General features: G+C 64.7%; 108 protein-coding genes, 1 tRNA gene and 2 pseudogenes (2 of these 111 running past the window's edge). 21 read left to right on the forward strand and 90 right to left on the reverse strand.

Features of this window, described 5'->3' with window-relative positions:
• The 18 genes from G557_RS0100795 to G557_RS0100880 all read right to left on the reverse strand — a co-directional run.
• Positions 1-166: the 5' portion of a hypothetical protein gene (locus G557_RS0100795; RefSeq protein WP_028244586.1), read on the reverse strand. The gene continues 56 nt to the left of window position 1, outside the view; 166 of the gene's 222 nt are visible here — the first part of the coding sequence; the start codon lies at positions 164-166; its stop codon lies off the left edge, out of view.
• A 3-nt stretch (positions 167-169) separates the two neighbouring features.
• A complete protein-coding gene (locus G557_RS0100800; protein ID WP_028244587.1) occupies positions 170-616 on the reverse strand; it encodes a helix-turn-helix domain-containing protein in 447 nt (148 codons plus the stop codon).
• 474 nt (positions 617-1,090) lie between these two features.
• Positions 1,091-1,354: a ribbon-helix-helix domain-containing protein gene (locus tag G557_RS0100805; protein ID WP_028244588.1), complete on the reverse strand. Its 264-nt coding sequence runs from the start codon at positions 1,352-1,354 to the stop codon at positions 1,091-1,093.
• 838 nt (positions 1,355-2,192) lie between these two features.
• Complete coding sequence (gene rlmN, locus G557_RS0100810) at positions 2,193-3,389, reverse strand: dual-specificity RNA methyltransferase RlmN (RefSeq protein ID WP_036960226.1); 1,197 nt, start codon at positions 3,387-3,389, stop codon at positions 2,193-2,195.
• Between the two features lie 5 nt (positions 3,390-3,394).
• Positions 3,395-3,922: a transcription antitermination factor NusB gene (nusB, locus tag G557_RS0100815; protein ID WP_051223981.1), complete on the reverse strand. Its 528-nt coding sequence runs from the start codon at positions 3,920-3,922 to the stop codon at positions 3,395-3,397.
• Positions 3,922-4,485, reverse strand: coding sequence for an elongation factor P (efp, locus tag G557_RS0100820; RefSeq protein WP_028244591.1), 564 nt, complete (start codon positions 4,483-4,485; stop codon positions 3,922-3,924). Before efp ends, nusB begins: the two co-directional genes overlap by 1 nt.
• Before the next feature lie 527 nt (positions 4,486-5,012).
• The gene (locus tag G557_RS0100825; RefSeq protein WP_084626876.1) at positions 5,013-5,531 is read right to left on the reverse strand and encodes a type II 3-dehydroquinate dehydratase; all 519 of its coding nucleotides are present in this window, start codon (positions 5,529-5,531) and stop codon (positions 5,013-5,015) included.
• Complete coding sequence (gene aroB, locus G557_RS0100830; protein ID WP_051223983.1) at positions 5,528-6,637, reverse strand: 3-dehydroquinate synthase; 1,110 nt, start codon at positions 6,635-6,637, stop codon at positions 5,528-5,530. Before aroB ends, G557_RS0100825 begins: the two co-directional genes overlap by 4 nt.
• Entirely contained in the window at positions 6,634-7,140 is a 507-nt protein-coding gene (locus G557_RS0100835) for a shikimate kinase (protein WP_028244594.1), read from the reverse strand. Before G557_RS0100835 ends, aroB begins: the two co-directional genes overlap by 4 nt.
• Complete coding sequence (gene aroC / locus G557_RS0100840) at positions 7,134-8,354, reverse strand: chorismate synthase (RefSeq protein WP_028244595.1); 1,221 nt, start codon at positions 8,352-8,354, stop codon at positions 7,134-7,136. Before aroC ends, G557_RS0100835 begins: the two co-directional genes overlap by 7 nt.
• Before the next feature lie 5 nt (positions 8,355-8,359).
• A complete protein-coding gene (locus G557_RS0100845; protein ID WP_028244596.1) occupies positions 8,360-9,235 on the reverse strand; it encodes a shikimate dehydrogenase in 876 nt (291 codons plus the stop codon).
• Positions 9,232-10,317 carry an endolytic transglycosylase MltG gene (gene mltG / locus G557_RS10750; RefSeq protein WP_036960230.1) on the reverse strand — a complete coding sequence of 362 codons (1,086 nt, stop codon included), beginning with the start codon at positions 10,315-10,317 and terminating at the stop codon, positions 9,232-9,234. The genes G557_RS0100845 and mltG overlap by 4 nt, the downstream gene beginning before the upstream one ends.
• Positions 10,314-10,781 (reverse strand): Holliday junction resolvase RuvX, encoded by a 468-nt coding sequence (gene ruvX / locus G557_RS0100855; RefSeq protein WP_028244597.1) that lies wholly within the window; start codon positions 10,779-10,781, stop codon positions 10,314-10,316. Before ruvX ends, mltG begins: the two co-directional genes overlap by 4 nt.
• Positions 10,778-13,441 (reverse strand): alanine--tRNA ligase, encoded by a 2,664-nt coding sequence (alaS, locus tag G557_RS0100860; protein WP_028244598.1) that lies wholly within the window; start codon positions 13,439-13,441, stop codon positions 10,778-10,780. Before alaS ends, ruvX begins: the two co-directional genes overlap by 4 nt.
• Positions 13,442-13,447: 6 nt before the next feature.
• Positions 13,448-13,648, reverse strand: a complete 201-nt coding sequence (locus G557_RS0100865) for a hypothetical protein (RefSeq protein ID WP_028244599.1) — start codon at positions 13,646-13,648, stop codon at positions 13,448-13,450.
• Between the two features lie 6 nt (positions 13,649-13,654).
• Positions 13,655-13,999 carry a DUF948 domain-containing protein gene (locus G557_RS0100870; protein ID WP_028244600.1) on the reverse strand — a complete coding sequence of 115 codons (345 nt, stop codon included), beginning with the start codon at positions 13,997-13,999 and terminating at the stop codon, positions 13,655-13,657.
• 42 nt (positions 14,000-14,041) lie between these two features.
• Positions 14,042-14,671, reverse strand: coding sequence for a 30S ribosomal protein S4 (gene rpsD / locus G557_RS0100875; protein ID WP_028244601.1), 630 nt, complete (start codon positions 14,669-14,671; stop codon positions 14,042-14,044).
• 177 nt (positions 14,672-14,848) lie between these two features.
• The gene (locus tag G557_RS0100880) at positions 14,849-16,219 is read right to left on the reverse strand and encodes a replication-associated recombination protein A (RefSeq protein WP_084626877.1); all 1,371 of its coding nucleotides are present in this window, start codon (positions 16,217-16,219) and stop codon (positions 14,849-14,851) included.
• Between the two features lie 51 nt (positions 16,220-16,270).
• Between G557_RS0100880 and G557_RS0100885 the strand changes: the two genes are divergently transcribed.
• Positions 16,271-17,500 carry a DUF349 domain-containing protein gene (locus tag G557_RS0100885; RefSeq protein WP_028244603.1) on the forward strand — a complete coding sequence of 410 codons (1,230 nt, stop codon included), beginning with the start codon at positions 16,271-16,273 and terminating at the stop codon, positions 17,498-17,500.
• A 103-nt stretch (positions 17,501-17,603) separates the two neighbouring features.
• Positions 17,604-18,269, forward strand: coding sequence for a hypothetical protein (locus tag G557_RS0100890; RefSeq protein WP_028244604.1), 666 nt, complete (start codon positions 17,604-17,606; stop codon positions 18,267-18,269).
• Here G557_RS0100890 and G557_RS0100895 read toward each other — a convergent pair.
• The 9 genes from G557_RS0100895 to thrS all read right to left on the reverse strand — a co-directional run bounded on the left by G557_RS0100895 (position 18,251) and on the right by thrS (position 29,175).
• Positions 18,251-20,512, reverse strand: coding sequence for a RelA/SpoT family protein (locus G557_RS0100895; RefSeq protein WP_028244605.1), 2,262 nt, complete (start codon positions 20,510-20,512; stop codon positions 18,251-18,253). The two genes, G557_RS0100890 and G557_RS0100895, sit on opposite strands and share 19 nt — an antisense overlap.
• 53 nt (positions 20,513-20,565) lie before the next feature.
• A complete protein-coding gene (gene secF, locus G557_RS0100900; protein WP_028244606.1) occupies positions 20,566-21,609 on the reverse strand; it encodes a protein translocase subunit SecF in 1,044 nt (347 codons plus the stop codon).
• Positions 21,609-23,498, reverse strand: a complete 1,890-nt coding sequence (gene secD / locus G557_RS10755) for a protein translocase subunit SecD (protein WP_084626878.1) — start codon at positions 23,496-23,498, stop codon at positions 21,609-21,611. Before secD ends, secF begins: the two co-directional genes overlap by 1 nt.
• A 60-nt stretch (positions 23,499-23,558) precedes the next feature.
• Positions 23,559-23,984, reverse strand: a complete 426-nt coding sequence (gene yajC, locus G557_RS0100910) for a preprotein translocase subunit YajC (protein WP_051223985.1) — start codon at positions 23,982-23,984, stop codon at positions 23,559-23,561.
• 91 nt (positions 23,985-24,075) lie between these two features.
• A complete protein-coding gene (ruvB, locus tag G557_RS10760; RefSeq protein ID WP_084626879.1) occupies positions 24,076-25,155 on the reverse strand; it encodes a Holliday junction branch migration DNA helicase RuvB in 1,080 nt (359 codons plus the stop codon).
• Positions 25,152-25,742 carry a Holliday junction branch migration protein RuvA gene (gene ruvA, locus G557_RS0100920; protein ID WP_028244608.1) on the reverse strand — a complete coding sequence of 197 codons (591 nt, stop codon included), beginning with the start codon at positions 25,740-25,742 and terminating at the stop codon, positions 25,152-25,154. Before ruvA ends, ruvB begins: the two co-directional genes overlap by 4 nt.
• A 9-nt stretch (positions 25,743-25,751) precedes the next feature.
• Entirely contained in the window at positions 25,752-26,327 is a 576-nt protein-coding gene (gene ruvC, locus G557_RS0100925) for a crossover junction endodeoxyribonuclease RuvC (RefSeq protein ID WP_036960236.1), read from the reverse strand.
• Positions 26,328-26,331: 4 nt separating this feature from the next.
• A complete protein-coding gene (locus G557_RS0100930) occupies positions 26,332-27,093 on the reverse strand; it encodes a YebC/PmpR family DNA-binding transcriptional regulator (protein ID WP_028244610.1) in 762 nt (253 codons plus the stop codon).
• A 42-nt stretch (positions 27,094-27,135) separates the two neighbouring features.
• A complete protein-coding gene (thrS, locus tag G557_RS0100935) occupies positions 27,136-29,175 on the reverse strand; it encodes a threonine--tRNA ligase (RefSeq protein WP_028244611.1) in 2,040 nt (679 codons plus the stop codon).
• 167 nt (positions 29,176-29,342) lie between these two features.
• Here thrS and G557_RS0100940 point away from each other — a divergent pair.
• Positions 29,343-29,416 (forward strand) — tRNA-Val (locus G557_RS0100940).
• Positions 29,417-30,915: 1,499 nt separating this feature from the next.
• On the opposite strand, the gene G557_RS0100950 is transcribed toward G557_RS0100940, so the two are convergent.
• A complete protein-coding gene (locus G557_RS0100950) occupies positions 30,916-31,170 on the reverse strand; it encodes a hypothetical protein (RefSeq protein WP_028244613.1) in 255 nt (84 codons plus the stop codon).
• Positions 31,171-31,589: 419 nt separating this feature from the next.
• Entirely contained in the window at positions 31,590-32,027 is a 438-nt protein-coding gene (locus G557_RS0100955; RefSeq protein WP_156877037.1) for a hypothetical protein, read from the reverse strand.
• A 213-nt stretch (positions 32,028-32,240) separates the two neighbouring features.
• Here G557_RS0100955 and G557_RS0100960 point away from each other — a divergent pair, with 213 nt between their 5' ends.
• On the forward strand, positions 32,241-32,588 hold the full coding sequence (locus G557_RS0100960) for a hypothetical protein (RefSeq protein ID WP_028244615.1): 348 nt from the start codon (positions 32,241-32,243) through the stop codon (positions 32,586-32,588).
• Positions 32,589-32,663: 75 nt separating this feature from the next.
• On the opposite strand, the gene G557_RS0100965 is transcribed toward G557_RS0100960, so the two are convergent.
• From G557_RS0100965 to G557_RS0100980, 4 genes are all read right to left on the reverse strand, one after another.
• Complete coding sequence (locus tag G557_RS0100965; RefSeq protein WP_028244616.1) at positions 32,664-33,110, reverse strand: cytochrome c oxidase subunit 4; 447 nt, start codon at positions 33,108-33,110, stop codon at positions 32,664-32,666.
• A 4-nt stretch (positions 33,111-33,114) separates the two neighbouring features.
• Positions 33,115-34,824 carry an aa3-type cytochrome oxidase subunit I gene (gene ctaD, locus G557_RS10765; protein ID WP_051223987.1) on the reverse strand — a complete coding sequence of 570 codons (1,710 nt, stop codon included), beginning with the start codon at positions 34,822-34,824 and terminating at the stop codon, positions 33,115-33,117.
• A 14-nt stretch (positions 34,825-34,838) separates the two neighbouring features.
• Positions 34,839-35,750, reverse strand: a complete 912-nt coding sequence (ctaC, locus tag G557_RS10770; protein ID WP_051223989.1) for an aa3-type cytochrome oxidase subunit II — start codon at positions 35,748-35,750, stop codon at positions 34,839-34,841.
• Between the two features lie 133 nt (positions 35,751-35,883).
• The gene (locus G557_RS0100980) at positions 35,884-36,234 is read right to left on the reverse strand and encodes a HesB/IscA family protein (protein WP_028244617.1); all 351 of its coding nucleotides are present in this window, start codon (positions 36,232-36,234) and stop codon (positions 35,884-35,886) included.
• 194 nt (positions 36,235-36,428) lie between these two features.
• Here G557_RS0100980 and G557_RS0100985 point away from each other — a divergent pair, with 194 nt between their 5' ends.
• Positions 36,429-37,001, forward strand: coding sequence for a DUF3043 domain-containing protein (locus G557_RS0100985; RefSeq protein ID WP_028244618.1), 573 nt, complete (start codon positions 36,429-36,431; stop codon positions 36,999-37,001).
• Positions 37,002-37,041: 40 nt separating this feature from the next.
• Here the strand turns inward: G557_RS0100985 and G557_RS0100990 are convergent, their stop codons facing one another.
• The 24 genes from G557_RS0100990 to G557_RS0101105 all read right to left on the reverse strand — a co-directional run bounded on the left by G557_RS0100990 (position 37,042) and on the right by G557_RS0101105 (position 63,075).
• Entirely contained in the window at positions 37,042-38,121 is a 1,080-nt protein-coding gene (locus G557_RS0100990; RefSeq protein WP_028244619.1) for a quinone-dependent dihydroorotate dehydrogenase, read from the reverse strand.
• A complete protein-coding gene (nrdR, locus tag G557_RS0100995) occupies positions 38,121-38,621 on the reverse strand; it encodes a transcriptional regulator NrdR (RefSeq protein WP_028244620.1) in 501 nt (166 codons plus the stop codon). Before nrdR ends, G557_RS0100990 begins: the two co-directional genes overlap by 1 nt.
• A gap of 7 nt (positions 38,622-38,628) precedes the next feature.
• The gene (gene hisD / locus G557_RS0101000; protein ID WP_051223991.1) at positions 38,629-39,939 is read right to left on the reverse strand and encodes a histidinol dehydrogenase; all 1,311 of its coding nucleotides are present in this window, start codon (positions 39,937-39,939) and stop codon (positions 38,629-38,631) included.
• Positions 39,940-39,976: 37 nt separating this feature from the next.
• A complete protein-coding gene (dnaE, locus tag G557_RS0101005) occupies positions 39,977-43,489 on the reverse strand; it encodes a DNA polymerase III subunit alpha (protein ID WP_028244622.1) in 3,513 nt (1,170 codons plus the stop codon).
• A gap of 52 nt (positions 43,490-43,541) precedes the next feature.
• A complete protein-coding gene (locus G557_RS0101010) occupies positions 43,542-44,471 on the reverse strand; it encodes an RluA family pseudouridine synthase (RefSeq protein WP_028244623.1) in 930 nt (309 codons plus the stop codon).
• On the reverse strand, positions 44,461-45,000 hold the full coding sequence (gene lspA / locus G557_RS10775; protein ID WP_051223992.1) for a signal peptidase II: 540 nt from the start codon (positions 44,998-45,000) through the stop codon (positions 44,461-44,463). Before lspA ends, G557_RS0101010 begins: the two co-directional genes overlap by 11 nt.
• 2 nt (positions 45,001-45,002) lie before the next feature.
• Positions 45,003-45,617, reverse strand: a complete 615-nt coding sequence (locus G557_RS0101020) for a DivIVA domain-containing protein (protein ID WP_028244624.1) — start codon at positions 45,615-45,617, stop codon at positions 45,003-45,005.
• A 63-nt stretch (positions 45,618-45,680) separates the two neighbouring features.
• Complete coding sequence (locus G557_RS0101025) at positions 45,681-45,965, reverse strand: YggT family protein (RefSeq protein ID WP_028244625.1); 285 nt, start codon at positions 45,963-45,965, stop codon at positions 45,681-45,683.
• Positions 45,966-45,982: 17 nt separating this feature from the next.
• Positions 45,983-46,447 (reverse strand): cell division protein SepF, encoded by a 465-nt coding sequence (locus G557_RS10780; protein ID WP_051223994.1) that lies wholly within the window; start codon positions 46,445-46,447, stop codon positions 45,983-45,985.
• A 29-nt stretch (positions 46,448-46,476) separates the two neighbouring features.
• Positions 46,477-47,169: a YggS family pyridoxal phosphate-dependent enzyme gene (locus G557_RS0101035; protein WP_028244626.1), complete on the reverse strand. Its 693-nt coding sequence runs from the start codon at positions 47,167-47,169 to the stop codon at positions 46,477-46,479.
• Positions 47,166-48,335 carry a cell division protein FtsZ gene (ftsZ, locus tag G557_RS0101040; RefSeq protein ID WP_028244627.1) on the reverse strand — a complete coding sequence of 390 codons (1,170 nt, stop codon included), beginning with the start codon at positions 48,333-48,335 and terminating at the stop codon, positions 47,166-47,168. The genes G557_RS0101035 and ftsZ overlap by 4 nt, the downstream gene beginning before the upstream one ends.
• 153 nt (positions 48,336-48,488) lie before the next feature.
• Positions 48,489-49,454 (reverse strand): cell division protein FtsQ/DivIB, encoded by a 966-nt coding sequence (locus G557_RS10785; protein ID WP_051223996.1) that lies wholly within the window; start codon positions 49,452-49,454, stop codon positions 48,489-48,491.
• The gene (gene murC / locus G557_RS0101050) at positions 49,447-50,859 is read right to left on the reverse strand and encodes a UDP-N-acetylmuramate--L-alanine ligase (protein WP_051223998.1); all 1,413 of its coding nucleotides are present in this window, start codon (positions 50,857-50,859) and stop codon (positions 49,447-49,449) included. The genes G557_RS10785 and murC overlap by 8 nt, the downstream gene beginning before the upstream one ends.
• Positions 50,856-51,953 (reverse strand): undecaprenyldiphospho-muramoylpentapeptide beta-N-acetylglucosaminyltransferase, encoded by a 1,098-nt coding sequence (murG, locus tag G557_RS0101055; RefSeq protein ID WP_028244629.1) that lies wholly within the window; start codon positions 51,951-51,953, stop codon positions 50,856-50,858. Before murG ends, murC begins: the two co-directional genes overlap by 4 nt.
• Positions 51,950-53,095: an FtsW/RodA/SpoVE family cell cycle protein gene (locus G557_RS10790; RefSeq protein ID WP_051223999.1), complete on the reverse strand. Its 1,146-nt coding sequence runs from the start codon at positions 53,093-53,095 to the stop codon at positions 51,950-51,952. Before G557_RS10790 ends, murG begins: the two co-directional genes overlap by 4 nt.
• Complete coding sequence (murD, locus tag G557_RS0101065; protein WP_245542737.1) at positions 53,095-54,546, reverse strand: UDP-N-acetylmuramoyl-L-alanine--D-glutamate ligase; 1,452 nt, start codon at positions 54,544-54,546, stop codon at positions 53,095-53,097. The genes G557_RS10790 and murD overlap by 1 nt, the downstream gene beginning before the upstream one ends.
• A complete protein-coding gene (mraY, locus tag G557_RS0101070; protein ID WP_028244631.1) occupies positions 54,543-55,637 on the reverse strand; it encodes a phospho-N-acetylmuramoyl-pentapeptide-transferase in 1,095 nt (364 codons plus the stop codon). Before mraY ends, murD begins: the two co-directional genes overlap by 4 nt.
• The gene (locus G557_RS0101075; protein WP_028244632.1) at positions 55,634-57,037 is read right to left on the reverse strand and encodes a UDP-N-acetylmuramoyl-tripeptide--D-alanyl-D-alanine ligase; all 1,404 of its coding nucleotides are present in this window, start codon (positions 57,035-57,037) and stop codon (positions 55,634-55,636) included. Before G557_RS0101075 ends, mraY begins: the two co-directional genes overlap by 4 nt.
• Positions 57,034-58,659 carry a Mur ligase family protein gene (locus G557_RS10795; RefSeq protein WP_051224001.1) on the reverse strand — a complete coding sequence of 542 codons (1,626 nt, stop codon included), beginning with the start codon at positions 58,657-58,659 and terminating at the stop codon, positions 57,034-57,036. Before G557_RS10795 ends, G557_RS0101075 begins: the two co-directional genes overlap by 4 nt.
• Positions 58,660-58,677: 18 nt before the next feature.
• On the reverse strand, positions 58,678-60,438 hold the full coding sequence (locus G557_RS0101085) for a peptidoglycan D,D-transpeptidase FtsI family protein (RefSeq protein WP_028244633.1): 1,761 nt from the start codon (positions 60,436-60,438) through the stop codon (positions 58,678-58,680).
• Between the two features lie 16 nt (positions 60,439-60,454).
• The gene (ftsL, locus tag G557_RS13175; RefSeq protein WP_028244634.1) at positions 60,455-61,012 is read right to left on the reverse strand and encodes a cell division protein FtsL; all 558 of its coding nucleotides are present in this window, start codon (positions 61,010-61,012) and stop codon (positions 60,455-60,457) included.
• Positions 61,009-61,968 (reverse strand): 16S rRNA (cytosine(1402)-N(4))-methyltransferase RsmH, encoded by a 960-nt coding sequence (gene rsmH, locus G557_RS0101095; RefSeq protein WP_028244635.1) that lies wholly within the window; start codon positions 61,966-61,968, stop codon positions 61,009-61,011. The genes ftsL and rsmH overlap by 4 nt, the downstream gene beginning before the upstream one ends.
• Complete coding sequence (mraZ, locus tag G557_RS0101100) at positions 61,958-62,389, reverse strand: division/cell wall cluster transcriptional repressor MraZ (RefSeq protein WP_028244636.1); 432 nt, start codon at positions 62,387-62,389, stop codon at positions 61,958-61,960. The genes rsmH and mraZ overlap by 11 nt, the downstream gene beginning before the upstream one ends.
• Before the next feature lie 314 nt (positions 62,390-62,703).
• The gene (locus G557_RS0101105) at positions 62,704-63,075 is read right to left on the reverse strand and encodes a DUF3040 domain-containing protein (RefSeq protein WP_028244637.1); all 372 of its coding nucleotides are present in this window, start codon (positions 63,073-63,075) and stop codon (positions 62,704-62,706) included.
• Positions 63,076-63,148: 73 nt separating this feature from the next.
• Between G557_RS0101105 and G557_RS0101110 the strand changes: the two genes are divergently transcribed.
• Complete coding sequence (locus G557_RS0101110; protein WP_028244638.1) at positions 63,149-64,258, forward strand: polyprenyl synthetase family protein; 1,110 nt, start codon at positions 63,149-63,151, stop codon at positions 64,256-64,258.
• A gap of 35 nt (positions 64,259-64,293) precedes the next feature.
• Complete coding sequence (pknB, locus tag G557_RS0101115) at positions 64,294-66,309, forward strand: Stk1 family PASTA domain-containing Ser/Thr kinase (protein ID WP_051224005.1); 2,016 nt, start codon at positions 64,294-64,296, stop codon at positions 66,307-66,309.
• Between the two features lie 79 nt (positions 66,310-66,388).
• On the opposite strand, the gene G557_RS0101120 is transcribed toward pknB, so the two are convergent.
• The 4 genes from G557_RS0101120 to G557_RS0101135 form a co-directional block, all read right to left on the reverse strand.
• A complete protein-coding gene (locus tag G557_RS0101120) occupies positions 66,389-67,729 on the reverse strand; it encodes a class II 3-deoxy-7-phosphoheptulonate synthase (RefSeq protein ID WP_028244640.1) in 1,341 nt (446 codons plus the stop codon).
• 110 nt (positions 67,730-67,839) lie between these two features.
• The gene (locus tag G557_RS0101125; protein ID WP_028244641.1) at positions 67,840-68,523 is read right to left on the reverse strand and encodes a lysophospholipid acyltransferase family protein; all 684 of its coding nucleotides are present in this window, start codon (positions 68,521-68,523) and stop codon (positions 67,840-67,842) included.
• Between the two features lie 48 nt (positions 68,524-68,571).
• Positions 68,572-69,063 carry a peptide deformylase gene (def, locus tag G557_RS0101130; protein ID WP_028244642.1) on the reverse strand — a complete coding sequence of 164 codons (492 nt, stop codon included), beginning with the start codon at positions 69,061-69,063 and terminating at the stop codon, positions 68,572-68,574.
• 1 nt (position 69,064) lies between these two features.
• On the reverse strand, positions 69,065-72,475 hold the full coding sequence (locus G557_RS0101135) for a pyruvate carboxylase (protein ID WP_028244643.1): 3,411 nt from the start codon (positions 72,473-72,475) through the stop codon (positions 69,065-69,067).
• A gap of 96 nt (positions 72,476-72,571) precedes the next feature.
• Here G557_RS0101135 and G557_RS10805 point away from each other — a divergent pair, with 96 nt between their 5' ends.
• Positions 72,572-73,411 carry a ParA family protein gene (locus G557_RS10805; RefSeq protein WP_084626881.1) on the forward strand — a complete coding sequence of 280 codons (840 nt, stop codon included), beginning with the start codon at positions 72,572-72,574 and terminating at the stop codon, positions 73,409-73,411.
• Between the two features lie 56 nt (positions 73,412-73,467).
• Here G557_RS10805 and G557_RS0101145 read toward each other — a convergent pair whose 3' ends face one another.
• The 5 genes from G557_RS0101145 to G557_RS0101165 all read right to left on the reverse strand — a co-directional run bounded on the left by G557_RS0101145 (position 73,468) and on the right by G557_RS0101165 (position 76,861).
• Positions 73,468-74,010 carry a MerR family transcriptional regulator gene (locus G557_RS0101145; RefSeq protein ID WP_051224007.1) on the reverse strand — a complete coding sequence of 181 codons (543 nt, stop codon included), beginning with the start codon at positions 74,008-74,010 and terminating at the stop codon, positions 73,468-73,470.
• Positions 74,011-74,154: 144 nt separating this feature from the next.
• On the reverse strand, positions 74,155-74,856 hold the full coding sequence (ftsR, locus tag G557_RS0101150) for a transcriptional regulator FtsR (RefSeq protein ID WP_028244645.1): 702 nt from the start codon (positions 74,854-74,856) through the stop codon (positions 74,155-74,157).
• The gene (locus tag G557_RS10810; RefSeq protein WP_084626882.1) at positions 74,856-75,359 is read right to left on the reverse strand and encodes an FHA domain-containing protein; all 504 of its coding nucleotides are present in this window, start codon (positions 75,357-75,359) and stop codon (positions 74,856-74,858) included. Before G557_RS10810 ends, ftsR begins: the two co-directional genes overlap by 1 nt.
• Positions 75,360-75,461: 102 nt before the next feature.
• Positions 75,462-76,223, reverse strand: coding sequence for a glycosyltransferase family 2 protein (locus tag G557_RS10815; protein ID WP_051224009.1), 762 nt, complete (start codon positions 76,221-76,223; stop codon positions 75,462-75,464).
• A 98-nt stretch (positions 76,224-76,321) separates the two neighbouring features.
• Complete coding sequence (locus tag G557_RS0101165; protein WP_036960245.1) at positions 76,322-76,861, reverse strand: GNAT family N-acetyltransferase; 540 nt, start codon at positions 76,859-76,861, stop codon at positions 76,322-76,324.
• Positions 76,862-76,963: 102 nt separating this feature from the next.
• On the opposite strand from G557_RS0101165, the gene mgtA reads away from it, so the two are divergent.
• Positions 76,964-79,600, forward strand: a complete 2,637-nt coding sequence (mgtA, locus tag G557_RS0101170; protein ID WP_169337731.1) for a magnesium-translocating P-type ATPase — start codon at positions 76,964-76,966, stop codon at positions 79,598-79,600.
• 14 nt (positions 79,601-79,614) lie between these two features.
• Here the strand turns inward: mgtA and G557_RS13180 are convergent, their stop codons facing one another.
• From G557_RS13180 to G557_RS14060, 4 genes are all read right to left on the reverse strand, one after another.
• Entirely contained in the window at positions 79,615-80,112 is a 498-nt protein-coding gene (locus G557_RS13180) for an energy-coupling factor transporter transmembrane component T (RefSeq protein WP_028244648.1), read from the reverse strand.
• Positions 80,113-80,337: 225 nt separating this feature from the next.
• The gene (locus G557_RS0101185; RefSeq protein WP_028244650.1) at positions 80,338-81,039 is read right to left on the reverse strand and encodes an ABC transporter ATP-binding protein; all 702 of its coding nucleotides are present in this window, start codon (positions 81,037-81,039) and stop codon (positions 80,338-80,340) included.
• Positions 81,040-81,060: 21 nt separating this feature from the next.
• Complete coding sequence (locus G557_RS0101190) at positions 81,061-81,837, reverse strand: energy-coupling factor ABC transporter ATP-binding protein (RefSeq protein ID WP_169337732.1); 777 nt, start codon at positions 81,835-81,837, stop codon at positions 81,061-81,063.
• Complete coding sequence (locus G557_RS14060) at positions 81,747-82,340, reverse strand: ABC transporter permease (protein ID WP_028244652.1); 594 nt, start codon at positions 82,338-82,340, stop codon at positions 81,747-81,749. The genes G557_RS0101190 and G557_RS14060 overlap by 91 nt, the downstream gene beginning before the upstream one ends.
• A gap of 109 nt (positions 82,341-82,449) precedes the next feature.
• On the opposite strand from G557_RS14060, the gene G557_RS10825 reads away from it, so the two are divergent.
• On the forward strand, positions 82,450-83,304 hold the full coding sequence (locus G557_RS10825) for a siderophore-interacting protein (RefSeq protein WP_051224011.1): 855 nt from the start codon (positions 82,450-82,452) through the stop codon (positions 83,302-83,304).
• A 24-nt stretch (positions 83,305-83,328) separates the two neighbouring features.
• On the opposite strand, the gene G557_RS0101205 is transcribed toward G557_RS10825, so the two are convergent.
• Positions 83,329-84,540, reverse strand: a complete 1,212-nt coding sequence (locus G557_RS0101205; protein ID WP_028244653.1) for a Bcr/CflA family efflux MFS transporter — start codon at positions 84,538-84,540, stop codon at positions 83,329-83,331.
• Between the two features lie 55 nt (positions 84,541-84,595).
• On the opposite strand from G557_RS0101205, the gene G557_RS13185 reads away from it, so the two are divergent.
• Positions 84,596-85,039, forward strand: coding sequence for a MarR family winged helix-turn-helix transcriptional regulator (locus tag G557_RS13185; protein ID WP_051224013.1), 444 nt, complete (start codon positions 84,596-84,598; stop codon positions 85,037-85,039).
• A 7-nt stretch (positions 85,040-85,046) separates the two neighbouring features.
• Here G557_RS13185 and G557_RS0101215 read toward each other — a convergent pair whose 3' ends face one another.
• Positions 85,047-85,718 (reverse strand): LysE family translocator, encoded by a 672-nt coding sequence (locus tag G557_RS0101215; RefSeq protein WP_028244654.1) that lies wholly within the window; start codon positions 85,716-85,718, stop codon positions 85,047-85,049.
• 26 nt (positions 85,719-85,744) lie between these two features.
• Positions 85,745-87,793, reverse strand: a complete 2,049-nt coding sequence (locus G557_RS10835; protein ID WP_051224015.1) for a heavy metal translocating P-type ATPase — start codon at positions 87,791-87,793, stop codon at positions 85,745-85,747.
• A gap of 78 nt (positions 87,794-87,871) precedes the next feature.
• Between G557_RS10835 and G557_RS0101225 the strand changes: the two genes are divergently transcribed.
• Positions 87,872-88,183, forward strand: coding sequence for an ArsR/SmtB family transcription factor (locus G557_RS0101225; RefSeq protein WP_028244655.1), 312 nt, complete (start codon positions 87,872-87,874; stop codon positions 88,181-88,183).
• A gap of 53 nt (positions 88,184-88,236) precedes the next feature.
• Here the strand turns inward: G557_RS0101225 and G557_RS13865 are convergent, their stop codons facing one another.
• Entirely contained in the window at positions 88,237-89,157 is a 921-nt protein-coding gene (locus tag G557_RS13865) for a LysR family transcriptional regulator (RefSeq protein ID WP_036960611.1), read from the reverse strand.
• A gap of 67 nt (positions 89,158-89,224) precedes the next feature.
• Here G557_RS13865 and G557_RS0101235 point away from each other — a divergent pair, with 67 nt between their 5' ends.
• Complete coding sequence (locus G557_RS0101235) at positions 89,225-90,328, forward strand: SLAC1 family transporter (protein WP_051224020.1); 1,104 nt, start codon at positions 89,225-89,227, stop codon at positions 90,326-90,328.
• Between the two features lie 344 nt (positions 90,329-90,672).
• On the opposite strand, the gene G557_RS0101240 is transcribed toward G557_RS0101235, so the two are convergent.
• The 8 genes from G557_RS0101240 to G557_RS10855 form a co-directional block, all read right to left on the reverse strand.
• Positions 90,673-92,103 (reverse strand): L-serine ammonia-lyase, encoded by a 1,431-nt coding sequence (locus G557_RS0101240; protein WP_028244657.1) that lies wholly within the window; start codon positions 92,101-92,103, stop codon positions 90,673-90,675.
• On the reverse strand, positions 92,100-93,449 hold the full coding sequence (locus tag G557_RS0101245; RefSeq protein WP_028244658.1) for a C1 family peptidase: 1,350 nt from the start codon (positions 93,447-93,449) through the stop codon (positions 92,100-92,102). The genes G557_RS0101240 and G557_RS0101245 overlap by 4 nt, the downstream gene beginning before the upstream one ends.
• A gap of 49 nt (positions 93,450-93,498) precedes the next feature.
• Positions 93,499-94,878: an aminotransferase class I/II-fold pyridoxal phosphate-dependent enzyme gene (locus G557_RS0101250; RefSeq protein WP_028244659.1), complete on the reverse strand. Its 1,380-nt coding sequence runs from the start codon at positions 94,876-94,878 to the stop codon at positions 93,499-93,501.
• On the reverse strand, positions 94,875-95,666 hold the full coding sequence (locus tag G557_RS0101255; RefSeq protein ID WP_036960253.1) for an ATP-binding cassette domain-containing protein: 792 nt from the start codon (positions 95,664-95,666) through the stop codon (positions 94,875-94,877). Before G557_RS0101255 ends, G557_RS0101250 begins: the two co-directional genes overlap by 4 nt.
• A complete protein-coding gene (locus tag G557_RS10845; protein ID WP_084626891.1) occupies positions 95,659-96,579 on the reverse strand; it encodes an amino acid ABC transporter permease in 921 nt (306 codons plus the stop codon). Before G557_RS10845 ends, G557_RS0101255 begins: the two co-directional genes overlap by 8 nt.
• 2 nt (positions 96,580-96,581) lie before the next feature.
• Entirely contained in the window at positions 96,582-97,541 is a 960-nt protein-coding gene (locus G557_RS0101265; RefSeq protein ID WP_051224022.1) for a transporter substrate-binding domain-containing protein, read from the reverse strand.
• A gap of 68 nt (positions 97,542-97,609) precedes the next feature.
• A complete protein-coding gene (locus tag G557_RS10850; RefSeq protein WP_051224024.1) occupies positions 97,610-98,434 on the reverse strand; it encodes a nitrilase-related carbon-nitrogen hydrolase in 825 nt (274 codons plus the stop codon).
• Positions 98,427-99,077 carry an RraA family protein gene (locus G557_RS10855; protein ID WP_051224025.1) on the reverse strand — a complete coding sequence of 217 codons (651 nt, stop codon included), beginning with the start codon at positions 99,075-99,077 and terminating at the stop codon, positions 98,427-98,429. The genes G557_RS10850 and G557_RS10855 overlap by 8 nt, the downstream gene beginning before the upstream one ends.
• Positions 99,078-99,635: 558 nt before the next feature.
• Between G557_RS10855 and ygiD the strand changes: the two genes are divergently transcribed.
• The 6 genes from ygiD to G557_RS10860 all read left to right on the forward strand — a co-directional run bounded on the left by ygiD (position 99,636) and on the right by G557_RS10860 (position 105,738).
• Entirely contained in the window at positions 99,636-100,457 is an 822-nt protein-coding gene (gene ygiD / locus G557_RS0101280; protein ID WP_028244662.1) for a 4,5-DOPA-extradiol-dioxygenase, read from the forward strand.
• A gap of 111 nt (positions 100,458-100,568) precedes the next feature.
• The gene (fepB, locus tag G557_RS0101285; protein ID WP_211220498.1) at positions 100,569-101,573 is read left to right on the forward strand and encodes a Fe2+-enterobactin ABC transporter substrate-binding protein; all 1,005 of its coding nucleotides are present in this window, start codon (positions 100,569-100,571) and stop codon (positions 101,571-101,573) included.
• A 2-nt stretch (positions 101,574-101,575) separates the two neighbouring features.
• On the forward strand, positions 101,576-102,673 hold the full coding sequence (locus G557_RS0101290) for a FecCD family ABC transporter permease (protein ID WP_211220499.1): 1,098 nt from the start codon (positions 101,576-101,578) through the stop codon (positions 102,671-102,673).
• The gene (locus G557_RS0101295) at positions 102,670-103,746 is read left to right on the forward strand and encodes a FecCD family ABC transporter permease (RefSeq protein ID WP_245542738.1); all 1,077 of its coding nucleotides are present in this window, start codon (positions 102,670-102,672) and stop codon (positions 103,744-103,746) included. Before G557_RS0101290 ends, G557_RS0101295 begins: the two co-directional genes overlap by 4 nt.
• Positions 103,743-104,564, forward strand: a complete 822-nt coding sequence (locus tag G557_RS0101300; protein ID WP_245542739.1) for an ABC transporter ATP-binding protein — start codon at positions 103,743-103,745, stop codon at positions 104,562-104,564. Before G557_RS0101295 ends, G557_RS0101300 begins: the two co-directional genes overlap by 4 nt.
• Positions 104,554-105,738 carry an alpha/beta hydrolase-fold protein gene (locus G557_RS10860; RefSeq protein ID WP_036960255.1) on the forward strand — a complete coding sequence of 395 codons (1,185 nt, stop codon included), beginning with the start codon at positions 104,554-104,556 and terminating at the stop codon, positions 105,736-105,738. Before G557_RS0101300 ends, G557_RS10860 begins: the two co-directional genes overlap by 11 nt.
• A gap of 7 nt (positions 105,739-105,745) precedes the next feature.
• Here the strand turns inward: G557_RS10860 and G557_RS10865 are convergent, their stop codons facing one another.
• Together G557_RS10865 and G557_RS0101310 are read right to left on the reverse strand one after the other, a co-directional pair.
• Positions 105,746-106,492, reverse strand: a complete 747-nt coding sequence (locus tag G557_RS10865; RefSeq protein ID WP_051224027.1) for a siderophore-interacting protein — start codon at positions 106,490-106,492, stop codon at positions 105,746-105,748.
• Complete coding sequence (locus G557_RS0101310; RefSeq protein WP_028244667.1) at positions 106,492-107,175, reverse strand: TetR/AcrR family transcriptional regulator C-terminal domain-containing protein; 684 nt, start codon at positions 107,173-107,175, stop codon at positions 106,492-106,494. The genes G557_RS10865 and G557_RS0101310 overlap by 1 nt, the downstream gene beginning before the upstream one ends.
• 271 nt (positions 107,176-107,446) lie before the next feature.
• Between G557_RS0101310 and nudC the strand changes: the two genes are divergently transcribed.
• A complete protein-coding gene (nudC, locus tag G557_RS10870) occupies positions 107,447-108,466 on the forward strand; it encodes an NAD(+) diphosphatase (RefSeq protein WP_051224028.1) in 1,020 nt (339 codons plus the stop codon).
• 167 nt (positions 108,467-108,633) lie between these two features.
• Here the strand turns inward: nudC and G557_RS10875 are convergent, their stop codons facing one another.
• Both G557_RS10875 and G557_RS10880 read right to left on the reverse strand, forming a co-directional pair.
• The gene (locus tag G557_RS10875; protein WP_051224029.1) at positions 108,634-109,209 is read right to left on the reverse strand and encodes a PhzF family phenazine biosynthesis protein; all 576 of its coding nucleotides are present in this window, start codon (positions 109,207-109,209) and stop codon (positions 108,634-108,636) included.
• Positions 109,210-109,279: 70 nt separating this feature from the next.
• A pseudogene (locus G557_RS10880) lies at positions 109,280-110,479 on the reverse strand (IS3 family transposase).
• A gap of 37 nt (positions 110,480-110,516) precedes the next feature.
• Between G557_RS10880 and G557_RS10890 the strand changes: the two are divergent.
• Positions 110,517-111,822: pseudogene (locus tag G557_RS10890) on the forward strand (ISL3 family transposase).
• 50 nt (positions 111,823-111,872) lie between these two features.
• Here the strand turns inward: G557_RS10890 and G557_RS0101340 are convergent.
• The 4 genes from G557_RS0101340 to G557_RS0101355 form a co-directional block, all read right to left on the reverse strand.
• Entirely contained in the window at positions 111,873-112,604 is a 732-nt protein-coding gene (locus G557_RS0101340; RefSeq protein ID WP_028244668.1) for a VIT1/CCC1 transporter family protein, read from the reverse strand.
• 135 nt (positions 112,605-112,739) lie between these two features.
• Positions 112,740-113,738: a sensor histidine kinase gene (locus tag G557_RS0101345; protein ID WP_028244669.1), complete on the reverse strand. Its 999-nt coding sequence runs from the start codon at positions 113,736-113,738 to the stop codon at positions 112,740-112,742.
• The gene (locus G557_RS0101350) at positions 113,731-114,420 is read right to left on the reverse strand and encodes a response regulator transcription factor (RefSeq protein ID WP_036960257.1); all 690 of its coding nucleotides are present in this window, start codon (positions 114,418-114,420) and stop codon (positions 113,731-113,733) included. Before G557_RS0101350 ends, G557_RS0101345 begins: the two co-directional genes overlap by 8 nt.
• On the reverse strand, positions 114,417-115,343 hold the 3' portion of the coding sequence (locus G557_RS0101355) for an FAD:protein FMN transferase (protein WP_036960259.1). It continues 42 nt past the right edge of the window; 927 of the gene's 969 nt are visible here — the last part of the coding sequence; its start codon lies off the right edge, out of view — the gene reads right to left on this strand; the stop codon is at positions 114,417-114,419. Before G557_RS0101355 ends, G557_RS0101350 begins: the two co-directional genes overlap by 4 nt.

Here is a 115,343-nt window from a genome sequence, read left to right on the forward strand (position 1 = left end):
TGAACTGGCGGCGCTTCTCATAGCTGACTTCACTCATCACATCTTCCGTTGAGTAGATAGTGAACATGGTTCCACCTGTTTCCTGCCGCAGATGGAAGAGCCAATCTCTCAACGTCTTTGAATAGAAAATGTTCGCATCAACGAACACGCGCGCTACTGCACCCACCGGTCACTCTTCGCCGAGCTCATCGCTCGCAGCAAGCAACTTGGCCAGCGTTTCACGCCTCTTGAGCTCGATGCCACGCTTGAAGGCAAAGACATCACGCGGAGAAAGCCGCGTGTGTGTTCCGACTCGGTGACTGCGGATTTCCCCGGCGCGAATGTGCTTCATCAGTGTTGGCCGAGATATTCCAATCAAATCTGCGGCCACTGATGTAGTCAACTCGTCTGGCATAGAGGTGATTACAATCCCAGCGCCGGAGGCCATGTGGTCGACCACTTTCATGAGAACGCCAGTCAGCTCAGCCGGTAGAGCGAATTCATCGCCAGCGACTCGAATACTAAGAGTTAGAGTCAAATCTCGCACGTGATCGATGACACCGCTAGCTTCTGACCGTAACTGATCATTAACGAAGATTGAGCTTTTATCTTGAGCTTCCAGAACTACAGTTTCCATAATGCTCTCCACTTTCGAAGTCGAAACCACGTCGCCTTACACATATAAGTGTAACTGCACGCTGCGAACAGTTGGTCAAGAGATGCACAGGCCACAAGACTGTGACCCTTCAGAAACTCGGTTTCGCATGTCAGACTGATCGACTGCCGGCCGATGCCAGCACTCACCTGAAACCTGTGCAGTGCCCGGAAGTCCTTCCGCCTCAGCATTCACCGAGAGACATGAGACAGCCAGTCGGCTAAGGAAGTAAGTCGAGAAGATGTGGACGAGCTTTCATCGCATGAATAACCAGCTCGTTTCCGTTGTCGAATGTCAGAACGACGGTTTCTAGGAGCCGACTCTGCGTATCAAATCCGAGCCGGAGCTGCCGAGAGGGATTGTCTTCTTCAAGTTCTTCGATCCACAAAGGAGAGGCAGAAGCTTGACGAATATCATCGTCGGCAATGCCATGTTTTCGCGCAGACGGGTGAATCTTCACGCAGCAAATCGGGCCAGAGCCTTGCGGATAATCTCTGACCGACTCGTTCCCTCACGTGCCGCCAGTTCATCTACGCTGGCAAGTTCTTCCTCTGTCAGTCGGAGCGCGATGACCTGAGATGGCTGTGCACCTCGCCCCGGTCTCCCACGGCCGCGCTTTTTCAGCGCGTCGACATCAAAACCAGCTTCGGCCTCCGCTGCCCACGCTTCAATCTGTTCCTCAGTTACCGGAACACCGTTGATCCTCTGGTCGCTCTCCATGCCTAAATCGTATAACGAAACTCTGTTCAGCGCAGCAAATGCGGCTTTGGCCACCCGTCAACGGAAACGGTACGTGGCAGCTACTCATGGCAGCACGGCAGCCGCAATATACCGGAATACCTTCCGGTGTTGTTTGCGCGGCTGTTCGGGCTGCGCGCCGTGGTGCGGGGTGCCTTGAGCGCGGGTAACAGGTGTGCCCAGGGCCGTGCCTTCCTGGCCTGCGAACACGTTAGGTGCGGGCAGACGCTGTACCTTCCTGCCCAGTGACCACTGCAGGTGCCAGGCGGAGCTGTACCTTCCTGCCCAGTGACCACTGCAGGTGCCAGGCGGAGCTGTACCTTCCTGCCCAGTGGCACGGTGGTTGTGTCTGTATAGCTGACGCGCGGTGTACGTGGCCCCGTACCTTCCTGCCCAGTGACCACTGCAGGTGCCAGGCGGAGCTGTACCTTCCTGCCCAGTGACCACTGCAGGTGCCAGGCGGAGCTGTACCTTCCTGCCCAGCGATCGCTGGCGACGCACTGCTGCTGGCTGTGCAACCCCTACAAACGCGGGCCTCAGGGCTAAACTCCCCCAGCACAACCAGGTCCACATCACCTGATCACTGGGCAGGACGGTACGGCACCACCAAGAAACGTAAGCGATCACTGGGCAGGACGGTGCAGCGCCACCAAGAAGCGTGAGCGATCACTGGGCAGAACGGCACAGCACCACCAGAACACATGCACGATCGCAGGGCAGGAAGGTACAGCACCATTAAGAAACGTGAGTGCTGGCTGCGCACTATGGCACCGCGCCGCAAAACGTGCAGCCTAGTTGGGCAAAGCCCCGAGCGAACGCCCTACTCCGCGGCGGCCAGCTGCCCGCAGGCCCCGTCGATCTCTTTGCCGCGGGTGTCACGCAGTGTGGCAGCGACCCCGGCCGCCTCGAGCCGACGAATGAACTCGCGGGTGACCTCGGGGTCAGAGCTGGTCCAGACTGACCCGGGCGTCGGATTCAGCGGAATCGGGTTGACATGCGCCCACCCATGCCCGCGCTCGTTGATCTTCTGGGCCAGCAGGTCGGCACGCCAACCATGGTCGTTCATGTTCTTGATCAGGGCGTACTCGATCGACACGCGCCGCCCAGTCACCTCGTAATAGTGGTACGCGGCATCGAGCGCCTCATCAACCTTCCAGCGACTGTTCACCGGAATCAGCTCGTCGCGCAGCTCATCGTCAGGCGCGTGCAGAGACAGCGCGAAGGTGACGGGAACATCCTCATCGGCGAGCTTGCGAATGGCCGGCGCCAAGCCGACCGATGACACTGTGACGTGCCGGGCCGACATGCCCAGGCCTTCAGGCGCCGGGTCGACCATGCGGTGCACGGCCTGCATCACGCGCTTGTAGTTGGCCAGCGGCTCGCCCATGCCCATGAACACGATGTTGGTGACGCGCTCGCCCGGGCGCTTGGCCCCGGCCAACTCGCCAGCGGCGATGACCTGGTTGGCGCGCACCACCTGCTCGACAATCTCAGCCGCCGAGAGGTTGCGGGTGAGCCCCGCCTGACCGGTGGCGCAGAATGGGCAGTTCATGCCGCAGCCAGCTTCGCTCGACACACACAGCGTGATGCGATTCGGATACCGCATCAACACCGACTCGACCAGCGCCCCATCGTAGAGCCGCCACAAGAACTTGATGGTGTCGCCTTTGTCGGTGACCAGCCTGCGCGCCTCGGTCAGCAGCGGCGGCAGCACCTGCGCGACCAGCTCTTCGCGGCCGGCCTTGGGCAGGTCGGTCATCTGCGCGGGGTCGGTGACTCCGTGCTCGAAGTAGTGCACCGACAGCTGCTTGGCTCGAAACGCGGGCTGCCCCAGCTCGGCCAGCCAGGCTTTGCGACCCGCAAGATCGAGGTCGGCCAGGTGCTTGGCCGGCTGCTTGCGTCGGCCCTCGCCGAACTGCAGCAGCGGTCGGCCGTCAGGATGCCGGGCCTGCGTCCAGCCTTCGGCTCGCGGTCGCACCTGCACGGGTGGGGTTCCGTTTCGAGGGATCTGCGACATGACTGTCAGGCTCCCGCGGCGACACCGTTGAGCACGCCGTTGATGAAGCGCGACGAGTCGGCGGTGCTCAGCTCGGCGGCGAGTTTTCCGGCCTCGGAGATCGCCACCGGGGCGGGCACCTCGTCGTTGTAGAGCAGTTCCCAGGCGCCGACCCGCAGAATCGCGACGTCGACGCGCGGCATGCGCTCTATGGTCCAGCCGTTGGCGAAGCTCGAGATGAGCTCGTCGATGGTCTGCAGGTGCTCGTCGACGCCCACGGCGATGGTGCGGGCGTACTGGTAGCTGTCGAGGGCATCCAGCTGTTCGCGGGCGCGCACGCGCCGCACCGACTCGCTCTCGTTGGCGGGGCGATGCTGCTCGAGGTTGCCGCGGGCGTTGGTCAGCCAGGTTTCGACGGCCTCGGGGATGCCCTTGCCTCGCAGATCGGCAGAGTAGAGCACCTCGACGGCGCGCTGACGGGCGAGCGTGCGCCCGCTGAACGGGCGGCTCAGGTCGTCTTTGGGGGACGACGACGTGGGCTCGACGATGGCCATCAGTCGGTCACGCGGCCCAGGTACTCGCTGGTGCGGGTGTCGACCTTGACCTTGGTGCCGGTCTCGAGGAACAGGGGCACCTGAATCTCGTAGCCGGTCTCGAGGGTCGCGGGCTTGGTGCCGGCGCTCGAGCGGTCGCCCTGCAGGCCGGGCTCGGTGTAGGTCACCTCGAGCACCACAGATGCGGGCAGCTCGACGTAGAGGGCCTCGCCCTCGTGGAAGGCCACGGTGGCGTCTTGGTTCTCGAGCAGGAAGTTGGCTGCGTCGCCCACAACGGCGGCAGGCAGCGTGATCAGCTCGTAGTCGGAGCTGTCCATGAACACGAAGTCGTCGCCGTCTTTGTACGAGTACTGCATGTCGCGCTTGTCGACGGTGGCGGTCTCGACCTTGGTGCCCGCGTTGAAGGTGCGGTCGACGACCTTGCCAGTGAGCACGTTCTTCAGCTTGGTGCGCACGAACGCCCCGCCCTTGCCCGGCTTCACGTGCTGGAACTCGATGACGGTCCAGAGGTTGCCGTCGATTTTCAGCACAAGGCCGTTCTTCAGGTCGTTGGTCGTTGCCACAATGTTCCCATTCGTCGATTGCGTTCGGAAGTTTCTGCCCGCAGATTTCGGGCACCTCACCTATTTTACGCCTTTTGCGATGGATGCGCTGTAGGTGCTTCGTCGTGCCCCTGGAGCGACGGTCGACGCATGTGGGCATCACAACGAGTATTCACAACGTTAGCGGGCACGAAAGTTCCAGCGCGTTCTGGCCACTCATGGTCTGGTCCAGTCGATGCAAGCGGTCGGCACCGACAACCGTCGACGTCGACAACGAGCACGCTCAGAAGTCGACCTCACTCGAATACGAGACAACCCATCGACCAACTGCAAACAGCATAAGGAAAACAGGCAACCAAAGCTGAAACAGACCCTCGTGTCGAAATCGGGCGTGAAAATCGACACGTTCGCAGGATGTGTCGATTGCGTGTACATGTTCGAAAGCCGTCCGCGGCCACGCGAAAGCCGGCACCCGAGGCGCAAAGTCGGCAGCGCATCCGCGCGCCCTGCAGACATCACGCCGCACGGGGCGGCATCGCGCAGCCGCCTCAGCCCCGCTGCCCCCGAATGCGCGCGATCGCCTCGATCGCCAGCACATAAGAGTCGAGCCCGAAGCCTGCGATAGTGCCCGTGGCCACGGCCGAGATCACGCTACGGTGGCGAAACGACTCGCGCGCAGCCGGGTTCGAGATGTGCACCTCGACCAGTGGCACGCCGGCCTCGGGCAGCTGCACCGCGGCGTCGGCCAGCCCGTATGAGTAGTGCGTGAACGCCGCCGGGTTGAGCACCACCGGGCGGCGGTCGGCGATCGCTTCGTAGATCCAGCTGATCAGCTCGGCCTCGTCGTCGGTTTGGCGCACCTCGGCGGTCAGCCCGCGGTCGGATGCTACACTCGCCACGATCTCGGCCAGCTCGGCCATCGTCGTGGTGCCGTAGACCTCCGGGGTGCGTGCCCCGAGCGCGCCCAGGTTGGGCCCGTTGAGCACCAGAACCTGCGATGACAGTGGCGCGTCGGGGTGCGCGGCAGAACGTTGCAGCTGCTCGACGGAGGGGGAGTGCTCGCTCATTCGGCGATCTCCTGGTAGGCAGTGAACAGCAGGTCGGGTTCGGGGCCGGTGAGCACCACCGGGCGACCGATGTCGTCGAGCACGATGAAGCGCAGCACCTCGCCGCGGGCCTTCTTGTCGCGGTGCATCACGGCCAGCAGTTGATCCCAGGCACCGGCCCGGTACGTGGTGGGCAGCCCCAGGCGCTCAAGCACGCTGTAGTGTCGGTTGACCCCGGCCTCGCTCAAATGCCCGGTGAGGTGCCCCAGGTGCGCGGCGAAGACCATGCCCACCGAAACTGCGGCTCCGTGGCGCCACTGGTAGCGCTCGGCATACTCGATGGCGTGGCCCAAGGTGTGCCCGTAGTTGAGAATCTCGCGTCGGCCGGCCTCGCGCAGATCGGCCGAAACCACCTCGGCCTTCAGCGTCACCGCCTGGGTCAGCGCGTCGAGAAACGCAGCCGTGCCGGGCGTGGTCGCCGCCTCGGTGTCGGCCTCGACGATGTCGAGAATGGTGTTGTGCCCGATGAATCCGCATTTGAGCACCTCGGCGTAGCCGGTGAGCAGCTCGTTGCGGGGCAGGCTGGCCAGCGTCTCGGTGTCGGCGAACACTGCCGCCGGTGTGTGAAACGCCCCAACCAAGTTCTTGCCCTCAGAGGTGTTGATGCCGGTCTTGCCGCCTACTGCGGCATCGGCCATGCCGAGCACCGAGGTGGGAATCTGAATGACCTGCACCCCGCGCAGCCAGGTGGCTGCCACGAAACCGGCCAAGTCGGTGACCGCGCCGCCGCCGAGCCCGATGATCACATCTGACCGGGTGAAGTCGGCCTGGCCGAGCACCTGCCAGGCGAAGGCGGCAACCTCGACGCGCTTGGCGTCTTCGGCATCGGGCACCTCGACCAGCAGCGCCTCGACGCGCCCGCCCAGCTGGTCGTGCAGCTGCTGACGCAGTTGTTCGGCGAGCAGTTGGCAGGTGGGCTGATGCACGATCAGTGCTTTGCGCACCGCTGGCCCAATGGCGTCGGCCAGCCCGGCCAGCACCCCGTGACCGATATGCACCGGGTAGGGGCGGTCGCCGCCGACCTGCACGGTGTTGACGGTGTCGACGATGTCGGTGGATGCGCTCATGCGAGACTCCTCGGGATTCGTTCGGTCACAGCCGCGACGACTTCGTCGATGCTGTGCTCGCTGGTGTCGACGACGGTGTCGGCCAGGCCGGCGTATACGTCGCGACGTTCGTCATAGAGCCGCTGCCACGAGGTGAGCCCCTCGGCCAGCAGTGGGCGGCCCTCGCCGCCGCGAATGCGCGGCCCCACATGCTCGGCGTCGACGTCGAGCAGCACCACAAAGTGGTCGGCCAGCAGTTGCTGGGTCGACTCAGTCAGGGGCGCTCCCCCGCCGAGGGCAACCACGGCGTCGTCGGTGCCGGCGGCCAGCACCTCGGCGACGATCGCAGCCTCTTTGCGGCGAAACTCGGCTTCGCCGTCATGCAGAAAGATCTCGGGAATTGACCCGTGCCGGGCCACGATCTGCTCGTCGATGTCGGTAAACGGTGCGCCGAGCCGGGCGGCAAGGCGTCGTCCGATGCTCGACTTGCCCACACCGGGCGGGCCGATCAGCACCGTCACCATGCGCCGTCGACCTCGCTCGAGGTGGCCAGATTCGCCGGGATGGCGGCCAGATAGCTCTCGAGGTTGCGCTTGGTCTCGGCGATCTGGTCGCCGCCGAACTTCTCGAGCACGGCCTCGGCCAGCACGAGTGCCACCATGGCCTCGGCGACCACGCCGGCTGCCGGAACCGCACACACGTCAGAACGCTGGTGGTGAGCACGGGCGGGCTCGCCACTGGTGACATCGACCGTGCGCAACGCGTGCGGCACCGTGGCGATCGGTTTCATGGCCGCACGCACCCACAGCGGCAGCCCGGTCGACATGCCACCCTCGATGCCGCCGGACCGGTTGGAGGCGCGGCCGATGCGCTGCGTGCCGTCGACGTCGACCGGCTCGATCTCGTCGTGTGCGACCGAGCCCGGGGTGCCGGCGAGCGCGAAGCCCTGCCCCACCTCGACGCCCTTGATGGCTTGAATGCCCATCAGTGCCTGGGCGAGGCGCCCATCGAGGCGGCGATCCCACTGAATATGCGAGCCGAGGCCGGCCGGCACACCGTAGGCGACCACCTCGACCACACCGCCCAGGGTGTCGCCAGATTTGTGAGCCTCGTCGATGCGCTCGACCATGCGTGCCGAGGTGTCGGCGTCGAAACAGCGCACCGGGTCGGCGTCGAGGGCGGCGACGTCGTCAGGATGCGGGTGCGGCGCGTCTTCGGGAGCGGCCACCCCGCCGATGGCTGTGGTGTGGCTGACCAGTCGAATGCCCAGCTCACCCAAGAAGGCGCGCGCCACGGCGCCCAGCGCCACGCGTGCAGCGGTCTCACGTGCGCTCGCCCGCTCGAGAATGGGGCGTGCCTCGTCGAAGCCGTATTTCTGCATGCCCACCAGGTCGGCGTGGCCGGGGCGCGGGCGCGTGAGTGCGGCGCCGCGGCCGCCGGTGAGTGTGGCCCGGTCGATGGGGTCTGGGGTCATCACCTCACGCCACTTGGGCCACTCGGTGTTGCCGATGCGAATCGCGATCGGGCTGCCCACCGTGCGACCGTGCAGAATGCCCGTCGACAGTGACAGCTCGTCTTGCTCGAAGTTCATGCGTGCGCCGCGGCCGTAGCCCAGTCGGCGCCGGGCCAAATCGTCGGCGATCTGCTCTCGGGTCACGGGCACGCCCGAGGGCAGCCCTTCGATCAGAGCAATCAGCTCGGGGCCATGGGATTCACCTGCAGTCAGCCAGCGCAACATAAGCTCTATCTTCCCACACCGCCACTGACATGCCCCGCCTCGGCCAGGGCCTGCCGCATCGCAGCCACCACCTGAGCCTCGTCGGGCAGCGGTTCGGTCTCGTCATCGTTGAGCCAGAATCGGTTCTGCGCCACCGCCTGCCACAGCAGCATCTCGAGCCCCGAGACCACCACATGCCCCTGCGCCGCCCACGTGCGGGCCAGGCGCGACGGCCACGGATCGTAGGCGACGTCGAGCAGGGTGGCGACTGGGGCATCCGCTGTGACGGTCAGATGATCGGCTGCGCGCGGTGGCAGCGTCGACACCAGCACGGGGGCGTCGATACGCACCTCATCGGCCAATGGATGCGCACTCACCTCGACCGCAAAGCCCGCAGCCTGATCGATCAGCTGGCTGGCTCGCTCGGGGTGACGGGCCAGCACGTGCACGCGCTGCACCCCCAGCTCGGCCAGGGCCCGCACGGCGCTGAGGGCGGTGGCTCCGGCGCCGAGCACCACCGCCTGGTCGGCGTGGTGCACCGCGGCCTCACGCAGCGCCTGCACAATGCCCCACACATCGGTGTTGGCTCCGCTGAGCCGGCGGGTGCCTTCGACAGCATCGAACCGCACGGTGTTGGCCACCCCGAGTTCAGTCACCAAGGGTGTGGCTGTGTCAAGCAGGGGCAGCACCTCACGTTTGAGGGGCATGGTCAGGCTCAGCCCGAGCCACTGTTCGTCGAGTCCGGCGAGAAATGCCGCCAGCTCGCCAGAGCCCACCTCGGCACGGTCGTAGTGCCAGAGCAGACCCAGTTGCTGCTCGGCTGCACGATGCAGCACGGGTGAGAGCGAGTGCGCGATGGGGCTGCCCAGCACAGCCAGCCGGCGCTGCGGCTGCCCGGTCACTGGTTGTACTCGGGGTGCGCGGCCAGCCACTCGTTCATCTGCGCCACGGCGGCCTGGTGTTCGGCGTAGGTGGTCGAGAATACGGTCTCGCCCGTCTCGAGGTTGACGGTCACGAAGAACAGCCAGTCGCCCGGGGTGGGGTTGAGCACCGCAGCGATGGCATCGTCTCCGGGGTTGCTGATCGGGCCGATCGGCAGGCCGGCATTCGCACGAGTGTTGTACGGGTTCGAGGTATCGTCGATCTCAGCCTGGGTGGGATACACCGAGTCGGTGCGCCCGGTGCCGTATGACACCGATGCGTCAGACTCGAGCTTCATGCCCTGGTCGAGGCGGTTCTGGAACACCCGGGCGACCTTGCCCATCAGCTCGACCCGGCCGGCCTCGGTTTGCACGAGGGCTGCCTTGGTCATCACCTCGTAGCGCAGGTCGTCGCCCTCTACCCCATGCTCGTCAAGGGCCTGATTGGCACGGTCGACCAGCATGGTGATGATCTCTTCGGGGGTCTGTTCGGGGTCGATTGTGTAGGTCGCCGGAAACAGGAAGCCCTCGAGCGTCTTGTTGTCTTTAGCCTTCTGCGGCACGTCGTAGCTGTCGACATCGGCGGCTGCGGCCTGCAGTTTCGCGAGCGGTATGTCGGCCTTGTCAGAGATGAGCGAGAGAATCTGCGTCAGGCGGTAGCCCTCGGGAATGGTCACCTTGATGTCGATGCGATTGGCCTCGTCGCCGAGCACGGCGATGGCATCTGCGGCACTCATATGCGTGTACAGCGTGTAGGCACCGGGGTGGAACACCGGCTCGGGAGAGATCTCGTTATACGTCTTCAGAAAGCCTTTGTAGCTTTTGATGATCTCTTGGTCGACCAAGTTCTCGGCAATCGTGGTGCCTGACTCGCCGTCACGCACCACGAAGGTGATCGGTGTGCTGCCGGTGTCGCTGCCGTCGTAGTCGCCGTCGTCGAGCGCATCACGCAGCGCCTGCACGGCGAAGTACGCGCCGAAGGCAAAGCCAGCGAGCACAATGAGCACGACCACCAGGGTGCCGATGCGCCGCCCCCGGCTGCGTTTGGTGCCATGTCTGCTCATGCGCTCTCGCCTTTCGTCACTCGGGTGCCCGGCAGTGAGCCGGTGCGTTCGTCTACGTCAAGGGCCTGCTGCAGGATGACCACGGCCGCAGCCTGATCGATCACCGAGCGCTGCCTGCCGCGCTTGCGTTTCGAGGGTTGCAGCTGACGTGCAGCCACGTTCGTGGTCATGCGTTCGTCGACCAGCCACGCTTCAAGCCCGGTCGCCTCAACGAGACGACCACAGGCCATTCTGGCATCTCTGGTCGAGTCGGTGTCTTCGCCATGCAGGTTGACGGGCAGTCCACAGATGAGCCCGCCGGCACGGTACTGTTCGGCCAGCTCGGCGATTCGCCCCACCCAACGCTCGGCGTCGTCGCGCTCGACCGTCTCTACCGGAAAGGCGAGCATGCGCCCCGGATCGCAGGCAGCCACGCCGATGCGCGCCTTGCCCACGTCGATGCCGAGCAGCGCGGTGAGACTCACCCCTCGCGCACCTCAGAGCGCACGGCCTCGAGCGCCGCGTCAACAGCCTGCGCATCGGTGCCGCCACCCTGAGCGAGATCGGCCTTGCCACCGCCACCGCCGCCGAGACGTGCCGCAGCCGTCTTGGCCAGCCGGCCCGCAGCGGCCCCGAGCTCGCGCGCGGGTGCCGTGGTAGCAACAACCACCTGAGGGCGACCGTCGATGACCGCAGCCAGCGCCACAATGCCGGCGCTGTCGCGCAGCTGCTCACGCACCTTGGTGACCAGATCACGCAGCGACTGCGCATCGGCCACATCGACACGTTCGACCACTGCGGTGAACCGCCCCAGTGTGGCAGCATGGCTCAGCAGAGTCGGCACCTGTGCGGCAGCCTGGGCCGCGGTGAGCTCACGCACCTGCTTCTGTGCCGCGTGCAATTCGGCCACCAGATCGGTGACACGACGCTGCAACTGGTCGGGTTTGGTCTTCAGTGAGGTGGCCAGATCGGTGATCAGCTGCTGCTGCGCGTTGCTGTGCGCCACGGCATCAAGACCGACCAGCGCCTCCAGACGCCGAGCGCTGGCACCCACCGACGACTCAGAGACCAGATTGACCAGCCCGATCTGCGAACTGTGCGCCACATGCGTGCCGGCACACAGCTCACGCGACCACGGGCCGCCGATCTGCACCACACGCACCTCGTTGCCGTACTTCTCGCCGAAAAGCGCCATGGCGCCGGATGCCCGAGCCTCGTCGAGGCCCATGATCTCGGCGCTGACGTGCAAGTCGTTTCGCACGGCCTGGTTGCAGATGTCGTTGATCTCGCTGACCGTCTCTTTCGACAGCCGGTTGTTCCAGGCGAAGTCGAGACGCATGAAGCCCGGCTTGTTGTATGAGCCCGACTGCACCGCCGTGGGCCCGAGCAGCTGACGCAGCGCAGCGTGCACCAAGTGGGTGGCCGAGTGGGCCTGAGCTGATTCGAGTCGGCGGGTGCCGTCAACGAACACGTCAACCGTATCGTCGACGGCGATGGTGCCCTGCCCCACGCGCACCACATGCGAGACGAGCCCCTTCACCGGCTTCTGAGCGTCGATGATCTCGCCTTCGAAGCCCAACCCGCGCAGCACACCGTGATCGGCGGCCTGACCGCCCGACTCGGCGTACACCGGAGTCTGGGTGAGAATTACCTCGACAGTTTCACCAGCGCTGGCCGCCGGCACGCTGACGCCGTTGCGTACCAAGCCAATGACCTTCGACTCAGTGGCCAATGTGTCGTAGCCCAAGAATGTGGTCTCGCCCAGGGCACGGAACTGCCGGTAGACGTCGAGATCGACGTTGCCGGTCTTCTTCGACTTGGCGTCGGCCTTGGCACGGTTGCGCTGCTCGGCCATGTGCTCGGCGAACGAGTCACGGTCGACGCTCAGCCCCGCCTCTTCGGCGATCTCGACCGTGAGGTCGATCGGAAAACCATACGTGTCGTGCAGCGTGAAGGCAGTGTCGCCAGACAGGGTGTGCTGCTTGGCCTTCTGCGTCTGGTCGATGGCCAGATCGAGAATGGTGGTGCCCGCATCGAGCGTGCGCAAGAACGAATTCTCTTCGTTGTACGCAATCTGCGAGATGCGATCAAAGTTGGTGGCCAGCTCGGGGTAAACCGCCTGCATAGCGTCTTTCGACACCGGCAGCAGCTCGGGCAGCACGGCCTCGTGCACACCGAGCAGACGCATGGCTCGCACGCTGCGACGAATCAGACGACGCAGCACGTAGCCGCGGCCGTCATTGCTCGGGCTCACGCCATCGTTGATGAGCATCAGCGAGCTGCGCACGTGGTCGGCGACCACACGCAGCCGGATGTCATCGATATGGCCGTCGCGGGCACCGTAACGCACACCCGACAGTTCAGAGGCGCGATCAAGCACCGGGCGCACCTGATCGGTCTCGTACATGTTCTCGACGCCCTGCTTGACGAACGCCACGCGCTCGAGCCCCATGCCGGTGTCGATGTTCTTGTGTGGCAGCTCACCGGTGATGTCGAACTCGGTCTTGGAGCGCACGTTGTCGATCGAGTACTGCATGAACACCAGGTTCCAGATCTCCAGGAACCGTGAGTCGTCAACTGCCGGGCCACCATCCTGCCCATATTTGGGGCCGCGGTCGTAGTAAATCTCAGAGCATGGCCCAGCCGGGCCGGGCTGACCGGTCGACCAGTAGTTGTCTTCGCGGCCAAGCCGCTGGATGCGCTGCTCTGGCAGACCGGCGATGTTGCGCCACAGGTCGTGGGCTTCGTCATCGTCTTCGTAGACAGTGACCCAGAGATCTTTCTCGTCAAAGCCGTAGCCGCCGTCGGCCTCAGACTTGGTGAGCAGATCCCAGGCGTAGGTGATGGCGCCCTCTTTGAAGTAGTCGCCGAACGACCAGTTGCCGAGCATCTGGAAGAACGTGCCGTGCCGGGCGGTCTTGCCGACCTCTTCGATGTCGTTGGTGCGAATGCACTTCTGGCAGTCGGCGGCACGCGGATATGGCGCTGGCACCGCACCCGTGAGATACGGGATGAACGGCACCATGCCGGCGACCGTGAACAGCAGCGACGGATCATCTGAGATCAGTGACGCGGACGGGACGATCGTGTGATCTTTGCCGGCGAAGTAATCTAACCAGCGCTGACGGATCTCAGCTGTGTACATATCTCGCTATTCGTTGATGGAGGAGTCGACCTCGCGGGCAGCCTGGGCGGCATATGACCGGTAGGCTTCGCTCACCGCCTCGGTGAACTCCTGTGTGCGCTCGTTGAGCAGCGCGAAGAACTCGCGCCCGCGCTCGGTTTTATTGATCTCGTGTGCGGCGACGAACCCGCCAACCACACCTGCGACGAACCAGAATGCCCTGCTCATGACGACCTACTTTCGCTTGCGACCGCGGCGCAGACCACCGACGAGGCCGGCAATCTTTGCCAGTGGAGAGTTGACGACCTGCGTCAGACTGGCCACGACGCCACTGACATTCTCAGTGACCTTCGTGAGGTTCGTGGTGATGCCGTCGACTTTGACCATCTGACGGTTCGCCTCGGCAACCGTCTGAGAGGTCTCGTCGATCAGCGGCGCGACGTTGTCGGTGAGATCTCGCACGCTGGTGCGTGTTTCGTCGAGCAGACGACCGAGTTTGAGCAGCGGCACGGCCAACAGCGCAACCAGCACGACGAACGCGCTGGCGGCGATGAGTGCCGCGATGTCTGAACCGGTCATCTGAGCCTCCTGGATCTCACCGACTTCGTCGGCGTGCGTGAATCAGCGAGCCGCGTAGTACTCGACCACGAGCTGCACCTCACAGGTCACGGGGACCTCGGCGCGCTTGGGACGACGAACCAGCTTGGCTTCGAGCTTGTCGAGGCTGACCTCGAGGTAGCCGGGAACCGGGGGCAGCACCTCGGCGTGGCCACCCTCAGCGGCAACCTGGAAGGGCTCGAGCTTCTCGCTCTTGGGGTGCACGTGCACCAGCTGACCCGGCTTCACGCGGAAGCTGGGGCGGTCGACGCGTTCGCCGTCGACGAGGATGTGACGGTGCACGACCAGCTGACGGGCCTGCGAGATGCTGCGGGCAAAGCCAGCGCGCAGCACTAGGGCGTCGAGACGCTGCTCGAGCAGCTCGACCAGGTTCTCACCGGTCAGGCCGCTCTGCTTGCGAGCCTCTTCGAACACGCGACGCAGCTGCGCCTCGCGGATGCCGTACTGGGCGCGCAGACGCTGCTTCTCGCGCAGACGCACCGCGTAGTCAGAGTCGGCCTTGCGCTTGGTGCGGCCGTGCTGGCCCGGGGGGAAGGGGCGCTTCTCAAGCAGGCGCGCCGCCTTCGGGGTCAGTGCCACGCCAAGGGCGCGGGACTGACGGGTCTTGCTGTGATTTCGCGACTTTGTAGCCACTGGTTCCTCTCAAAAATGACGCTCGTTGGTCTATCTGGTTTGCTGCCGGGCCACGCTCGGCTAAAGAACGTCCCCATACGCTCAGGCGCGCGCAGCCGTTGCGCGCCAGAACATAGGCCTTGCAATACTAGCACCTGGTGCCACCAGCGGCATGGCTGGTCAGGCGAGGTGTCGCGATCAGCCGCGGTGGCCATCCAACAGCTCGCGCACCCGAGCCAGACGCTTGGCGATCGCGGCATCGAAACCGTGCGCACCGGGCTCGTAGTAGCGCCGCCCGGCAAGCTCGTCGGGCAGATACTGCTGGGCACTCACCCCGTTCGGGTCGTCATGTGGATACTTGTAGCCCACGCCGTGCCCCAGACGTTTGGCACCTTGGTAGTGCGCGTCGCGCAGGTGTGCCGGCACCTGGCCGATGTTGCCGGCGCGAATATCGGCGATGGCTCGGTCGACAGCCAGATACGCCGCGTTCGATTTCGGCGCGGCCGCCAGATACACCGTGGCCTCGGCAAGTGGAATACGCCCCTCGGGCAGCCCGATCAACGCCACCGCCTGTGCGGCGGCGACGGCGATCGGCAGCGCCTGCGGGTCGGCAGTGCCGATGTCTTCGCTGGCCGAGATGATCAGGCGCCGGGCGATGAACCGAGGGTCTTCTCCCCCTTCGATCATGCGGGCCAGGTAGTGCACGGCCGCGTCGACATCAGAGCCGCGAATCGATTTGATGAACGCACTGACCACGTCGTAGTGCTGGTCGCCATTCTGGTCGTAGCGCACCAACGCCCGGTCGGCCACAGCCGCCACCGTCTCGGCGGTGATCTCGGGCGGTTGCGCATCGGGCGATTCGTCGGCAGGATGCCCCTCTGCGGCACCGCCCGCATTGATCGTCGCCTGCCCAGCCGAGGCCTCGAGCAGGGTGAGCGCGCGCCGGGCATCACCGTCAGCGAGCGCCACGATGTCGCTGCGCGCCTGATCTGAGAGGGTGACGCTGCCATCGAGACCGCGCTGGTCGGTGACCGCGCGGTCGAGCAGCTCGGCGAGATCGGCATCGTCGAGCGAGTGCAGGCGCAGCACCAGCGACCGGCTGAGCAGCGGTGAGATGACCGAGAATGACGGGTTCTCGGTGGTTGCCGCCACGAGAGTGACCACACCGTCTTCGACCCCGGGCAGCAGGCTGTCCTGCTGCGCCTTGGTGAAGCGGTGAATCTCGTCGAGAAAGAGCACGGTCTGCGTGCCATAGAGGTCGCGATCGCCCTGAGCCTGTTCCATCACCCGTCGCACGTCTTTGACCCCCGCACTGATCGCCGACAACTCGACGAACCTGCGCCCGCCCTGGTGGGCGATCACATGAGCCAGCGTCGTCTTGCCGGTGCCCGGCGGGCCGAACAGCACCACTGACGCGGGCATCCTGCCGCCCTCGCCGGGGTGGCAGAGATTCCACAGCGGGCTGCCGGTGCGCCGCAGCTCGGCCTGCCCGACGACCTCTTCGAGCGTGGTCGGGCGCATGCGTGCCGCGAGTGGTCGCAGGCTGCGTGCCGAACCGAGTGAAGTCATGAGACCACCCTAGCCATTAGACTGGTTCGAGCACCTGACCCAAGGAGAACCGTGAGCGAGTCACAGCAGCAGTTTGGTCGCGCCGACGATGAGGGCAACGTCTATCTCATCACCGACGGCGAAGAGCGATGGGTGGGCCAGTTTCCCGGCCAGAGCCCGGCTGAGGCGCTGGCGTTCTATGAGCGCAAATACCGCGATCTCGCCGGTCAGCTGACCCTGCTCGAACAGCGTGCCCGCCGCGGCGCAAAAGCCAAAGACCTCAAAAAGAGTGTGACCACGCTCACCGAGGCGCTCGTCGAGCCCGCCGTCATCGGCGACGTGCCCGCACTGCGTGCCCGTCTCGACGCCGTCAAGACACAACTGGGCGACCTCGAACAACAGCAGAGCGAGCAGGCCAGCCAGGCAGTTGAGCAGGCAGCTCGCGATCGTGAGGCCATCGTGGTCGAGATCGAGCAGCTGGCCGCCACCCCGGCCGAGCGCATCCGCTGGAAAGACACCCAGGCGCAGGTGCAGGCACTGTTCGACCGCTGGAAAGAGCACCAGCGCACCGCCGCGCGCATTCCCAAGGCTCAGGCCGACGCGCTCTGGGCACGCTTCCGCGCCGCCCGTCACACCCTCGACGAGGGGCGCCGCGCCTTCTTCTCGCACCTCGACGAGCAGCACAAGGGTGCCAAAGCCACCAAGCAGCGCCTGATCGAGCAGGCCGAGGCGCTTGCCGCCCAAGACGAGCCCCGAGTAAACGACTATCGCGCCCTGCTCGACCAATGGAAAGCCGCTGGCCGCGCCGGAGGCAAAACCGACGATCGCCTGTGGGAGCAGTTCAAGGCCGCCGGCGACGTGGTCTTCGCCAAGAAGCAGCAGCACGATGCCGTCGAAGACGAACAGTTTCAGAAAAACCTCGAGGTCAAAGAGCAGCTGCTGGTCAAGGCTGAGGCACTGCTGCCGGTCACAGACTGGGAGGCCGCGCGTGCGTCACTGCGTCGCATTCAAGATGAGTGGGATGCCGCCGGCAAGGTGCCGCGCAACGCCATCAAAACCGTCGAGGGCCGACTGCGCGCCGTCGAAGAGGCCGTCAAGCGCGCCGAGCAGGAGCACTGGCGCGCCAGCGACACCACGCTGACTGAGCGTGCCACCGGGCTCGCCGCTCAGCTGCAAGAGAGCATCGCCGACCTCGAGGCGCAGATCGCCGCGGCACAGGCCGCCGGTGACACCGCCAAGGTCGAAGAGCTGACCTCAGCACTGCACACCCAGCAGGCTTGGCTGCGCGCCACCGGCGTCTGAGTCGCGCATCTCACCAGTTCTGCACAGCAGCCACTTCGCCCGAATTCATCCACAGGGGCGCGCTGGGTCGGTGAGGTCTGCCGCTGTCGTCTGAGATAGAGGCATGACCACCTCAACGACTCTGACCGCGCTGGCTGGCCGCGCTGGCGCATCCACCGGCCTGCACAACGACCGTGCCCTGCTCGACCGCTTGACCACCGCGTTTTCGGCTGCCGAACGCCAGGCACTCGCGCGCGACGGGCTGCTCACCGCCGTCGGCTGCGCCCATCGCCCGGTGCTGCTGCCCGAGACTCCCCTGCTGCGCGCCGACGCGCTGCCGCTGCTCGGCGATGGCCTGCTGTGGAGCGGGCGCACAGCTGCCTGGCTGTGGAGCGGCGGGGCCTGCCCACGGCTGCTCGATGCCGTTCAGCTCGCCGGATGCCCCATCGGCTGCCTGCCTCAGCATGCGGTCGATCGCAACGGGCGGGTGGCGCTGCCCTCAGGTCACCTGCTGCGGGTGCGGCACAATCCGGTGCCCCAGGCCCAGACCGCACGAATCGGCACTCAGCAGGTCACCTCTCCGGCACGCACAGCGCAAGACCTCGCACTGCGATGGCGGGGGTCAGAAGACTCGCAAGCCCTGTTCGCGCTGGCCCGAGACCACGCCGATGCTGTGCACGAGGCGTTGCAGCGCACGCAGGTTCTCAGCCGCGTGGCCAATTGTCGACGAGCCGTGCAGCTGCTCGCGCAGACCCTCGCGGTGGTCGGTGCTCAGCCGTTGACGCGGTAGACGTCGTAGACCGCGTCGATGCGACGCACTGCGTTGAGAATGCGGTCGAGGTGCACAGTGTCGCCCATCTCGAACACAAAGCGCGACAGCGCCAGGCGATCATCAGAGGTCTTGACCGAGGCCGAAAGGATGTTCACATGATGCTCTGAGAGCACGCGAGTCACATCAGAGAGCAGGCCGGCCCGGTCGAGTGCCTCGACCTGAATGTTGACCAAGAACACACTCTTGTGCGACGGCGCCCACGACACATCGACGATGCGATCGGGCTGCTGACGCAGATCGTCGACGTTGTGGCAGTCGGCGCGGTGCACCGAGACTCCGGCGCCGCGGGTGATGAACCCGACGATGCGGTCGCCCGGCACCGGCGTGCAGCACTTTGCGAGTTTGACCATCACATCGGTCTGCCCGCGCACCAGCACGCCCGAGTCGGTCTTGCCGGCTCGCTGATGCGCGCTGGCCACCGCTGGCGTGATCACCGGCAGTTCGCTGGTGGCCGTGTCGGTGTACTCGAGGGCGCTGAGGCGCTCGATCACCGACTGTGTCGACACGTGTCCCTCGCCGAGCGCGGCGTAGAGCGCCGAGATGCTCTCGTAGCCCAAGCCCGCGGCAACCCGAGTGAACTCCTCTTGATCGCCGATCGCCCGCAGCGGCACGCGGTTTTTGCGCAGTGCACGCTGCAAGGCCTCTTTGCCAGAGTCGATCGCCTCGTCGCGGCGCTCCTTGCTGAACCACTGCCTGATCTTGGCCTTGGCGCGCGGGCTGCTGACGAATGTCAGCCAGTCTTTGCTGGGGCCCGCGTCGGGCGAACGCGAGGTGAGAATCTCAACCACCTCGCCGCTGTTGAGTTTGGTGTCGAGTGGCACCAGCCGCCCGTTGACCTTGGCGCCCATGGCACGGTGGCCGACCTCGGTGTGCACCGCGTAGGCGAAGTCGATCGGGGTGGCCGCGCCGGGCAGCCCCACCACCTTGCCTTGGGGCGTGAACACGTAGACCTCTTTGGCCCCGACCTCGAAGCGCAGCGCATCGAGAAACTCGTTGGGGTCTTTGGTCTCAGACTGCCAGTCAGAAAGATGCTGCAGCCACACCAGATCTTGATTGACGCCCTGCTCAGCCGCATGGTTGGTCGCGGGCTTGCCACCAGCCGCCTTGTACAGCCAGTGCGCGGCCACACCATATTCGGCGCGGTGATGCATCTCGTAGGTTCTGATCTGAATCTCGACCGGGCGGCCATCGGGGCCGATCACCGAGGTGTGCAGCGACTGGTAGAGATTGAACTTCGGAATCGCGATGTAGTCTTTGAACCGGCCCGGAATCGGGCTCCACCGGGCATGAATGGCACCGAGCGCGGCGTAGCAGTCGCGAATCGAGTTCACCAGAATACGAATGCCCACCAGGTCGTAGATCTCGTCGAACTCGCGACCGCGCACCACCATCTTCTGGTACACCGAGTAATAGTCTTTCGACCGCCCGACCACCTCACACTTGATGCGCTGGCGCCGCAGGTCGTCGCTGATCACCGAGATGACCCGCTTCATATACTCGGCGCGCTTGGGTGTGCGCTCTTTGACCAGGCGTTCGATCTCGTCGTAGATCTTGGGGTAGACCGCCCGGAATGAACGATCTTCGAGCTCGTGCTGCACCGCGCTGAGGCCGAGTCGATGCGCCAACGGTGCGTAGATCTCGAGGGTCTCGCGGCCTTTGCGTGCGGCCTTCTCGGGCGGCACGAACCCCCATGTGCGGGCGTTGTGCAGACGGTCAGCGAGTTTGATCACCAGCACGCGCACGTCGCGCGACATCGCCACGACCATTTTGCGCACTGTCTCGGCCTGCGCACTGTCACCGTATTTGACCTTGTCGAGTTTGGTCACCCCGTCGACAAGCATAGCGATCTCTTCGCCGAAGTCGTGAGTCAGCTGTTGCAGAGTGTAGGGCGTGTCTTCGACGGTGTCATGCAGCAGGGCCGCGGCGACCACGCGGGCATCCACACCGAGGTCGGCCAGAATCTGCGCCACCGCGATCGGATGCGTAATGTACGGTTCGCCACTCTGACGCAACTGGCCGTCATGTGCACGAAATGCCACGGCATAGGCGCGGCGCACCAGCGCAACGTCTGCCTTGGGATGATGGTGGCGCAGCGTCTGAATCAGCTGCTCGACCTGGGCATCAAGCCCGGTGCTGGGCCGTTGAAACAGACGTGGCAGCGGAATGCGCCGGGAGACCGCCCCAGTAGATGGATCTGCCATGGGCACCGCCTCTCGCTCAGCGTGGTGTCAGTGCGACACCCGTGCCCTCCAGACTACCCGTTCTGCGCGGCGGTCTCTGACACCTCGGCGTCGCTCGCCTCGCCTTCAGCCTCGGCCTCAGCGCGACGACGCTCCACCTCTTCAGCGTGCGCCACAATGGCTGGCTCGCGGTGGCGCAGCAGCGCGTAGGTGGGCGAAGCCAAGAAGATGGTCGAGAAGGTGCCCACTAAGATGCCGATGAACAGCGACAGCGAGATGTCACGCAGCGTGCCAGCGCCCAGCAGGAACGACCCGATGAACAGAATCGAGCCGACCGGCAGCAGGGCCACGGCGGTCGTGTTGATCGAGCGCACCAAGGTCTGGTTGACAGCCAGGTTGACCAGCTCGCCAAAGGTGCGGTGATGCTGATCGAGGTAGCCCTGCGTATTCTCGCGAATCTTGTCGAAGACCACCACGGTGTCGTAGAGCGAATAGCCCAGAATCGTCAAGAAGCCGATCATGGCTGCCGGGGTCACCTCAATGCCGGTGGCACCGTAGATGCCTGCCGTCACGATCAGATCGTGGAACAGCCCGATGATCGCTGCCAACGCCATCTTCCAGGTGCGGAAGTAGACCGCCATCAGCACCGAGGCCAGCAGCAAGAAGACGATCAGACCGCGCAGCGCCTGCGAGCCCACGTCAGAGCCCCAGCTGGGGTTGATGTATGAGACGCTCACATCATCGCGAGTCACGTTGTAGGTGTCGGCCAGCGCCTGCGAGAGCTCGCTCGACTGGTCTTCGGTCACCGTGTAGGTCTGCACACGCACGGTGTCATCGCCGATGATGGCCACGCGCGGCTCAGACTCGACGTCGCCGAGCACCTGCTCGGTAACGCTGAGCGCACGCTCGGTATCGGGGTCGGTCACGTGAGTGACGCGGAACTCGCTGCCGCCGCGGAACTCGATGCCGAGGTTGAATCCGCCGCGTGCGATCGGCACGATGATCGAGATCGCCACCAACAGCGCGGCAATCGTGTACCAGACCTTCCAACGCCCGATGAAGTCGAACGAGCGCTTTCCGGTGTGCAGGTCAAAGCCCAACTCTGAGAAGGCGGCCATCAGCTGCGCTCCCCCTTCTTGCTCGATGTGTCCGTCTGCGTGTCGCCAGCCTCGTCATCGGTGATGAAGCCCGCGGCGCGAGCCTTGCGCTCGGCGATGGTCATACGACGCTCGGCCTCACCGGCTGAGCGCTTCTCACGCCCCTTGCGGCCGCTACCGGTCGTCTCGCCCGGGGTGCGGAAGCTGCCCCGGCCACGGTATGCGGCACCGAGGATGCGCGGGCTCAGCCCCGAGAAGTGGTGACCTTCGCCGAAGAAGCGCGTAGTGGCCAGCAGCTGCATGATCGGATGGGTGAACAGCACCACGACCAGGAGGTCGACGATGGTCGTCAGCCCCAAGGTGAACGCGAAGCCCTGCACACTGCCGACTGCCAGAATGTAGAGCACAATGGCGGCCAAGAAGTTCACGCCGTCAGAGGCCAAGATCGTGCGCAACGCGCGACGCCAGCCAGATTCAACTGCCGGAATGAGGGTGTAGCCGTCGCGCAGCTCATCTCGAATGCGTTCGAAGTACACGATGAACGAGTCGGCGGTGATGCCGATGGCGACAATCAGGCCGGTGATGCCAGCCAACGACAATCGGTAGCCCTCTTGCCACGACATGAGCGTCACCAACAGGTAGGTGATGACCGCGGCGATCAGCAACGAGAACACCGTGACCAAACCCAGCGCGCGGTACTGGAAGATCGAGTAGACGACCACCAGCAGCAGACCGATCAGGCCCGCGATCAGGCCGCCGACCAGCTGCTGCTGGCCGAGGGTCGGCGTGATCTTGTTCTGGCTCTGCACGTCGAAGCTGATCGGCAGCGCGCCGTACTTCAGCTGATCGGCCAGCGACTTCGACGAGTCTTTGTCGAAGCTGCCGCTGATCTGTGCCTTGCCGTCGCTGATCACTGCCTGAGAGGTGGGAGCCACAATCACCTGGCCGTCGAGCACGACGGCGAAGCGGTTGACGGGCTCAGACTGCGAGGTGAGGTCGGTGGTGACGGTTTTGAACATCTCGGTGCCCACCGAGTTGAACTCGATGTTGACCACCCAGTTGTTGGTCACGGTGCCGTTGGTGCCGGTCTCTTGGCCAGCGGTGGCATTGGTGAGCTGTTCGCCGTCGAGCAGTGCGCCGTCAGCCTTGTTGTCGAGACGGTCGACTGGAGCCAGCAGCAGCTTCTCGCCGGTCGAGGTGTCGCAGGCGATCTTTGGCAGATCTGAGGCATCGACGCTGATATCGCCGACGGTCACCGAGCTGGTGCTGGGCACCGGGTCGGCCGTGGTGTACTGCACATCAGACGACGAGTCGCCGCTGTCGCTTGACTCATCGGTGCTCTCGTCAGTTGAGGTGGCATCGCTCGACGTGGTCGCGGTGACGCATACATACGAGTCGTACTGGTCGATGATCTCTTGCGCAGCCTCGGCACGGGCAGCGGCCTGCTCGTCACTCAGTCCGTCGAGGTCGGTCAGGCCCTCGGTGGTGCCCGCAGTGGTTGTCGAGGTTGCATAGGCGGATGCCGTGCGCCAGACCCGGCGGAACTCCAGCTTGGCTGACGCACGGATGCGCTCCAGCTGCTCGGATGTCGCCTCGCCAGGAATGCCGATCACGATATTGCGGCTGCCCTGCGTGGTGATCTCGGCCTCGCTGACACCGCCGGCGTCGACACGCTGACGCATGATCGACTGTGCCTGCTTCATCTGGTCAGCCGACGGGTCTTGCCCGTTCTCGGTCTCGGCAGAGAGGATGATCTCGGTGCCGCCCTCAAGGTCGAGCGCGAGCTTCGGAGTGATGCTTGCTCCGCCCCAGACGATGCCGGCAGCCAATGTGCCGACCAGTGCGAGGATGATGACGCCGAGCCAGATCAACGATCTGCGTGCGTGTCGAACCGGACCGCTTGCTGCCACTGTGCTGTTCTCTCTACTGGGATGTGCAGCGCCGAACCTGCTCACGGCGCTGAGAAATGTCTACTTTTGCGAGTCGCCCTTGGCGTCATCATCGACTGCCGAGGTGGCGTCGGTGATTTCTGCCGCAGTGGGCTCAGCGCTCTCGTCGGCGCGCAGCCCGTATTTCGGCTCGCCGTCTTCGTCTTCGAGAGCAGCTACTGGAGTCGCGGCAACCTCAACCGCCGGGGTGTCATCGATCACCTTGCCGATGGCCTGACGATGCACCTTGAGCACTGTGCCCGGAGTGCTCTCAACGAGCACGGTGCCGTCGGCCTCATCGATTTCGACGATGGTACCGTACACCCCGAACGTGGTCATGACCTTGGCGCCCGGCACCGTTTTACTCTGAATCTCTTGAGCCTGCTGCGCCCGCTTCTTGTTGCCGCGGAACATCACGATCAGCAGCACCGCGAAGATGACCAGCATGCCAATTGTCAAGGGATCCATACGCTCAATTCACTCTCTTCAGGCCGGGGGAAGCCGGGACCGTGCACTCGAATTCAGGCACGCTGAAACGCGCCCAATCGTTAAGGTTACCCTAATCATCAAGGAGGGTGGGCTGTGAATGCTCTGCACCCGTCGCTGACGGCGCAATGCCGAGGTGCCGCCAGGCGCCGGGTGCCGCCACACGGCCCCGCGGAGTGCGCAGAATCAGCCCGCTGCGCACCAAGAACGGTTCGACCACCGACTCAAGCGTCTCGGCCTCTTCGCCCACGCTCATCGCCAATGGCCCAAGCCCCACGGGGCCGCCGCCAAATTGCGTGATCAGCACCCTCAGCACTTCGCGATCAAGCCGGTCTAGCCCCAACTCGTCAACCTCGTAGAGCGCCAGCGTGGCCCGCACCGCGTCAACCGGATCGTGGTCGGGATGCACCACCAAGTAGTCGCGCACCCGGCGGATCAGTCGATTCGCGATACGGGGCGTGCCACGCGAGCGCAGGGCGATCTCTGCGATGGCTGGCTGGGGCAGCTGCAGCTCGAGCAGGCGCGCACTACGCTGCAGCAGGTGTTCGAGTTCGGCCGGCGGGTAAAACTCCATGTTGGCAGTGAACCCGAAGCGGTCGCGCAGCGGTGAGGGCAGCACACCCGAGCGAGTGGTGGCCCCGACCAGCGTGAACGGCGCCAGCTCCAGCGGAATCGAGGTGGCGCCAGGCCCCTTGCCCACCATGACGTCGACCCGAAAGTCTTCCATGGCCAGATACAGCATCTCAGCAGCCGGTTTGGCGATGCGGTGAATCTCATCGATGAACAACACCTCGCCTTCGGTCAGCGAGCTGAGAATAGCTGCAAGATCACCGGCATGCGTGATGGTCGGCCCACTGGTCAGCCGCAGCGGCCGATCGAGCTCGTGCGCCACGATCATCGCCAGCGTCGTTTTGCCAAGCCCTGGCGGGCCTGCGAGCAGAATGTGATCGGCCGCTCGTGAACGTGCCTTGGCCGCACGCAGCAAAAGATCGAGCTGGTCGCGCACCCTACGCTGCCCCACGAACTCATCAAGGCTCTGCGGCCGAAAGGCCTGATCGGCTCCGGCGTCGTCGTCGAGGGCGCCGGGATGCAGCACCTCGCTGGCCGCCGAGGGTGTGGCCGACTGGTTGGTTGCGTCGTGTTCGCCGCTCATCGTGCGCCCCCGAGCATGCGCAGCGCAGCTTTCAGCAGCGTGTCATTGCCCTCGACACCAGCCGCAGCGGCGTCTGCGACAGCCTGCTGTGCCTGCTTCTCGGGCCAGCCGAGGCCGACCAGTGCCGCGGTGACGCTCAGCGTGTCGGCATGGCCGCTGGCTGCCGCCACTGCCCCACCGCCGACCGGCTGCGCAATGCGCCCCGCCAGCTGCACCGCAATGAGCTTGGCGGTCTTGGCGCCGATGCCGCTGACCGATTGAAACGGCTTGGGGTCTTCGTCGTGCACCGCCTGGGCGATCTGATCTGGAGTGAGCGCACCGAGCACGGCGAGAGCAAGTTTGGGCCCGACTCCGCCGACCGAGCGCAGCACGTCGAACAGGCCCTTCTGCTCGGGCGTCTCGAACCCATATAGGGTGAGGGCGTCTTCGCGCACGATGAGCGTGGTGAGCACTTTGATCTCTTCGCCGACGCGCACCGATCGCGCATGCGCAGGGGTCACGCTGACCAGGTAGCCGATGCCGTCGACGGCAAGTACGATCTGGTCGCTGGCGGCGTGCTCGACTCGTCCATGCAGAAAGCTGATCATCTGACCAGACTAGTGCCGACCTGAGACATCGCCGGCCGCGGCGCGCGCCTGACGCCAGGCCCGCTGCGCCGGTGTCTCGGCGACTCCGGGGCGTGCGGCGCTCACCTGTGCCGAGGGCTTGAACGCCTCGCACACTGCCACGGCCAGGGCATCGGCCGCATCGGGTGGGCCGCCCACCTCGTCGATTGAGAGCAGCCGGGCCACCATGTGCTGCACCTGCGGTTTGTCTGCTCGGCCGCTGCCGGTGACTGCTGCTTTGACCTCGGTCGGCGTGTGCATGGTCAGCGGGATGCCGTAATCACCTGCCAGCAGCATGGCCGCGCCGATGATGTGGGCCACACCCATGACGCTGGGCAGGTTCTGCTGCGCGAACACCCGCTCGACGGTGATGACCCCGGGTTGGTGTCGTTCGATGATGGTGCGCAGCTCGGCGGCGATGCGATGCACGCGCCGTGAGATCTCCTCTTGCGGAGAAGATCGGATGACGCCGACCTCGACCAGCGAGAGTCGGCGTCTGGTGGTCGCCTGGACGACCCCGAACCCGCATCGGGTCAGGCCGGGGTCGATGCCCAGAATGACCGACAAACGATCAGTCCTCTTCGGCGAGCTGCTCGACGATTTCGTCGGTCACGTCGAAGTTGCCAAACACGTTCTGCACGTCGTCGCTGTCTTCGAGCGCATCGATGATGCGAAACAGCTTGCGCGCGGTATCGAGGTCGACGTCGATGTTGAGCCCGGCGACGAACTCCGACTCAGCCGAGTCGTAGTCGATGCCCGCAGCCTGCAGCGCCTGGCGCACTGCCACGAGATCAGACGGGTCTGTGGTGATCGCCAGTGTGTCGCCGTTGTCGGTGACCTCTTCAGCCCCAGCCTCAAGCACCGCCTCGAGCACACTGTCTTCGTCGACGCCCTCAGCCTTGGGCACCGTGATGACGCCCTTGCGGCTGAAGTTGTAGGCCACCGACCCGGGGTCGGCGAGCGTGCCGCCGTTGCGGCTGAGCGCGGTGCGCACATCGGCTGCCGCACGGTTCTTGTTGTCGGTCAGACACTCAACCAGCAGGGCGACGCCGCCCGGAGCATAGGCCTCGTACATGATGGTCTGGTATTCGGCAGCGCCGGCCACCTCGCCCGAGCCGCGCTTGACGGCACGAGTGATGTTGTCGGCAGGCACCGAGTTCTTCTTGGCCTTCTGAATGGCGTCGAACAGCGTCGGGTTGCCGTCGGGGTCACCGCCGCCCGTGCGCGCCGCAACCTCAATGCTCTTGATGTATTTGGCGAATGCCTTGGCGCGCTTCTGGTCGATCAGCGCCTTCTTGTGCTTCGTGGTCGCCCATTTGGAGTGGCCGGACATATGACTCCTTAGAAATCGATTGAAACTATGGTACTCGCGGGCCTACGCGCCCTGTTGCAGCTGGTCGAGATCGTCGGCCGTGCTCACCTGCACATGCGCGTCGATCAGCCCTCGGATCAGAGCTACGGCCTCGTCAACTGGCACCCCGTTGCGCTGCGATCCGTCGCGCAACCGGAAGCTGACGGTGCCAGCCGAGCGGTCATCCTCACCGGCAATCAGCAGCACCGGAACCTTCTGCTTCGAGTGCGTGCGAATCTTCTTGGGCATGCGATCGTCAGAGGTGTCGACCGATGCCCGCACACCCGCGCTGCGCAGTTTGGCCGCAACCTCTTCGAGGTACGGCGTGTATTCGTCGGCCACCGGAATGCCGATCACCTGCTCGGGTGCCAACCAGAGCGGGAAAGCACCCGCGTAATGCTCGGTGAGCACGCCGAAGAATCGCTCGATCGACCCGAACAGGGCACGGTGGATCATCACCGGCCGCTGCAGTGTGCCGTCGGGGGCGGTGTACTCGAGCCCGAAGCGCTCGGGCAGGTTGAAGTCGAGCTGCAGCGTGCTCATCTGCCAGGTGCGGCCGATTGCATCGCGCGCCTGCACCGAGATCTTGGGGCCGTAGAACGCCGCGCCCTCGGGGTCGGGCACCAGCTCAAGACCGCTGGCCTCGGCAACCTCTTGCAGGGTGCGGGTGGCCTCTTCCCAGACGTCGTCGCCGCCCACGTACTTCTTGGGGTCTTTGGTCGACAGCTCAAGGTAGAAGTCATCGAGACCGTAGTCTTTCAGCAGGTCGAGCACGAACTGCAGCACGCGGGTGAGCTCGTCTTTCATCTGCTCGCGCGTGGTGTAGATATGCGCGTCGTCTTGGGTGAAGCCGCGTGCGCGAGTGAGGCCGTGGATCACACCACTCTTCTCGTAGCGGTACACGGTGCCGAACTCGAACAGACGCAGCGGCAGATCGCGGTAACTGCGGGCGCGCGCACCGTAGATCAGGTTGTGCATCGGGCAGTTCATCGGCTTCAGGTAATAGTCTTGCCCCTGGCGCTTGACGTTGCCCTCGGCATCGAGCTCTTCGTCGACGTGCAGCGCCGGGAACATGCCGTCTTTGTACCACTCCAAGTGACCACTGACCTCATAGAGATGCCCCTTGGTGATGTGCGGAGTGTACACAAACTCGTAGCCGGCCTCTTCGTGGCGGCGGCGCGAGTAGTCTTCCATCTCTTTGCGGATAATGCCGCCCTTGGGGTGGAACACCGGCAGCCCCGAGCCGATCTCGTCGGGAAAGCTGAACAGGTCGAGCTCGACGCCCAACTTGCGGTGGTCGCGCTTGGCGGCCTCGGCCAGGCGGTCAAGGTAAGCTTTCAGCTCTTCTTTGGTAGGCCAGGCCGTGCCGTAGATGCGCTGCAGCTGAGCGTTGGCCTGATCGCCGCGCCAGTATGCGGCGGCCACTCGCAGCAGATCGAAGCCATTGCCAATCAGGCGCGTGCTCGGCAGGTGCGGGCCGCGGCACAGGTCGCTCCACACGGTCTCGCCGGTCTTCGGGTCGACGTTGTCGTACATAGTCAGCCCCGAGCCACCGACCTCGACCGACTCCTCAGCATCGCCCGCGTTGCCCTTGAGGCCGATCAGCTCGAGCTTGTACGGCTCGCTGGCCTCTTCGCGCCGTGCCTCCTCTTCAGAGACCGGGCGCCGCACGAAGCGCTGCCCCTGCTTGACGATGCCCTGCATGACCTTTTTGATCTGCTTCAGCTCGTCAGGGGTGAACGGTTCGTCGACGTCGAAGTCATAGTAGAACCCGTCGGTGATGAACGGCCCGATGCCGAGCTTCGCCTCCGGGCGCACCTGCTGCACTGCCTGAGCCAGCACGTGGGTCGCCGAGTGCCGCAGGATGTTGAGACCGTCAGTTGAGTCAATGCTCACCGATTCAACAGTCGCTGCGGCTTCGACCACGTGTGACAGGTCGCGCAGTTCGCCGTTGACCCGCAGAGCCACAACTGTGCGGTCTTCGCCGAATAGGTCGAACCCAGTGGTCTCGTCGGTCACCTCCCGCGATTCGCCGTTGACAGTGATCGTGATGGGCTGTGACACCGGGGCTCCTTGAGCATGATGTGACGGCCGATACGAAGCGGCCGACGCAGGTGGGTATGTGCCCGTCTATCCTACCGCAGGCATCCCGGTGGATGCCCGCCGCAGTTGGGCATCCATGCGTACGGTACGCTATACTTGTCGAGTTGCCTCGCAAGAGGTAGCCACACGGTCGATTGGCGCAGTTGGTTAGCGCGCTTCCTTCACACGGAAGAGGTCGCTGGTTCGAGTCCAGTATCGACCACACCCCTACAGCCCCGGAATCATGCGGAACACGCGAGTTCCGGGGCTTCTTCATTTGCCAGATAATCAAGCCGCGTGAGCCAAACGTGGGGCAAAGTTCAGTATCTCCCTACTCTCGCCTGCTCCGTTTCACTTTCCGACATGGGCGTTGTGGCGCCCTAGAGCCCGCACACTGGCGACATGCAAATCGACCTTCGCGCAGTGCTCTTGTCCGCGCTTGAGTAGGGAGAATCCACGGTGGATGTCGCGGACCGGCGCCTCGTTTCGAAGCCCCTCTAGCGGCTACTCTTACCGCCAAACGATTCCCCCAATTGATCCGCGGAAGCCATCCTCTCGCACAACACGCTTCGTAGCTGGATCCAGATCCACAGGGGCAGTCGTCGGCACTGAAGACTTGTCCTATCGCATTGCCAATCGGAACGTCTGAGGAGTTCTCCCAATTTTCAAACCATTCTGCTCGCATCGAAACCGGACAGCACTCGAGATGCCAGCCGGCTGAGACACCGCTGCCGGGCTCCAACGGCACGAACCAAGTAATGCCTGCGATCCCTACTGTCGCAAAACACTGACCGTCTGATAGCCGCTGAATACCGATCCCTGCGTACGATCTTGGGTTCATCCCTGCCAGCGCGGAATCGGTGAACCACTTTCCCGCCGTTGGAGGAGGGAACTCTGAGTAGCTGTCAGCTTGCAGCGCTGCTCGTACACTCTCTAGAACTGATCGCTTACTGATCACCATGGTTGTAGAAGGGGCGTAGTGCAGCTTGAGGATATCGCCGAGAAGTGCGCGATGGATAAGATGAAGCCCTGGACCATCATGCTTAAAGAGTGGATTCGCTGGCCACGAGCTCAGGCGCCTCGCCTGTATACCGATAGATCCGAGACTGTCAAACGGCATCGTGGAAAAACGTTCCCAAGTCCGTTCACCTTCCCCTAGAAACTGTTCGCAATCCACACACAGCATGTAGTGTTTGTAGCCGTCTTGCATACGCGCCGATGTAGCACTGCGTTTGGGGGCATGAATCACACCACCCTCGCGCTTGGCCCATCTTGCCGCCCACTTCGGGTGTGTGTGGCTCAATAGGAGTTCGACGTCGTGTCGAGCGCAAAGGGCGCAGCGACCCAGCACAGGCCCAGACGCCCTAATATCGCTCCCCAGCCCGCTTCGAGAGCCTGCCGGGCCCAGCGTACCTTGCAACGCCGGTGGCACATGCTTTCGCGGCACTTTTTCGTATGGGCCAAAACGTTGCTGCTGACGCGCCAGGCGCGATTTCTTACCACTCACGTACTCCCCCTTTGCCTAAATGCGACAAGTCTATGTAGGTACTCCGCTACCAGACGCAGAAATCCCGCCCAGCCGAGCTGTAATAGCCGATTGAAGGGTTCTTTGTGATTGGTCAGTCTATTTTGGTAGGCGGTAGCACCCTGCAGTCAGGGGGATGTCTGCAGGGTGCACGGACACTGCATCGCAGCTCGTTGACAGACTGCGAGGTGTGTGTCTCAACGCACAAAAGCGTGCCAGACGCGGCTCAAGACGCCGCGCAGTCCGATCAGGATGAGTCCGATGCCGAAGTACCTGACGAGCTTTCCAGCAATGCGATGTTCCCCAAGCTCGTTCATGAACGGTACGAGCACTTGCAGAATCGGTGACCCGTCCGGCGCAGGTATTATCGCGTCCATGTATGACTCTGCCCAGCCAGGAGCAGCCCAAACCACGACGATTCCGACGACAATGAACGCGATATATTTCCCCATGCTGTGAACCGTATCGGTACCGTCTGACAAACACGGAAAGCCGCCTCACCCGGTGGGTGCCAGGTGGGGGCGGCTTTCTGCGTGTATCAGTCCGTGATTTTCGCGGCCGATCTCACAGCGCGACAGCGTGTCTGCGTCCAGTGCTTCAGCCACCGCGCTGCCGGAAGAGGTCGCTGGTTCGAGTCCAGTATCGACCACACCCCTACAGCCCCGGAATCATGCGGAACACGCGAGTTCCGGGGCTTCTTCATTTGCCAGATAATCAAGCCGCGTGCGCGCTCCTTCGCCACCACGCACCACCGCTGGTCACGAACCGGCACTCCCCTGACCAACGAGCGCACACACTGACCAACGAGCACACACCCCAGAGCGCCACACCGTAGGCCTGTGTTTGCAGCCCGCCGCGTCCCCTCAGCAGCTCAGCGGCCCTGCCAGGCCGAGACCGCATTGGTCAGATCACGCTCCGCCTGCTCGAGGTCGGCGACCCCGGGCTCTGCATCATCAAGTCGCGCGGTGAGGTTGTCCCGTTCGGCCTTCGTCGTACAGTTCACCTGGCCGAAAGGATGCACATCTGCAGCCGCACCGTCGGCCTGCGTTCGCAGCCCGGCACGATCGGGATCATCGCTGAAACCCACGACCGACGCATCGGTGTCAATCACCTGCTCAGCTGACTCAATACGGTCGAATGCGAGATCGATTCTGGAATCAAGATCAGCTGCGCGCTCGACAGCACTGGCACATTGCTGTTGCACCTGCACTCCATGAGTCAGCAGACCAGCACCTACCCCCAACACGCCAAGGATCGCAGCGATACTGCCAATCGCCACCAGCGACTGCTTTCGTGACCACAGACCCATCAGCTCCCCATCATCACCAGACGCAGCGGGCTGGAGGTTCGGCACCAACGGTGTCGAATGACCAGGCAGGCTGAGCGCGTACGCGCATGCCATTGTATGCGCATCGGGTTTCACAGATGTGACTCTTGGCGCATCGTATTCGCTCATGCAGACACGAGAATCTGCAGAGGATTACGCGCATATACTTCCAAGCACAGGCGAAGAAGGGAGTCAATGATGACGACACGCCAGACACAGGTGACCGTAATCGACGGCCACAAGTACTATCCGCTCGAAGATCCCGACCAGCTGCCCACCCGATTCGGCGACGTCGAGCACTTCATCCGCGCGGGGGTGCAGACCCGATTCGTGCGCGTCGCTGACAATACCTGGGTGGTACACCGCGAAGACCGCCCCGGTTCAACGGGCATTCTCGTGCGCACTGAAGTGGGGTTCATCTACTCCGCATCGGCCAGCACGACGGCTGGCCTCCCCGACTGGCGCATCGCGCCGCAATCGCTGGCTTGGCGCGACTTCCTTCGCTTCTACGAGCCAGGTGGCGACACCAGACCACGCAGCTGAACGCCCCCGCGAAGGCAAACAACGTAGGGCCCGAATCTGTGAGAGATCCGGGCCCTACGTTTGCGCAGTGACTGGTCAGTGCGCCAGTCGACCGCGATGGTACTCGAACGAGAAACCGATGATGGCCACCAGCATCAGCACACCGCCGATGACTGCCAACCACGGCCCCACTGCCAGGCCCATGAACAGCACGCCAGCAGCGCCGGCCATGACAAACGGCCACCAGCTCCACGGGCTGTAGAAGCCGTAGTCGGGGTCTGCCTCGTCGATGTTGGCGTATTCGTCGTCTTCGGGCAGCTGCCCGCCAGTCGACTTCGCCGCCTTGAACAAGAAGAACGACGGGAACCACGCCATGCCGACAGCCATGGCGATCGCGGTGGTACCCACCGGCTCGATGCGCAGCTCGTGATTGAACAGACCGATGGTGTCGTTCGTCAGCGTGTAGACGCTCACCACGTAGCCAATCAGCGCCAAGAAGAAGAAGGCACCGAGGCCGAACAAGATTCGTGCATTGGTCTTCATCAGATCACTTTCCCTTTGACCCGGCCGCTACCGGCTTGGCATGTGCCTCTTCAGCCTCTGCATAGGCCTTCGACGCGGTGATCGCGTACTCAGGGTGATGCAAATCGAAGGCCGGACGCTCCGAGCGGATGCGCGGAATAGCCGTGAAGTTGTGGCGCGGCGGCGGGCAGCTGGTAGCCCACTCAAGCGAGCCGCCGAAGCCCCACGGGTCGTCGGTGTTCACGAGCTTGCCGTGGCGGGTGGTCACGTAGATGTTCCAGAAGAACGGCAGGAACGAGAGCGCCAGAATAGCCGCACCGATGGTGGAGATCTGGTTCAGCAGCGTGAAACCGTCTTGTGGCAGGTAGGTGTAGTACCGGCGCGGCATACCCATTGCACCAAGCCAGTGCTGCACCAGGAACGTGGTGTGGAAGCCGACGAACAGCAGCCAGAACTGGATCTTGCCCAGACGCTCGTTGAGCATCTTGCCAGTGAACTTCGGCCACCAGAAGTAGAGGCCGGCGAACATCGCGAACACCACGGTGCCGAACAGCGTGTAGTGGAAGTGCGCCACCACGAAGTATGTGTCAGACACCTGGAAGTCGAGTGCAGGGCTGGCGAGGATCACGCCGGTCAGGCCGCCAAAGCAGAAGGTGATCAAGAAGCCGATGGTGTAGAGCATCGGTGTTTCGAATGTGATCGACCCTCGCCACATCGTGCCTATCCAGTCGAAGAACTTCACACCGGTCGGAATGGCGATCAGCATGGTCATGATCGAGAAGAACGGCAGCAGCACCTGGCCGGTGACGTACATGTGGTGAGCCCACACAGTAGCCGACAGGGCCGCGATCGAGATGGTGGCCAGCACCAGCGTGCGGTAGCCGAAGATCGGCTTGCGGCTGAACACCGGGATGATCTCTGACACGATGCCGAAGAAGGGCAGAGCGATGACGTAGACCTCAGGGTGACCGAAGAACCAGAAGACATGCTGGAACAACATGACACCGCCAGTCTCGGGGTCGAACACGTGGGTGCCCCACTTGCGATCGGCGAACAGCGCGAACAGTGCAGCCGCGAAGGGAGGGAACGACATGATGATCAGGATGCTGGTCACCAGGATGTTCCAAGTGAAGATCGGCAGACGCCACATCGTCATGCCCGGAGCACGCATCGAAATGATGGTCGCGATGAAGTTGACGCCACCCATGATGGTGCCGAAGCCCGACAGCGCGAAACCGATCACCCACAAATCACCGCCGACGCCTGGCGAATATGTCGACGTTGACAATGGCACATATGCGGTCCAGCCGAAGCTCGCCGCACCCTGCGGAGTGAGGAAGCCTGCAACGGCAACCAGCGAGCCGAAGGTGTACACCCAGAAGCCCAGAGCATTCAAACGTGGGAAGGCCACGTCGGGAGCGCCGATCTGCAGCGGCACGATGACGTTGGCGAAACCTGCGAACAGCGGCGTCGCAAACATCAGCAGCATGATGATGCCGTGCATGGTGAACAGCTGGTTGTACTGCTCTTTGGTGGGCACGACCGACAGGCCGGGCTCGAACAGCTGTGCGCGAATGATCAGCGCAAGCACGCCGGCAAACAGGAACCAGAAGATCGACTGGGCGATGTAGAGGTAGCCCAAGGTCTTGTGGTCGGTTGAGGTCAGCCACCGTACAACGGAGCTGCCTTTCTTTCCGAGTCGTGGAGAGTATCCCACTGCAGTAGTCGAAGTCATCAACTGCTCACTCCTTAGTTCTCGCTCGCAGCGGAGTCACTCTGCTGTGAGTCTTCCGATGTGTAAATCAGATCTTGGCGACGGTTGAGCTCGTTGCCCAGCGCACCGGTGTTGCCGCGATCACGCAGCTCAGTCAGGTGAGTCTCGTACTCAGACTCAGACACGACCTCGATATTCATGAGCATCATCGAGTGATACTCGCCACAGAGCTCAGCGCACTTCACCGCGAAGGTTCCTTCTTTGGTGGGTGTGAAAGTCCAGTAGTTGTTGTGCACGCCCGGCAGCAGGTCTTTCTTGTAGAGGAAATACGGCACCCAGAAGGAGTGAGCCACGTCACGGGCGTCAAGCTTGATCTTGACCTCTTTGTTCACCGGGAGGTAAAGGGTCGGCAGATTCGATTCATCGAAAGTCTCGCCGCCGCTGTAGTCAGCCTGCACACCGGCATCTTCGTGCACATTGGCCTCGCCCTCATCGGTGAGGTAATTGATGTCCCAGCTCCACTGTTTGCCAACAACCTGCACCTGCACATCAGCACCGTCGTAGGCCTCAGTTGCGTTTGCCTCAGTGGCGCTCTGCACATGCACCGTGGCGATGAAGAACGCGAAGATCAGCACGAAGGGAACAGCGGTGTACAGCACCTCGATAGGCAGGTTGTAACGGGTCTGCGCCGGGAGGCCGGTCTCGCCCTTACGACGCCGGTAGACAATGGCGCTCCAGATGACCAGACCCCACACGACCACACCGACGCCCAGCAGCACGATCCATGAATGTACCCACAGCGAAGAGATCGCCTGGGTGTGATCGGTCGTGTCGTCAGCGGGGAGGAAGCCTCGCTTCGCAAGATCTGAGCACCCGGAGAGTGCCAAGGCGGCTACGCCCAGCAATCCCGTGCTCGCGACAACTCTCTTGACTGTCGAACCCACCATTGTTCCTATCGGTAGTTACTGAACACAGAACTGACGTCGGTCAGCTCCTGTCCATCCTACCTGTTTCTCGGGGGCTCTCTGACCATACCCGTGGTCAGACCGTGATTCTGCTGTGAATCACGGGTCAATCAGATCAGTGGAACGAGTCGCCGCAGGCGCAGCTGCCCGCAGCATTGGGGTTATCGATGGTGAACCCCTGCTTCTGAATGGTGTCTTCGAAGTCGATGCTGGCGCCCTCGAGATACGGCGCGCTCATTTTGTCGACGACCACCTCGACGCCCTCACCGAACTCGGCCAGCAGGTCATCGTCGAGCAGCCGCTCGTCGAAGTAGAGCTGGTAGATGAGCCCCGAGCAGCCGCCCGGCTGCACAGCAACGCGCAAACGGAGGTCTTCGCGCCCCTCTTGCACCAGCAGACTGTGCACTTTCTCAGCCGCTGCATCGGTGAGGGTGACTCCGTGTGTCTGGATGGTGTCGGTGCTCATGTCTGACTCTCTTTCTGACCACAGGCCCACGCTGGCAGCGCGCGCCGTGCCTCCACTTTAGAACACCAGCGCGGCCTTGCACACCCCGCTGTACCCCATGTGCGCCGACAGCGTACGCCAGTGTCAGAGTGCGCGCGAACAAGCCGGATACAATAAGGGGCACATCCGTTCCATGGAAGGCAGCGTCACCTCGCATGAGCAAAGATCCCCAGGCCACCTCAGACCCCGCTGGGTCGACCGAGTCGCACAAGAGCGTCGGCAAGGGGCACCCCACTCCCAAGCGTCGTGAGGCTGAAGCACTGAATCGCCGCCCGTTGATCGCCAACGATCGCGCCGAAGCCAAGCGTCGCGCCCGAGCCGAGCGTGAAAAGGCGCGCATCGGCATGGCCGCCGGCGACGAGCGCTATCTGCCCGCCAAAGAGCGCGGCCCGCAGAAGCGCTTTGTGCGCGACTACGTCGACGGCCGATGGTCGCTCGGTGAATTCATGCTGCCAGTGATGATCGTGGTAATCGTGCTCACCTTCGTGCCGAGCACCATCGTCATCGCCACGTATACTTTCGGCCTGTGGGCCTTCGTGGCCGCACTGATCGTCGACTCACTGCTCATCTCGCGCAAGGCCAAGCGATTGGCCGCCGAACGCTTCGGCAGCGAAAACGTTGAGCGCGGCCTCGGCCTGTATGCATCGATGCGCGCATTGCAGATGCGCGGCATGCGAATTCCGAAGCCGCAGGTCAAGCGCGGCGAATTCGACCCGAATCAGCGCTGAGTCGTTTGAGGCGGCATTCCGCAGGATGCCCCACTCGCGGTCAGCTGCGCGGCGAACGCACCGACTGGGTCACCTCGGCGATGCTGCTGAACTCACTGCTGGCCAGCAGCTGTGCCACACGTCGATTGATCTGATGCCCCCATGCCGGGCCGGCGTAGATGAACTCGGTGAATCCTTGCACGAGCGTTGCCCCGGCGCGCAGGCGCTCCCAGACATCGTCACCGTCTTGCACCCCGCCCACGGAGATGATCGGCAGGCCGGCGTCGGCGGCGACCAACAGCCGCAGCACCTCGAGCGATCGTTCGCGCACGGGCGGCCCGGAGAGCCCGCCCGCGCCAATGCGCTCGATCTCGGCGGCATCGATCGAGATGCCAGTGCGCTGAATGGTGGTGTTGGTCACAATGATGCCGGCGAGCCCCAGCTCGACCGCGAGCGCCTGCACCGCCAGCAGCTCGTCGTCGTGCATGTCGGGCGCGAGCTTGACCAGCACAGGTGTGCCTTGAGCCTCGTGCACCACAGCTTCAAGGATGGGGCGCAGTGCCTCGACATGCTGCAGATCGCGCAGCCCGGGGGTGTTGGGGCTGCTCACGTTGACGGCCAGGTAGTCAGCGCTGGGTGCCAGCACCCGCGCCGAGGCCCGGTAGTTGTCGACTGCTTCGTCGAGCGGCACCACTTTGTTTTTGCCGATGTTCACGCCCACGCGCACGCTTGCCGCGCGGTCGCGGCGGGTCAGCTGCACCAGCGCCGCCTGCGCGCCATGGTTGTTGAACCCCATGCGGTTGATCAGCGCCCGGTCGCGCACCAAACGGAACAGGCGCGGTCGTGGGTTGCCGGGCTGAGCCTGTGCGGTGATGGTGCCCACCTCGACGTGGCCGAAACCGAGATCGCCGAGACCGGCGAACATGGTGGCGTCTTTGTCGAGCCCTGCCGCGATACCGAACGGGGTGGCGAACTGCACGCCGAAGGCCTCAACGCGAAGAGCCGGATCAGGCCGGGTGGCGCGGCTGATGAGGCGACCGAGACCCGTGCGATGCGCAGAACGAATGGCCCAAGAAGCCAGCCCGTGGGCACGCTCGGGGTCGAGATGCTGCAGCACACCGACAAACAGGGCGCGATAGATCATGACCGCTCCCCCGCTGCATCCGTGGTCTCGCCCTCATCGAGGCCGTGCTCAGCGTGGTATTCGCGGAGGCGCTCAACGGCACGCTCGAAATCGTCGATCGACTCGAAGCTGCGGTAGACGCTCGCGAAACGCAGATACGCCACTTCATCGAGATCACGCAGCGGCTCGAGAATCGCCAGACCGACCTCATGCGAGTCGACCTCGCTCGAACCGCTGGAGCGGATGGTCTCTTCGACCTTCTGCGCCAGCAGCGCCAGGTCAGAGTCACTGACCGGGCGCCCTTGGCACGCCTTGCGCACGCCCGAGATGATCTTCTCGCGACGGAACGGCTCGACGACCCCACCGCGCTTGACCACCGACAGGGATGCGGTCTCGGTGGTAGTGAAACGACGCCCGCAGGCCGGGCACTGGCGGCGGCGGCGAATCGAGGTGCCGTCGTCACTGGTGCGCGAATCGACCACGCGAGAGTCGGGGTGGCGGCAGAAGGGGCAGTGCATGAAACTCCTATTCGCCCGGGAAACGGGCCTCGATCGACTCGGCGTGTGCCTGCAGCTGCTCGGCGCGTGCGAACCGTTCGATTGGCTGGGCGATCTCGGCGAGCCCCTCACGGGTGTACTCGATGATCTGCTGGGGGCGCAAGAACGTGTAGGCGCCGAGCGCCGGGCTGAACCGGGCGCGGCCGCTGGTCGGCAGCACGTGGTTGGAGCCGGCCATGTAGTCGCCGAGCGGCACGGGTGAGTAGGGGCCGATAAAGATCGCGCCAGCGCTGGTGATGCCCTGCAGCACAGCCTGGTCATCGGCGGTGATGATCTCGAGGTGCTCGGGCGCGTAGGCGTTCGAGACCGCCACCGCGTCGTCGAGGTTGGAGACGAGCACTGCCGCCGACTGCACACCCTGCAGCGCCACGGTCGCCCGTTCAGCGTTGGGGGTGGTCTGCAGCCGTCGCTGCAGCGAGGCGTGCACCTGGTCGATCAGCTCGGCCGAGTCGGTGACCAGCACTGATGAGGCGTCTTCGTCGTGTTCGGCCTGGCTGAGCAGATCGGCCGCCACCAGCTCAGGATCGGCGGTGGCGTCTGCGATGACCAGAATCTCAGTGGGGCCCGCGATCGAGTCAATGCCGACGTCGGTGGAGACCTCGAGTTTGGCCGCAGCCACAAAGGCGTTGCCCGGCCCAGAGATCACGTCGACCGGAGCCAGACCGATCTCTTCGACACCATAGGCGAGCGCCGCGATGGCACCGGCACCGCCCAGCGCATAGATCTCGTCGATGCCGAGCAGACCGGCCGTAGCCAGCACGATGGGATGCACTCGACCGCCGAAGGCCTGCTGCGGCGGTGACACCAGCGCCAGACGCGAGACGCCAGCCACCTGTGCCGGCACCACATTCATGATCACACTCGAGGGGTAGACAGCCTTGCCGCCGGGCACATAGAGCCCCGCTGCATCGACCGGCTGGTACCGCTGAGTGATGCGCGCACCGCCCGGAAACTCAGTGGTGACCGACCCGTGCACCTGTGCACGCGTCGCCTCGGTGACCCGCGCGATCGCGATGGTCAGGGCTTCACGGATGTCGGGGTCAAGAGCGTCGACGGCCTCAGCGATCTCGGCAGCTGAGACACGAAACTGATCGATCTCAACGTGGTCGAATCGCTGCGCCTGATCGACCAGGGCCGCGCGACCACGCGCACGCACATCGGCGATCAGCTCTCGAGCCGCACCGACCGCTGCAGAGACATCATGATGTGGTCGAGGCAGCAGGTCACGAAGAGACTGGGCGCGCACGTCTGAGGTGCGGAAATCAATTAAGTGCAACACACCTCAAGTCTAGTCGTGCCGAAGCGAATCGACCGGGCTAGTCGATGCAGCTGGCCCCCAGCAGCGCTTTGAGCTCGCCATACAGATCGGCAGTCACGTTGACCCGATAGGGAATCTCGAAGACGCGCTCGCCGGCCGGGCCGGTGAGCTTCAGCAGCACCTCGGTGTCGCCTTGGTGGCGCACCAGAATGGTCGAGAGATCTTCGACGATCTCGGGGGTGGCTGTGATCTCGGGCATGTTCAACAGCAGCGGGAGGCTCGATCCGCCGCGCTGTTCGATGTCAGGCGAGAACACTGAATACGCATGCAGGTTGACTCCGTCGTCTCGCACAGAGATGCGGCCACGCACCACCACGATCGTGTCAGCGATCAGCGCCGGTGCGAACTCTTGGAAGGTCTTGCCCATGAACAGCACCGACATTTCGCCGGTGAAGTCTTCGACCTCGATGATGGCGTACTCGTTGCCGCTGTTGCGGGCGATGCGGCGTTGCACGCTGGTGATCAGCCCCGCGATGGCCACCTTGTCGCCGTCATGGAACCGCTCCCCTGCGCCGATGTCGAGAATGGTCGCGTCGGCGTGTTTGGCCAGCTCGTGCTCGAGGCCGTGCAGCGGGTGATCCGAGACGTAGAGCCCCAGCATCTCTCGCTCGAACGAGAGCTTCAGGTGTTTGTCCCACTCGGCGCGCTCAGGCACCGTGCCGCCCGGGGTGTCTTCGAGATCGAAGATGCCGGCGAACAGGTCGACCTGGCCGTGTGACTCATTGCGCTTGAGCTGTGCGGCCTCGTCAACGGCCTGTTCGTGCACCTCGATCAGCGCTCGGCGGGTGTCGCCCAGCGAGTCGAAGGCACCAGCTTTGATGAGTGATTCGATGGTGCGCTTGTTGCACACTGCAATCGGCACTTTGCGCAAGAAGTCGTGGAACCCGGTGAAGGCACCCTGCTCTTCGCGAGTGGTCACGATGGCTTCAACGACGTTGGCACCGACGTTGCGCACGGCACCCAAGCCGAACCGGATATCCTTGCCGACTGCCGAAAACCCGAGGAACGAGCTGTTGACATCGGGCGGCAGCACCGAGATGCCCATGTGGCGGCACTCGTTGAGGTAGAGTGCGAGCTTGTCTTTGGAGTCGCCGACGCTGGTGAGCAGGGCGGCCATGTACTCGGCCGGGTAGTTGGCTTTGAGAAAGGCTGTCCAGTACGAGACCACGCCGTACCCGACTGAGTGCGCCTTGTTGAACGCGTATCCGGCGAATGGCAGCAGAGTGTCCCACAGTGCTTTGACGGCTTCTTCGGAGTAGCCGCGGTCGATCATGCCCTGATGGAAGTTGGTGTACTGCTTGTCGAGCTCAGACTTCTTCTTTTTGCCCATGGCGCGACGCAGCATGTCGGCCTGACCGAGGGTGAACCCGGCGACCTTCTGGGCCACACCCATCACCTGCTCCTGGTAGACGATCAGACCGTAGGTCTCGCCCAGGATGTCTTTGAGCGGCTCTTCGAGCTCGGGGTGAATCGGCTGAATCGGCTGCAGGCCGTTTTTGCGCAGCGCGTAGTTGGTGTGGGAGTTCATGCCCATGGGCCCCGGCCGGTACAGGGCGATCACTGCCGAGATGTCGGCGAAGCTGTCGGGCTTCATCTGACGCAGCAGCGTGCGCATGGGGCCACCGTCGAGCTGGAAGACCCCGAGGGTGTCGCCACGAGACAGCAGCTCATAGGTGGGGCGATCGTCGAGCGCGATGTCTTGCAGGCTGAGGTCTTCGCCGCGGTTCTGCTTGATCGAGTCGACCGCGTCGCCCATCACTGTGAGGTTGCGCAGCCCCAAGAAGTCCATCTTGAGCAGCCCGAGGTTCTCACACGCCGGGTACGGATACTGCGTGATGATCGCGCCGTCGTCTTCGCGCTTCATGATGGGGATGTTGTCGATCAGGGCTTCTTGGCTCATGATCACACCCGCCGCGTGCACGCCCCACTGGCGCTTGAGCCCTTCGAGACCGCGAGCAGTCTCAAGAATCTTCTGCGAGACCTCGTCGTTCTCGACGATCTCGCGGAACTCGGCACCCTCGCTGTAGCGTTTGGCCTCGGGGTCGTACATCTCTTCGAGGGTCATCTCTTTGCCCATGACCGCCGGCGGGAAGGCCTTAGTGAGCTTCTCACCCGCCGAGTAGGGCAAGCCGAGAATGCGCGAAGAGTCTTTGAGTGCCTGCTTGGCCTTGATCGATCCGTACGTCACGATCTGGCACACGCGGTCGTAGCCGTACTTTTCGGTGACGTACTTGATCACGTCACCGCGACGACGGTCGTCGAAGTCGACGTCGACGTCGGGCATCGACACGCGCTCGGGGTTGAGGAATCGCTCGAACATGAGGCCGTGCTCAAGGGGGTCGACCTCGGTGATGTGCATCGCATACGCGACCATCGACCCCGCGGCCGAGCCACGACCCGGCCCGACGCGTACGCCGTTGGCTTTGGCCCACTGAATGAAGTCGGCGACCACCAAGAAGTACCCCGGAAAGCCCATCTGCTCGATGATGCCCATCTCGTAGTCGGCGCGCTCGCGCACCGGCTCGGGCACCGTCTCGCCGTATCGGGTATGCAGCCCACGCTCGACCTCGGATTTGAACCAGGTGAGCTCGGATTCGCCTTCGGGCACGTCGAACTTGGGGGTCAGATCGCGTTTGACGAACTCGACCTCGCAGCGCTCGGCAATGGCCAGCGTGGCATCGCAGGCCTCGGGGTATTCGCGGAACAGCTCGCGCATCTGCTGCGGGGTCTTGAGGTAGAACTCGTCGCTGCCGAAACGGAAACGCTTGGGATCGTCGAGCGTCGAGGCCGACTGCACGCACAGCAGTGCGGCGTGCGCGTGGGCATCTTCGGCATGGGTGTAATGGAGGTCGTTGCTGGCTACCAGCGGAATCTGCAGGTCTTTGGCCAGCTCGAGCAGATCACTCATCACCCGTCGCTCGACGTCGATGCCGTGATCCATGATCTCGCAGAAGTAGTTCTCGGCCCCAAAGATCTCGCGGTAGCGGCCAGCGGCCTCGCGAGCCTCTTTGTACTGCCCGAGACGCAGACGGGTCTGAATCTCACCGCTGGCGCAGCCAGTGGTGGCGATGATGCCTTTGGAGTACTGCTGCAGCAGCTCGAGATCCATGCGGGGTTTGAAGTAGAACCCCTCGATCGATGACAGCGAGGCCAGTCGAAACAGGTTGTGCATGCCCTCAGTGGTCTCGGCGAGCATGGTTGCGTGCGTGTACGAACCACCGCCCGAGACATCGTCACCGCCGCCGTCGCCCCAACGCACTCGAGAACGGTCTTGACGCTTGGTGCCCGGCGTGAGGTACGCCTCAAGACCGATGATCGGCTTGATGCCGGCGTCTTGACACGCGTAGTAGAACTCGTAGGTGCCGAACATGTTGCCATGGTCGGTGATCGCCAATGCCGGCATCTCGAGCCGGGCAGCCTCGGTGATCAGCGGCTTGATCTTGGCAGCGCCGTCGAGCATCGAGTACTCGCTGTGCACATGCAGGTGCACGAAGCTGTCTGATGCCGCCACGGTCAGCGCCTTTCAGGTGGTGAGGAGTCGCCCCTCATTCTAGTGCGTGCACTCAGCGGGCGTGCGGATCGCGCAGCAGATCAAGCGCGCGCTGCAGATCGGCCGGCGGCACGCTTGCGACGTCGACTGGCTCATGTGTCACCGGATGCTCGAAGCGCAGCCTGGCCGCGTGCAGCCACTGCCTAGTGAGGCCGAGCCGCTCGGCGAGCACTGGGTCGCCGCCGTAGAGCGGGTCGCCTACGAGCGGATGATGCCGCGCCGACATATGCACCCTGATCTGGTGAGTGCGCCCGGTCTCGAGCGTGATCTCGAGCAGACTGCCCCGGGCGAATGCCTCGAGCGTCCCATAGTGGGTGATCGACGGTCGCCCACCAGCGACCACGCCGAACTTCCAGTCGGCTTTGGGCAGGCGACCGATAGGTGCGTCGATGGTGCCCGAGCTGGGGTCAGGATGTCCATGGACGACGGCCTGATAGGTCTTGTGCACCGTGTGGTCGCGAAAGGCCTGCTTGAGCACACTGTAGGCGCGCTCGCTGCGGGCAACCATCATCAGCCCACTCGTGCCCACGTCGAGCCGATGCACGATGCCCTGGCGTTCGGGAGGACCGCCCTGCGCCACGGTGATACCGCGGGCTGCCAGCACACCGAGCACGGTTGGCCCACGCCAGCTGGTCGCCGGATGCGCCACAACGCCGACAGGCTTGTCTACGATGACCAAGTCGTCATCGAGGTAGACGATGTCGAGGTCTGCGACGTCGGTGGCGACGACCGCGAGTCGATCCTCGTCATGCCAGTAGACCGAGACGAGCCCCGACGAATCGAGGCGATCGGATTTGCCGAGGGTGCGTCCGCCCTGCGTCGCGTCGCCTGCGGCGAGAATCGCCTGCACTCGAGACCGAGACAGCCCGAGCACGTCAGCAAGCACCACATCGACCCGCTGCCCCACGTGCTGCTCGTCGACCGGAAAGATCTTACTTGGCATGCTCGTGCTCGTCTTCGAACAGCCCAGGGGCAAAAAGCATGATTGCCACCAAGCCGATTACGCTGACCGTCAGAAACACATCGGCCAGATTGAGTACGGCAAAGCCGCGCACCTGAATGAAGTCGACCACGTAGCCGCGGCCGAACCCCGGTGCACGAAAGAGCCGATCACCCAGGTTGCCCACGACACCGCCGAGAAACAGCCCCATGAACAGCTGCACCGGCCAGCTTGTGGCACGACGCGCATACCAGATGACCGCACAGGTGACGGTGAGGGCCAAGAGGGTGAAGACCCAGGTGTGGTCAGTGCCGAAAGAAAAGGCCGCACCGGGATTGAATACGAGCTGCAGCTGAAGCAGTGACCCCACGAGCTGGTGGGGATCTCCGGGCTCAAGCCAAGTCAGCGCGGCGGCTTTAGCGCCCTGATCGACGGCCACCGCCCCCAAGCACCAAGCAAGCACCAACGCAATCGAGCGGCGAGGATTCGATCCCCGCCGCTCGATGGTACGCGATGCGTCAGACTGAGTCACGCTCAGTTCTTGGTCTGCTGAGCCTTGGCCACAGCGTCAAGCGAACCGGTCGACTCCAAGTCGCGCAGCTGCGTGGTGATGAACGACTTGAGCGATCCGCGGTACTGGCGCTCGAACGACTCGAGGTCTTTGATGGTTGCCTCGAGCGCTGTCTTGCGCTCGGTGAGGTCGTTGAGCTCTTTGGTCTTGCGTTGCTGAGTCTCTTCGAGAATGCGGCGCGACTCGTTGCGAGCGCTCGCGATGAGTTTCTGCTCTTCGTCTTTGCCTGCCTGCACGTGCTCGTCGTGCAGACGGCGGGCGAGCTTGAGCAGCTCGGTTGACTCATCGGTCTCAGACTTGGCCTCTGTGGCAGCGGCGGCAGCAGGTGCAGGAGCAGCAGCCGGAGCGGTAGGTGCCACGGGAGCAGCAGCCACTGACGACCCCTGCTTCTTTGCCTCGGCGAGATCGGCCTCGGCCTTTGCGAGCTTGGTCTTGAGCTCTTCGTTCTCGCTTAGCAGGTTGCGGAACTCAACGACGACCTCGTCAAGAAAGTCATCGACTTCGTCCTGCTCATAGCCGTCGCGAAACTTGGTCGTCTGAAAACGCTTGTTCAGAACGTCATCGGGTGTCAAGGCCATGAATTCTCCTCATTGCGTGCCTAGCTTCTCTTTCAGCCAGAAGGTGAAAGAAACTCATCCCGTCTAGCTTAGACCATTGAGCACAATGCCCAAGACGTTGAAGAAGAAAATGGCGATGAAGATGCCGAAGTCGAACTGCACCGCCCCCAACGTGAGGGGAGGAATCAAGCGGCGGGCGAGTTTCACCGGAGGATCAGTGATCACGTACAGCACCTCTGCCGCCACCGCAACAGGTTTCGGCAGGGGTGAGCGCACGAACCCCAATAGAATCTCGACGATCAGCCGCACAAAAAGCACCGTCGAATAGGTAGCACACAGCCAAGCCAGCAGCGAAAGAATAAGACTCACTGGAGGCGCCGACCAGCCTACCGGTGCTCGGCGAAGAAGCCGACCTGTGCCGGGTCGTCGTTCTGCGTGGTGGTATCACCCGACACCAGGACATTCTGCGGAGACAGCAGAAACACCTTCGGAGTCACGCGCTCGATCTTGCCGAGCAGCCCCTGGGCGAGCCCCGACGCGAAGTCAATCAGACGACGCGCATCAGGCTCGGTCATCTGGCTGAGGTTGATGATTACGGGGATGTTCGAGCGAAACCCCTCGGCAATAACCTGGACGTCGGAGTACTTTTTGGGGTGCACCGTGAGAATCTCGTTGAGCTCCCCGGCCTGGGTTTGGGCCTGGGGGCGACGCAGCGGCGTCACGTTTGAACGAGCCTGCGCAGGCTTTGCCGCGCGCTCCTGAGCAGGAGCAGCCGCAGCTGCCTCGGGTGCGAATTCCTCGTCTTCGACGAGACCCAGGTACTCGAGTGTCTTACGCAGCGGGTTTCCCATGACATCCTCCAAACGTCTTTGTGCCCAGATTAGCGGGCAAGTTCTGGTTTTCCGGTGATTGCCGTGCCGATTCGCAGGTGTGTCGCGCCGTGTTGCAGTGCCTGCCGCCAGTCTCCGCTCATTCCAGCCGAGATCGCGTTGGCACGCGGATCGAGCGCCTGCACCCGCTCAGCGAAGCGAGCGAGCTGCTCGAATGCCACCTCTGGCTGCCACGTGACCGGGGAAACACCCATGACGCCACGCAGGCGCAGGCGATCGACAGAAAGGATCTGCTCGACCAAGCCGGGTAGACCATCAGCTGACACTCCACCACGTGACGGATCACCGTCTAGTGAAATCTGCACGAACACCTCAAGGGGTTCACTGCGTTCGACGGCTGCCAAGCGTTCTACCAGAGCCGCTCGATCGACCGAATGCACTGCGGTCACCAATTTTGCGACCGCAGCAGCTTTGTTGCGCTGCAGCTGACCGACAAAATGCCATTGCTCGCCAGCAAGACGATCGTCGGCGAGCTTCGCTTTGAGCCCTTGCAGCGTGTTCTCACCGAACGCATGCTGTCCGGCTTCAGACAGCGCGACCGCGAGCGAAGCCGGGTGATACTTGCTGATGACAATGAGCTCGACCTCGGAGCGAGCACGGCCCAGCTGATGCAGCTCATCAGCCAGCTGCGACTCAAAGGCCGCCAGACGTTCGGCCGCCGGATGACGCTGCACGGAGCTCACTTCAAGAAGTCGGGAACGTCAAGCTCTTGCTCATCAAGCTGATCGAGCGAGAATGAGCGAGTCGCGTAGGGGTCAGCCGTATCAGCGACGGCAGCCTCGGGCTCTGCCTTGGGCTCAACCTCGACAGCAGGCTCAGGCTGAGTCGACTCGGCAGCCCCTGCCTCTGACTGCGCAGAGTTGTCAGCACCGAGGCCACTGGAGCGGCGACGATTGCGAATCTCGTCTTCTTCGTCGAAGCCAGCGGCGATGACCGTGACACGCACTTCGTCGCCCAGTGCATCGTCGAGCACAGTACCGAAGATGATGTTCGCTTCGGCATGCACGACCTCTTGCACGAGCTTGACAGCATCGTTGATCTCGTAGATGCCGAGGTCAGAGCCACCCTGCACCGAGATGAGCACGCCGTGCGCGCCATCGATGGTCGATTCAAGCAGCGGCGATGAGATAGCCAGCTCAGCAGCCTTGATCGCACGATCGGCGCCACGCGCCGAACCTATGCCCATCAATGCCGTGCCAGCGCCCTGCATCACAGACTGCACATCGGCGAAGTCGAGGTTGATGAGCCCCGGCGTGGTGATCAAGTCGCTTATGCCCTGCACGCCGGCAAGCAGCACTTGGTCGGCAATCGAGAACGCCTCGAGCATGGTGATGCCACGGTCGCTGATCTCGAGCAGTCGGTCGTTGGGCACCGTAATCAACGTGTCAACCTCGGCGCGCAGTGCAGCGACGCCCGCCTCAGCCTGCCCCATGCGGCGCTTGCCCTCAAACGAGAACGGTTTGGTGACCACGCCGATGGTGAGCGCACCAATCGACTTGGCGATTTTGGCAACGACCGGTGCACCACCGGTGCCGGTGCCGCCGCCCTCGCCAGCAGTGACGAAGACCATGTCGGCCCCGCGCAGCGTCTCTTCGATCTCGTCGGCATGCTCTTCGGCGGCACGGCGCCCGACCTCTGGGTCAGCACCGGCGCCCAGGCCACGGGTGGATTCACGCCCAACGTCGAGTTTCACATCGGCGTCGCTCTGCAGCAGCGCCTGCGCGTCGGTGTTGATGGCGATGAATTCGACGCCCTTCAGGCCACGTTCGATCATTCGGTTGACTGCATTGACGCCGCCTCCACCGATGCCGACGACCTTGATGACTGCGAGATAGTTCTGGCTCGACATGTGACCGACCTTTCAAACCTTAAAGCTCAAGTAAAGGGTTAAACTTATGCGCCGTATATGTTTTCTGTACGAGTTCGAGGATATCGATCTGAACACTCCCTCGGTCAGCGCGCGTCGGTGTGTCGCAAGACCCACCGATGATCAGCAGGTGCGTCAGCCAGTGACCGGAGCGTTGGGCGAAGAGACGTCGTACGTTTTGGCATCCGGGCTCGCTGCCAGCAGTGCCCCCAGCACTCGTGCTTTCAACGCGACCTGAGATGAGTCGCCCCAGGTCACCACCGCACCGGAGTTGAGGGTGAGCTGCACGTCATCCTGTGTGGTCGCATGCACTTCGCGAATCTCCTGCACCACCGAGGCATCAAGTGTGGTGAGGATGCTCGCAACCGCGGCGAACGCCGGCTGCTCAGGGTCTGTCGAGGTCACGTTCAGCATCGGGTATCCCTCCGGCGCAGCGTTGTCGGTCTCGGTCGCCACACCAGCAGCATCGACCAGAAGATAGCTGTCTCCGGTGTGGAACACGCCGATGGGTGTGCGCTCCACGATAGTGACCACGAGGGTGTGTGGCAGCTCGGCGCGCACGCTGAACGACTGCACGGTATTGAACTGCTGCAGCTGCTCGGCCACAGAGCGCTCGCTCACTCCGATGATCGGCTGGTCAATGTTGCCCGACAGCGCCGACTGAATCTCTTCGACCGAGGTGCGCTGCGCACCCTGCACCTCAATCTGCTGCACCGAGAGAAATGGCGAGAAGATCACCCCAACGGTCAACGTGACGATCGACAGCAGACCGATCGCTAAAAAACGCCCGATCCGAACGCCCTGAAACGCCTCAGCGACACCGATGCCGTTGCTGGAAGCAGACGGCTGGTGGGCTGTGCGAGACGTCTCGGGCGCCCGCTTGGCCTCACGCAGGGTACGGCGCTCCTGCGCCCGTCGCCCCCGCACCGCCCGACGCAACCGAGCCCTGGCCGACAGCGATGGCGATGACTCTGTCGACTTTCGCTTCGGCAGACGCGCCCCCAACCGCGCCCAGAGAGATTCACGCCGGTCAGACTCGGGCTGCTGGTGCTGGGCGGCAGGACCGACTCGCAGGTGCGGCCGACGGATGGGGTCATCCATGCAGGCGCTCCATCAGCCGGGGAAGGATGCCATAGATCTGCACACCGAGAGTGAGCACCACGTCACCGGGCTGGGCCGTGGCGACCACTGCATCGACCGCGGCATCCCAGCTTGGCGCATAACGTACGCCGTCACCGCGAGCCTGCTCGGCCATCCATGCCGCTGTGATACCGGGAATCGGCGTTTCTCGGGCAGCGCAGATGTCGACCACTTCGACCAGGTCTGCCCACTGTTCGAACACCTCGACGAACTCGCGCGCATGGTCGCGCGTGCGGCTGAACAGATGCGGCTCGAAAATTGCAATCACCCGGTGTGCACCAACCAACTCTCGTGCGGCGCGCAGCACCGCAGCAACCTCGGTGGGATGATGAGCATAGTCGTCGACCACGGTCACGCCCCGGATCTCGCCCTGTCGATCGAAGCGCCGGGCCGTGCCTCGATAGCGCCCTGCTGCCAACAACGCCTCGGCAAAGTCGAAGCCGAGCTCGGCGAGCACCGTGGCCACGCCGATCGCGTTGACGGCATTATGTCTGCCGATCAGCTCCACTTCATCATCAACGCTTGCGGCACCATGTCGGGCGACCTCAATGTGCGAGTGCCAACCGGCCGCTGTGAACGACACGAGCTCAACATCGTTGCCGTCACCGGCATCTCCGAACGTGACCAGACGCCGGGCTGCGGCAGACAGGCGCGGCAGAATACTGCGGGTGAGCGGGTCAGACCCGTTGACCACAGCAAAGCGCTGAGCCGTGGCCGCGAAGGTGACGAACGCCTCCTCGATTGCCGCAGCGTTGCCATAGTGATCAAGGTGCTCAGTGTCGATGTTGGTGATGAGCACACCTTCGGTCGCATAGCGCAAGAACGACCCATCGGACTCATCGGCCTCGATGACGAACAGATCGTCAGTGCCCAGATGCGCGTTGGTGCCGAGCTGGCTGATGATCGCCCCGTTCACAAAGCTCGGATCATGACCGAGCACCTGCAACGCCGTGATCAACATGCCCGTGCTCGTCGACTTGCCGTGCGCACCGGCAACGGCGATAGTACGGTGCCCACGGGTGAGCCAGGCTAGGGCCTGCGAGCGATGCAGGATGCGCACACCACGGCTCGCTGCCTCTTGCAGCTCAGGATTGTCGAGGTGCACCGCCGAAGTCACCACAACGGTGTCGGCCGCGTGCACATGAGCAGCATCGTGCCCAACCCACACAGTGGCCCCTGCAGCCTCCACCGCGCGCAGATTATCGCTGTCACTGCGGTCTGAACCGCTGACCACGCACCCCTTCTCGGCGAAGAGTCTCGCAATGCCGCTCATTCCAGCGCCACCGGCGCCGATGAAGTGTACCCGGCCCAAATCGTTCGGCAGCGGCTGCTGGCTGTAGAAATCACTCACCTGCTGCTCACTCATGCTGATACTCCTGCGACTCGATCTACCACTTCGGCCAGACGCTGCGCCCCGTCGACGATGCCGAACCCTTTGGCATGGTCGCGCAGACTCTGCCGACGAGCATCATCGGCCAACAATGTCAGCAGGTCGCTGCTCACCCATTCTGGTGTGATCTCCGCATCGGCCACCAGCAGTGCCGCGCCAGCGTCAAGAGCAGGCTGGGCGTTGAGCGCCTGTTCGCCGTTGCCGTGGGGATACGGCACGTAGACGGTGGGTACCCCCAGTGCCGAGAGCTCAGAGACCGTTGACGCCCCAGATCGCGAGATCGCCAGATCAGCAACAGCCAGCGCATCTTGCATGTGATTGCAGTAGTCAAGCAGGTGGTAGCCGTCGACATCGGGGTCGTACACGTCGTTGCGCGCGCCAGCGATATGCACAACCTGCCAGCCGGCGTCGACGATGGTGGCGGCGGATGCCGTGAGCGCCTGATTGAGCTGTCGGGCCCCAAGCGAACCGCCCGTGACCAGCAGCACCGGTCGGTCGTCGAGGTCGAAGCGACGACGACCCGCCGCCACCAGATCAGCGTCTCGGTCAGCGGCTCGCGCCTCTGCCAAAGCAGCGATCTCCGGTCGCAACGGCATGCCGACGAGCTCAGCGCCTTTCAGCGGGGTGCCAGGAAACGCCACGGTGACCGCCGCGGCCCGTGCACGAGCCATTTTGTTGGCCATACCCGGTCGAGCGTTCGCCTCATGAATCACGTACGGCACATGCTCGCGACGCGCAGCAAGGTAGGCCGGCGCTGCGGCATAGCCGCCGAACCCCACGACCACGTCGACTCCTCGAGCGGTGATCAGCGAACGCACATGCGAAACGATGCGGTTCAGCTCGACCGGAAAGGCCAGTGCTTTCGCCTGCACCCGCCGCGGAAACGGCAGCTTCGGGATAGTGAGCAGCTCGTAGCCGCGAGCCGGCACCAGTTCTGCCTCAAGCCCCTCGGCCGTGCCGAGCACCAGTATGGTGGCGTCAGGGTGACGACGCTGCAATTCGTCTGCGGTGGCAAGCAGCGGGTTGACGTGACCGGCAGTGCCTCCGCCAGCCAGCAGATACGTCGTCATGAGGGTGTCCTCTCTCTTCGTGCGATGCCGAGCACCACACCCATGATCGCGGTGGTCGCCAGCAGTGACGACCCACCGTTAGAGATCAGCGGCAGCGGCACACCGAGCACTGGAAGCAGTCCGAGCACCACAGCGATGTTCACCATGGCCTGCCCCACAATCCACACTAGAGCGCCGGCGACGACGATCTGAGCGAACGGGTCGTCGCGCACTTGGTTGAACAGTCGCACGAGCGCAATGGCCAACAGCACGAACAACACGATCAGCACCATCGCACCGACCATCCCGAGCTCTTCACCGATGATCGCGAAGATGAAGTCGTTCTCGGCCGCGGGCAGCCATGCCCACTTCGATTTGGAGTTGCCGAGACCGACACCGAACAACCCGCCACTGGCCAGGGCCCAAGTGCCATGGGTGGTCTGCCAGCAGCTGCCCATATAGTCGGAGCACCCTGAGGAGTCGAGCCACGAGGAGATGCGGCTGAGCCGGTTGCTGCTGCCAGCGACAAAGACCGCCGCAACCAGAGCGGCAGCAGCCGCGAGCAGGCCGATGAACCGCAGCGGTACTCGCCCGGCGAAAAAACACCCGACCGCGATGATCACCATCATCATCGCAGTGCCCAAGTCGTGGCCGAGCATGACCAGGCCCGCGCTCAGCGCGACCGGCGGCAACGCTCTGCCCGCGAAGTAGCGCAGATCGATCAGTCGCTCAGGATCGTCAGAGAGCACCTTGGCCAGCCACAGCACCAAAGCCCCCTTCAGAAACTCTGACGGCTGCACGCTGATACCGCCCAAACTGATCCAGTTCGTATTGCCCCCCGAGGAGGCTCCCAAGGAGGTGAATACCACCAGCCCCTGAGCAGCCAGCCCCACTGCGAGGATGCGCCCGGCCCATTTGCGTACGGTCTCGGTTGACACTCGCGCCAGCAGAATCATCACCGGCACACCGAGGATCGCCGCCGCGCCCTGACGGATGAACACTCGGAAGAAGTCGCTGGAGCTGTTGTACGAGTCGATCGACGAGGCCGAGAGCACCATGATCAAGCCGAACAGCAGCAGCAGAATCATCAGTCCGAGGATTTGGCCGTACAGCGCACTCGTGCGCGCCGGTGCATTCCCCAAACGCAGCCGGGTGATGCGCATCACTCGCGCCTGTCGGCAGCGATCACTTCGACCGCAGAGGCGAACAGGTCGCCGCGCTGAGCATAACTGCGAAACTGATCCCAAGAGGCGGTGCCGGGTGCCAACAACACCACGTCACCGGGCTTGGCCAACATCTGTGCCTGTTCAACGGCAGAGCGCATGATCTGCGCGGGCTGGTCGGCCGTCACCTCAACCACCGGCACCTGCGGAGCCAGCGCGGCGAACTCCTCAAGCAGCGTTGCGCGCTCAGCGCCGATGACCACCATGCCACGCAGGCGATGTGCCTCCGCAGCGATCAGGGGGCCCAAATCGTTGCCTTTCAGCAGGCCGCCGGCAATCCAGACGATTGACTCGAACCCTTGGAGCGAAACGTGGGCAGCGTGCGGATTCGTCGCCTTGGAATCATCGATGTAGACCACTCCGTCGACCTCGCCGACAGGGGTGATGCGATGCGCATCGGTGTGAAATTCATCAAGAGCTGCGGCAATCGACTGCGGGGCGACATGAAGCGAACGAGCCAGCGCCGCCGCGGCGAGCACGTCGTCAAGCAAGTGCGGCAGCGCCAGCCCGTGCTGGGCCAGCGCTTCGGTCGTGGTCAGCTCAAGCGCCGAGTTGCGTCGATCGGCCAGAAACGCGCGGTCGACGAGTGTGCCCTCGACGATGCCCAGCTCACTGACGGAGGGTACTCCCCTGGTCACGCCGATGGCACGAGCGCCCTCGACGACGTCGGCGTCTTCGACCATCGTTCGGATGCGCTCGTCTGCGGTTGGATACACGCAGGCGCACTGCACGTGCTCGTACACTCGAGCTTTGGCCTGGGCGTAGGCCTGGAGGCTGCCATGCCAGTCGATGTGATCACTGGCCACATTGAGACAGACCGCTGCCCATGGGCTGATCGAGTGCAGGTAGTGCAGCTGAAAACTCGACAGTTCGAGAACGATCACGTCGTAGGGCACCGGCTCGCGCACCAGATCGAGCACCGGCACTCCGATATTGCCGGCGTAGGCCGCGCGCAGGCCACCGGCCACCAGCATGGCTGTGGTCATCTCGACGGTGGTGGTCTTGCCGTTCGTGCCTGTGACTGCCAACCACTTCGTGGCCAGCCCGCGGCGACGCTGCAGCCACCACGCGATGTCGATATCGGTCAGCAGCGGCACCGCGTGCGCGGTGGCCCACTGCACAGCCGGATGATGCGGCGCGAACCCGGGCGAGACCACAATGACTGCTGGGGCGAACTCGTCAAGAGCCGACACCATGTCATCATCGGCATCAGTCTGCTGCCACTGGGCTCCGAGTACCCCGACCAAGTCGATATGCTCGGCACTGGCCGCACGGGCGAGGGCCAGCACCTGTGCCCCCTGTTCGACCAACGTGTCGACCACCGAGAACCCGGTGACGCTCAGGCCGAGCACCGCCACCCGCTGGCCGTCGAAGTCGAGCTCTGTCGTCATCGTGTCGTCACCACCCATTGTGCGTAGAAGATTGCCAGACCAGCCGCGGCCAAGATTCCGGCCAGAATCCAGAAGCGAACCACAACCGTCACCTGAGCCCATCCTTTGAGCTCGAAATGATGGTGCAACGGCGCCATCAAGAACACTCTGCGACCACCGGAGATCTTGAAATAGCCGATCTGGATGAGCGACGAGAGCAACGCGACCACGAAGACTCCGCCGATAATCACCGACAGAATCTCGGTGCGCGTCACGATGGCAACTGCCGCGAAGGCACCACCGAGCGCCAGCGACCCGGTGTCTCCCATGAAGATCTGCGCCGGCGAAGTGTTCCACCAGAGAAAACCGATCAATGAAGCCACGATCGCGATAACGATCATGAGCACGTCAAGCGGATCACGCACCTCGTAGCACTGCCCGATCTCGGGTGTGACCGCACGCTGACAGTCTTGGTTGAACTGCCAGAAAGCCAGCGCACCATAGGCGCCAAAACTCAGAATGCCGACGCCCGCGGCCAAGCCGTCGAGACCGTCGGTCAGGTTCACCGCATTAGAGAAGCCCGCGACAATGCCGTAGACCCAGATGAAGAACAGGATGGCCCCGGGCACGACGCCCCAAGTGAACAGATCGATCGGCAAATCTCGCAGAAACGAGATATGACCCGACCCCGGAGTGACGCCCTCGGCATCGGGAAAGATGAGCACGCCCCAAGCGAACAGCGCGGTGACCGCCAGCTGGCCGATGAGTTTGGCCGCCGGAGTCAGACCCAGCGAGCGATGATTGTGCACCTTGATGTAGTCGTCAACAAAGCCGATCGCCCCCATGCCCACCATGAGCATGAGAATGAGCATGCCCGTGGCTGAAGGAGTGGTATCGGTCAGCGCTTTGCCCCCGAGGTAGGCCACCACCGTGGCCAAGATGATCACGATACCGCCCATCGTGGGCGTGCCGCGCTTGGTCAGATGTGTTTTGGGGCCGTCTTCACGGATGAACTGTCCCCACTCGAGACGGTGGGCCAGCCGGATGAACAACGGCATGCCGAACAGCGAGACGAACAGGGCGATGCCTGCGGCGATGATGACGCTGATCACTCGGTCACCTCGCCAGCCGCCAACCGGTCGCCTAAGAATCGCAGCCCGGAGGCGTTCGAGGATTTGACCAGTGCAATGTCACCGGCGCGAAGCCGAGGTTCGAGCCAGGCCAGCGCCTCATCGACGTTTTCGCAGTACACGGCTTCTCCTCCCCATGACCCCTCCTGCTCGGCGGCAAGAAAGATCTGACGGGCTTCGGCCCCGACCACGACCAATTGGTCGATGTTGAGGCGCACGACATCGCGCCCAACCTTATCGTGCTCATCGGCACTGACAGCGCCCAACTCGCTCATGGCGCCGAGAACCGCGAATGTACGGTGACCGGCCCGGCCGAGATCGGCCAGCGTGCGCAGTGCCGCATGCATCGACCCCGGACTCGCGTTGTAGGCGTCATTGATGATCGTGACATCGTCATCACGACGCAGCGCCTGCATGCGCCACCGCTCGCCACCGGTCAGACTCTGCAGCCCCTCTGCAATAGCTTGCCCGGTCATGCCGACGGTCAGTGCGACCGCTGTTGCAGCGGCGATGTTGTAGGCATTGTGCTCGCCGAGCAGACGTACCGGCGCCGTCAGCTCGGTATCGCCGACTCCCAGTCGCACGTCTACTCCGGCTGCGGTGGGGCGCACATCGAGAATGCGCACGTCAGCGGTGGGATGCTGACCGAACCAGGTGATCGCAGCGCTGGTGTGCTCTGCCATGGCACGCACCTGCGGATCATCGGCGTTGAGTACAGCAGTGCCCGACGCCGGCAGTGATTCGATCAGCTCTTGTTTGGCAATACGAATGTTGTCGACCGAGCCGAACTCCCCCACATGTGCCAGCCCGACCTGCAGTTCAACGCCGATGTCTGGTCGGGCGACTGATGACAGGTAGCGCAGGTCACCGATGTGGCTTGCCCCCATCTCAACGATGACAAACCGAGTCGTCAGATCGGTGCGCAGCATACTCAGCGGCGCGCCGACTTCGTTGTTGAATGACTGCTCAGGAAACACCGTCGGGCCGAGCGAAGTCAGCAGATGCGCCAAGATGCGCTTGGTCGTGGTTTTGCCGGCCGAGCCGGTGATGCCGATCACCCGTTCGAGGCTGCCGTGTGCCCTGGCCACGTCGAGCACGTGGCGAGCCAGATCACCCAAGGCCCGAGTTGAGTCGGCGACCACGAGTTGGGCGATGTCGACGTCGAGTGGATGCTCGACCACGGCAGCGACCGCACCAGCGGCCCGCGCGGGTTCCACGTGGTCGTGCCCGTCAGCGTGTTCGCCCAGGCGCGCGACAAACAGCGCTCCGTCGACGACCTGCCGGGAGTCGGTCACGACCGGCCCGCGCACCTCCAACGTCGGATCACCGATGATCTCGGCGCCGAGTGCTGCTGCCAGTTCAGTGAGTGTCTGTGTGATCATGCGTCGGCCTGTGTGTCATGGTGCGGATGAGGAATCACCAGCTGTTCGGCTGGTGCCTGACCGCCTCGGGGGGATCGATTGGGCGGAAAACCTGCTTCGCGCAGCGCTTCACGAGCCGCACCACGGGAGGAGTACGGCAGTTTGTTGCCACGAACCTCGTGGTAGTCCTCGTCGCCAGGCCCGCAGACGATGATCGTGTCATCGGGCTGTGCCAGGGCGATGGCAGCACGAATGGCCGCGGCGGGGTCGGCGACCTCGTGCACCTCGGCAGGATGCCGGGCATCGGCAGCACCGTCGATCAACGCCTGACGGATGGTCGCCGGGTCTTCAAATCGTGGGTTGATGTCGTTGACCACCACCACATCGGCCAATTCGCTGGTGACCATGCCCATGTCGTGACGCTTATAGGGGTCGCGCCCGCCGTCAGCACCCAGAATCACGATCAGGCGCCCCGCGCCGACCTGTCGCCGCACTGCAGCCAGGGTTCGTTCGAGTGCATCGGTGGTGTGTGCGTAGTCGACGAAGAACGTAGGCCCGGTCTCACCAGAGACGCGCTCAAGGCGGCCTGGCAGATACACTCCGGCCAGCACGTGATCGTTCAGAGCTGCCTCAAGAGCGTGCTGATCAATGCCAGCCTCGACCAGCATCACGATGGCCAGTGCTGCGTTGACCGCCATGTGCGCACCGGGCACGGCGAGCACGATGGGCCAGCGCTGCCCGGCTGGGCCGGCAAGCGTGGCAGTAGAACCATCGCGGGCATCCTGCTGGTCGATCACGCGCCACTGCGCGTCTTCAGCCTGCCCGATCGTGGTCACCGGCAGCGGTGTGTCAGCGGCCAGACGCCGCCCCCACTCGCTCTCGAGAGAGATCACGGCCCGCTCAGCACGCTCGGGCACGAACAGATCTCGCTTGGCCTCGTAATAGTGCTGCATGTCGCCGTATTCGTCGAGATGCTCGGGGCTGAGATTGGTGAACCCCACCACGGCAAAGCGCACCCCGTCGATGCGGTGTCTGGTGACCGCCTGAGCAGAGACCTCGATCAGCAGATCGTCGGCGCCGATTTCGCGCATGCTGGCCAGCAGAGCATGCAGCTCACTCGCCTCGGGCGTCGTCAGCGCACTGCCGAACACGTGCTCACCCACATGGCGCTCAACTGTGGTGCTCAATCCGGTGCGGTGGCCAGCATGACCGAGCAGGGCCTCCATGAAATAGGTCGTGGAGGTCTTGCCGTTGGTGCCTGTGACGCCGAGCACAGGCACATCGAGCTGGTCAGTGCCGTAGATGCGCGCGGCAACCTCACCAAGTCGCGTACGAGGCTCGGGAACAATCAGCACCGGCAGATCAGTGACTCCAGCTTGGGCGATCAGCTCGGCACCATGCTCATCGGTGAGCAGAGCCACTGCCCCTTGCGCCCGAGCCTGCTCGGCAAACTTGGCTCCGTGAGTGTGCTGCCCGGGCAGCCCGACAAACAGATCGCCCGGTCGCACCTCGTTGCCAGAGATCGTGACTCCGCTGACGATTGCAGCAGCATCGCAAGAAAGGCCCAGCCCCTTCGCCAGGTCAGCGACGGTGAGGCCGGGGGTGCGTTGAGGGCGGACATGCTGTGCGGAACGAGTTGACACCGATCTATTCTCCCACGCTCACCAAGTAGTCGGATACTGAGTCAGGTTCGACGTCGACGGTGCCACGTTATTGGTGATGAGCACCTGACTCATCACGTCGTGGAACAATGACATCGTGTTCGCCGAAGTCTTGTCTGCGATCGGGTTGAAGATCGTGATTCCGACCACGTACTGCGGGTCTTCGGCGGGCGCCATGCCAAACAGGGACGTCACATACTGATCAGAGAGGTACCCACCGTTGGTGCCTGCGATCTGCGACGTGCCGGTCTTGCCCGCGATGTTGTAGCCAGCGATCTGTGCCGTCTTGCCGGTGTACTCCGTGAACAGGGGCTCGAGCATGGCTCGCAACTTCGTCGAAGTCTCTGATGAGATCACGCGAGTCGGCTCAGCCTGAGGGTTCTCGGTGACGTTGCCGTCTGAGTCAGTGCATGAGGCAACCAGACGCGGCGCGATGCGCACACCATCGTTGGCGATTGCTTGGTAGACGCTGGCCATCTGAATGGGTGTGGTCGCGATGCCCTGGCCAAACATCGTCGTGTAGTGAGTGAGTTTGTCCCAGGTCGAAGAGTCAGAGAGAATTCCCGCTGACTCAGCGGGGAAGCCGATTCCCGTGGCTGAGCCGAGTCCGAAGGCTTTCAGGTACTTGTAGCGGGTGCTGTCATCGACGGTGTCACCGACCTGGATGATGCCGGTATTCGACGACTTCATCAGGATGCCGGTGCTGGTCAGGTTGAGCACGCCGTGATCCCACGCATCTTTAATGGTGTGCCCGGTGCCCTCGATCTCGACACTGCCTGGGGCTTGAAACTGCTCATCGGGGGTGACGGTTCCGGCTTCGAGCGCAGCAGCCATCGTGATCGACTTGATCGGCGACCCCGGCTCATACGTACTCTGGAAGATGCGCGAGCCGCGATCCTGCTCTTTCGATGCGCTCACGTCGTTGGGGTCGACGCTGGGCGTCTCCGCGGCAGCGAGAATATCGCCAGTCTTGGCGTTGAGCACCGTCACCGCGATCCACTGTGAGCCGAGAATCTCCTGCTGATCGGTAATCTTCTGCTGCACATACCACTGCAGGTCGCGGTCAATGGTGAGCGTGACGTTCTGGCCGTCTTCGACCTGCTGTTCAGTCACTGTGGTACCCGGAATACGTACCCCGGTCGCACTGCGTTCGTAGGTCTCTTCGCCATCGGTACCCGACAGGCAGGAGTCCTCCATCAGTTCGACCCCGGCCTGAGCGTTCTCTTCGGAGCCCACGAAACCGAGCACATTGCCGGCAACGGCACCTGACGGGTAGGTCCGATGCGGCACTGACTCGAACTGCACCCATGAAATCTCGAGGGCACGCAGCTGATCAAACTGGTCGACGGTCAGCTCTTCTGCCACGATGCTGTATCGACTGGTGCCTTCGAGGGAGGCCAAAACTTTCGCCTTCTCGATCTCACTGATGTCTGCAATGCGCTGCGCGATCTCGTCGACCGTCTCTTTCTCATAACTGCCGTCGATCGTGACCGACGCGTCAGTCACCAGCGTCTGATCGACCACCAGTCGGTAGCGCTGGACGGTCTCGGCCAGCACATTGCCGTTGCGATCGAGGATGCTGCCGCGCTTGGCCGTAATCGTGATCGGCACTGAGCGCTTGCCCTCAGCCTCTGCGTTGAGAGCATCAGCCTGTACCACCTGAATATCGATCAGACGACCCAAGAACACCAGTGAGACCGCCAGGATGCCGCCCATAAGCAGCATGAGCCGCCGGCGACGACTTCCCAACTTGGGCTGCACGTTCACTCCTGTCTCGTCAGCGCAGCGAGACCTCTGGCAGCGGCCTGCCGGAGTCTTCCTGAGCGTTCGTGTCCCCTGTCGTTGAGTTTACGGTGGTGTCGGCCGGGTCGATCGCAGACCCGCCGGAGGCCTCGAGCTCGCCATCGGCGTCTGAGTTCGTCGCTGTGTTCTCGGTGCTTGAGGTGCCACTGTCGTTGAGTTTCTGCAACAGCACATTGCTGACCGTGCCGTCGCCAGACTTGACCTGCACGCCCTTGCTGTCGACCGTTCCGATGGCAGCTGACTTGGCCAAGCTCAGAAAGGTCACCTGGGTGGAGGGCTCCATGCCCATCTCAGTGCCACGTTCGGCCAGACTCTGCGGCGAGTTGAGCGTCGAGATCTCTTCGGAGACCTGCTGCACCTGCCGGGTCAGTTGCTTCTTCTGCTGCGTCAGTGACTCGATCTGGTAGCTGCCGTCTGCCAAGCCGATGCTCAGCAGCAGCTGACCGACAATGGCCACCCCGATGACCGCGAGAAGAATGATCACCTGCCGCGGCTGCACGCGCCGCAGAATGCTGTTCGCCTTGATGCTCATGCTGCCCTCCGAGTTCTTCGCACGGCCCGCAGCCGCACCGATGCCGATCGTGAGTTCTGTTGCTGCTCCGCCTCGTCTGCTTGCTCGGCGCCCCGGGTGAGCAGCTCGAACTCGGGCCGCAACTCGGGCAGATCGACCGGTAGGCCGTGCGGAGTGCGCGATGAGGTCGCATCGCGGAAGACGCGCTTGACCACGCGGTCTTCAAGCGACTGAAAGCTCATCACGACGAGTGTGCCGCCGACGCGCAGGTGCGAGAGTGCCGCAGGCAGCGCTTGCTCAAGGCCGGCGAGTTCTTGGTTGACTTCGATTCGGATCGCCTGAAACACCCGTTTAGCAGGATGTCCGCGCTGCTCTCGCGAATTCGTCGCGGTGCGCACCGCCTCGACCAGATCACCGGTGGTGCGTAGTGGACGTTCAGCGCGCATCTCGACGATGCGGTGCGCGATGCGGCGAGCGTGTTTCTCTTCACCAAAAGTGCGCAGAAGGGTCCAGAGACGCCCCTCCTCATAGGTGTTGACCACATCAGCGGCCGTGATGCCTTGGGATTGGTCCATGCGCATGTCAAGCGGGGCATCGTGCATGTAGGAGAACCCGCGATCCGCGTCATCAAGCTGCAATGACGACACACCGAGGTCGAACAAAATGGCGTCGATCTCGACCTCATCGAGGATCTCGTGCAAATGGTCATACGACGAATGCACGAAGGTCACGCGGTCGGCAAATGCGGTGAGACGACGGCCAGCGATGGCCAGCGCCTGCTCATCTCGGTCGATGCAGATCGCGCGAGCCTGTGGACACGCCTCAAGCACCGCTCTGGTGTGCCCGCCCATGCCGGTGGTGGCATCGACGTAGGTCGCGCCAGGATGCGCGAGTGACGGCGCCAGCAGATCGACACAGCGCTGTCGCAGCACTGAGGCGTGGATGCCCTCGATGTCGGGCTCAAGATCAGAAGACACCGGGGATCACCTCCTCGGCGGTCTCCGCGAATGGATCTTCTTGGGCCTGCAGGTAGTCGTCCCAGGCCGTGGCCGACCAAATCTCGGCACGGTTTCCTGTGCCGATGACGGCGAGATCGCGTTCCAACCCCGCATATCGGCGCAGATCGGCCGGTACTGTAATGCGCCCCTGACGATCAGGCACCTGATCGGAGGCACCCGAAAGAAACAGGCGGAGGAAGTCGCGCGCCTGCTTGCTCGTCATTGGGGCCTGCCGGATGGTCTCGTGGATGCGTTCAAACTCGCGGGCACTGAAGACGTAGACGCAGTGCTCTTGGCCTCGCGTGAGCACGACGCCCTGCGCCAGTTCCTCACGGAACTTCGCCGGAAGAAAGAGTCGCCCCTTCTCGTCCAGACGTGGGGAGTGTGTGCCGAGAAACACCTGCGCTCCCTTCCTGCCGAGATGTGCCACCGCGAGTATTCACCACATTACCCCACTTTCATCCACATTCCCCATCAAATCCCCCACTACTTTGCGCATCCATACAAAAACACCCCGGAATCACAAGGATTCACGGGGTGGAGGAAGGTGGAGCAAAAAACGCCAAGGAAGATCACACAGGTGTCACCAGATGCGACTCAGCGCGCACCAAGACCACAATTCGTGACACCCGAAGCCGCACATCTCAGCCAGATGAGTCAAGCTACGGCGCAAAGGTCAGCGAGGACATCGCCCCGTGGATGGGTGTGTGATGCTCAGTCGTTGCGACGATCGTTCCAACGCTGTTCGAGCCGGTCGAACACCGAGTTGGAGGAGGAAGGAGCATGCTTGCGTGGAGCTGCGCCATTCAGGTGCTGATCTTGTTGCGCATCGTCGATGCGTCGCGTGGCCCAGACCACGCCGCCCACGACCACAAGAAAACCAAGCACCCCGACAATCACCAGCTTCATCGAGACGGCGAGCAGCAGCAGCGCGAAACCCCCGACGACGCCAAGTGCCCCAACGACGACGGCTCGACGATCCCACGTGCGCCCGTGCGACGACGTGGACACTTCGTCTGACTCGGTGCGGTAGAGGTTGCGCTCCATCTCTTCGAGCAGGCGCTGCTCGTTCTCTGAAAGCGGCATGAGTACCTCTGTTCGTTGACTGCGGACTCTCTTCGCCTGATTTTAGTCGTATGCGATTGATTAGGCTAGGAGGGTGAGCGCACAATCCACCTTGCTGCCCCTGATCCAGGATCGCATCGACGCCTTCCTCGACCGGGCGCAGACCGACCTCGAGCGCATCTCCCCACTCGCCGCACCCCTGATGACCCAGTCGCGTGCACTGATGTCTGGCGGCAAGCGACTGCGTGCGATGTTCTGTTATTGGGGCTGGCGCAGCGTCGAGTCGATCGAGCGCCTCGACGAGCAACAGGGGCGAGACCAGCTCGAGTGTGTGCTGGCTTTGGGCACGGCAATCGAGTTCTTTCATGCCGCGGCGCTTGTGCACGACGATGTGATCGACCACTCAGACACTCGCCGTGGCATTGCCGCCGCACACGTCGAGTTCAGCTCGATGCATCGGCGCGATCATTGGCGCGGAGACGCCGATCAGTTCGGCGCGTCGGCAGCCATCGTGCTGGGCGATGTGCTGCTCGGCTGGGCCCATGCTCAGTTCGCCGCGGCCGTGGCTGCTCTGCCCGGCGACGCCCGCCAGCAGACTCTGCGCGACCTGATCGCCCAAATGACCAGTGATGTGATGATCGGCCAATATCTCGACATCGTCGGCGAGCATGCCTGGCCTGCTCTGCCCGATGATGAGAGTCTGCAGCGCGCCGAGACCGTGCTGCAGTACAAGTCGGCTCGCTATTCGGTCGAGCAGCCATTGTTGCTCGGAGCCTTGGTCGGTGGAGGCGACCAACGACAGCTGCAGGCTCTTGCCAAGTTCGGCTCCCATGCCGGGCTCGCCTTCCAGCTGCGCGACGACGTGCTGGGCGTGTTCGGAGACCCTGCCGTCACTGGTAAGCCCGCCGGCGACGATCTGCGCGAGGGCAAACGCACCGTTCTGGTCGCACTGGCACGCTCCGCAGTGCCCGCCGGCGTGCGTCATGTGCTTGACGATCTGCTGGGTGACCCAGATCTGAGCGATTCACAGGTCAGCATGCTGCAGACCACCATCACCGAGTCAGGTGCACTGCAGTCAACAGAGCGCCTCATCGACGATCACTACGAGCAGGCGATCGCCGCGCTCGACGGCGCTGGCCTCAGTGCAGAGGCGACTCTGACCCTCACCGATCTTGCTGAACGCGCTGCCCGTCGACACAGCTGAGGCCACTTCGTCGGTGGCCACGTAGAATTGCTCTCGTGAGCGATTCCTTCATTCCGCCGAGCGACCCGCTGATCGGGTCGACGCTCGACGCGCGCTACCGCATCGACGAGCGCCTCGCCCGAGGCGGCATGGCCACGGTGTATCTCGCCCGCGACCTGCGACTCGACCGCCCGGTAGCGGTGAAAGTGCTGCATGCCCACCTGGCCGAAGACGAGACCTTTCGGGTGAAGTTCACTCGCGAGGCCTTGGCCTCAGCCAGACTCTCCGACCCCAACGTGGTCAATGTGTTCGACCAGGGCGAGAGCGAGGGCATCTGTTACTTGGTGCTCGAATACGTGCCCGGGCAGACCCTCCGCGGACTGTTGCAGCAGCAGCCGCGCCTGTCGCCCGGTGTCACACTCGAAATTCTCGATCAACTGCTCGAGGGGCTTTCCGCTGCACATCGTGCCGGCATCGTGCATCGTGATCTGAAACCCGAGAACATCCTGCTCACCCCCGACGGCCGGGTGAAGATCGCCGATTTCGGCCTGGCTCGAGCCGCCTCTCGCGCCACCTCGTCGAACTCGTCGCTGATGGGCACGGTGGCCTATCTCTCGCCCGAGCTGCTGCGCCGCGGTCAGGCCGACGAGCGCAGCGACATCTACGCAGTTGGCATCATCCTCTTCGAAATGCTCACCGGGCAACAGCCCTTTACCGGCGAGCACCCCGAGCACATCGCCTACCAACACGCGACCGAGAATGTGCCGCTGCCCAGCGAGATCGTGCCAACGGTACCCACAGAACTTGACGACTTAGTGGTCTGGGCCACTCGCACCGAGCCCGAAGACCGCCCAGCAAATGCGCGTGAGCTGCTCGACGAGACACGGCGCGTCGAAGACGAGCTCGGACTCACCGCACTGAGCCCGCATGGAGTCGTCGACCTCATTCATCGCACCGAGAGCGGCGACCGCTCCGAAAACGCCACACAGGTGCTCGAGCCCACCGCGATTGCACCCGAGCTACCGCCGACGACCGCCACAGAGCCAGAGGCAGCCGCTTCGAGCGCGGTGGCCGTGGCCGAACGCCTCAGCACCGACCTCAATACTCCGCGATCGGCAGTGGTGCGCGGCACCGCTCGGCGTCGCAGACGCGGCTGGATGCTCTCGTTCGCCACGCTGCTGATCACCGCACTGGTCGCCGGTGCGGGCTGGTTCTTGGGCGACGGCCCCGGTGCGGGCATCGTCCTGCCCGGAGTCGCCGGCACCGCACCGGCTGACGCACAGACAACGCTCGAGCAGCTCGGCTTCACCACGGCGCAGGTCGAAGAGAACAGTATCGACGTACCCAAGGGCCAGGTCATCGGCACCGATCCGGCCGAGGGCACCCGCGTGCCCAAGAAGTCTCAGGTGACCATTCGCATCTCGGCAGGCCCTCGACTGATTCCCCTGCCGAGCGTGCTCGGCGCCGACGCCGATCTGGCTTCCTCTGCACTCACCGAGGCCGGTTTCGTAGTCGCCGCCGAACGGCCGGAACGCTTCGACTCGACGGTATCGGCGGGCTCAGTGATCGAGGTGTTGGGCACCGACTCAGCCGCGATCGCCGTGGGCACCGAAGTCGAAGAGGCCAGCACCTTGACGCTGGTCGTCTCGTTGGGCGCGATTCCCTCGGTCACCGGCAGCTCGCTGAGCGAGGCGACCGCGACACTTGAGAGCGCCGGCTTGGTCGTTGCCTCATCTGAGGCGTACAGCGACGACGTGCCCGCTGGGCAGGTGATCTCGGCCAAACCGGCCCGAACCCCCACCACGAAGGGCGACACCATCAACGTCGTGGTCTCCAAGGGCCCTGAAATGGTGACCGTGCCCGATGTGTCGGGCAAGACGCTTACTGCAGCACAGGCGGCGCTCCAGGCCGCCGGCCTCAGTGGCACGTCAAACTATCCCCAGCAAAACGTGCCACTGACGAATACCAGTTACTGGGATGTCGTGAAAGTCACCAGCACCAATCCGGCGGCGGGCTCTCAGGTCAAAAAAGGGTCATCCGTGACGATGAACGGCATGTTCAATCCGTTCTGATCAGCTGTGCGTGCGAAGCGAGGGGTCGGCATCCGACATATGGATACCGACCCCTCGCGCCGTATCTGCGGCAGATCAATCAGCGCCGGTGCACGGTCTTCAGCTGCTCGGCGACCAAGAACGCCAGTTCGAGCGACTGCCGATGGTTCAGGCGCGGATCGCACAGTGACTCGTAGCGTGTCGCCAAGTCGTCTTCGTCGATGCGCTCGACACCGCCCAAGCACTCAGTGACGTCGTCGCCGGTGAGTTCAACGTGGATACCACCGGGGATGGTGCCAGCCTCGGCATGCGCCTCGAAGAAGCCCTGTACCTCGTCGAGGATGTCGTCGAAGCGCCGAGTCTTGTAGCCGTTGGCAGCTGTGATGCCGTTGCCGTGCATCGGATCGGTGATCCAGAGTGGCTGGGCACCGCTGTCACGCACCGCCTCAAGCAGTGGCGGCAGCGACTCTCGAATGCGCTTGGCGCCCATGCGAGTGATGAAGGTGAGGCGACCCGGCACACGATCGGGATCAAGTCGATCGATCAGCGCCAGCACGTCTTCAGGCTGCGTGTCGGGCCCCAGCTTCACGCCGATGGGGTTGCTCACTTTCGAAAAGTACTCGATGTGGGCATCGTCGAGCCCACGCGTGCGCTCCCCGATCCAGAGGAAGTGCGCTGACGTGTCGTAGACCTTGCCGGTGCGCGAGTCGATACGAGTGAGCGGTCGCTCGTAGTCGAACAGCAGCCCCTCGTGGCCGACGTAGAAGTCGACCCGTTTGAAGTCTTCAGAGTCGCCAGCCCCGCAAGCGTCCATGAATCGCACCGCACGGTCGATCTCTTGAGCGAGCTGGTCGTAACGGGCGTTGGCGGGATTGCGTGCAAAGCCCTGATTCCAGCTGTGCACTTCGCGCAGCGAGGCGAACCCGCCCTGGGTGAAGGCACGAATGAGGTTCAGGGTCGACGCCGAGGTGTGGTACGCCTGCACCAACCGAGCTGGGTCGTTGCGGCGCGACTGCTCGTCGAACTCGAAGCCGTTGACGATCTCGCCGCGGAAGACCGGCAGCGTCACATCGCCACGGGTCTCGGTGTCTTTGGAACGCGGTTTGGCGAACTGCCCAGCCATGCGCCCCATCTTGACCACAGGTACGGAGGCCCCGTACGTCAGGATGACTGCCATCTGCAGGATGGTCTTGACCCGATCTTTGATTTTGTCTGCGGTGGCACCTGAGAAGGTCTCGGCGCAGTCGCCGCCCTGCAGCAGAAAGGCGCGCCCCTGCGCGGCTTCGCCCAACCGATCACGCAGATCGTCGGCTTCACCTGCAAACACGAGTGGAGGCAGCGCTGACAGCGTGGCTCGCGCATCGCGCAACGCCTCGGCGTCGTACCACTCGGGCTGCTGCCGTGCGGGCAGGCGCTCGGCCTGATCGAGCTCAGACAGCAGCAGCGCGGCGGCGCTGGGGTCAGCCTGGGCAGACTGTTCGGCGGTGGTGTTGACGTTCACTTCGGTGTCCTGTTCACTCTGGCTCTGGGGGATCGGTGTGATGCGGCAGCTTATGCGTGCTGGAGTTTGGCGCGCACGCTCGATGCGTAGACGTCGCGATACTCCTGCTCGCTGAGCTGCTGCAGCTCGTGCATGATCTCGTCAGTGATTGATCTCAACACGAAGCGGTCGCCTTCCATTCCCGCGAAGCGGGTGAAGTCGAGCGCCGGGCCGGCGATCACCGAGATGGGCACGATCTTCGGCCACTTCGAGCCGATCGGCATGACTTTCTCGGTATTCTTGACCGCGACCGGCACCACGGGGCAGCCTGCAGCCAAAATGGTGCGTGCCACACCGGTGCGCCCGCGGTAGAGATAACCGTCAGGGCTGCGCGTGCCCTCCGGGTAGAGCGCGAGCACGCGCCCCTCACCCAGCACACGCAGACCCGTATTGAGCGATGCCTCAGAGGCCTTGCCACCCGAGCGGTCGATCGGCAGCTGCCCGGTGCCCTTCATCATTACGCGAGTCAGCCAGCCCTTGATGCCCTTGCCGGTGAAGTACTCGCTCTTGGCGAGAAACGAGACCGGCCGCTTGACATACAGCGGCATGAAAATCGAATCGACAAACGAGAGGTGATTGCCCACCAGCACCACCGGCCCCTCATCGGGAATGTTCTCGAGACCGCGCACCTCGGCACGGAAGAACAGCCGCAGCCACGGCCCAACGAAGACCCACTTCAGCAGCCAGTACAGCACGTCAACACCTCCACGGGTCAAGTTTATCGGCCGAGCACAGTGCGCGGATCAGAACCACGGCTGCGCGCGCACCTGACGCATGGCCTCGCGGCGAGCCTCGCCGTGCAGGCGATGCAGATAGACGATTCCCTGCAGGTGGTCTGTCTCATGCTGCAGCGCCTGCCCCATCAGGCCATCGCCCTCGAGCACCACGGGTTTGCCATCGAGGTCGACGCCCTCTGCGCGCGCCCACGAATACCGGGGCGTGTCGAACCAGAGATCAGGCACCGACAGGCAGCCCTCACCGATCTCGACGATCGGTTCGCGCAGCTCCACGATGCGGGGATTCAGTAGATACCCCACCTTGCCATCGACGTTGTAGCTGAACGCCGCCAGACTCACGCCGATCTGCGGCGCCGCGACGCCTGCCCGTCCGGGCAGACGCACGGTGTCGACCAGATCGGTCACCAGCTGACGGGTGGCCTCACCGAAGTCGGTGATCGGCTCGGCCACCTGACGCAGCACTGGGTCGCCGTAGTGCCGAATCTCGCGTACTGCCACGTCACTCCACCTCGGGAGCGATCACCAGCAGTAGATCACCGGGCTCGACCTGACGAGACTTGTCGAAGGTGACCCGCTCGACGACGCCATCGGCGCCGGCGGCAATGTTGGCCTCCATCTTCATGGCCTCAATGCTGGCCACCGGTTCGCCCACCTTCACGTGATCGCCTGGCTTGACCTTCAGCGTCACCACGCCGGCGAACGGCGCCGCTACGTGGTTCGGGTTCGACGTGTCGGCACGCTCGGCCTGCTCGGTGTGCACCTGGATCGACTCGTCGCGCACGGTGACCGGACGCAGCTGGCCGTTGAGCAGAGTGAGCACGGTGCGCTCGCCCTTGTCGTTGGCCGCGCCGATCGCCGACAGCGCCGTGTAGAGCCGCAGACCCTTGCCAAGCTCTGCCGAGTGCTCGGTGTTGCCGTCGAAGCCGTAGAGATAGTCTTCGGTGGGCAGGCTCGAGAGGTCACCGTAGTCGGCGCGGAACTGCTCGAACTGCTTGGCCGGTGCCGGGAAGAGCAGGTGATTCAGCTGCCGGCGACGGGTCTCGGAATCGCCGTCGAGCGCGATCTCTTGAGCCTCGGTGAGTTCGGTCTCAGCAAGATGCACCTGACGACCGGCCAGCACCTTGCTGCGGAACGGCTCGGGCCATCCACCGGGAGGATTGCCCAGCTCGCCAGCCAGGAAGTTGACCACGGAGTCGGGCACATCGTACTTCTCAGGATGCGCCTCGAAGTCGGCCGGGTCAGCCCCGACCGCGGCCAGATGCAGCGCGAGGTCGCCGACCACCTTGGATGACGGGGTCACCTTGGGCGGACGGCCCAAGATGCGGTTGGCCGCCGCGTAGTTGTCTTCGATGGTCTCGAATTTAGATTCGAGCCCGAGCGCGATGGCCTGCTGACGCAGGTTAGTGAGCTGCCCGCCCGGAATCTGGTGACGGTAGATGCGCCCGGTCGGCGCGTCGAGCCCCGACTCGAACGGGCTGTAGAGGCGACGCACGGCCTCCCAGTACGGCTCCAGGTTGCTGACCTTGTCGAGGTCGAAACCAGTGTCGCGATCGGTGTGTGCGAGCGCAGCCACCAGAGCCGACATCGACGGCTGGCTGGTGGTGCCGGCCAGCGGCGCTGAGGCCACGTCGACCGCGTCGACACCGGCCGCACTGGCCGCCAGCAATGTGGCCAGCTGACCACCCGCCGTGTCGTGGGTGTGCAGGTGCACCGGCACATCGAACGACGAGCGCAGCGCCGTGACGAGCTTGGTCGCCGCCTCGGGGCGCAACAGACCCGCCATGTCTTTCAGCCCGATGATGTGCGCACCAGCTTCGACGATCTGCTCGGCCAGACGCAGGTAGTAGTCGAGGGTGTAGAGATCTTCGTTGGGGTCGAGCAGATCGGCGGTGTAGCACAGGGTGCCCTCGGCAACGGCCGTGCCGGTGGCGAGCACCGACTCAATGGCCGGCCGAATCTGGTCGATGTCGTTGAGCGCGTCGAAGATGCGGAACACGTCGACACCGCCCTTGACCGCCTCTTCGATGAACACATCGGTCACCTTGGTGGGATACGGCGTGTAGCCCACCGTGTTGCGACCGCGCAGCAGCATCTGAATCGTGATGTTCGGAATGGCCGTGCGCAGACGCTCGAGCCGCTCCCACGGGTCTTCGCCCAAGAAGCGCAGCGCCACGTCGTAGGTAGCGCCGCCCCAGGCCTCGACCGAGAACAGGTCGGGGGTGGATGCTGCCACGTACGGCGCGGCATCGAGCAGGTCTTTGGTGCGCACACGCGTTGCCAACAGCGACTGGTGTGCGTCGCGGAAGGTGGTGTCGGTCACGCGCAGTCTGTGATCGTTGCGCAGCGACTCGGCGAACGCTCGCGGACCCACCCGATCGAGCAGCTGTTTGGAGCCCTCGGGCAGATCGTTGATGTCGACATCGGGCAGTTTGAGCCGCGGATCGCTGATGCCCGACGGGCGCTCACCGTGCGGCTTGTTGACGGTGACCTCAGCCAGCCAGGTGACCAGTTTGGTGCCACGGTCTTTCGACTTGCGCATGTTGAACAGCTCGGGGCGCTCGTCGATGAAGTGCGTGCTGAGGTTGCCGCTGACGAACTCGGGGTCGCCCAGCACGTTCAGCAGGAACGGGATGTTGGTAGACACCCCGCGGATGCGGAACTCGGCCAGTGCACGGCGTGCGCGGCGCACTGCCGACGGAAAGTCGCGAGCGCGGCAGGTGAGCTTGGCGAGCATGGAGTCGAAGTAGGGGCTGATCTGCGCACCGGCGGCCGTGGTGCCACCGTCAATGCGCACACCGGCACCGCCCGGCGAACGGTAGGTGCTGATGCGGCCGGTGTCGGGGCGGAAGCCCTCGGCCGGGTTCTCGGTGGTGATGCGGGTCTGCATCGCCGTGCCGTGAATCTGGATGGCGTCTTGTGTGAGCCCGAGCTCTTGCAGTGTGGCGCCAGCGGCGACCAGAATCTGCGTCTGCACGAGGTCGACGTCGGTGATCTCTTCGGTGACGGTGTGCTCGACCTGGATGCGCGGGTTCATCTCGATGAATACCGGCTTGCCGGCTCGATCGCCGATGGTCTCGACCAAGAACTCGACGGTGCCTGCGTTGACGTAGCCGATCTCTTTGGCGAAGCGCAGTGCCGCAGTGGTCAGCTGCTCGCGCAGCTCGGCCGTGATGTGCGGCGCCGGAGCGATCTCGACGACCTTCTGGTTGCGGCGCTGCACCGAGCAGTCGCGCTCATACAGATGCACGGCGTAGCCGGTGGAGTCGGCGAGCACCTGCACCTCAATGTGCCGGGGTCGCAGCACCGCCTGCTCGAGGAACATGCGTGAGTCACCGAAGGCGTTGCCCGCCTCGCTCATCGCCTGCTCGAGTGCACCCTTGAGCTCGTCTTTAGAGTCAACCTTGCGGATACCGCGCCCACCGCCACCAGCCAGTGCCTTGGCGTAGAGAGGAAAGCCGATCTCGTCTGCGAGAGCGACCAGCTCGTCGGCGTCGGAGCTCGCATGCGTCGAGGCCAGCACCGGAACTCCGGCCCGGATGGCCGCATCCTTGGCGTTGACTTTGTCGCCGGCCAGCTCGAGCGCGTCGGCACCGGGGCCGATGAACACGATGCCGTTCGCTTTGGCGGCTCGGGCCAACTCTGGGTTCTCGGACAGGAACCCGTACCCCGGATAGATCGCGTCGGCACCCGACTCCCGAGCCACGCGAATGATCTCCTCGACGTCGAGGTAGGCCTTCACGGGGCGGCCGGGTTGACCGATCTGATAGGCCTCGTCGGCCTTCAGACGATGGATCGAGTGGCGGTCTTCATACGGAAACACCGCGACGGTCTTGGCTCCGAGTTCAAATGCGGCCCGAAATGCTCGGACTGCGATCTCCCCCCGGTTTGCCACCAGGATCTTTTTGAACATGCATCTCCCATGTCTAAAGCAGCTTTGGACGATTCTAACCGCACGCATGCCTTCGGGTTGTGCACAGAGGCCATCAGACAGGTAGCCTAGGGTGTTGTGGACGTACTTAGTGTGAGCTCTCTCAAAGGCGGGGTCGGCAAGACCACCGTTGCCCTTGGCCTGGCCTCTGCCGCCCTAGCTCGAGAACAGCGCACTCTGGTGGTCGACATCGACCCGCAGACCGACGTGACCACTGGCCTGGCCGTCGCACCCGGCAAAGCCCTGAACATCGCCGATGTGCTGCGCAACCCCTCCCCCGATGTCGTGCGTCATGCCATCGTCTCGAGCGCCTGGACCGAACACCGGCAGACCGCCGTTGATGTACTGGTAGGCTCACCGCGTGCCATCGAGTTTGATGTGCCTGCCCCTAGGCCGCGCGACATCTGGCGCCTCGACGAGGCACTCTCTCTGCTCGAAGACGCCTACGACGTGGTGATCATCGACTGCCCGCCGTCACTCAACGCGCTCACCCGCAATGCCTGGCTGGCCAGCGACCGCGTGTTGTTGGTCACCGAGCCGAGCCTGTTCGCTGTGTCGGCCATCGGGCGCGCGCTCAAAGCCATCGACGAGCTCAGCGTCGATCAGCAGGTGCCGATCAAGCCGCTCGGTGTGCTGATCAATCGGTTCCGCAAGCAGTCGATCGAGCACGAGTTCCGCATCGCCGAGCTCGAGCAGCTTTATCCGCGACAGATTCTCGATGTGCGCCTGCCTGAGCGCGCCAGCCTGCAGCAGGCGCAGGGGTCAGCCCAGCCGGTGCACTCTTGGCCCAGTGAGTCTGGCAAAAAGATGGCCGCGCAGTTTGATCAGTTGCTCGACGAGTTCGAGCATGCGGTCAAAAATGACCCCTCGGGGCACGAACATCGCAAAACAATAAAGGGCGCGAAGAAGTCGAAGTGACCTTCGTGCAGTGATCAGGCACGGTACCTGATCGGGCTTTTTGGCAGCGTATCGCCTCAGCTGGCCGAGCGATGTGCGCGGCGTGCAGCCAACTCGTCGACATGCGTCTCGGTGGCACCGATGGTGACCAGGTTGTCTTCGACCTCACGCAGCACTTTGCCCACGGCAATGCCAAACACACCCTGCCCCTGGCTGACCAGATCGATCACCTCGTCGTTGGAGGTGCACAGATAAACACTCGCACCGTCGCTCATCAGAGTGATCTGGGTGAGGTCTTGAATACCGGCCTCGCGCAGCTGCTCGACAGCCACACGAATCTGCTGCAACGAAATGCCGGTATCGAGCAGTCGCTTCACAAGCTTGAGCACCAAGATGTCGCGGAACCCATAAAGACGCTGTGACCCGGAGCCGTGTGCGCTGCGGATAGCTGGGACAACCAGCCCGGTGCGCGCCCAGTAATCGAGCTGTCGATAGCTGATGCCAGCCGCGTTCGCAGCTACGGCGCCACGGTACCCTCGGTCTCGGTCGAGATCAGGCAGGCCATCGGTGAACAGCACGTCTTGGGGCGGAAACACGCCGGGTTGCTGCTCGTCAGCCATGTGGGGCTCCTTCGGTCTCAGATCTTCGGAACCGGTCTGGCCGGTTACCTGTGGTAAATCTACCCACGACCTGTGACGGGGTCAACGACATCGCCCTCTTCGTCTCGGCGTGTCGAAGTTTAAACGTTCACGTGAAACTTGAATTCAGTTCTCCGGCTCTTCGAGTGCCCGAATCAGCAAGGTGCGCTTGACGTCGAGCAGCAGGTCGGCCAGTGCGTTGGCTTCGCTCGAAGCCTGCGCCGCCGACTCTGCATCGCTGCGCCGAACACCCGAGATCGCATTGTGAATGAGCCCGGCCTCGCGATCTGCCGCCGCGCGCATGCCGCGCAGATGACGCGGGTCGATGCCACGCGTCTGCAGTGACACCAGCACTTCGAGCAAATGCCTGGCGTGCTGGTCGAAGCGCGTGCCAGTCGGCAGTAGCCCGGCACTCACGGCCTCGCGCAGCAGGTCTGCGCTGGCACCGGTGTGCTCAAGCAATTCGTCACGCGAGTAGACGGTCGGCAGAGCACCCTGTACGCCCGAGGCAGTGAGCATTCCCGGCAGCACCGGAGTGCGGCCAGCGTCGATCTCGGCCAGATATGTGCGAATAACTCTGAGCGGCAGATAGTGATCGCGTTGCAGGCTCAGCACGAGGTGCAGACGCTCAACGTCGGCACTGCAGAACTTGCGATAGCCAGACTCGGTGCGTCGCGGAGTAACTAGGCCCTGCTCTTCGAGAAAGCGCAGCTTCGAGGGGGTGACATCGGGAAAATCAACGGCAAGCCGAGTGAGCACCTGCCCAATGCTGAGCAGACGCTCGGCCGGTTCGGCTTCACCGGCAGCGCGACGTGCGACTGCCGCCATCACGCGATGTCGCCCTGAGCCAAGTCGTGACGCGACGGGTAATAGGTGAGCCGGTATTTGCCGATCTGCACCTCAGCGCCATCGTGCAGCGTGCTGTGGTCGATGCGCACACCGTCGAGATAGGTGCCATTGAGCGACCCGAGGTCGACAACGTCGTAGCCGTTGGCCGTGCGGCGAAACTCGGTGTGCCGACGAGACACCGTCACATCATCGAGAAAAATGTCTGCGTTGGGGTGACGCCCCACGGTGACCACATCTGAGTCGAGCAGGAATCGCGAGCCAACATTGGGCCCCTGTCGCACGATCAGCAGTGCTGATCGCGAGGGCAGTGAGGCGATTGCCTCAAGCTCTTCAGGGCTGACGCCGATGTGGATGGCCCCGGTCTGCAGCAGCTGTTTGGCGAAGGTGCTGGTGAAGGTCAGTGTGCTGTCGTCGCCGCTGACCACGGTCTGCGGGGGGACGACCGGAACCCCGTCTTCTGCAGGATGCTCTTCGCTGCTCATCGCCACTCCTTCTCGCGCTACCCGCACCAGCCTACTCGATTCCGAAAGATATCGGCGATGCTGTTTCCCCAGGTGCAACCAATCTGGAGCACTTCGAGCAGCTCACTCCGCAGGAGCCGACTCAACCGAGTTGCGTCGCTGCTCACTGAGCCGCTCATATTTGTGGCGGGTGCGCTGGTCGCTGCGCAGGTACTCGGCCTGTTTCGAGGGGCGCATCGATCGCACAATGTCGATGCTGGCACGCACTCGACCGCTGAGTCGGATGCGCCCACCGATGAGCTTCACGGCAAGAGCCACGTCGATGTCTTCGGTGACCTCAGCGTCATCGCGCGAGATGATGTCACGGATGCGCTCCCAGGTCTCATGCCGCAGCGCCATGTTGTGCCCGTACAGAAGCGGTCCGCTGCCGACGGTCAGACGGTTGTAGGCGCGAAACGCGCGATACCCCAAGTAGCCGGCCGGGGCCATCCAATGCGGCAGCCGAACCTCGGTTGCGACGCCGGCGACTGCATCGCAGCGCGGGTCGGCGGCGAACACCCGCTGCAGCCCGCTCACCCAGTCGGGCTCGACGGCGGTGTCAGCGTCGATGCGCGCGAGAATCGCCCCTTTGGCGGCATCGAAGCCCGTGGCTCGAGCTGCCGCGATGCTGCGCTTGGGCTCGCGGATGACTCGCGCACCAGCGGCCTCGGCAATCTCGATCGTGCGATCAGTCGAGCCGTTGTCGACGACGATGATCTCGTACGCAGGCACCGTCTGACGGGCGAGCGCGGCGAGGCATGCGGCGATGCGCTGCTCTTCGTTGAGCGTCGGGATGATGACGGAGACGGTCAGCGCCAGATCTCGGGCGGCGTCGGTGCGTGGCACGATGAGGTTGCACTCCTTAGCGAGAAAGACTGGCGGGGACGTCCTCCGTCAACCTACACCACATGGCGCTGGTGCTTTGGCGGCTTGCCGCGAACACCTCAGACTGGAGCAGATTCCAGATCAACGCCGTCAGCGGCAAGATCGAGCTGCAACAGCACCAGATCTCGCCAGGCCCCGTGTTTGAACCCGACGCGTTCGAGCGTGCCCGCCGAGCGAAACCCGAGGCGTTCGTGCAAACGCACACTGCCGACGTTGGATGCTTCAATGCGCGCGACCGCACGTCGCTGCCCCAGCGTGGTCAGCCCGTCGATCAGCTCGGTCATCAGGGCTCGGCCGATGCCGCCAGCCTGGGCGTCGATGTCGACGTAGACGCTCGTCTCGCAGGTCCAGTCGAAAGCCTGCCGCTCGCCGAAGGCGTGCGCGCAGGCGTAGCCGAGCACGTCGTCACCTCTGCAGGCGACCAGCCACAGGTGTCGACGCGCGGCTTCGGCCATCCGCTGGCTCATCTGCGCCGGGCTGGGTGCGACGGTCTCGAAGGTGGCGACAGACTCGCGCACGTAGTGACCGTAGATGCGCGCACATGCTGCTGCGTCGGCGGGTTGGGCGGGACGAATGACGAGTGCGGGTGTCTGAGTCACCCTTCGAGCGTAGCGAGTGCGCCACCGGAGTGTCACCGGTTGCGCGTACAGTGAGAATCAGGCGGCGAGGGCCGCCTCATGATCATCCTCCGGAGTGCACGCATGTCGAAGAAGTCTGCCGACCGCCACCCGACGCCTCACGCGCGCCCGCTGCCCTGGCGCAGTGAGGCCTGCTGGGCCAAAGACGCCGAGAGCGTCACCCACGATCTCGACAGCTCGGCCGCCGGGCTCACCTCTGCCGAGGCGGCGCAGCGTCAGGCCGAGATCGCCCGCATCGATGGGCGCGCGCATCACGCGCATCCCACTGCGGCGATGCTCGCCCGTCAGTTCACCTCGCCGATCATTCTGCTGCTGTTGGCGGCGGCGGTCATCTCGTTTCTGGTCAGTGATGCCATTGACGGGGCCATCGTCATCGCGATCGTGGTGCTTAGTGGTCTGCTCGGGTTTTGGCAGGAGCACCGCGCGGGCAGCGCTGTCAGCGCGCTGATGGCCCGGGTGGCGGTGACTGCCACCGTGCATCGCGACGGGCAAGACACCGAGGTGCCGCTGACCGAGATCGTGCCCGGCGATGTGGTCGAGCTGTCTGCCGGCTCCATCATTCCGGCTGACGGGCGTCTGCTCACCAGTGATCAGCTGCTGGTCGACGAATCGGCGCTTACCGGTGAGTCGTTTCCGGTCGAGAAGGTCGCCTCGGGCACCGTGCCGGCCGACGCGTCTCTGGCCGCCCGACGCACCGCGGTGTTTCAGGGCGGGCATGTGGTCAGCGGCACGGCACGCATGGTGGCCGTGGCCACCGGCACGCGCACCGAGTTCGGGCAGGTTTCGAAGTCGCTGACCACTCGCACGCAGGCCAGCGAGTTTCAGCAGGGGCTGGCCGGCTTTGGCCGCATGCTGCTGCGCATCATGGTGGTGCTCACCGTCTTCATTCTGGTGGTCAACACGGTGCTCGGCCGCTCGCTCATCGAGTCGCTCATGTTCGCGCTGGCGCTGGCCATCGGGCTCACCCCGCAGATGCTACCGGCGATCACCTCGGTCAGTCTGGCCACCGGAGCGCGCAAGATGGCCGAGCGCCAGGTGATCGTCAAACGGTTGTCGGCGATCGAAGATCTGGGCTCGGTACAAGTGCTGTGCACCGATAAAACGGGCACCATCACGCAGGGTGCAGCGCAGCTCGATCGAGCCGAGGCCATCTCGACGGCGCCAGCCGAGGCCGATGCACTCGATGCTGACGTGCTGCAGCTGGCTTTGGTCAACGCCGGCGGGCAGCGCGGCTTCGCCAACCCGCTCGACCAGGCGGTGCTGGCCCGCGGCAGCATGCCCGAGGGTCTGCGGGTGATCGGCGAGGTGCCCTATGACTTCACTCGCCGCAGACTCAGCGTCGCAGTGATCGACGCGCATGCCAAGCCGGGCGCCAGCGGAGTGCTGGTGTGCAAGGGCGCATTCGACCAGGTACTCTCCTGCTGCACAAACGTGCGTCAAGACGGCCACGACGTCGCACTCGACACAGTGCGAGAGCCCTTGCAGCGGCGCTTCGAGCAGCTCAGCAGCGACGGCTATCGAGTGCTGGCGATCGCCACTGGCGTGGTGCACACCTCAGGCGATGACGATCAGCCGGCCGCCGAGTTGAGCGTCGCCGACGAGCAGGGGCTCACCCTGCGCGGCCTGCTCTGCTTCCACGACCCCGTCAAAGACGATGTGCTCGAAGACATCACCGGGCTGCACGCGCTGGGTGTCACGGTCAAGGTCATCACCGGCGATAACCGCTTCGCCGCCGGCAAGGTGGCTCGCGACCTCGGTCTCGATGCCGCCGATGTGGTCACCGGCCCGCAGCTCGAGAAAGTCGATGATGGCGCACTGCAGGCGCTCGTGCAACGAGCCTCGGTCTTCGCCGAAGTCGAACCCACGCACAAGGCACGCATTGTCACGGCCCTGCGCGCCGGCACCGACGACACCGGCCAGCACACTGCGGTGGCCTTTCTCGGCGACGGCATCAACGACGCCCCTGCGCTGCACGCCGCCGACGTCGGCATCTCTGTCGACACCGCGCACGAGGTGGCCCGCGACGCGGCCGCAGTCGTGCTGCTCGACAAGAGTCTCGGCGTCATCCTCGACGGCGTTCGTCTGGGGCGCGAGACCTTCGCGAACACGCTCAAATATGTGCGAGTGACCACCAGTGCGAGCTTCGGCAACATGATCTCGATGGCCTTCGCCAGTCTGTTTCTGCCGTTCTTGCCAATGCTGCCTCGGCAGGTGCTGGTGCTCAACTTTTTGACCGACCTGCCCTCGATGGCCATCGCCTCCGACCGCGTCGATGACGAACTGGTCGAGCGCCCCGGACGCTGGCGCATCGGTTCGATCCGCACGTTCATGATCGTGTTCGGCGTGCTGTCGGCCCTGTTCGACATCATCACCTTCGGTGTGCTCATGCTGGGCTTCGGCACCGACGACACCATGTTCCGCAGCGCCTGGTTCATCGAGTCGACCCTCACTGAGCTGGCTGTGCTGTTCTCGATGCGCACCGCCCGCCCGATTCTGCGCAGTCGGCCCGGGCGTGGCCTGCTGGTGCTGAGCCTCGTGGTGGCCGTCATCACGCTCGCGCTGCCCTACTCCCCTGTTGCCGGGCTGCTCGGCATCGACGATGTGCCGTGGCCGATCTTGGGTGCCCTGGTCGTCATCACCGTGGTCTATGTGGCCGCCAACGAGCTGCTCAAACGCCGGTTCATTCTGCGACAGAAGTGAGTTGACCCCGAGGGTCAGAGCGTAGCGAGTGCCGCGGTGAGGGCCCAGGCCACGGCCACGAACATCCCGTCGCGCAATCGCAGCGGGCATGCGTCATGCACCGTTCGGCTTGGTTGGGCGCCGAAGCCGCGCGCATCCATGGCGATGGCCAGTTGATCGGCATGCCGAAAGGCGGCCATCAGCACCGGCACCGTGAGCCCGGCCGAGATGCGCCACGCGCGCAGGCGTGCACCACGCGCCCGCAGTCGTGCTTGGGCGCGCACCGTCGCGATGTCATCACGCATCAGCACGGCGAAGCGACGCCCCAGCCCGGTCACATCGAACAGACGATACGGCAGGTGCCACAAACCGATGCAGGTGTCGGCGAGCACTCGCCAACGCAGCCACACCATCGTGGCGCCGAACAGCGCCATGACCCCGACAATGCGCAGTGCACCGCCGGCGGCGAGCAGTGCGCTTGCCTCGGTCGGCCGGCATCGGCAGCCACTCGATGACGGCTTCGCCGGCGGCACGCGGCAGCGATACCGCAAAGCCCGTCCAGAGCACCGCGGCCGTCACCGCGAGCGTGAGAAACAGCCCGAAGCCGACCCGCAGACCGCGAGCGAACCCCGCGAGCACACAGATCGCCACCACGACCATGCCAAACGTGAGCCGATCGGTCACCAGCACCGCCACCATCGCTGGCAGCGGGGCGAGCGCCACGGCGGCCGGATGCACGAGCGGCTGAGCGCGCCGGCTCACCTGGGCACCTGCTCGAGTCGTCGCCCCTGCACATGCAGCCGATGCGTCGCCAAATCTGCGAAGAGATGGGGGTCATGTGTGGCAATCACGGTGACGCGCTCTGCTCTCTCGCGTTCGAGCAGAGCGCGCACCCGCGCGATGCCGGTGCGATCTTGAGAGCTGGTGGGCTCGTCGAGCTGCACGAGCTTCGGTGCTCCAGCGAGGGCACAGGCGACTGCCAGCCGCTGGCGCTGCCCACCCGAGAGGCGCAGCGGATGTCGCTCGGACATCCCGCCGAGCCCCGCCAGCTCGAGCAGCTGGTCGACCTGCGCAGCATCGGCGTCTCGAGCCCGGTCATGGCCGAGTGCCTGCGCCAGTTCGGCACGCACCGTGCGCCCCAACAGGAGATCGGCAGCTCGCTGGCCGGCCATGCCAATGCCGGCTGATATGCGTTGCCGCACTTTGGGGCGAATGCGCCGCTGTGCTGCCCTACCCCGACCGGCCAGTGCCTGCAGCAGTGTGGTTTTGCCGGTGCCGTTGGCTCCGGTGAGCAGTGCGATCGCTCCAGTGGGCAGATCGATGTCGGCCGCGTCGACCAGGGTGCGGCCGGGCACCTGCAAGGTGAGCCCTGACGCTCGCAGTGCCCTCGGTTCATTCGTAGCCGCTGCCGGTTGCGCCTGCCCGGGTACGCTGGCCGCCGTCTGATCGTCGACGCGCAACCCCAGGGCCTCAGCTCGGGCTCACTGATCGACCAGCACCTGCGGCACCGTGCCGTCGAGCACCACCTGCCCCTGATCGAGCACGAGACAGCGATCGGCTCGCTGACGATGAGCGGCCAGTCGGTGGTCGACTGCGATAACGGTGACCCCGCGCTCAACACGCGCCTGATCGAGCGCCTGTCCGAAGGCCTGCACAGCATCGGCATCGAGCGCACTCGACGCCTCATCGAGCACCAGGGCTGCGGCGAGCGCCAGGCGCTGCTGTTCTCCGCCCGATAGGCGTGCGGGGTCGTGGGTTTCGTCGAGGTGAGCGAGACCGACCAGTTGCAACGCCTCGCGGGCGCGGCGGTCGACCTCGTGGGCGGGCAGACACCGGTAGTCGAGGCCGGCTCGGACTTCGTCGAGCACAGTGTCGCGGAACAGCTGCACCTGCGGACTCTGCCAGACTGCGGCGACCAGACTGGCGCGCTCGGCGGCAGAGACGTCGGCAATATCGCGCCCATCGATCAGACACTGGCCCGACCACTCGGCGTCGGTGCCGGCGTCGAGCACGCCGATGACGGCGAGTACGAGTGTTGATTTACCTGAGCCGGTGGGCCCGGCCACGAGAGTGTAACTGCCGGCGTCGAAGGTCAGGTCGAGACCTGCGAGCACCTCGCCAGTGTCGGCGTAGCCGACGTGCAGGTCGCGGATCTCGACAGTGGCGCTCAGCGCTCCGCCTTGGCCGGTGTTGCGCGTCGCGACCCGCTTGCCTCGACCGTGAACCCGGCTTTGAATAGGCCTCTGGTGATCAGCCAAGCCAGCCAGCCGAACAGAGCGCCGGTGACGATGCGCACTGCCAGGGCGACCAGCATGAGACCGGCGTCGAGCACGCGGAACTCTTGCACGGTGAACATGAAGCCGTAGCTCATGACCCCGGCGGCGATACCCGCGATCACCGCCCACCACAGCGTGCGACGGGCACCGACGGCGACCTCGGCGCCACTGCGTCGAGCCTGCGCTCGAAAGAGAGCAAAGACCGCCTCAATGACGATAGCGGCGAGCAGGGCCATGGTGCCGACACCGACCACGGCACCGATGAAGCCAGTGATCAGAGCGGAGCCGAAGCGCGGTACGAGCAGCGCCGCGACGATGATCATCAGGTACCAAGGCACGATGGGCGCTGGTGCGCCGAGCCACGGTGCAGTGGTCCAGAACATCACACCGAGCACGCGCGAAAGGTGAACGAACGCGGCAGTGAACGCCCCGAGCACCACGCAGACGAGCAGAGAGCGGGTGGTGAACTTCTGGCTGCGCGCCATGAGGATCCTCTCGGTATGTGGCTTGTCGTCTCAAATCATGAGATGTGGGTAATGGTAGCCTAATCCGCGCAACGCAACCTTGGTCGCCTCACCGATTGGAGCATCCCCCATGGCCGAAACGAACGATCGACCGAAAGCCATGCTCGAGCGCTGGCCCGTGCGCATTCGCCAGCTGCAGCTGCTGCGCCGTGAACTCGTCACCCCGCGCATGCTGCGCATCACTCTGGGCGGCGACGAGCATGTGGGGTTCGAGAGTCACATTGCCGACGAGCACGTCAAGCTGCTGTTTCCGAGCACAGAGGCCGAGCTCGGGCGCATCCCGGTGGCCGACGGTGACCGGCTGCGGTGGCCCAAGCCACTGGTGCCCAGCCGCGACTACACCGTGCGCAGTTACGACCCGCAGGCTGGCGAAGTCGAGATCGACGTGGTGATGCACGAGCACGGCGTGGCCTCGACTTGGGCGCGCGAGGCACCAATCGGTGCCGACATCTGGCTGGCTGGGCCGCCTCGTGGCATCCGCATTCCAGCCGAATTCACATGGCAGTGCTATTTGGGCGACGAGACCGCACTGCCAGCCATCGCGCGGCGGCTGGCCGAGCTCGATGCGTCAGTGACCGGGCTCGCAGTGATCGAGATCAATGACGATGCCGAACGGCAGCCACTGGTTGCGCCACCGGGCGTTGAGGTGCGCTGGCTCACCCGTGACGGCGCACCCGCGGGCACCACCACACTGCTGGCTGACGCCGCGCGCACCATCGAGATTCCCTCAGGCGGCGGCGCATATGTCTGGTACGGCGGCGAGCAGGCGGCCATCAAACCTCTGCGCGCCTGGGTGAAGGCCGCGGGCCTTGGCGCCGGCGAGTTCGACTTCACCGGGTACTGGCGCCGGGGTGCGCACGGCAATCAGCTCTCAGCTCGTGATGTCGCCCACGCGCTGAAGCACCTGCTGCACATTCCGCACTGATCGCAACCGGGGCATCCGGCCGGCTCAGGCCGCGGCGTCGCTGCGCCCGAGCACGGAGTTCGCGGCCCGAAAGGCGACGTTTGCCACAATGGTGGCAACCAGCATGGTCACCGCCAACGGCAGCGCCGTGCCCTCGCCGCCAAGGCTGACCAGCGGCGCGACGGCCCCAGCAAGGCCGAATTGCAGCAGGCCGAGCCAGGCTGATCCAGTGCCCGAGGCCTCACGCACGGCCGACAGCGCCAGCGCGGTGAGGTTGCCGAAGACCAGCCCCAACGACCCGACGGCGATGAGCACCGGCACAATCAGCCACGTGGCGGGCAGCCCAGCCAGCACGACACCCATGATGGCTGCGATCGCCACAGCATTGATGGCAAGCCCCAGTTTTGCCTGCGTCTGCGCCGGGATGCACCCCGCCAGTCGGGACGACACCCCGCTGACGGCGGTGAGCAACAGGGCGTTAGCTCCGAAGGCCAGCCCGTACTGCAGGTGCGTCATACCCATGAGCCCCTGATACAGAAACGGCGAGGCCGAGATGTAGGCCATCATGGTCGCGAATGCGAAGGCGAACGCAATGGTGTTGCCCAGATAGGTGCGACTGCCGAGGGCGCGTCGCCGGGCTGAGCGCTGCTCGGCCGAGAGCTCACGCGCCGGCATGCCCACGTGCGTCTCACGCAGACCCGCAGCTGCCGACACCAGTGCAAAGGCACTCAGCGACGCGACAATCCAGAGCAGCCCGCGCCAGCCGATGGGTTCGGCGAGCACCGACCCGAGCACTGGCGCCACCACCGGCGCAACCCCGCCGACGACCATGAGCATGCTCATCGCCCGCGCGGCGGCCTGCCCCACCGCCAGATCGGTCACCATGGCGCGACCAATCACCATGCCCGCCGCCGCAGACATGCCCTGCACGAGTCGTGCGGTCACCAGCAGCTGGATGCCGGGCGCCAGCGCCGCGGCCACCCCGGCCAGCACCGCGATGACGAGCCCGACCAGCAGCGGACGGATGCGACCAAAGCGGTCGGAGAGTGGCCCGAAGACGACCTGGCCCAGGCCCGACCCGAGGAGGAATGCCGTCAGCGACAATTGCACCCCCGTCTCGGAAGTGTGCAGATCGGTGACCATCTGTGGAAAGGCAGAGAGGTAGAGGTCGGTGCCCAGCGGAGCCAGAGAGGAGAGCAGTGCAAGCACGAGCAGCACTTTGGTGCTGATACCGGCTCGGGGCACGGATGCGGACATACGACCTCCAGATTGTTATGATGACAGAAGTATCTTAGCGTGATTCGGAGGCGCCATGACCAGCATCACCACAGATGCACGAGCAGATGTCGCCGCGCTGATCTCGAGTATCGCCCGCCGCATCCACGACTGCGAGCAGACCGTGGCCGATGTCGCACCGCTCAGCAGCCTCGAGGTGATGGTGCTGCGCGATATCGAGCGGCACCGCGACACCAATGCCCGCGATCTGGCCCGGCGACTCAGTCTGCGCCCCAGCAATGCCAGCACCGTTATTCAGTCGCTCTGCGCTCGTGAGCTGGTGCATCGCGTGCCTGATGTGCATGACGGCCGAGTGATGCGACTGCAGCTGACCGACGCGGCCGTCAGATCGATCGCCGACGTGCGCACAGCATCCAGCCGCCTGCTGACCCCGCACCTGAGTGGCGCCAACGCCCAGCAGCTGCGTGCGCTGCTGGCTGAGGTCGAGGCCTCGTTCGAACTCGCCTGTCAGCAGCCCTGAGCACGGCTCAGCCGAGCAGCTGTGCCACAGCGAGCGCTACGAAGGTGAGCCCGATCAGCACGAACAATGCGTTCGCCCCCACATCGAGCAGACGCTCGGCTCGACCGAGCACCCGCGTGACTGCCGGCAGACTCGCCACCATTGCCACGGTCGAGAACCAGCCCAGCGTGAGCGCCATCAGCAGGGCCACGATGCCGAGGGTCGGCACGAGTTCGACGCCCTGCGAGAAGAACGGGGTGAACACCGCCACGAAGAACACCATGGCCTTGGGGTTCGAGAGGTTCGTGCCGAGCCCGCGCAGCAGCGCCCGCCTGGCCTCTTGCGCGCGGTCGGTGGGCGCCGGCACCCCCTCGGCACTGCGCGCCGGAGCGTCAGGAGCCAGCGCACGACCGCGCCAGATGGCTCGCAGCCCCAGCCCGCCGATCAGCGCCAGCAGTGCGCCGCCGGCGATCTGCATCCAGATCTGAATGTCGGGCACGAGCCGCACGATGGCCGCCAGGCCCACGATTGCGGCAACGATCCACACGGCGGTGCCGATCATGATGCCCAGCGAGGCATAAAGGCCGTTGCGCCGCGACCGGGTGAGGCTCTCTTGCAGCACCAGCACGATGTCTGGCCCCGGGGAGGAGATGGCCACCAGCCAGATGCCCACGAGGGCGGCCAGAGTGCTGAGCGTCATCAGGCCATGATAACGGCCTGGGCAGCTCAGCCGAGCTCAGGCAGCACACGGCGAATGTCGGCCTGGGTGCTCTCGCTCGGGCGGTCTTCGTGCACGATGCCGGCGTGGTCGCGGTGGTTCTCAAAGCGCAGCAGTCGCAGGGCGTTGAGCACCACCAGAATGGTCGAGCCCTCGTGCAGAAACACGATCGGCCCCATCGGCAGCCCGAGCAGCCCGGCTGTGACGAGCCCGACCACCACCGCGAGCGCGACGATGAGGTTCTGGCGAATGATACGTGTGGTCGCTCGGCTGAGGCGCACCACGAAGGGCACCCGCCCCAGGTCGTCGGCCATGAGAGCGATGTCGGCAGTTTCGAGGGCGACGGCCGATCCGGCGGCACCCATGGCGATACCGAGGCTGGCATTGGCCATGGCTGGGGCGTCGTTGACGCCGTCGCCGACCATGCAGATGATGCGTCCGCCGTCGCTCAGACCGCGGATGGCCTGCACCTTGTCTTCGGGCAGCAGCCCGCCGATCGCCCGATCGACACCGACTGATCCGCCGACTGCTTCGGCCACATGCTGGTTGTCACCGGAGATCAGCACCAGGTCGTCAACTCCGGCATTGCGCAGCACGGCGAGCGTGGCTCGTGCCTCCTGCTTTGGAGCATCCATCACGCCGATGACGCCGAGTACGGTGGTGCCGCGAGAGACGACCATTGTGGTGCGTCCCTCGGCCTGCAGTCGGGCGACCGCCTGTGCAACTGATGTCGGCAGGTCGATGCCGGCCTCTTCGATCAGTCGGGTGCTGCCGACCAGCACTTCGTCGTCGGCCACCCGGGCCCGCACACCCCGCCCGGTGACGGCGTTCAGGTCGTCGGCAGACAGCCGGGCCTCTGCGGCGACGAAGGGCGCGAGGTCGCGCACAATGGCGGTGGCCAGTGGGTGGTCGCTGAGCGTCTCGACGGCATGGGCCACGGCGGCCAGTTCGGCGTCGCTCACCCCCGGTGCGGCGATCGCCTCGGTCACGGTGGGGTGCCCCCAGGTGAGTGTGCCGGTTTTATCGAACGCCATGGCGTCGACTCGGCCGAGTGTCTCGAGCGGCAGCCCGCCTTTGACCAGCACCCCGGCACGACCGGCGCGGGCGATGCCGGCGAGCACAGCGGCGGGTGTGGCAATGGCCAGTGCGCACGGGCTGGCGGCGACCAGCACGAGCATGGCGCGGTAGAAGCTGTCAGCGAACGGCTCGCCGAGCACCACGAGCCCGAAGGCCAACACCACGAGCACGGCAAGGATGACTGCGGGCACGTACCAGCGCTGGAATCGGTCGATGAAGCGCTGGGTGGGCGACTGGGCGGTATCGGCCTCGGTGACCAGGCGCACGACCCTGGCGAGCGTGGTGTCGGCGGCGGATGCCGTGACCGACATTTCGAACACGGCTGGCCCGTTGACGGTGCCGGCAAATACTTTTGAGCGCGCCGGGATGCCCGCGACATTCGCCGCCGCACGCTGCGGATCAACGACTGGCGCTTTTTCGACGGGAATTGACTCGCCGGTGACTGCCGACTGGTCGATGGAGGTGGCGCCGGTGAGCATGAAGCCGTCGGCAGGCACCCTGGAGTTCGGGCGCACCACCACCACGTCGCCGACTTCAAGGGCTTCGACGGCACGTTCGCTCAGCTCGCCGTGGGCGCCTCGCACCGTCGCGGTGCGTGGCGTGAGTTCGCCGAGCGCCTCGATCGACTTGGTCGCCCGAGACATCGCATACTCTTCAAGAGCGTGGCCGATGCTGAACAAGAACAGCAGCACCGCACCCTCACCCCAGCGCCCGATAGCTGCCGCACCGACTGCGGCAACGATCATCAAGAAGTCGACTTCGAACCGACCAGCGCGCACCGACCGCCAGGCGCTGCGCACGGTGAAGAAACTGCCGAAGAACCCTGCGGCGACATAGAGCCCGATGACCACTGCCTCGGGCGCACCGAACGCGTACTCAGCCAACAGCCCAGCGAAGTAGGCCACGCCCGAGGTGATGGCGAACCCCAGTTCGAGGCGGCTGTCGTCTTCGGCCTCAACAGATGTCTGCGACTCACTCATATAATAAACATATCACAATGTATGAATATGTAGTGCGGCAGACGACGCTCTCGGGCATCCATCTGGTTGAATCAAAGGATGGAATCAGAGAAGGCGGGCATGCGACTGCAGGCCACCGACGCCGAGCACATCGCCGAGGTGATGAGTGGCCTGTCAACGCCTGCCCGGGTGCTGATTCTCGCCCGCCTGCTCGAGTCTCCGGCGACCGTCAGTGAGCTGGTCGACGAGCTTGGCATGTCGCAGGCGACGGTATCAAACCATCTGCGCATCCTGCGTCATCTGAATCTCGCCGCGGGCGACCGCGCCGGCCGCAACGTCGTGTACCGGCTGCAAGACGATCACGTGCGCTCGATGATCGAGCAGGTGCTGCGCCACATTCGGCACGCCTGAGCGCACGACGGTCAGCGGACACTGCTCAGCAAGCCACGCTCAGCGGGCCACGCTCAGCGGGCCACGCTCAGCAGCGCGCGCTCCAGTGCGCCGAGCTCGTCTCGATCCCCGCGCCACAGTGCGGTGATCGGGCGTCGCAGGCGGTGACCGCCGATGCGCACCGCGACCAACGCACCGCGCGCCAGGTCATGCTCGACTACGAGCACGCTGAGCACGGCAGGCCCAGCCCCAGCAATGACGGCCGACCGGATGCCCACCGACGATTCCAGCGTCATCACCGGCGCCGTCGCGCGGCGCGGTGCCAACGCAGCCTCGAGCGCATCGCGGGTGCCCGACCCCGGTTCGCGCAGCACCAGTGGCGTCTGCGCCAGTTCGGCCGCAGTGACTGCACCGGCCTTCGCCCAAGCATGATTGGGCGGCACCACGAGCACGAGTTCGTCCCAAGCGACGGTGGCCGTCGACAGGCCGTGCGGGGCGGCAAGCGCATGCGTGACCTGCCTGGTCGACTCGACGAAGCCGAGCCCACACGCGCCGTCTGCGGTCAGGCGCGCTACGTCGCGGCTGTTCCTCGGCAGGGCGATGACGCCTGAGACAGGTGCGCCCATACGCCCGGCACGCGCCAGCCAGCCAGGCAGCAAGAAGTCCGCGACAGTGCGGCTAGCAGCAATGCGCAGCGCGTTTCGGCTGCCAGCCGGGTCGCGGGGCACTGCGGCAGCCGACAGCGCGCGCTGCCAGTCAGCGGCCGCCGAGCGCAGCACACCGGCTGCAGGCAGCAGGCTGCGTCCGCTCTCGCTCAGCTGCGCTCCCCGGGCTCCCCGATCGGCCAGGCGCACTCCGAGGCCAGCCTCGAGCCGGTCAAGCCTGGCCGACGCCGCCTGCTGCGAGACTCCGAGTGCATGCGCGGCCTGGCTGATCGAGTTCATACGACCGAGCGCCACCAGCAGCGCTGCGTCGTCGAGCGGATTCTCAGTCACAATCTGAAATTGTACCTGCGGCGCCCACAACTCGCTCGAGCGCCCCACCCTGGCGCACGATGACGGCATGTCCCCTCTCTTTCGCGACCTCGACTCTCCGCGCGACATCGTCTCCAACCTCACCCCGAACTGGTTTGCCAGCGTGATGGGCACCGGCATTGTCGCGAATGCACTCGTCGCACTGCCTGGCGGTGGGCGATGGGCCGCGGCGCTCGCGCTGGCGATCTGGCTGCTCGCCGCTGCACTGCTTGCGGCGCTGACCGTGGCCACGATCGCGCACTGGGCGCTGTTCCCGGCCACGGCATCCACACATCACCGCAACCCCACGATGGTGAACTTCTACGGCGCAGTGCCCATGGCGATCATGACCGTTGGCAGTGGCGCCCTCAACTGCGCGCAGCCGCTGCTTGGCACCCACCTCGCCTGGCATCTGAGTGCCGCGCTGTGGACCATCGGAACCGTGCTCGGGGTGGCGACCGCCGCATCCGTGCCGTTTCTGGCATTCACTCGACTGCGCGTAGGCAGCGAAGACGCTTTCGGCGGATGGCTGATGCCGCTGGTACCACCGATGGTCTCGGCTGCCGGCGCGGTGCCGCTGCTCGCGCAACTGCAGGGGCGCTCCCCCGCGCTCGAACTGCTGCTGGTCGCCGTGCTGCTGATGGGCATGACGTTCTTTCCGGCGGTGATCATCATCACCATGCTCTGGAATCGCCTGATTCTGCACAAAGTCGGTGCCTCGGGTAAGGTGCCCACGCTGTGGATCGTGCTCGGCCCGCTCGGACAGACCGCCACCGCCGCAATCGGGCTGTCTCGGCACGCTGCCGATTTTGTCGCCGACGGTGCGGTGGCCCACGCGATCGAGCTGGCCGGGCTCGGCTTCGGGCTGCTGGTGCTGGGCTTCGCACTGTTATGGACGTTGGTCGTCGGCGTGATCACTCTCGGCACGCTGCGCGCCGGAATGCCGTTCAACCTCACGTGGTGGTCGTTCACCTTCCCCGTGGGCACCGTCACCACGGGGTTCGCGGGGGTAGCTCAGGCGACCGGGTCTGGGTTGATGGCGGTGGTGGCCTGGTGCTGGTTTGTGCTGCTCGCAGGTGCGTGGCTGACCGTCGCCACCCGCACCTTCGCCGGCAGCGTGGTACGGGGCACGCTGCTTGCGCCCAACAGATAGGTCGGCTGGGCTGGGCTCGGCTGGGCTCGGCCCGGCCCGGCCCGGCCCGGCTCGGCCCGGCCCGGCTCGGCCGAGCCTCACCGCAGGGGTGAAAACCCGCCGCAGGGGTGAACCTCCTTCACCCCCACCGCACATTCCGGCAAATCTTCACCCCCACTGCACACGCCCCTCAGGGGTGACGCAGCGTCACCCCAGCCGCACACGCAAGCCCCAGCACCGGCGCCCCCCCCTCTCCCGCGCTGGCAGCGTCACCCGGTTCACCCCCGCGCGCACGTTTTCACCACAACAGCCCGGCCAGGGGCGAAATCATGCACGCAACAGTGAAATCGCGCGCACGCCACGGCTCAGCACTCGACCACGCTGACGGCCAGCCCGCCGCGCGAGGTCTCCTTATACTTCTCCGACATGTCGGCACCTGTGCGTCGCATCGTGTCGAGCACTTCATCAAGCGTGACCCGATGCGATCCGTCGCCTCGCAACGCCAGCCGCGCAGCAACCACCGCAGTGTTCGCAGCCACGGCATTGCGCTCGATGCACGGAATCTGCACCAGCCCACCGACCGGATCGCAGGTGAGCCCTAAGTGATGCTCGATGGCGATCTCAGCAGCGTTCTCCACCTGCTCCGCCGTGCCACCGAGCGCATCCACCAGCCCTCCCGCAGCCATGGCACACGCACTGCCGACTTCGCCTTGGCAGCCGACCTCCGCCCCCGAAATCGACGCCCGCCTGCGACAGAGCACCCCGATCGCAGTGGCAGCCAGAATGAGACGCCGCCGCCGCTCGGGCAGTTCCACGGCAGACACTTCAGAGAAGTGCTCCAGCCAGAACAGCACAGACGGCAGGATGCCCGCAGCCCCGTTGGTAGGTGCGGTCACCACTCGGGCCCCAGCGGCATTCTGCTCGCTGACCGCCATCGCCGCAGCGGCGAGCCACTCCGTTTCCAGCTCTCGCGTGTAACCGCCCGCAGCCTCCAGCTGTTGCCTCACCTGTGCGGCCCGTCGCGGCACGTTCAGCCCGCCGGGAAGCACGCCCGTTGCCGAGAATCCGCTCTCGACGCAATCACGCATCACCCCGAGGGCGCGATCGATGCGCTCGTCGAGTTCGACGTCGGCAGTTCCACGTGCGTTCTCCAGTCGCCGCATCGCACCGCTCACGCTGGCCCCACCCTCGCACATGGCCAACAGCTGCGCACCTGAGTGAAAGTCATACCGATCATTCGGCGTGTGGATGCGGTCGCGATTTCCCCTGTCGTCTTGCGTCGACTCCGCGCCGGTGGTGACCCCGGCCTCACGTGAGTCTTCCCACTGCACGGCCCCGCCGCCAATGGAGTAGCCGACAAGCCGCAGCAACGTGTGCCCGTTCGCATCTTCAGCCGCAAAGCACATGCCGTTTGCATGCCCGGGCAGCCGCGTGAACGGATGCATCACGATGTCGTCGGCGGCAAAAGCGACCGCATGCGATCCATTGAGAAGCAAAAGATCTCCACCCGCAATCTGAGCCAGCCGATGATCACGCTCGGCGAGATCGAGAGTTTCGGGGGCTCGCCCTTCGAGCCCCATCAGCACTGCGCTGAGGGTACCGTGCCCGCGGCCGGTCGCCGCCAACGATCCGTAGAGGTCAACGCGCAGCAGCGCCACCTGGTCGATCACATCTCGTTCGGCCAATCGCGCAGCGAACCGTTTGGCAGCAAACATCGGCCCGACCGTGTGCGAGCTTGACGGACCGATGCCGATGCGGAACAGATCAGCGACGCCGATGCGCTCGACATCGTTCATGCCAGTGCGCCCATGGGGTCCCACGCCGGAAGCGTGATGACCTCGGCGTCGGCGTCCACGATGCCGCGTTCGGTCTCGTCGAGGTCAGACCGGCGCACCGCGACCTCAAAGACGTACTCGTCGAACCAGGAGTCAGCCATCACGAAGAACCCTTCTTCGCCACGCCCTGGCCCCCAGCTGTTCTCGACCCGCCAGCGCAGCGGCGTCTCATCGTCGGTCAGGTCGACACCGGTCAGCAGCATGGCATGAGTCATCTGCGACTCTCCGGTGCGCACCCGCTCCTCTTTCGTCAGCGTCAGCGGCACCTGATACACATCCTCGTAATCCAGCAGGTTCGCTGCCCAACGTCCCTCAGCGCGCAGCTCCTGCTGCGCCACGTCACAGCCGAACCACACGGGCTCACCCCGCTTCAGGGCCTGCACCGCCAACTTCTTCATCCGCGCTGAGCTGACGTTCAGATAACGCACCGGCCGGCCACCCACCACATTGCCCAGATGCTCAACAGTGAGCAGCGCCCCTTTAGGATGCTCCGGTCGCGGGTCGTCGACCAGGCACACGTATTCTTCGAGCGGCAGCCAGCACGCTCGAGCGAGGAACTCCTGCGGCTGCTCTGACACACGGTGAAAGTCACCGCGGTCGTCACGCCATTCCCAATCAACTCGTTCGGGTGGAGTGCCCAGGTGCACCGTCAGGATCGTGTGAATGTCGCTCAGCGCCTGCTCCCGACGAATCGACACCTCTTGGGGGTCATCGGCGACTTCACGCAAGTCGAGTGCAGCCCGGCGCAGGCGTTGATGCAGCCGCGCATTCATATGCTTCGAATGCGACGACGCGTATGTCTCTGGCATCAGCTGCTTCGGCACTGCGCCATGACGCAGCAGCACACTCACCGCCATATCCCACTGCCCGCCGTCTTCCAGCGGCCCGGCCAGCAGATGGCTCATCAGCCGCCCGTCGAGTGGCTGATCTGCGGTGGCGACGATCTCGTCGAGCAGCAGGTTGGCCCGCTCGAGTTTGTCCCAGTACATCGCGTGGGTCTGGCTGAACTCGAAGTCTTTGACACCGAGGCGCCCTCTGGCATCGGCACGCAGCAAGTTCAGAATCGCGAACAGCCAGCAGCGCCCGCTCTCATACTGGTTGGTGACTTTCCAATCGTCAAGATGCACCGAGACCTCGGAGCGCAGCGAGAGCAGCACCTCATGATCGACGGCGACCTCATCGACATCCTGACGAGCAAGCGCGTTCTGCACGGTGCGGTTGCGAGAGTCTGCCAAGAATCTGGCGCGAAGCGTCGCAAGCCTCTGATCGTCGAGGCGGTGAGAGTCGGTACGGGGGAAGTCAATCATTCTCTGGTCTTTCTTGTGGTGTCTTGTTGTGTGTTGTGAGGGCAGGCGGTCACCCCGGTCGCTGGCGCCTCACACCGTGCGGGTCAGCCCGAGTCGCCTCAGCCAGCACGTCGGCGAGTGCAGGTGCAGCCTCAACAGGCACGCGCAGCGATGCGACACGAATGTGCGCACTGTCCGTCTCGCCCACGACTGAACCGTGACCGCCCAACGCAGCGATTCCGGCCGCGGCCAGCCTTCTCAATGCGGCATCCTCGTCGACCACGCGCAGCCAGACGCACAGTCCCGTCCCTCCAGCCGCGAGCACACCGCGCTCTGCAAGCGCCTGCACCAGCGCTTCATGCCGCTTGCGGTATATGTCTCGGGCGTCATCGACGACACCTCGGCCATTTGCCGTCGTCATCAACTCAGCGAGGGTCTGCTGCAGAATTCGCGAGGTCCACTGCCTCGTCGATCGCACGACCGGCTCGATCTGATCGGCATGGGCATCTCCCGTGCCGATCACCGCCAGTCTCAGGTCAGGCCCCCAGGCCTTCTCATACGAACCGATGTGCACCGTCTGTTGCGGAAGCCTTGTCGCCAGAGTGTGCAGCGGCGCAGGCGACAAGTCGTTGACCTCATCGCATTCAATGACCGTGCATTCCGGGTGCGCCGCGAGCGCGAGCGCCAGTGCGTCGGCATTCTCCTCTCCGAGCGACCAGCCGGTGGGAATCTGCGAACGCGTCTGAAAGAACAGGGCGACGGGGCGCAACCGCAGGGCCTGGTCTACAGCCTGTACGTCGGGGCCGCCGTGGCGATACGGAATGGGAATGACCTCTAGCCCGAGTTCGGCGAAGATTTCAAGATACTGCGGGCTCGTCGGGGTCTCGACCAGCACTCGGTCGCGCGGCACCGAGATGGCCTGCAGCACCGACCACAGGGCATCCGAAGACCCACTGGCTGCGATCAGGCGTTGGCCGATGTCAGGATGCACCTGCCGCACCGCGTCGGCGAGTGCCGGCAGCGCTGGTTCGTGGTAGTACTCCTCAAGCTGTTCGAGACGTCTGACCGCATGCAACGCCTCAAACAGATCCGGCAGAAATGCCGGATCAGGAAAGACGGCACGCAGATTCCCCGTTTGGAGCCCCGCTATCGCAGGCGCTGCAGCAGCGGGCGCGAATGCCTCGCCCTGCCCGATCACACGGATACCACTCTTTCCGCGGCCGGCGATCAGGCCGCGTCTTTTGAGCAGTCGCCACGCCGCAGACACCGTGGCCGGACTCACGTTCAGGCGTTGCGCAAGCTGACGAATGGGCGGCAGCCGGTGACCGGGTGTCATCTCGCCGGTGCGGATGAGCCCGGCCACGTGGCTGGCGATTCCTCTGGCCGAAGCGTCGACGATGTCTGAACGACGCAAGCCGGGGGCATCCGCCGAAGCCGCCCGTTCGATCATGCGCGTGCTCCCAGACCGAGGAATGCCCGCGTGACGTCGGTACGAGGGTTGTCCAGCACTTCGCGGGCCTCGCCCTGCTCGACGATGCCGCCTTGTGCCATGACCACGACCCGATCAGCGGCCTCGTGTGCGAAGCCGATCTCGTGAGTGACGACGAGCATCGTGACCCCGTCTTGGGCCAGCTCTTTCATCACTGAGATGACTTCGCCGACGTTGCTCGGGTCGAGGGCCGACGTGGGCTCATCGAAGAGCACCAACTTCGGCCGCATTGCCAGCGCGCGTGCGATCGCGACCCGCTGCTGTTGCCCGCCCGACAGTTGTGCCGGATAAGCGTCTTCTCGGTCGCCCAGCCCAACGCGATCCAACAGTCGTCGCGCGGTCTGCTCGGCCTCTTCACGGCTGACGCCACGCACATGCCGTGGCCCCTCGGTGATATTGCGCAGCGCCGTCCAGTGCGGAAAGAGGTTGAAGCTCTGGAATACCATCGACATCTCCTGCCGTTGGCGTCCCATCCGCCGCTCCCCGAGAGCACGCAGTCCTGTGCGCTCCTGCTCGTATCCGATCAACTCGCCGTCAAGCCACACCGACCCGCCGTCTGGCCGCTCGAGCATGTTCGCACACCGCAGCAGCGTGGACTTTCCCGCACCAGACGGGCCGAGCAGTGCGACGGTTTCGCCTGGAAGCACGTCCAGGTCGATTCCCGTGAGCACTTCACGTCCGCCGAAGTGCTTGCGCAGACCGCGCATGCTCAGCACTGGCCGCACTGCGGCTTCACTCACATCACTCATCGTCATCTCCTCGTGTCGCCGCCGGGGCGTTCGGTACCGCGGTTCGCGTCGCGGCGATTGGTCTGCTGCTGCGCCCGTAGTGACGCTCGATGAAGTGCTGGCATACGTTCAGCACACTGGTGATCACCAAGTACCAGATGCACGCCACAATCAGCAGCGGGATGGTCTGGAAGGTTTCGTTGTAGATCTCCTGGACCGAGAACAGCAGTTCGCTGCCGCCGATCACACTCACCAGCGATGTGCCCTTCGTCATGCCAATCACCTGGTTGAACATCGGGGGCACGATGAAACGCGCCGCCAGCGGCAACCGTACCCGGAAGAAGACGGCGACCGGGTTCATCCCCAGTGAGCGCGCGGCTTCGAGCGGTCCGTTGGGCACCGAAAGGAAACCTGCGCGGTAGATCTCCGCTTGGTAGGCCGCCTCATGAAACCCCAGGCCGATGACCGCGGCGACGATCGGCGTGATGACGTCATTCGCCTCGGCTGAGATCAGCAGCGGCCCGAACGGGATGCCCAAGCCGATCTGCGGCAGCACCAGGCCGATGTTGAACCAGAAGATCAGCTGCACCAGCTCTGGCGTGCCGCGGAACACCCAGATGTACCCCGAAGCGATCGACCGCAACAGCCTGCTGTCAGACATCTTCAGCAAGGCGAGCACGCCGCCGAGCACGATGCCCAGCAGCATGCCCCACACGGTGAGTATGCATGTGTTGTACACACCACGCAGGATCGACGGGTCGAGCAGATGTGCGGCGACCACCGGCCATTCGAAATTGGGGTTGGTGACCAGCAGCTGCACGATCTGTGCGCAGAGCACGACCACCACGACGCCGGTGGCCCAGATCCACGGCCGACGCACCGGTTTCGCCGCTGCGATGTCGACTGCCGGTTCAGCGATGGAGTGCGCGCTCATCGTCAGCCGTCCTTGCGTGCAAGGTTCAGGCCCGGCGCCTCGAGCTTCTGCTTGTCGAGCCCGGCCTCATCGAAGATCTGTCCGTACACCCCTGCGTCGAAGACCTGCTGGAACGCCTGCACGAGGGTGTCCCCGAGCGACGAGCCCTTGGGCACGATCATGCCCTGGTAGAGCCCGTCGAAGCCGTTGGCGGCCTCAGTGCCCGCAACTTCCAGCGAGTCATCTGAAGTCTTGGCATAGTACTGCAGCGCCGCGCCTGAGCCGAAGAAGGCATCCGCGCGGTTGGATTTGACCGCGAGCGCGCCATCGGCGATTGCCTTCAGCGGCACAATGTTGACCGCTTCTTTGCCCTCCTGCGTGCACTTGTCTGACTGATCGACCAGCACTTGATACGCCGAGCCGGCACCAGCCGGCCCCAGCGCCGCGATGGATGCACCGCAAACGTCATCGATGCTGTTGATGCTCTTCGGGTTACCCGAGGGCACGAGGAAGGGCACGATCTCTTTGTTCACGTCGACGACGTCGACCTTCTCAGATTTTCCGGTGTCACCGTAGGGGCTGAAGCCAACGTCATATCGACCGGCAGACACTGCGGCGAACGCCCCGGCGAGATCGTTCATCGGTGTGTACTCGACTTTCACGCCGAGAACCGTGCCGAGTGCGTTCAGCAAGTCTGGGGCCACGCCCTGATAGGAGTCGCCGTCTTTGAGGTACCAGGGCGGGTTGGCGCCTGGCATCACGACCTTCAGCGTTCCCGACTCTTTGACGCTGTCTGGTAGGGCATCATGCAGACTCTGATCGAGACTGAGGATGCTCGACGCCACCGACGTTGCGTCACTGTCCGAGGATGAGCCGAGCGCGCATCCTGACGCGGCGACCGAGACCGCGGCGGCGATCGCAGTAGCGAACAGGATGCGGCTGGTGCGGTGACGCGGGCGGGCGACGGGGGATTTCGGGGTCATGGTGTTGCCTCTCTGAATGAATTTGTGAAGGGGGATGTAGTGGTTGGATGGGAAAATCAGTCGGTCGACTACTCGAAGATCGTGGGTGCCTGTCGTGGCACGGGATCTATGGCGAAACGTCGCTGCCGCAGCAGCGGCATCGCGGCGCGGGTCTGCTCCAGCAGCCCCAGATCAAAGGTGCAGGTGAACTCGCCGATCTCATGCCCCAGCCCGGCACGGCAGACGCCGTCGGGGCCGATGGCTGCGCTCAGCCCGATGCGGTTGCCGCCGGTCTGGCCAACGCCCAGCACGAAGCACGTGTTCTCTACTGCCCGGGCACGCAGCAGCAGGTTCCAGTGATCTTCTTTGTTTGCCCCGCGCACCCAAGACGTAGGAACGACCAACACCTCGGCACCTCGGTCAGCGAGCACTCGACTGGTCTCTGGAAAGCGCAGGTCGTAGCAGTTCTGCAGCCCGATACGCACACCGGCGACCGTGAACGGCTCCGGAGCGGCGTCTCCCGGGAGAATGCCTTTCGACTCTCGACTGGTATGTGCGTCGTAGAGGTGAAGCTTGTGATAGAAGGCAGTCATCTCACCGTCACGCATCGCCACCAGCGTGTTGCGCCGACGCTCGCTGCCCTGAACTCGCTCGATCATGCCGAACACCACCGTGAGGTTCATGCCGTGCGTCGTGCGGGCGATCGCGTGAGCGAACCCGTCATCGAGGCTCTCGGCAACACAGCGCTGAGTAGGATCGTCGGTTCGACTGGCGGCCGTCTCTGGGAGCACCAGCAGGTCAACACCGTCTGCTTCGGCGCGGGCGATCATCGGCAGCACCGTGCGGAGGTTCTCCTTGGGGTCGTGCGCCGAGTGCGGCTGCACGCCACGGATCACGATTGAACGGTCAGTCATGGTCGGCTCCCGACAGTTCGGCGAACTCGCGTTCGTCGCGCAGGGCCTGCCCCAGCCAGTCGTTGCGTGCCATGCGTTCCTCCATGGCCTCAAGACGCTCGATCATCTGCAGAGCTCGACGCTGGGGCACCACCGCCACGCCGTCGGCATCCCCAAAGACAATGTCGCCGCTGCACACAGCCACGCCACCCACGCTGACCGGTACGCCGATCTCGCCCTCGAGGCGCTGAATGCGGCTGGTGAGCGGTGTGGCGCCACGCGAATACACCGGAAAGTCGAGCTCACTGATCTCGCCGACGTCATTCGTGCTGCCATCGACGATCGCGGCCACAGCACCCTTGTGCTGGGCGACCGCGGCAACGGTACCACCGAAGCTCGAGCGCAGCTCGTCGCCTGACTGGTCGACGACCACGACGTCACCCGGCTGCACCAGGCTGAGCGCGCGGTGCACCGCAGTCGAGTCGACGTGCGGCATGTGCACAGTGAGCGCGACGCCGGCGAAAGGCTTGGTACCGGCCACCCGGCGCAGCCCTCGTGGAAACCCAAAGTCGGTCACATGCCCGAGCGAGGCGACCTCGACGTCGAGAAACCTTCGGACGAGGCCTGAGTCTGGTCTCTCGAAGGGTGGTGCGGTGTAGAACACTGATGCTCCTTTCGTCACGAGCAGGAACATCATCGGCACCGCGAAAGACACCGGTCAAGCGGGTTTGCTACTGATCAATAGTTTTACATTGCGGTAATAGTCGACACACGAACGTCACCTCAGATGAGCCCAAAAGCGCCTCGTTTTCACGCTGCCGAAACACCCGAGAAACAGCTTGGGCGTAGGGCTCACCACGAGCCGTCGCCGAGGGGGGTGAAAACCGGCCGCAGGGGTGAACCCCCTTCACCCCCACCGCACATTCGGCTGATCCTTCACCCCCACTGCACACGCTCCTCATGGGTGACGCAGCGTCACCCCTGCCGCACACACACCCTCAGCACCTGCCCCACACGCACCCTCAGCACCTGCATTTCACCGCTTTCACCCTCGCCCGCATGATTTCGGCACAACAGCCACTCCAAAGGTGAAATCGTGCTCAGCCGAGTGAAAACGCGCACGGACCCTAACGCCAGACCCCGACACGCCGCACAAACACCCGGGAATTATTTGACGCTGCAAGTATGTTGCATGTAGTGACGGCATCCTGAGAGGACAGATATGTACAGCATCAGCGACCTTGAGAACCGGCTCGTTCCCTCCGAACGCATGCCCGTGCTGTTCGTCGGGCATGGCACGCCCATGAACGCCATCCAAGACAACGAGTACTCGCGCACTTGGACCGCGCTCGGCCGCGAACTGCCCAAGCCTCAGGCAATCATCGTCATCTCGGCACACTGGCTCACCCAAGGTGGCACGGCCATCACTGACGCACCCAAGAACCCGATCATCTACGACTTCTACGGTTTCCCGCCGGAGCTCTACAACGTGAAGTACGACACCAAGGGCGATCACGACGTCGCTCAGCTGGTTGCCAAGCAGCTGCTCGATGACATGGAGCGCTACGAGATTGCGCTGGATCACCAATGGGGCCTTGATCACGGCACATGGAGCGTGCTGAAATGGCTGTCGCCACACCCGAGTGTGCCGGTGCTGCAGATCTCGATCGACTACTCGTTGCCCCTGCCGAAACTGTATGAACTATTCACCCGGCTGCGCCGCCTGCGCGACCACGGGGTGATCTTCATCGGTTCGGGCAACATCGTGCACTCGCTGCGCGCCATGCGTAACGACGGAGCCACCTGGGATTGGGCCGCGGAGTTCGACCACATCGCACAAGAGGCTATCGAACACCGCGACCTCGACGTGCTACTCGACCCGTTCACCGCCTCGCCGAGCGCTCGACTGTCGATTCCTACCGACGACCACTACCGGCCGCTGATCACCGCGCTGTCACTGCTCCACCCCGACGAGCAGCTGCACTATTTCAACGAGTCGATCGACCTCGGCTCGGTGAGCATGCGCAGCTTCGTCACCGCCTGAGCGGCCGCGCTCTGCGCAGCGGCGTGTCAGATCGACTGAAATTAGTTAGGCATGCCTGAGCGAGTGGATGCTAGCATGGGTGCGTTTTGTACCTCCCCAGAAAGGACACTCATGCGCATCACCAAGATGGCGGTCTCCCTCTCTGCGATCGCGGTCACCGCCGCGCTCGCTCTGACCGGCTGCTCAGCATCCAGCACCGACAGTGATTCGTCGGCCTCAGCAACTGACTCGACCACCTGGCCGCTGACCGTCACCGACGACGCCGGCCACGAGGTGACCCTCGACAAGCAGCCCGAGCGCATCGCCAACACCGCACTGAGCGTCACTGGCACCCTGCTCGCCATTGATGCACCAGTGGTCGCCACTGCTGCGACCTCGGTCAGCAGCATCACCGATGACAAGGGCTTCTTCTCGCAGTGGGCCTCGGTCGCTGACGAGCGCGGTGTCGAGGTGCTCTACCCTGACCTGACCTTCGACCTCGAGAGCGTGATCGCTGCCGACCCCGACCTGATCATCGTCTCCACCTCGGGTGCCGACTCGGTGTACGAAGATCACTACGACGAGCTCACTGCTCAGGGCATTCCGGTGTACGTGGCCAACTACGGCTCGAACTCGTGGGAAGATCTGGCGCTCGACTTCGGCAAACTGACCGGCCACTCCGCTGACGCTCAGCAGGCCATCGACGACTTCGACGCATACGCTGCCGAGGCCGCAGACAAGATCACCGTGCCTGAGGGCAGCACCTCGATCGTGAGCTTCAACGGTGCCGGCAAAGAGAGCGGCATTGCCAAGAAGACCAGCGCACAGGCAGACATCCTGACCAAGCTCGGCTTCGATGTCGTCGAGGCCGATGCCGATCTCGACACCAGCACGCAGGTACGCCAAGATTTCGCGTTCGTCACCTACGAGAACCTGTCGAAGGCCATCACCGGCCAGACCGTCTTCACCCTGAGCGACGACGGCGCCAAGGTCGACCAGCTCAAGGCCGATGCCACCCTCGCCAACCTCGACGCCGTCACCGCCGGCCAGGTCTACCCGCTGGGCGCCACGAGCTTCCGCATCGACCCATACAGCGGCCGCCAGGTCATCGATCAGGTCGTCTCCGACCTCTCCTGATCGTGAGCACCCCGCAGCCCCTCGCTGACGTGACGGCCAACTCCCGGCCACCACGTCGCGATGCTGCACCCTCGGGTCGGGGCGCGCTGCTTCGGCACGCCTCGACCCGAGCCCTCTCACTGCTGCTGGCCGCCGCACTGCTGGTGCTGTTGGCCGCGGCCGGCCTGTTCGTCGGCTCCCGATCGATTCCGATCGCCGACGTCTGGGCCGCGCTGTTCTCCCCCTCCGATCAGCTGACCGATGATGGGCTGATCGTGCAGCTGGTGCGCGTGCCGCGCGCCGTGCTCGGCATCTTCGTCGGACTCGCCTTAGGTGTCGCAGGTGCACTCATGCAGGGTCTGACGCGCAACCCACTGGCCGAACCGGGCATCCTTGGTGTCAACGCCGGTGCCGCAGCGGCGGTGATCGCCGCCATGGTCTGGTTCGGTGCGCGTCAACCACTCCAGCACTTCGCGGCCGCCTTCGTCGGCGCAGCCGCAGCCACGGCCCTGGTCTACCTATTGGGGGGCATCGCACGATCCACCACCGATCCGGTGCGCTTGGTGCTCGCCGGCGCAGGCCTCGCCGTCGTCTTCTCCGCATTCACACGCATCCTGCTGCTCAGCGCGCCCGAAGACGTCTACGACAGCTACCGTGTCTGGGTAACCGGCAGCTTGCAGGGGCGCGGCTGGGATGTCACCCTGATCACCGCAGCCGTCGCGGTCGTCGGCCTCATCGCCGCCTGGCTGCTGGCCCCGCAGTTGAACGCCGCCTCGCTCGGCGACGAGTTGGGCCGCGCACTCGGCGTCAACCGCACCCTCACCTGGACGATCGCCGGCATCGCCCTGTTCGCGCTTGCCGGTGCCGCCACTGCAGCGGCCGGCCCGATCGCTTTCATCGGCCTTGCCGCCCCCAACATCGCCCGCCTCATCGTGGGCCCCGACTACCGCTGGTTGATCCCGGCATCGGCCGTGGGCGCCGCGCTGCTGGTCACACTCGCCGACGTGGTCGGCCGCATCATCGTGCCACCGGGCGAGATCGAGGTCGGCGTTATGGCCGCCGTCATCGGTGCTCCTGTGTTCATCGCGCTGGTTCGCAGACAACGGATGGCCAAACTGTGAACGCCGTCACCGAACCTCCCAGCCTGCGCACGTCGAGTTCCCGGGTGCACCCCACCGGGCAGGTGCATCGTGGCCGCCTCAGTGTGATCTGGCGCCCGCGTGCCGTGATCGTCGGAGCGGTAGCTCTCGCCACCGCCTTCGTGCTGGGCGTGTTCGTGATGGGTGTGGGCAAGATCGAACTCGCCCCGACGGAGATTCTCAGCGCCCTGTTCGGCCAGGCCGACAAGCGCACCACCACGGTGGTGGTCGGCATCCGGCTGCCTCGGGTAGTCACTGCGGCGGCCGTGGGCTGCGCGCTGGGGGTCGCGGGCGCCGTCTTCCAAAGCATCTCGCGCAACGCACTCGGCTCGCCCGATGTGATCGGGTTCACCTCAGGCGCTGCGGCCGGCGCCGCCGTGCAGATCGTGGTGCTCGGCCCGGGCCTGGTGGCCACACCGGTCGCCGCAGTCGTCGGCGGTGCGGTCACCGCCGTGATCGTCTACCTGCTCAGCCGCCAGCGCGGCACGACCGGAGGCTACCGCATCGTGCTCGTCGGCATCGGTGTGGGCGCGCTGGCCGATGCGCTCACCCGCATCGTGCTGGTGCGCGGCGACATCGATCGCGCAGTCTCGGCCGAGGTGTGGCTGAGCGGTTCGCTCTCTTCGCGCTCGTGGTCTGACGCCCTCGTCGTGGCCATCGGGCTGGCCTCAGCATGGCCGATCATCCTGTGGCTCGGCCGCCCGCTCGCCTTGATGGAAATGGGTGACGCCAGCGCGCGCCAGCTCGGCGTGCACGTCGAAGCCACCCGAGGTGTGCTGATGCTCGCCGGGGTGGTGCTCACCGCCACCGCGGTCGCCGCCGCCGGCCCCATCGCCTTCATCGCCCTGGCCGCCCCGCAGATCGCCGCGCGCCTGTCAGCCACCGATCACCCGCCGTTGGTCACCGCCGGGCTCACCGGCGCGGCCCTGCTGATCGGCGCCGATCTGCTGGCCCTGCATCTGCCCGCCGGCAGCCGCATCCCGATCGGCGTGGTCACCGGCCTGCTCGGCGGCGTCTACCTGATCTGGCTGCTCACGAGAGGAATGCGACGTTGACTGAAACCCTCCCCTCACCCATCGAGACTGCACTGCAGCACGGCCGGCTCATCGTCGACGAGCTCACCACCGGCTACGACGGGCAGCCCGTGCTCGACCACGTGTCGCTGCACGTGCCCGACGGATCGTTCACCGTCATCATCGGCCCCAACGGGTGCGGCAAGTCCACGCTACTGAAGGCCATGGCGGGGCATCTCCCCGCCCACGCTGGCGAGGTGCGCCTTGATGACCAACGCGTGTCGGGCATCCGGCCAAAAGCCCTGGCTCGCCGACTCGCCCTACTGCCGCAGTCGTCAACGGCCCCCGACGGCATCACCGTGGTCGATCTCGTCTCGCGCGGGCGGTTTCCGCACCAGTCGCTGCTACACCAGTGGTCTCGCGACGACGAGGCTGCGGTTACCCGAGCCCTCGAGCTCACCGGGTGCCTCGAGTTCGCCGACCGCCAGGTGCGCTCGCTCAGCGGTGGGCAGCGCCAGCGCGTCTGGATCGCCATGGTGCTCGCCCAAGACACCCCGCTGATGCTGCTCGACGAGCCGACGACCTTTCTCGACATCACCCGCCAGCTCGACGTGCTCACCCTGTGCCGCGATCTGCAGCGTGAGCGCGGTGTCACGCTGGTGGCCGTGCTGCACGATCTCAACCTGGCGTTCCGGTTCGCTACGCACCTGGTCGTGATGCGCGACGGCTCGGTGATCGCCGAGGGGGCCCCTGCCGACATCGTCACGCCTGAGCTGGTCGCCGACGCCTTCGACCTCGACGCACGCGTGCTGCCCGACCCCGAGACCGGCGCACCAATGGTGATTCCCCGTGAACGCTGATGCTGCGCTGACCAGACTCGCCGCGCTGCACGCCCAGCCACCATGTTCGCGCGTGCGCCTCGGGTTTCCAACCTGTGCGCCAGACACATCGGTGCCCGAGGGCCGTGCGATCGCCGAGTTCACCTGCCGCGCCCCGGGCGTCGATGGCGTGGTGCTGCATGTGCCCGCATTCTTCGACGAGAGGCACCCGCTGGCTGGCCTCATGCATCGCGACGAGCATGACCCCGCGCTGTGGCGCCTGCACCTGAGCGTCGCCGACGACTGGGCTGCCGCCTACACCTTCGTGCCGTTCATCGGGCGCACTCCCGCCTGGGCGGGCCTCGAAAACCGCTACGAGATGGTGCATGCGCTCGAACACGAGGCGGTCATCGACTGCACCAGCCCCTATCGGGTGATTGGTTCCGATGGATGCCCCCGTTCAGTCCGCCTGATGCCGCGCGCCCCACGACTCAGCCAGTGTCTACTGCAGCGCCAGCCAGCACCAGCGACGCGCACCCCCGTCGCCTCGCTGCTCGTGGGGGCCCGGCGCGAACGCGCCGACCTGTATGTGCTCCGCGCTGGCGGCGCCGCGCCCGCCCCACTTCGCCTGCTGACCCTCTTCGACGGCCCGACGTGGGGGCGCGGGCATCTGCTCGAAGTGCTTGCCGCCCTCGTCGAGCACGGGCGGCTGGCCGACACCGCAGTACTGCTGGTCGATTCCGGCAGCAGCGACAAGCGCTGGCGAGATCTCTCGCCCACCGGCAGGGCGGTGACCGCGGCGGTCGACGACTCGCTGCTGGCCGAAGTCGATCGCGCACTGGCAGACCACGACGAGCAGCTTTCGCCCGCGGCGCGCGATCACATTGTGGCCGGGGTGAGTCTTGGCGGCCTGGCCGCACTGCTGGTCGCCGGTGCCGCGCCGCAGCGTTTCGCCCGGGCGATCGCGCTGTCGCCCAGCGTGTGGCGCTATGACTTAGTCGGCTTGCTCGCCGATGCCCTGCACACCTCTGACGAACTGCGCATCGCGGTGAGCGCTGGCCACGACGAGCCCGAGATGCTCGCCTGCGCACGCGATCTGGTCGAGGCGCTGAGGCGACGCACCGCAGGCGATCGCCTGAGCCTCAGCGCCGTGTCGGGCGGGCACGACTGGGCGTGGTGGCAGACACAGCTGGTCACCGAGCTGCTCACGATGTGACTCGCAGCTAGCGCCGCCGCCCCATCTCACGCCCACGCACCCAATAGGCCTGCAGGTACTGCGACTGCTTGCCAAAGCCAAACTCCTTTTTGAGCCGCGCACGCACGTGCCGCAGCACCACCGACTCTGGCGCCACCCAGGCGTACCAGCCTGACCAGTCGCGCGCCTCGATCGCCTGTGCCATCTCCTCTGGCGCGGCCGCGGGCACCCAGTGCACCCGCAGCGCAGGATGCTCGCCCAGCGGAATGTCACGGTCGGCTTCGTCGTGCAGCTGCAAGTAGAGCTCGATGGGAATCTCGCTCGGCACGGTCGCGACAATCGTGCGGATGGCCGGAATCGATGCGGCATCTCCGATGACGAGGTACCCCGCCGGTGGCTCATCCGACACCTCGAAGCGGGATGAGCCGATCGAGGTGAGCGACACCGCATCGCCAGGCTCGGCCTGCTGCGCCCAGGCCGACCCGGGCCCGGCCGGCTCGTGCAGCACGAAGTCAACGGCGAAGTCACCGGCAGCAGGCTCGGCTAGGGCGATCGTGTAGGCGCGCTGGTGCTCGACCTCCGGGTCTGCCGGATCGGGCATCCAAAAGCGCAGCCATGCCGTGGGACAGGCCTCGACCGCGTCGAACAGGGTCTCGGAGTGCAGCCACACCCGCAGATAGTGCGGAGTGATCAGCTGCGTGCTCGTGACCGTCGCGATGTGGTCGTGTGCACCGAATGCGCGCAGCACCGCGCCTTGGAATCCTCGTTTCGCCATTACAGCCCCTTCTGTGCGGTGTGCAGTTGTGCCATGATTTCTGCGATCGGCCGCTCCGGCGGGGCGATGCCGACCAGCCCGCCGACGACTGCCGCGAGCATGAGTCGCGCATATTCGTCAGAGTCGATGTTGGGAAGGCCACTGTGCGCGGCTGCCAGCGTGGCGTCGGAGCGCAGCTGGGCCAGTGCATCCTTGCGCGCAGCATCGAGGCCTTCGCGACGTTCGGCCTGCAGCTGCTCGGCGGCGGCCGACCCGATGACCACGTTCGCAATGGTGCTGCTGAGCACCATGGCTGCGTCGGCAGCGTACCCGCGGCGCTGCAAGGCTGCGATCTCGTCGGCCAGCAGCTGGCGGCCGCTGGCACCCCGCGGAAACAGGGTCTGCAAGTAGGTGCCGAGCCCAGCATGACGCAGCACAAATTGGCGCAGCTGCAGCGCGAACGAGAGCAGGTGCTGGGCACTGTCGTGCGTGGGGTCATCGGTGATGGTGAGGTCGGCAAGGATGCGCTCGCCCACCAGGCGCTCTAGCCCCCAACGCCCGTCGATGTGACGGTAAAGCGCGGCAGCTGTGACGCCCAGCCGCGCAGCCACCGCGTTGAGGCTGAGGTTCTGCAGCCCGATCTCGCAGCCTGCGCGCACAATGTCGTCGGTGTCGATGCGCCGTGGCCGACCCGGTGCGCTCATCTACCCTCCCCAATAAGTTACCCCCACTAACTCTGGCTACGGTAGTACACCTGCTCTGTGGTGGTCAAGGAGTGCGCGGCTGTGGCGGTGCGCAGCGCTATGTCCGCACCCCACGCCGCCCGACCGCAGACATCACGCCGCACCTGCAGACATTCCATTGCACCCGTCCTCCACCCACGGCACACATCGCACAGCCACCCCGTCACCCGCGTGTCACCGGCCCCGCCTAGACTGAGCAGACCGCACGAGTTCTGACCACAGAAAGGTCATCATGAGCGAACGCTCCGCCAGCGATCAAGCCGTCCCCTCCCGCATCCCGCCGCTTGCCCGGCAACCGCTCGACCGCGATGCGCCCACGCGACACGACGACGCGGCGTGGCAGCGCATCCTGACCGAAGACCCCGCCACGCGATTCGTTCTGGTGCGCGATGCACTGGTCGCCGCGGTAGTGCACGATGCGAGCGCGGCGCGCGTGTTCTTCGCCACACGCGAGGTGCTGCCCGAAGGTGGCGAGCCGGTCTACCTTGGGCGCATTACGCCGGATGCCCCAAGCGCCACTGGTCTCCCCTCAGGCACGCCCCTGGTCGGCTGGCTGCTGCCCAGCGCAACAGACTCTGCCGCGGCTGCCGACGATCCGCTCGGCGGCGACTCGGTGTCGAGCTCAGAGTCTCCGCTGGTCTGGCTTGACCTGCGGCGCAGCGTCACCGCGCTCGACCCGGTCGAGTCGTCGACCATCGTGACTGCACTGGCTCTGGCGGCCTGGCATCGCGCCGAACCGTTCTCCCCTGCCACCGGCACGCCCAGCGAAATCGCCGCGGCCGGGTGGGAGCGACGCCTGCCCGGCACCGGCGCTCAGCTGTTTCCGCGCACCGACCCCGCGGTGATCGTGCTCATCACCGATGCCGACGACCGGGTGCTGCTCGGCAACAACGCGCTCTGGCCGCGCGGGTTCTTCTCGCTGTTCGCCGGGTTCGTCGAGGCGGGCGAGAGCGCCGAAGAGGCCGTGCATCGCGAGATCCGCGAAGAGACGGGCCTCGAAGTGTCGCACCTCGAATACCGCCGATCGCAGCCCTGGCCCTATCCACGCTCGCTGATGCTCGGGTTTCGGGCGCGAGTTGCCGAGGGCATCTCGCCCGACAGCGCTCACGAAGACGGCGACGAGATCACCGCAATGCGATGGTTCACCCGCGCCGAGCTGCGCGACCCCGCCCGAGATATCGACCTGCCCGGCCCGGCTGCCCTGGCCAACTGGCTCATTCAGGAATGGCTCGACGAGGTGCCGGCCGACTGATCGGGGCTGCCGCGCGGGCATCCATCGGAGATTGGATGCGCCTGCCGCGCGGGCACGTGCTCCCGCTCGCCAGGCTGCATCACCACTTGCCACCAACGGCACCTCCGCTGACCAACGAGCACACCCCGTGACCAACGAGCACGCGGCGGCGAGCCAACCCGCACCTCTCACGCACCGATGGGCGTAGCGCTTCCGAGCACCGTGATGCCACCTTCAGCGGGAATCACCGCGGTGAGCAGGCTGGGACGCCCCACATGCGCACCCTGGTGGATGGAGATCCGGTCGCCGCCATGGCTGTAGCCGCTGAACCGCAGATAGGCCCCGACCGCGGCGGCAGCCGACCCCGTCGCCGGGTCTTCGGTGATGCGCCCGGCCGGAAACAGGTTGCGCGCCAGAAAGTCATTCGCGGCGGCCTCGTGCAGCACGGTGACCGTTCCGGCCCATCCGCGGGCCTGCTTGAGCTCGGCGACGGCAGGAGGCCAGAACCGAAACTGGTGAAAAACGGTCGCATCGCTCAGCACGAGAATCGGATGCCAGTTGCCGGTGAACACCTCCCGCGGCGGAAACCTCACATCAAGATCGCCTGCCTCGAGCCCGAGCAGGCTCAGCAGCGTCTCGAGTGTTTCGTCTTCGAAATAGCGGATGCTCGGCGCCACACTGGTCATCGCCGCCTCAACACCCCCACTGTGCGTGCTGCTCGTCGTGATCGCAATGGCGCCGGCAGCAGTGTCAAAGGGGCTCATCGCATTTGAGGGTGTAGACATGGTCTGCGCTCGTCAAGTTTGTGAGACAGTTTCTTGTGTCTTTTCTCGGTTACACGGCCAATAGCTGGTCGCGGGTCTCGTACACGATCCGGGCGGTCACCGGCGCGACACCGCCAGCGCGGGCGTTCGGGCGGCGACGGTTATACCAGGACTCGATGTAGTCCATGATCGCGGTACGCGCGTGCATCCGTGTCGGCCAGGACCGCAGGTAGAACATCTCGGTCTTCAAATGCGAGAAAAACGATTCCGCGACCGCATTGTCCCAGCACACCCCAACCTCGCCCATCGACTGGGTGACCCCGTTCGCCGCGCAGAAGCCTGGAACTCGCCCGAGGTATATTGGGCGCCACGATCAGAATGGAAGACCACCACGCCGGTCGTGTCGAGTCGGCCGTGGTCACGGGACATCACGAGCGCATCAATGACGAGACTGGTACGCATGTGCTTGTCAGCACGCCACCCAATGATCTCCCCGTTGAACAAGTCGATCACGGTCGCCAAATACAGCCACCCCTCGTCGGTGCGCAGATACGTGATGTCACCACACAACCGCTGCCCAGGGGCCACGGCGGCGAACTGGCGGTTCCCGAACGCGTCGAGCATGTGATTCTTGATGTGCGCAGTGCGCGCCGCAGGATCGGCAAGTGTGGTCTTCTTGAACGCCCGCACACGGATCGCTCTCAACCCCAGTTCACGCATGATCGCACCTACCGTACCGACAGCGACCTTGATCCCTTCGCCGCGCAGGATCCGCCAAATCTGGTCACGCCCAGCCTTTCCCTCCGCAGCGTCATACACGCGCTTCACATGCCCAGCCAGCAGATCGTGACGCTGCTGGCGCAGTGAGGGCGGCGAGGGCGTGACCCACCGGTAAAACGACGCGCGAGACACCCGAAGCTTGGTGCACATCCACGCGACGGGATAGTTCGCCCTCTCCGCGGCGATGAAACCGAACACCTCGGTCACCGTTGCTTCGCGGCGAAGAAGGCGCTGACTTTTCCCAAAAACTCGATCTCGCGTTTGAGTTCCGCGTTCTCAGCCGGCAACACCTGGTACTTCGCCCACTCCACCGGGCCACGCCCCCGGCCTCATGCTCGGGGTGTTCCTCGCGCCAGGCGCGGACCCAGTTGCCCAGCGTGCCCTCGTTGATCCCCAAATCCGTGGCGCACTGCGCAATCCGGCGCTTCGAGGTGATCACCAGCTCGACCGCGTCAGCCCTGAACTCGGGGGTGTACTTCTTTCGCTCCATGTGAAACAGCTCCTCCTAACAGCTGTCTCAACAAACCATACGGCCGCACCTGCCCGCTGATCTCACGACTTTTTGCCGCCTCGATGAACTCGGTCTGACCGCTACCCGGCAGCAGTTGCTGCCTGATCGTGCGGTTATCGAGTGTCGGGTGAATGAGCCCGACCCCTGGTGCAGGCGTTGCGGGGGCCGAGGGCATCGCCCGAGACACGGTCATCCGCCAGCTCGCCCACGAGCCCTTCGGGCATCGCCCGACCACGCTCCTGATCCGGGTACGCCGATACCAGTGCTCCTGGTGCCGAACGGTGTGGCGAGAAGATACCAGCAAAGCAGCGCCAGAACGTGCGAAGATCTCTCGCGCCGGGGTGCGCTGGGCGTTGGAAGCGCTCGTGCTGGATCACTTCACCGTCGCTCGTGCCGCAGCGAATCTTGGTGTGTCGTGGCATACCGCGAACACCGCAATCCTTGACGACGGGAAACGGCTGCTGCTTGATGACCCTCACCGGTTCGATGGGGTCACCACGATCGGCGTGGATGAGCACTTGTGGCGGCATACTCGCCTGGGCGATAAGTACGTGACCGTGATCATCGATCTCACCCCGGTCCGCCGGAAACGGGGCCCTGCGAGGCTTCTCGGCATGGTTCCAGGCAGATCGAAACAGGTGTTCAGCGACTGGCTCGCCGCGAGAACACAGGCATGGCGTGCTGGGATCGAGGTCGTCGCGACGGACGGGTTCCCCGGGTTCAAAAGCGCCGCCCAGGAGATGCTGCCTGACGCGGTCGAGGTGATGGACCCGTTCCATGTCGTCCAGCTCGCCGGTGACGCGCTCGATCGAGTGCGGCAGCGGGTGCAGCAGGAAACGCTCGGGCATCGCGGCCGTCGGGGTGATCCGCTCTACGGGGTCCGTCGCGTGCTGCGCACCGGGAAAGCGTTCCTCACCCCGAGGCAGCAGGCTCGGCTCGATCAGGTGTTCGCGGACCCTGCGCACGCGGACGCGTGGCGGGCGTGGCGGGTCTACCAGCAAGTCGTTGCTGCGTACCGTGAGAAATTCCCGGCCAATGGTCGGCGCAGACTCCGCGAGCTGATCGATGTCGTGAAAGCCACGACTCCGGCCTGGTTCACCGAGCTCCGCAAGCTCGCGTACACGCTCGACCGGCGCCGGCAGGACATCCTCGCGTACTTTGATCATCCGGGGACATCGAACGGCCCGACCGAAGCGATCAACGGCAGGCTCGAGCATCTCCGCGGGTCCGCGTTGGGGTTTCGGAACCTGACTCGCTACATCGCAAGGTCACTGCTCGAGGCCGGCGGCTTCAGACCACGCCTACACCATCAAATACGATGAGCCGGTGAAATCCGGCACACGCCGTTGAGATCGTGCACACACCCGACAGCTCACGCTGTCAACGTGCCGAATGCACTGCCTACGCCATACGTCACCGCCATGGTGATCAGCCCCATCCCCACATTTCGCAGGATGGCGCGCAGCCGCGGCGCATCCCCCAGACGTGCGCTGACGGCGCCAGTCAGCAGCAGCGCGAAGGCCACGCCCGCGATAGTCGCCCACACACGTGCGGCGTCTCCCAGCGGCAGCAGGATGATGACGAACGGGATCAGTGCCCCCACAGTGAACGCCAGAAAGGAGGAAGCCGCCGCCGCCCAGGGATTGGTGTAGTCGTCAGGGTCGATGCCGAGTTCGGCATCCGCATGAGCTCGCAGGGCATCATGCTCGGTGAGCTCCTTCGCCACCTGCTCAGCGACCGAGCGGGAGAGCCCGCGCCGCTGATAGATGTCGGTCAGCTCCTCGAGCTCCTCAGCAGGCATGGTGTCCAGCTCCCAGCGCTCTTTGGCGATCAGCGCTTTCTCGGTATCCCGCTGGGTGCTCACCGAGACATATTCGCCACCCGCCATTGAGAATGCACCGGCCACGATCGCGGCCAGCCCCGCCGTGGCGATGGCCGTCGTGCTCGTCGTGGCACCGGCGACGCCGATCACCGTTCCAGCCACGGACACGATGCCATCGTTGGCACCGAGCACACCGGCCCGCAGCCAGTTCAGCCGCCCGCCGATCGACCCTCCGTGAGCCTCGCCCTGGTGCGCAGTCGCGGCGCCTGATCCTGCTGACATGAGACATCCTCCCCGGCCGGGAGGGACAGTCTGCGCTGTCAGTTCTCATTCCCGAGCACTGCGTCATGATCGCCCCCGCTTACTCAGGATTCTCTCAGCAGGGACTCAGCTCAGCCTGCCCTCACATTCACCGTCTCATGCCTCGGCCGCACCGACCGGTCGCAGTCGCATGCGCATCACTGTGCCATGTTCACCCGAGTGCAGCACCTCAACCCATCCACCAGCCTGGGTCAAGAGCTCGCGCACGAGTGCCAGTCCGATTCCGAATCCACGCCGGTCATGCCGCGCACCCTCATCGGCATGGGCGAATCGATCGAAGATGCGGGCCGGATCGATCCCGGTGATACCTGCACCCTCATCACTGACATCGACCAGTATCTGGCCACCGTCCACGTGCACGACCACACGTACGGTACCGCCCGCGGGGCTGTGTCTCACCGCGTTGTCGACCAGTGCGGTCACGCATCGCTCCAGCGACGTGCGAGGCATGCGCACTCGCCCTGCCGGTGATGCATCGATCTCAAGCTCCACCGAGTGTGACTGGGCCACCACGCGCAGCGCCTCACTGGCCGTGCGCACGGCCTCAGCGACATCGACCGGAGGCACGGATGCGGCCGGTTGCGCAGTGGTCAGCAGTAAGTCATCGAGTGTCGAGGCGAGTGCCGCGGCATCCTGGTCGAGCGCATCGAGCGTCTCGTGCACCGGTTGCCCAGCGTCGAGCCGGTGCCTGAGCACCTGCGCTCGGGTGCTCAGCACCGTCAGCGGTGTGCGCAGCTCATGGCTGGCGTCGGCCACGAAGCGCCGTTGCCGCACCAGAGCCTCCGCGAGCGGACGCACCGCTCGCCGTGCCGCCCACCAGCCTGCCAGACCTGCCGCCGCGATCGCGACCACGCCGAACACGATGATGAGCACGAACACTTTGTCGCGGTCGATGACCCAAGTGAAGTCGTCGCTGCACTCTCCACGGCGCAGACGCTCTTCCGATTCATGGCGCGAGCCGACCGTCACGGCCAGCACGAAGCCGATGACTCCGACGATCACCAGCGCCGTGGCCGTCAGGATCAGGGTCCAGGCCACCTGTCGGGCGCCACGGTCGATGATGCGACGGTCTTCCTCACCCAGTGGCTCAGTCATGGGGTGTGCCGATGCGATAACCCACCCCGCGCACGGTCTGCACGAGCCCCGGCGTCGTCTTGCGTCGCAGATAGTGCACGTAGGTGTCGATGAGATTCAGCGAGTCATCGGGGGTAAACGCCGCATCGCGCAGCTGCTCCCTACTGAATGAGCGGTCTGGAGCTGAGGAGAGCACCCCGAGCAAGCGATTCTCCGCCTCAGTCAGCAGGATGCGCTCCTCGCCCGGGTTGAGCACCGCACGCTGGTCGGGCAGATGCGTCCAGTCCCCGATCTCGCGTCGGCGCAGGGCACTGGTGAAACTCCGGCGCAGTGCCCGGATGCGAGCCTTCAGCTCCTCGATGCGATAGGGCTTGACCATGTAGTCATTTGCTCCGGCGTCGAGCCCGTCGACGATGTCGTCGACGTCTCCAAGCGCCGTGAGCATGATGATCGGGGTGTTCCCTCCGGCGCGCCTGAGCGCCTCGGCCACCTCGACACCGCTCATACCCGGCATGCGACGGTCGAGCACGATCACCGAGAAGTGCTCCTGGAGCGCGGTTCGAAGCCCGGAGGGGCCGTCGTCGCGCAACTCGACGTCGTAGTCGTCGCTGAGCAGCTCGACGGTCATGGGGCCGATCTCGGGGTCGTCCTCGATGACCAGTACACGGTCCCGATGCGTCCCCGCCACGCGTTCGATGCTCATTCGACTCCTTCTCTCGCAGTACCATCTTCCCCGATGGCCTCGTCGGTTGCGTGCGGCCAGTCTCCCGTGGTGCAGACCTCACCATGGCTGTCGACCAGGCGCGCCGTGACCGCCTGCCGACGCAGCAGAGCCGGTGCCGCATCCCCCGCGACCAGAGCGGCGGTCGACCACGTGTTCGCCTGCACGCATGACTGTGCGATGACTGTCGCGTGGGTCCAGCGCGAGCGCACCGGCTGACCGGTGCGCGGATCGAGCAGATGATGCACGGCCCTGCCCTGCCACAGCCAGGTGCGATGCTGCACGCTCGAGGTCGCGACACCGCCGTCACCGCGCAGCACCAGCCAGTCGGCCGGGTCTCGGTCGGTGTCCTGCACCACGACGTTCCACGAGGTGCGCACCGGAGATTCCTTCGTGGCGATGTCCCCGCCGAGACTGACGAGCACCCCGCAGTCGAGACTGCGGGCGCAATCGGCGGCGATGCGATCGGCAGTCCAGGCCTTGGCCGTGGCCCCGAGATCGATGGTGGCCCCGGCCGGCAGCGTCAACCGGTCACCGTCGAGTCTGATCGCCTGCCAGGGAACTCGCGGGGGCGCCGTGGTGACGTGTCGAGTTGGGGCTTCCAGGGCGACCGGCGCGGCGACGAGCTGTCCTCCCATGGTGACGCGGTAGCCGATCGCCTCCTCGGCGCGGCCCAGCGTGGGGTCGACCAGTCCGCCGGTGCGGCGGGCCGCCTCGAGCGCCACACGCATCAGCTCCGCGAGCACCGGACTCACCTGCGTCTCGGTCAATTCGGGAATGCCTCGCAGCTCGGAGTCCGGTACGAAGCGGCTGCAGGCGCGCTCCACTCGACCCATCCAACGGTCGGCGATCCGTCGGGCCTGCGGCAGACGATCGGCGGGGCTGACCGCGATGAGATTGTCGCA

This window comes from Pseudoclavibacter soli DSM 23366, assembly GCF_000423505.1.
GTDB lineage: Bacteria > Actinomycetota > Actinomycetes > Actinomycetales > Microbacteriaceae > Pseudoclavibacter_A > Pseudoclavibacter_A soli.

Excerpts from the sequence above, each read along its gene's own strand:
- G557_RS0100965 (WP_028244616.1), bottom strand. The coding sequence starts at position 33,110 with ATGAAGACCAATGCACGAATCTTGTTCGGCCTCGGTGCCTTCTTCTTC.
- nrdR (WP_028244620.1), bottom strand. The coding sequence starts at position 38,621 with ATGCACTGCCCCTTCTGCCGCCACCCCGACTCTCGCGTGGTCGATTCG.
- murD (WP_245542737.1), bottom strand. The coding sequence starts at position 54,546 with ATGACGACAGAGCTCGACTTCGACGGCCAGCGGGTGGCGGTGCTCGGC.
- alaS (WP_028244598.1), bottom strand. The coding sequence starts at position 13,441 with ATGTACACAGCTGAGATCCGTCAGCGCTGGTTAGATTACTTCGCCGGC.
- ctaC (WP_051223989.1), bottom strand. The coding sequence starts at position 35,750 with ATGGTGGGTTCGACAGTCAAGAGAGTTGTCGCGAGCACGGGATTGCTG.
- mltG (WP_036960230.1), bottom strand. The coding sequence starts at position 10,317 with ATGAGCAGACATGGCACCAAACGCAGCCGGGGGCGGCGCATCGGCACC.
- G557_RS0100980 (WP_028244617.1), bottom strand. The coding sequence starts at position 36,234 with ATGAGCACCGACACCATCCAGACACACGGAGTCACCCTCACCGATGCA.
- G557_RS0100985 (WP_028244618.1), top strand. The coding sequence starts at position 36,429 with ATGAGCAAAGATCCCCAGGCCACCTCAGACCCCGCTGGGTCGACCGAG.
- G557_RS0100880 (WP_084626877.1), bottom strand. The coding sequence starts at position 16,219 with ATGACTTCACTCGGTTCGGCACGCAGCCTGCGACCACTCGCGGCACGC.
- G557_RS10790 (WP_051223999.1), bottom strand. The coding sequence starts at position 53,095 with ATGCGCATCACCCGGCTGCGTTTGGGGAATGCACCGGCGCGCACGAGT.
- aroB (WP_051223983.1), bottom strand. The coding sequence starts at position 6,637 with ATGAGCGCATCCACCGACATCGTCGACACCGTCAACACCGTGCAGGTC.
- ygiD (WP_028244662.1), top strand. The coding sequence starts at position 99,636 with ATGTACAGCATCAGCGACCTTGAGAACCGGCTCGTTCCCTCCGAACGC.
- ctaD (WP_051223987.1), bottom strand. The coding sequence starts at position 34,824 with ATGACTTCGACTACTGCAGTGGGATACTCTCCACGACTCGGAAAGAAA.
- G557_RS0101265 (WP_051224022.1), bottom strand. The coding sequence starts at position 97,541 with ATGACCCCGAAATCCCCCGTCGCCCGCCCGCGTCACCGCACCAGCCGC.
- G557_RS0100835 (WP_028244594.1), bottom strand. The coding sequence starts at position 7,140 with ATGGTGACGGTGCTGATCGGCCCGCCCGGTGTGGGCAAGTCGAGCATC.
- G557_RS0101020 (WP_028244624.1), bottom strand. The coding sequence starts at position 45,617 with ATGGCCTTGACACCCGATGACGTTCTGAACAAGCGTTTTCAGACGACC.
- G557_RS10875 (WP_051224029.1), bottom strand. The coding sequence starts at position 109,209 with ATGAGCCCCTTTGACACTGCTGCCGGCGCCATTGCGATCACGACGAGC.
- G557_RS0100825 (WP_084626876.1), bottom strand. The coding sequence starts at position 5,531 with ATGAGCGAGCACTCCCCCTCCGTCGAGCAGCTGCAACGTTCTGCCGCG.
- fepB (WP_211220498.1), top strand. The coding sequence starts at position 100,569 with ATGCGCATCACCAAGATGGCGGTCTCCCTCTCTGCGATCGCGGTCACC.
- ftsL (WP_028244634.1), bottom strand. The coding sequence starts at position 61,012 with ATGAGCATCAAGGCGAACAGCATTCTGCGGCGCGTGCAGCCGCGGCAG.
- G557_RS0101245 (WP_028244658.1), bottom strand. The coding sequence starts at position 93,449 with ATGATTGACTTCCCCCGTACCGACTCTCACCGCCTCGACGATCAGAGG.
- G557_RS0100895 (WP_028244605.1), bottom strand. The coding sequence starts at position 20,512 with ATGGCAGATCCATCTACTGGGGCGGTCTCCCGGCGCATTCCGCTGCCA.
- G557_RS0101240 (WP_028244657.1), bottom strand. The coding sequence starts at position 92,103 with ATGAACGATGTCGAGCGCATCGGCGTCGCTGATCTGTTCCGCATCGGC.
- G557_RS10810 (WP_084626882.1), bottom strand. The coding sequence starts at position 75,359 with ATGAGCAGCGAAGAGCATCCTGCAGAAGACGGGGTTCCGGTCGTCCCC.
- rlmN (WP_036960226.1), bottom strand. The coding sequence starts at position 3,389 with ATGTCGCAGATCCCTCGAAACGGAACCCCACCCGTGCAGGTGCGACCG.
- G557_RS0101235 (WP_051224020.1), top strand. The coding sequence starts at position 89,225 with ATGTCCCCTCTCTTTCGCGACCTCGACTCTCCGCGCGACATCGTCTCC.
- G557_RS0100800 (WP_028244587.1), bottom strand. The coding sequence starts at position 616 with ATGGAAACTGTAGTTCTGGAAGCTCAAGATAAAAGCTCAATCTTCGTT.
- G557_RS10835 (WP_051224015.1), bottom strand. The coding sequence starts at position 87,793 with ATGAGTGAGTCGCAGACATCTGTTGAGGCCGAAGACGACAGCCGCCTC.
- G557_RS14060 (WP_028244652.1), bottom strand. The coding sequence starts at position 82,340 with ATGGCGCGCAGCCAGAAGTTCACCACCCGCTCTCTGCTCGTCTGCGTG.
- nudC (WP_051224028.1), top strand. The coding sequence starts at position 107,447 with ATGAGCGAACGCTCCGCCAGCGATCAAGCCGTCCCCTCCCGCATCCCG.
- G557_RS0100930 (WP_028244610.1), bottom strand. The coding sequence starts at position 27,093 with ATGTCCGGCCACTCCAAATGGGCGACCACGAAGCACAAGAAGGCGCTG.
- G557_RS0100805 (WP_028244588.1), bottom strand. The coding sequence starts at position 1,354 with ATGGAGAGCGACCAGAGGATCAACGGTGTTCCGGTAACTGAGGAACAG.
- G557_RS0101340 (WP_028244668.1), bottom strand. The coding sequence starts at position 112,604 with ATGTCAGCAGGATCAGGCGCCGCGACTGCGCACCAGGGCGAGGCTCAC.
- G557_RS0100870 (WP_028244600.1), bottom strand. The coding sequence starts at position 13,999 with ATGACCGGTTCAGACATCGCGGCACTCATCGCCGCCAGCGCGTTCGTC.
- G557_RS10780 (WP_051223994.1), bottom strand. The coding sequence starts at position 46,447 with ATGGGAAACCCGCTGCGTAAGACACTCGAGTACCTGGGTCTCGTCGAA.
- G557_RS0101215 (WP_028244654.1), bottom strand. The coding sequence starts at position 85,718 with ATGACGCTCAGCACTCTGGCCGCCCTCGTGGGCATCTGGCTGGTGGCC.
- secF (WP_028244606.1), bottom strand. The coding sequence starts at position 21,609 with ATGGCCGCCTTCTCAGAGTTGGGCTTTGACCTGCACACCGGAAAGCGC.
- G557_RS0100950 (WP_028244613.1), bottom strand. The coding sequence starts at position 31,170 with ATGGGGAAATATATCGCGTTCATTGTCGTCGGAATCGTCGTGGTTTGG.
- G557_RS10850 (WP_051224024.1), bottom strand. The coding sequence starts at position 98,434 with ATGACTGACCGTTCAATCGTGATCCGTGGCGTGCAGCCGCACTCGGCG.
- G557_RS0101010 (WP_028244623.1), bottom strand. The coding sequence starts at position 44,471 with ATGCCAAGTAAGATCTTTCCGGTCGACGAGCAGCACGTGGGGCAGCGG.
- G557_RS0101310 (WP_028244667.1), bottom strand. The coding sequence starts at position 107,175 with ATGAGCGCACCGGGTCGGCCACGGCGCATCGACACCGACGACATTGTG.
- aroC (WP_028244595.1), bottom strand. The coding sequence starts at position 8,354 with ATGTTGCGCTGGCTGACTGCAGGTGAATCCCATGGCCCCGAGCTGATT.
- murC (WP_051223998.1), bottom strand. The coding sequence starts at position 50,859 with ATGAGTGAGCAGCAGGTGAGTGATTTCTACAGCCAGCAGCCGCTGCCG.
- ruvB (WP_084626879.1), bottom strand. The coding sequence starts at position 25,155 with ATGAGCGGCGAACACGACGCAACCAACCAGTCGGCCACACCCTCGGCG.
- G557_RS0100865 (WP_028244599.1), bottom strand. The coding sequence starts at position 13,648 with ATGAGCAGGGCATTCTGGTTCGTCGCAGGTGTGGTTGGCGGGTTCGTC.
- G557_RS0101105 (WP_028244637.1), bottom strand. The coding sequence starts at position 63,075 with ATGCCGCTTTCAGAGAACGAGCAGCGCCTGCTCGAAGAGATGGAGCGC.
- yajC (WP_051223985.1), bottom strand. The coding sequence starts at position 23,984 with ATGGATCCCTTGACAATTGGCATGCTGGTCATCTTCGCGGTGCTGCTG.
- G557_RS0101135 (WP_028244643.1), bottom strand. The coding sequence starts at position 72,475 with ATGTTCAAAAAGATCCTGGTGGCAAACCGGGGGGAGATCGCAGTCCGA.
- G557_RS0101345 (WP_028244669.1), bottom strand. The coding sequence starts at position 113,738 with ATGACTGAGCCACTGGGTGAGGAAGACCGTCGCATCATCGACCGTGGC.
- G557_RS0101250 (WP_028244659.1), bottom strand. The coding sequence starts at position 94,878 with ATGATCGAACGGGCGGCTTCGGCGGATGCCCCCGGCTTGCGTCGTTCA.
- mgtA (WP_169337731.1), top strand. The coding sequence starts at position 76,964 with ATGTCGAAGAAGTCTGCCGACCGCCACCCGACGCCTCACGCGCGCCCG.
- G557_RS0100890 (WP_028244604.1), top strand. The coding sequence starts at position 17,604 with ATGACCACCTCAACGACTCTGACCGCGCTGGCTGGCCGCGCTGGCGCA.
- G557_RS10865 (WP_051224027.1), bottom strand. The coding sequence starts at position 106,492 with ATGGCGAAACGAGGATTCCAAGGCGCGGTGCTGCGCGCATTCGGTGCA.
- ftsZ (WP_028244627.1), bottom strand. The coding sequence starts at position 48,335 with ATGTCGAGCCAGAACTATCTCGCAGTCATCAAGGTCGTCGGCATCGGT.
- G557_RS0101075 (WP_028244632.1), bottom strand. The coding sequence starts at position 57,037 with ATGATCACACAGACACTCACTGAACTGGCAGCAGCACTCGGCGCCGAG.
- ruvA (WP_028244608.1), bottom strand. The coding sequence starts at position 25,742 with ATGATCAGCTTTCTGCATGGACGAGTCGAGCACGCCGCCAGCGACCAG.
- G557_RS10785 (WP_051223996.1), bottom strand. The coding sequence starts at position 49,454 with ATGGATGACCCCATCCGTCGGCCGCACCTGCGAGTCGGTCCTGCCGCC.
- G557_RS0101350 (WP_036960257.1), bottom strand. The coding sequence starts at position 114,420 with ATGAGCATCGAACGCGTGGCGGGGACGCATCGGGACCGTGTACTGGTC.
- G557_RS13185 (WP_051224013.1), top strand. The coding sequence starts at position 84,596 with ATGACCAGCATCACCACAGATGCACGAGCAGATGTCGCCGCGCTGATC.
- nusB (WP_051223981.1), bottom strand. The coding sequence starts at position 3,922 with ATGGCCATCGTCGAGCCCACGTCGTCGTCCCCCAAAGACGACCTGAGC.
- murG (WP_028244629.1), bottom strand. The coding sequence starts at position 51,953 with ATGACGACGTATCTGCTGGCTGGCGGAGGCACTGCCGGTCACGTCAAC.
- G557_RS10825 (WP_051224011.1), top strand. The coding sequence starts at position 82,450 with ATGGCCGAAACGAACGATCGACCGAAAGCCATGCTCGAGCGCTGGCCC.
- G557_RS0100960 (WP_028244615.1), top strand. The coding sequence starts at position 32,241 with ATGATGACGACACGCCAGACACAGGTGACCGTAATCGACGGCCACAAG.
- G557_RS0101255 (WP_036960253.1), bottom strand. The coding sequence starts at position 95,666 with ATGAGTGATGTGAGTGAAGCCGCAGTGCGGCCAGTGCTGAGCATGCGC.
- G557_RS10845 (WP_084626891.1), bottom strand. The coding sequence starts at position 96,579 with ATGAGCGCGCACTCCATCGCTGAACCGGCAGTCGACATCGCAGCGGCG.
- ftsR (WP_028244645.1), bottom strand. The coding sequence starts at position 74,856 with ATGGCGGCAGTCGCACGTCGCGCTGCCGGTGAAGCCGAACCGGCCGAG.
- G557_RS0101145 (WP_051224007.1), bottom strand. The coding sequence starts at position 74,010 with ATGGCTGACGAGCAGCAACCCGGCGTGTTTCCGCCCCAAGACGTGCTG.
- G557_RS0101225 (WP_028244655.1), top strand. The coding sequence starts at position 87,872 with ATGGAATCAGAGAAGGCGGGCATGCGACTGCAGGCCACCGACGCCGAG.
- G557_RS0101205 (WP_028244653.1), bottom strand. The coding sequence starts at position 84,540 with ATGTCCGCATCCGTGCCCCGAGCCGGTATCAGCACCAAAGTGCTGCTC.
- G557_RS0100955 (WP_156877037.1), bottom strand. The coding sequence starts at position 32,027 with ATGGGTCTGTGGTCACGAAAGCAGTCGCTGGTGGCGATTGGCAGTATC.